Source organism: Streptomyces africanus, assembly GCF_030816955.1.
Classification (GTDB): Bacteria; Actinomycetota; Actinomycetes; order Streptomycetales; family Streptomycetaceae; genus Streptomyces; species Streptomyces africanus.
In genome coordinates this window covers 5,676,286-5,789,660 of the sequence record NZ_JAUSYP010000001.1, presented here as the reverse complement: position 1 = coordinate 5,789,660, position 113,375 = coordinate 5,676,286, and the positions used below count along the sequence as shown (strand labels likewise).

General features: G+C 70.5%; 102 protein-coding genes and 5 pseudogenes (2 of these 107 only partly in view). 45 read left to right on the top strand and 62 right to left on the bottom strand.

Features of this window, described 5'->3' with window-relative positions:
* Positions 1–1,261: the 5' portion of a DUF3152 domain-containing protein gene (locus tag QF034_RS27015; RefSeq protein ID WP_307177373.1), read on the bottom strand. It extends 380 nt beyond the left edge of the window; 1,261 of the gene's 1,641 nt are visible here — the first part of the coding sequence; the start codon lies at positions 1,259–1,261; the stop codon falls past the left edge of the window.
* Positions 1,262–1,269: 8 nt separating this feature from the next.
* Positions 1,270–2,304 (bottom strand): alpha/beta fold hydrolase, encoded by a 1,035-nt coding sequence (locus tag QF034_RS27010; RefSeq protein WP_307177372.1) that lies wholly within the window; start codon positions 2,302–2,304, stop codon positions 1,270–1,272.
* Positions 2,305–2,604: 300 nt separating this feature from the next.
* On the opposite strand from QF034_RS27010, the gene QF034_RS27005 reads away from it, so the two are divergent.
* From QF034_RS27005 to QF034_RS26990, 4 genes are all read left to right on the top strand, one after another.
* A complete protein-coding gene (locus QF034_RS27005) occupies positions 2,605–2,829 on the top strand; it encodes an Rv3202a family protein (RefSeq protein ID WP_086560592.1) in 225 nt (74 codons plus the stop codon).
* A 207-nt stretch (positions 2,830–3,036) separates the two neighbouring features.
* Positions 3,037–3,684 (top strand): TetR/AcrR family transcriptional regulator, encoded by a 648-nt coding sequence (locus tag QF034_RS27000; protein ID WP_086560594.1) that lies wholly within the window; start codon positions 3,037–3,039, stop codon positions 3,682–3,684.
* Positions 3,685–3,819: 135 nt separating this feature from the next.
* Positions 3,820–4,047: a DUF3107 domain-containing protein gene (locus QF034_RS26995; protein WP_010047710.1), complete on the top strand. Its 228-nt coding sequence runs from the start codon at positions 3,820–3,822 to the stop codon at positions 4,045–4,047.
* Between the two features lie 194 nt (positions 4,048–4,241).
* Positions 4,242–4,520 (top strand): hypothetical protein, encoded by a 279-nt coding sequence (locus QF034_RS26990; RefSeq protein ID WP_307177371.1) that lies wholly within the window; start codon positions 4,242–4,244, stop codon positions 4,518–4,520.
* 310 nt (positions 4,521–4,830) lie between these two features.
* Here QF034_RS26990 and QF034_RS26985 read toward each other — a convergent pair whose 3' ends face one another.
* Positions 4,831–5,586 (bottom strand): ferritin-like fold-containing protein, encoded by a 756-nt coding sequence (locus tag QF034_RS26985; protein ID WP_307177370.1) that lies wholly within the window; start codon positions 5,584–5,586, stop codon positions 4,831–4,833.
* A 477-nt stretch (positions 5,587–6,063) separates the two neighbouring features.
* On the opposite strand from QF034_RS26985, the gene QF034_RS26980 reads away from it, so the two are divergent.
* Both QF034_RS26980 and QF034_RS26975 read left to right on the top strand, forming a co-directional pair.
* Positions 6,064–8,706, top strand: a complete 2,643-nt coding sequence (locus QF034_RS26980; RefSeq protein ID WP_307179980.1) for a DEAD/DEAH box helicase — start codon at positions 6,064–6,066, stop codon at positions 8,704–8,706.
* Between the two features lie 165 nt (positions 8,707–8,871).
* Complete coding sequence (locus tag QF034_RS26975; protein WP_307177369.1) at positions 8,872–9,777, top strand: alpha/beta fold hydrolase; 906 nt, start codon at positions 8,872–8,874, stop codon at positions 9,775–9,777.
* Here the strand turns inward: QF034_RS26975 and QF034_RS26970 are convergent.
* Positions 9,774–10,668: pseudogene (locus QF034_RS26970) on the bottom strand (NYN domain-containing protein). The gene QF034_RS26975 and the pseudogene QF034_RS26970 sit on opposite strands and share 4 nt — an antisense overlap.
* Positions 10,669–10,896: 228 nt before the next feature.
* On the opposite strand from QF034_RS26970, the gene QF034_RS26965 reads away from it, so the two are divergent.
* Positions 10,897–11,049 (top strand): DUF8834 family protein, encoded by a 153-nt coding sequence (locus tag QF034_RS26965; protein WP_010047718.1) that lies wholly within the window; start codon positions 10,897–10,899, stop codon positions 11,047–11,049.
* A gap of 134 nt (positions 11,050–11,183) precedes the next feature.
* The gene (locus QF034_RS26960) at positions 11,184–13,271 is read left to right on the top strand and encodes a trypsin-like serine peptidase (RefSeq protein ID WP_307177368.1); all 2,088 of its coding nucleotides are present in this window, start codon (positions 11,184–11,186) and stop codon (positions 13,269–13,271) included.
* A gap of 12 nt (positions 13,272–13,283) precedes the next feature.
* Here QF034_RS26960 and QF034_RS26955 read toward each other — a convergent pair whose 3' ends face one another.
* From QF034_RS26955 to QF034_RS26945, 3 genes are all read right to left on the bottom strand, one after another.
* The gene (locus QF034_RS26955) at positions 13,284–13,889 is read right to left on the bottom strand and encodes a MarC family protein (protein WP_307177367.1); all 606 of its coding nucleotides are present in this window, start codon (positions 13,887–13,889) and stop codon (positions 13,284–13,286) included.
* Positions 13,890–14,059: 170 nt separating this feature from the next.
* Entirely contained in the window at positions 14,060–14,917 is an 858-nt protein-coding gene (locus QF034_RS26950) for a PHP domain-containing protein (RefSeq protein ID WP_307177366.1), read from the bottom strand.
* A 136-nt stretch (positions 14,918–15,053) separates the two neighbouring features.
* Complete coding sequence (locus tag QF034_RS26945) at positions 15,054–15,695, bottom strand: DUF6758 family protein (protein WP_307177365.1); 642 nt, start codon at positions 15,693–15,695, stop codon at positions 15,054–15,056.
* 159 nt (positions 15,696–15,854) lie between these two features.
* Here QF034_RS26945 and QF034_RS26940 point away from each other — a divergent pair, with 159 nt between their 5' ends.
* Complete coding sequence (locus QF034_RS26940; RefSeq protein ID WP_086562958.1) at positions 15,855–17,078, top strand: MFS transporter; 1,224 nt, start codon at positions 15,855–15,857, stop codon at positions 17,076–17,078.
* 30 nt (positions 17,079–17,108) lie between these two features.
* On the opposite strand, the gene QF034_RS26935 is transcribed toward QF034_RS26940, so the two are convergent.
* A complete protein-coding gene (locus QF034_RS26935; RefSeq protein WP_086562959.1) occupies positions 17,109–17,693 on the bottom strand; it encodes a suppressor of fused domain protein in 585 nt (194 codons plus the stop codon).
* Between the two features lie 459 nt (positions 17,694–18,152).
* On the opposite strand from QF034_RS26935, the gene QF034_RS26930 reads away from it, so the two are divergent.
* A complete protein-coding gene (locus tag QF034_RS26930; RefSeq protein WP_086562960.1) occupies positions 18,153–19,268 on the top strand; it encodes a magnesium and cobalt transport protein CorA in 1,116 nt (371 codons plus the stop codon).
* Positions 19,269–19,291: 23 nt separating this feature from the next.
* Positions 19,292–19,804 carry a hypothetical protein gene (locus QF034_RS26925; protein WP_307177364.1) on the top strand — a complete coding sequence of 171 codons (513 nt, stop codon included), beginning with the start codon at positions 19,292–19,294 and terminating at the stop codon, positions 19,802–19,804.
* A gap of 4 nt (positions 19,805–19,808) precedes the next feature.
* Here QF034_RS26925 and QF034_RS26920 read toward each other — a convergent pair whose 3' ends face one another.
* Positions 19,809–20,564 carry a hypothetical protein gene (locus QF034_RS26920; RefSeq protein ID WP_307177363.1) on the bottom strand — a complete coding sequence of 252 codons (756 nt, stop codon included), beginning with the start codon at positions 20,562–20,564 and terminating at the stop codon, positions 19,809–19,811.
* 237 nt (positions 20,565–20,801) lie between these two features.
* Between QF034_RS26920 and QF034_RS26915 the strand changes: the two genes are divergently transcribed.
* The 3 genes from QF034_RS26915 to QF034_RS26905 are packed head-to-tail and all read left to right on the top strand — an operon-like array spanning position 20,802 to position 23,853.
* The gene (locus QF034_RS26915; protein WP_307177362.1) at positions 20,802–22,088 is read left to right on the top strand and encodes a magnesium transporter MgtE N-terminal domain-containing protein; all 1,287 of its coding nucleotides are present in this window, start codon (positions 20,802–20,804) and stop codon (positions 22,086–22,088) included.
* Positions 22,078–22,677: a DUF1003 domain-containing protein gene (locus QF034_RS26910; RefSeq protein ID WP_307177361.1), complete on the top strand. Its 600-nt coding sequence runs from the start codon at positions 22,078–22,080 to the stop codon at positions 22,675–22,677. The genes QF034_RS26915 and QF034_RS26910 overlap by 11 nt, the downstream gene beginning before the upstream one ends.
* A 42-nt stretch (positions 22,678–22,719) precedes the next feature.
* Positions 22,720–23,853: an Mrp/NBP35 family ATP-binding protein gene (locus QF034_RS26905; RefSeq protein WP_307177360.1), complete on the top strand. Its 1,134-nt coding sequence runs from the start codon at positions 22,720–22,722 to the stop codon at positions 23,851–23,853.
* Between the two features lie 133 nt (positions 23,854–23,986).
* Here the strand turns inward: QF034_RS26905 and QF034_RS26900 are convergent, their stop codons facing one another.
* From QF034_RS26900 to sigE, 5 genes are all read right to left on the bottom strand, one after another.
* Positions 23,987–24,658, bottom strand: coding sequence for a hypothetical protein (locus QF034_RS26900; protein WP_307177359.1), 672 nt, complete (start codon positions 24,656–24,658; stop codon positions 23,987–23,989).
* A gap of 235 nt (positions 24,659–24,893) precedes the next feature.
* The gene (locus tag QF034_RS26895) at positions 24,894–25,334 is read right to left on the bottom strand and encodes a sec-independent translocase (RefSeq protein ID WP_307177358.1); all 441 of its coding nucleotides are present in this window, start codon (positions 25,332–25,334) and stop codon (positions 24,894–24,896) included.
* Positions 25,335–25,527: 193 nt separating this feature from the next.
* Positions 25,528–27,519, bottom strand: a complete 1,992-nt coding sequence (locus QF034_RS26890; RefSeq protein ID WP_307177357.1) for a trypsin-like peptidase domain-containing protein — start codon at positions 27,517–27,519, stop codon at positions 25,528–25,530.
* Positions 27,520–27,651: 132 nt separating this feature from the next.
* Entirely contained in the window at positions 27,652–28,584 is a 933-nt protein-coding gene (locus QF034_RS26885) for an anti-sigma factor family protein (protein WP_307177356.1), read from the bottom strand.
* Between the two features lie 71 nt (positions 28,585–28,655).
* Positions 28,656–29,426, bottom strand: a complete 771-nt coding sequence (gene sigE / locus QF034_RS26880; protein WP_229875547.1) for an RNA polymerase sigma factor SigE — start codon at positions 29,424–29,426, stop codon at positions 28,656–28,658.
* 162 nt (positions 29,427–29,588) lie between these two features.
* On the opposite strand from sigE, the gene QF034_RS26875 reads away from it, so the two are divergent.
* The gene (locus tag QF034_RS26875; protein ID WP_279629952.1) at positions 29,589–30,287 is read left to right on the top strand and encodes an O-methyltransferase; all 699 of its coding nucleotides are present in this window, start codon (positions 29,589–29,591) and stop codon (positions 30,285–30,287) included.
* Positions 30,288–30,406: 119 nt separating this feature from the next.
* Here QF034_RS26875 and QF034_RS26870 read toward each other — a convergent pair whose 3' ends face one another.
* The gene (locus tag QF034_RS26870; RefSeq protein ID WP_003966491.1) at positions 30,407–30,574 is read right to left on the bottom strand and encodes a DUF3117 domain-containing protein; all 168 of its coding nucleotides are present in this window, start codon (positions 30,572–30,574) and stop codon (positions 30,407–30,409) included.
* Between the two features lie 153 nt (positions 30,575–30,727).
* Positions 30,728–30,892 carry a hypothetical protein gene (locus QF034_RS26865; RefSeq protein ID WP_307177355.1) on the bottom strand — a complete coding sequence of 55 codons (165 nt, stop codon included), beginning with the start codon at positions 30,890–30,892 and terminating at the stop codon, positions 30,728–30,730.
* A gap of 67 nt (positions 30,893–30,959) precedes the next feature.
* Between QF034_RS26865 and chcB the strand changes: the two genes are divergently transcribed.
* Positions 30,960–31,763, top strand: a complete 804-nt coding sequence (gene chcB, locus QF034_RS26860; protein ID WP_307177354.1) for a 2-cyclohexenylcarbonyl CoA isomerase — start codon at positions 30,960–30,962, stop codon at positions 31,761–31,763.
* 15 nt (positions 31,764–31,778) lie between these two features.
* Here chcB and QF034_RS26855 read toward each other — a convergent pair whose 3' ends face one another.
* Together QF034_RS26855 and QF034_RS26850 are read right to left on the bottom strand one after the other, a co-directional pair.
* Positions 31,779–32,363 (bottom strand): DNA-3-methyladenine glycosylase I, encoded by a 585-nt coding sequence (locus QF034_RS26855; protein ID WP_307177353.1) that lies wholly within the window; start codon positions 32,361–32,363, stop codon positions 31,779–31,781.
* Positions 32,360–32,755, bottom strand: a complete 396-nt coding sequence (locus QF034_RS26850; RefSeq protein WP_307179979.1) for a DivIVA domain-containing protein — start codon at positions 32,753–32,755, stop codon at positions 32,360–32,362. Before QF034_RS26850 ends, QF034_RS26855 begins: the two co-directional genes overlap by 4 nt.
* A gap of 141 nt (positions 32,756–32,896) precedes the next feature.
* Here QF034_RS26850 and folP point away from each other — a divergent pair, with 141 nt between their 5' ends.
* Positions 32,897–33,757, top strand: a complete 861-nt coding sequence (gene folP, locus QF034_RS26845; protein ID WP_307177352.1) for a dihydropteroate synthase — start codon at positions 32,897–32,899, stop codon at positions 33,755–33,757.
* 54 nt (positions 33,758–33,811) lie between these two features.
* Here folP and QF034_RS26840 read toward each other — a convergent pair whose 3' ends face one another.
* Entirely contained in the window at positions 33,812–34,570 is a 759-nt protein-coding gene (locus tag QF034_RS26840; RefSeq protein WP_086840076.1) for an LOG family protein, read from the bottom strand.
* A gap of 119 nt (positions 34,571–34,689) precedes the next feature.
* Entirely contained in the window at positions 34,690–35,769 is a 1,080-nt protein-coding gene (gene dapE, locus QF034_RS26835) for a succinyl-diaminopimelate desuccinylase (RefSeq protein WP_307177351.1), read from the bottom strand.
* Between the two features lie 84 nt (positions 35,770–35,853).
* Between dapE and QF034_RS26830 the strand changes: the two are divergent.
* Together QF034_RS26830 and QF034_RS26825 are read left to right on the top strand one after the other, a co-directional pair.
* Positions 35,854–36,835 (top strand): annotated as a pseudogene (locus tag QF034_RS26830) (VldE C-terminal domain-containing protein).
* Between the two features lie 338 nt (positions 36,836–37,173).
* Positions 37,174–37,620, top strand: a complete 447-nt coding sequence (locus QF034_RS26825) for an ATP-binding protein (RefSeq protein ID WP_307177350.1) — start codon at positions 37,174–37,176, stop codon at positions 37,618–37,620.
* A 100-nt stretch (positions 37,621–37,720) separates the two neighbouring features.
* On the opposite strand, the gene QF034_RS26820 is transcribed toward QF034_RS26825, so the two are convergent.
* Both QF034_RS26820 and fdxA read right to left on the bottom strand, forming a co-directional pair.
* Positions 37,721–38,812, bottom strand: coding sequence for a bifunctional succinyldiaminopimelate transaminase/glutamate-prephenate aminotransferase (locus QF034_RS26820; protein WP_307177349.1), 1,092 nt, complete (start codon positions 38,810–38,812; stop codon positions 37,721–37,723).
* Between the two features lie 129 nt (positions 38,813–38,941).
* Positions 38,942–39,259, bottom strand: coding sequence for a ferredoxin (gene fdxA / locus QF034_RS26815; protein ID WP_010047804.1), 318 nt, complete (start codon positions 39,257–39,259; stop codon positions 38,942–38,944).
* Positions 39,260–39,399: 140 nt separating this feature from the next.
* On the opposite strand from fdxA, the gene QF034_RS26810 reads away from it, so the two are divergent.
* Together QF034_RS26810 and QF034_RS26805 are read left to right on the top strand one after the other, a co-directional pair.
* A complete protein-coding gene (locus tag QF034_RS26810; protein WP_307177348.1) occupies positions 39,400–40,416 on the top strand; it encodes a GNAT family N-acetyltransferase in 1,017 nt (338 codons plus the stop codon).
* 44 nt (positions 40,417–40,460) lie between these two features.
* Positions 40,461–41,312: a transglutaminase family protein gene (locus tag QF034_RS26805; RefSeq protein ID WP_307177347.1), complete on the top strand. Its 852-nt coding sequence runs from the start codon at positions 40,461–40,463 to the stop codon at positions 41,310–41,312.
* Between the two features lie 119 nt (positions 41,313–41,431).
* On the opposite strand, the gene QF034_RS26800 is transcribed toward QF034_RS26805, so the two are convergent.
* The 8 genes from QF034_RS26800 to QF034_RS26765 all read right to left on the bottom strand — a co-directional run bounded on the left by QF034_RS26800 (position 41,432) and on the right by QF034_RS26765 (position 49,348).
* On the bottom strand, positions 41,432–42,046 hold the full coding sequence (locus QF034_RS26800) for a response regulator transcription factor (protein ID WP_307177346.1): 615 nt from the start codon (positions 42,044–42,046) through the stop codon (positions 41,432–41,434).
* A complete protein-coding gene (locus QF034_RS26795) occupies positions 42,043–43,209 on the bottom strand; it encodes a sensor histidine kinase (protein WP_307177345.1) in 1,167 nt (388 codons plus the stop codon). The genes QF034_RS26800 and QF034_RS26795 overlap by 4 nt, the downstream gene beginning before the upstream one ends.
* Positions 43,206–43,946: an ABC transporter permease gene (locus QF034_RS26790; protein ID WP_086561518.1), complete on the bottom strand. Its 741-nt coding sequence runs from the start codon at positions 43,944–43,946 to the stop codon at positions 43,206–43,208. Before QF034_RS26790 ends, QF034_RS26795 begins: the two co-directional genes overlap by 4 nt.
* Complete coding sequence (locus tag QF034_RS26785) at positions 43,943–44,854, bottom strand: ABC transporter ATP-binding protein (RefSeq protein WP_307177344.1); 912 nt, start codon at positions 44,852–44,854, stop codon at positions 43,943–43,945. Before QF034_RS26785 ends, QF034_RS26790 begins: the two co-directional genes overlap by 4 nt.
* A 146-nt stretch (positions 44,855–45,000) precedes the next feature.
* A complete protein-coding gene (locus tag QF034_RS26780; protein ID WP_307177343.1) occupies positions 45,001–47,703 on the bottom strand; it encodes a hypothetical protein in 2,703 nt (900 codons plus the stop codon).
* A gap of 156 nt (positions 47,704–47,859) precedes the next feature.
* A complete protein-coding gene (locus QF034_RS26775) occupies positions 47,860–48,270 on the bottom strand; it encodes a DUF6113 family protein (RefSeq protein ID WP_307177342.1) in 411 nt (136 codons plus the stop codon).
* Entirely contained in the window at positions 48,267–49,127 is an 861-nt protein-coding gene (gene mshB, locus QF034_RS26770; RefSeq protein ID WP_307177341.1) for an N-acetyl-1-D-myo-inositol-2-amino-2-deoxy-alpha-D-glucopyranoside deacetylase, read from the bottom strand. The genes QF034_RS26775 and mshB overlap by 4 nt, the downstream gene beginning before the upstream one ends.
* A gap of 26 nt (positions 49,128–49,153) precedes the next feature.
* A complete protein-coding gene (locus tag QF034_RS26765; protein ID WP_030842840.1) occupies positions 49,154–49,348 on the bottom strand; it encodes a hypothetical protein in 195 nt (64 codons plus the stop codon).
* Between the two features lie 177 nt (positions 49,349–49,525).
* Between QF034_RS26765 and QF034_RS26760 the strand changes: the two genes are divergently transcribed.
* Positions 49,526–51,649 (top strand): S9 family peptidase, encoded by a 2,124-nt coding sequence (locus tag QF034_RS26760; RefSeq protein ID WP_307177340.1) that lies wholly within the window; start codon positions 49,526–49,528, stop codon positions 51,647–51,649.
* Between the two features lie 419 nt (positions 51,650–52,068).
* Here the strand turns inward: QF034_RS26760 and QF034_RS26755 are convergent, their stop codons facing one another.
* From QF034_RS26755 to QF034_RS26725, 7 genes are all read right to left on the bottom strand, one after another.
* Positions 52,069–53,217: an ABC transporter ATP-binding protein gene (locus tag QF034_RS26755; RefSeq protein WP_307177339.1), complete on the bottom strand. Its 1,149-nt coding sequence runs from the start codon at positions 53,215–53,217 to the stop codon at positions 52,069–52,071.
* Positions 53,210–54,268 (bottom strand): ABC transporter ATP-binding protein, encoded by a 1,059-nt coding sequence (locus QF034_RS26750; RefSeq protein WP_307177338.1) that lies wholly within the window; start codon positions 54,266–54,268, stop codon positions 53,210–53,212. The genes QF034_RS26755 and QF034_RS26750 overlap by 8 nt, the downstream gene beginning before the upstream one ends.
* A gap of 11 nt (positions 54,269–54,279) precedes the next feature.
* The gene (locus QF034_RS26745; protein WP_307177337.1) at positions 54,280–55,248 is read right to left on the bottom strand and encodes an ABC transporter permease; all 969 of its coding nucleotides are present in this window, start codon (positions 55,246–55,248) and stop codon (positions 54,280–54,282) included.
* Positions 55,241–56,167 (bottom strand): ABC transporter permease, encoded by a 927-nt coding sequence (locus QF034_RS26740; RefSeq protein WP_086561509.1) that lies wholly within the window; start codon positions 56,165–56,167, stop codon positions 55,241–55,243. Before QF034_RS26740 ends, QF034_RS26745 begins: the two co-directional genes overlap by 8 nt.
* A gap of 146 nt (positions 56,168–56,313) precedes the next feature.
* Positions 56,314–57,954 (bottom strand): peptide ABC transporter substrate-binding protein, encoded by a 1,641-nt coding sequence (locus QF034_RS26735; RefSeq protein ID WP_307177336.1) that lies wholly within the window; start codon positions 57,952–57,954, stop codon positions 56,314–56,316.
* 603 nt (positions 57,955–58,557) lie between these two features.
* Positions 58,558–60,465 carry a translational GTPase TypA gene (gene typA / locus QF034_RS26730; RefSeq protein ID WP_307177335.1) on the bottom strand — a complete coding sequence of 636 codons (1,908 nt, stop codon included), beginning with the start codon at positions 60,463–60,465 and terminating at the stop codon, positions 58,558–58,560.
* A 401-nt stretch (positions 60,466–60,866) separates the two neighbouring features.
* Positions 60,867–63,020, bottom strand: a complete 2,154-nt coding sequence (locus tag QF034_RS26725; protein WP_307177334.1) for an ABC transporter family substrate-binding protein — start codon at positions 63,018–63,020, stop codon at positions 60,867–60,869.
* A gap of 289 nt (positions 63,021–63,309) precedes the next feature.
* Here QF034_RS26725 and QF034_RS26720 point away from each other — a divergent pair, with 289 nt between their 5' ends.
* The 4 genes from QF034_RS26720 to QF034_RS26705 are packed head-to-tail and all read left to right on the top strand — an operon-like array spanning position 63,310 to position 67,221.
* Positions 63,310–63,600, top strand: a complete 291-nt coding sequence (locus QF034_RS26720; RefSeq protein WP_020277543.1) for an Rv0250c family protein — start codon at positions 63,310–63,312, stop codon at positions 63,598–63,600.
* 54 nt (positions 63,601–63,654) lie between these two features.
* Positions 63,655–64,491, top strand: coding sequence for a succinate dehydrogenase subunit SdhC (gene sdhC, locus QF034_RS26715; RefSeq protein ID WP_307177333.1), 837 nt, complete (start codon positions 63,655–63,657; stop codon positions 64,489–64,491).
* A gap of 16 nt (positions 64,492–64,507) precedes the next feature.
* Positions 64,508–66,448, top strand: a complete 1,941-nt coding sequence (locus QF034_RS26710; RefSeq protein ID WP_307177332.1) for a fumarate reductase/succinate dehydrogenase flavoprotein subunit — start codon at positions 64,508–64,510, stop codon at positions 66,446–66,448.
* Complete coding sequence (locus QF034_RS26705) at positions 66,445–67,221, top strand: succinate dehydrogenase/fumarate reductase iron-sulfur subunit (RefSeq protein ID WP_307177331.1); 777 nt, start codon at positions 66,445–66,447, stop codon at positions 67,219–67,221. The genes QF034_RS26710 and QF034_RS26705 overlap by 4 nt, the downstream gene beginning before the upstream one ends.
* On the opposite strand, the gene QF034_RS26700 is transcribed toward QF034_RS26705, so the two are convergent.
* From QF034_RS26700 to QF034_RS26655, 10 genes are all read right to left on the bottom strand, one after another.
* A complete protein-coding gene (locus QF034_RS26700; RefSeq protein WP_307177330.1) occupies positions 67,196–68,191 on the bottom strand; it encodes a phosphotransferase family protein in 996 nt (331 codons plus the stop codon). The two genes, QF034_RS26705 and QF034_RS26700, sit on opposite strands and share 26 nt — an antisense overlap.
* A complete protein-coding gene (locus QF034_RS26695) occupies positions 68,188–69,330 on the bottom strand; it encodes a glycoside hydrolase family 18 protein (RefSeq protein ID WP_307177329.1) in 1,143 nt (380 codons plus the stop codon). The genes QF034_RS26700 and QF034_RS26695 overlap by 4 nt, the downstream gene beginning before the upstream one ends.
* A gap of 67 nt (positions 69,331–69,397) precedes the next feature.
* Positions 69,398–72,034, bottom strand: coding sequence for a SpoIIE family protein phosphatase (locus QF034_RS26690; protein ID WP_307177328.1), 2,637 nt, complete (start codon positions 72,032–72,034; stop codon positions 69,398–69,400).
* 252 nt (positions 72,035–72,286) lie between these two features.
* Positions 72,287–72,718 (bottom strand): ATP-binding protein, encoded by a 432-nt coding sequence (locus tag QF034_RS26685; RefSeq protein WP_307177327.1) that lies wholly within the window; start codon positions 72,716–72,718, stop codon positions 72,287–72,289.
* A gap of 136 nt (positions 72,719–72,854) precedes the next feature.
* A complete protein-coding gene (locus QF034_RS26680; RefSeq protein ID WP_307177326.1) occupies positions 72,855–73,304 on the bottom strand; it encodes a (deoxy)nucleoside triphosphate pyrophosphohydrolase in 450 nt (149 codons plus the stop codon).
* Between the two features lie 55 nt (positions 73,305–73,359).
* Positions 73,360–73,554 (bottom strand): SPOR domain-containing protein, encoded by a 195-nt coding sequence (locus tag QF034_RS26675; RefSeq protein ID WP_307177325.1) that lies wholly within the window; start codon positions 73,552–73,554, stop codon positions 73,360–73,362.
* Positions 73,555–73,895: 341 nt separating this feature from the next.
* Positions 73,896–74,648: a GntR family transcriptional regulator gene (locus QF034_RS26670; protein WP_307177324.1), complete on the bottom strand. Its 753-nt coding sequence runs from the start codon at positions 74,646–74,648 to the stop codon at positions 73,896–73,898.
* A 147-nt stretch (positions 74,649–74,795) separates the two neighbouring features.
* On the bottom strand, positions 74,796–75,944 hold the full coding sequence (locus QF034_RS26665) for a DUF4190 domain-containing protein (RefSeq protein WP_307177323.1): 1,149 nt from the start codon (positions 75,942–75,944) through the stop codon (positions 74,796–74,798).
* A 645-nt stretch (positions 75,945–76,589) separates the two neighbouring features.
* On the bottom strand, positions 76,590–77,195 hold the full coding sequence (locus tag QF034_RS26660) for a dihydrofolate reductase family protein (protein WP_307177322.1): 606 nt from the start codon (positions 77,193–77,195) through the stop codon (positions 76,590–76,592).
* 118 nt (positions 77,196–77,313) lie between these two features.
* Positions 77,314–78,144 carry an oxidoreductase gene (locus QF034_RS26655; protein WP_307177320.1) on the bottom strand — a complete coding sequence of 277 codons (831 nt, stop codon included), beginning with the start codon at positions 78,142–78,144 and terminating at the stop codon, positions 77,314–77,316.
* Positions 78,145–78,272: 128 nt separating this feature from the next.
* On the opposite strand from QF034_RS26655, the gene QF034_RS26650 reads away from it, so the two are divergent.
* Both QF034_RS26650 and QF034_RS26645 read left to right on the top strand, forming a co-directional pair.
* Positions 78,273–79,184: a LysR family transcriptional regulator gene (locus QF034_RS26650; RefSeq protein WP_307177319.1), complete on the top strand. Its 912-nt coding sequence runs from the start codon at positions 78,273–78,275 to the stop codon at positions 79,182–79,184.
* Between the two features lie 149 nt (positions 79,185–79,333).
* Positions 79,334–80,119: a sulfite exporter TauE/SafE family protein gene (locus tag QF034_RS26645; protein ID WP_307177318.1), complete on the top strand. Its 786-nt coding sequence runs from the start codon at positions 79,334–79,336 to the stop codon at positions 80,117–80,119.
* Positions 80,120–80,533: 414 nt separating this feature from the next.
* Here the strand turns inward: QF034_RS26645 and QF034_RS26640 are convergent, their stop codons facing one another.
* The 4 genes and pseudogenes from QF034_RS26640 to QF034_RS26625 all read right to left on the bottom strand — a co-directional run bounded on the left by QF034_RS26640 (position 80,534) and on the right by QF034_RS26625 (position 81,951).
* On the bottom strand, positions 80,534–80,698 hold the full coding sequence (locus QF034_RS26640) for a hypothetical protein (RefSeq protein ID WP_307177317.1): 165 nt from the start codon (positions 80,696–80,698) through the stop codon (positions 80,534–80,536).
* Between the two features lie 292 nt (positions 80,699–80,990).
* Positions 80,991–81,230 carry a hypothetical protein gene (locus QF034_RS26635; RefSeq protein ID WP_307180121.1) on the bottom strand — a complete coding sequence of 80 codons (240 nt, stop codon included), beginning with the start codon at positions 81,228–81,230 and terminating at the stop codon, positions 80,991–80,993.
* 9 nt (positions 81,231–81,239) lie between these two features.
* Positions 81,240–81,347: pseudogene (locus QF034_RS26630) on the bottom strand (hypothetical protein); the annotation flags it as partial.
* A 118-nt stretch (positions 81,348–81,465) separates the two neighbouring features.
* Positions 81,466–81,951, bottom strand: coding sequence for a hypothetical protein (locus QF034_RS26625; protein ID WP_307177316.1), 486 nt, complete (start codon positions 81,949–81,951; stop codon positions 81,466–81,468).
* A gap of 204 nt (positions 81,952–82,155) precedes the next feature.
* Here QF034_RS26625 and QF034_RS26620 point away from each other — a divergent pair, with 204 nt between their 5' ends.
* From QF034_RS26620 to QF034_RS41745, 5 genes and pseudogenes are all read left to right on the top strand, one after another.
* Positions 82,156–83,109 (top strand): hypothetical protein, encoded by a 954-nt coding sequence (locus tag QF034_RS26620; RefSeq protein WP_307177315.1) that lies wholly within the window; start codon positions 82,156–82,158, stop codon positions 83,107–83,109.
* On the top strand, positions 83,106–83,615 hold the full coding sequence (locus QF034_RS26615; protein ID WP_307177314.1) for a hypothetical protein: 510 nt from the start codon (positions 83,106–83,108) through the stop codon (positions 83,613–83,615). Before QF034_RS26620 ends, QF034_RS26615 begins: the two co-directional genes overlap by 4 nt.
* 106 nt (positions 83,616–83,721) lie before the next feature.
* Entirely contained in the window at positions 83,722–83,886 is a 165-nt protein-coding gene (locus QF034_RS26610) for a hypothetical protein (RefSeq protein ID WP_307177313.1), read from the top strand.
* 48 nt (positions 83,887–83,934) lie between these two features.
* Positions 83,935–84,918, top strand: coding sequence for a hypothetical protein (locus QF034_RS26605; protein ID WP_307177312.1), 984 nt, complete (start codon positions 83,935–83,937; stop codon positions 84,916–84,918).
* A 32-nt stretch (positions 84,919–84,950) separates the two neighbouring features.
* Positions 84,951–89,418: pseudogene (locus tag QF034_RS41745) on the top strand (golvesin C-terminal-like domain-containing protein).
* 48 nt (positions 89,419–89,466) lie between these two features.
* Here QF034_RS41745 and QF034_RS26590 read toward each other — a convergent pair.
* Positions 89,467–90,036, bottom strand: a complete 570-nt coding sequence (locus QF034_RS26590) for an SMI1/KNR4 family protein (protein ID WP_307177309.1) — start codon at positions 90,034–90,036, stop codon at positions 89,467–89,469.
* A gap of 316 nt (positions 90,037–90,352) precedes the next feature.
* On the opposite strand from QF034_RS26590, the pseudogene QF034_RS26585 reads away from it, so the two are divergent.
* Positions 90,353–90,576, top strand: a pseudogene (locus QF034_RS26585) (hypothetical protein); the annotation flags it as partial.
* A 209-nt stretch (positions 90,577–90,785) separates the two neighbouring features.
* Here the strand turns inward: QF034_RS26585 and ychF are convergent.
* Positions 90,786–91,874: a redox-regulated ATPase YchF gene (gene ychF / locus QF034_RS26580; protein ID WP_306964068.1), complete on the bottom strand. Its 1,089-nt coding sequence runs from the start codon at positions 91,872–91,874 to the stop codon at positions 90,786–90,788.
* Between the two features lie 169 nt (positions 91,875–92,043).
* Between ychF and QF034_RS26575 the strand changes: the two genes are divergently transcribed.
* Positions 92,044–92,655 (top strand): DUF6542 domain-containing protein, encoded by a 612-nt coding sequence (locus tag QF034_RS26575; RefSeq protein ID WP_307177308.1) that lies wholly within the window; start codon positions 92,044–92,046, stop codon positions 92,653–92,655.
* A 4-nt stretch (positions 92,656–92,659) separates the two neighbouring features.
* Here the strand turns inward: QF034_RS26575 and ppgK are convergent, their stop codons facing one another.
* The gene (ppgK, locus tag QF034_RS26570) at positions 92,660–93,406 is read right to left on the bottom strand and encodes a polyphosphate--glucose phosphotransferase (protein ID WP_307177307.1); all 747 of its coding nucleotides are present in this window, start codon (positions 93,404–93,406) and stop codon (positions 92,660–92,662) included.
* Between the two features lie 80 nt (positions 93,407–93,486).
* Positions 93,487–94,512, bottom strand: coding sequence for a 4-hydroxy-3-methylbut-2-enyl diphosphate reductase (locus tag QF034_RS26565; RefSeq protein ID WP_307177306.1), 1,026 nt, complete (start codon positions 94,510–94,512; stop codon positions 93,487–93,489).
* A gap of 151 nt (positions 94,513–94,663) precedes the next feature.
* Here QF034_RS26565 and xseA point away from each other — a divergent pair, with 151 nt between their 5' ends.
* From xseA to QF034_RS26550, 3 genes are all read left to right on the top strand, one after another.
* Positions 94,664–95,872, top strand: coding sequence for an exodeoxyribonuclease VII large subunit (gene xseA / locus QF034_RS26560; protein ID WP_037672267.1), 1,209 nt, complete (start codon positions 94,664–94,666; stop codon positions 95,870–95,872).
* A gap of 9 nt (positions 95,873–95,881) precedes the next feature.
* Positions 95,882–96,127 carry an exodeoxyribonuclease VII small subunit gene (locus QF034_RS26555; RefSeq protein ID WP_020275876.1) on the top strand — a complete coding sequence of 82 codons (246 nt, stop codon included), beginning with the start codon at positions 95,882–95,884 and terminating at the stop codon, positions 96,125–96,127.
* 120 nt (positions 96,128–96,247) lie between these two features.
* Entirely contained in the window at positions 96,248–96,838 is a 591-nt protein-coding gene (locus QF034_RS26550) for a malonic semialdehyde reductase (protein ID WP_307177305.1), read from the top strand.
* Between the two features lie 76 nt (positions 96,839–96,914).
* Here QF034_RS26550 and QF034_RS26545 read toward each other — a convergent pair whose 3' ends face one another.
* Positions 96,915–97,439 carry a DUF4245 domain-containing protein gene (locus QF034_RS26545; protein WP_307177304.1) on the bottom strand — a complete coding sequence of 175 codons (525 nt, stop codon included), beginning with the start codon at positions 97,437–97,439 and terminating at the stop codon, positions 96,915–96,917.
* Positions 97,440–97,566: 127 nt separating this feature from the next.
* Here QF034_RS26545 and glpX point away from each other — a divergent pair, with 127 nt between their 5' ends.
* Positions 97,567–98,601 carry a class II fructose-bisphosphatase gene (glpX, locus tag QF034_RS26540; RefSeq protein WP_307177303.1) on the top strand — a complete coding sequence of 345 codons (1,035 nt, stop codon included), beginning with the start codon at positions 97,567–97,569 and terminating at the stop codon, positions 98,599–98,601.
* Positions 98,602–98,691: 90 nt separating this feature from the next.
* On the opposite strand, the gene QF034_RS26535 is transcribed toward glpX, so the two are convergent.
* Positions 98,692–99,066, bottom strand: a complete 375-nt coding sequence (locus QF034_RS26535; protein WP_078945338.1) for a WhiB family transcriptional regulator — start codon at positions 99,064–99,066, stop codon at positions 98,692–98,694.
* A 174-nt stretch (positions 99,067–99,240) separates the two neighbouring features.
* Positions 99,241–99,927, bottom strand: a complete 687-nt coding sequence (locus QF034_RS26530; protein WP_307177302.1) for a DUF1707 SHOCT-like domain-containing protein — start codon at positions 99,925–99,927, stop codon at positions 99,241–99,243.
* A 176-nt stretch (positions 99,928–100,103) separates the two neighbouring features.
* Here QF034_RS26530 and QF034_RS26525 point away from each other — a divergent pair, with 176 nt between their 5' ends.
* From QF034_RS26525 to QF034_RS26505, 5 genes are all read left to right on the top strand, one after another.
* Positions 100,104–101,774: a fumarate hydratase gene (locus tag QF034_RS26525; RefSeq protein ID WP_307177301.1), complete on the top strand. Its 1,671-nt coding sequence runs from the start codon at positions 100,104–100,106 to the stop codon at positions 101,772–101,774.
* A gap of 234 nt (positions 101,775–102,008) precedes the next feature.
* A complete protein-coding gene (locus QF034_RS26520; protein WP_307177300.1) occupies positions 102,009–102,242 on the top strand; it encodes a hypothetical protein in 234 nt (77 codons plus the stop codon).
* A gap of 237 nt (positions 102,243–102,479) precedes the next feature.
* Complete coding sequence (locus tag QF034_RS26515; protein WP_307177299.1) at positions 102,480–103,889, top strand: class II fumarate hydratase; 1,410 nt, start codon at positions 102,480–102,482, stop codon at positions 103,887–103,889.
* Between the two features lie 83 nt (positions 103,890–103,972).
* Positions 103,973–104,665 (top strand): cytidylyl-2-hydroxypropylphosphonate hydrolase, encoded by a 693-nt coding sequence (fomD, locus tag QF034_RS26510; protein WP_307177298.1) that lies wholly within the window; start codon positions 103,973–103,975, stop codon positions 104,663–104,665.
* Positions 104,666–104,966: 301 nt separating this feature from the next.
* A complete protein-coding gene (locus QF034_RS26505; protein ID WP_307177297.1) occupies positions 104,967–107,111 on the top strand; it encodes a SpoIIE family protein phosphatase in 2,145 nt (714 codons plus the stop codon).
* Positions 107,112–107,208: 97 nt separating this feature from the next.
* On the opposite strand, the gene QF034_RS26500 is transcribed toward QF034_RS26505, so the two are convergent.
* Genes QF034_RS26500 through QF034_RS26490 form a run of 3 tightly spaced genes read right to left on the bottom strand, consistent with a single transcriptional unit; the run spans position 107,209 to position 110,643 of the window.
* Positions 107,209–107,952: a twin-arginine translocation signal domain-containing protein gene (locus tag QF034_RS26500; RefSeq protein WP_307177296.1), complete on the bottom strand. Its 744-nt coding sequence runs from the start codon at positions 107,950–107,952 to the stop codon at positions 107,209–107,211.
* Positions 107,949–108,398, bottom strand: a complete 450-nt coding sequence (locus QF034_RS26495; RefSeq protein ID WP_307177295.1) for a hypothetical protein — start codon at positions 108,396–108,398, stop codon at positions 107,949–107,951. The genes QF034_RS26500 and QF034_RS26495 overlap by 4 nt, the downstream gene beginning before the upstream one ends.
* 13 nt (positions 108,399–108,411) lie before the next feature.
* Positions 108,412–110,643, bottom strand: a complete 2,232-nt coding sequence (locus QF034_RS26490) for a glycoside hydrolase domain-containing protein (RefSeq protein ID WP_307177293.1) — start codon at positions 110,641–110,643, stop codon at positions 108,412–108,414.
* Positions 110,644–111,503: 860 nt separating this feature from the next.
* Here QF034_RS26490 and QF034_RS26485 point away from each other — a divergent pair.
* On the top strand, positions 111,504–112,058 hold the full coding sequence (locus QF034_RS26485) for a hypothetical protein (protein WP_307177292.1): 555 nt from the start codon (positions 111,504–111,506) through the stop codon (positions 112,056–112,058).
* Between the two features lie 74 nt (positions 112,059–112,132).
* Here the strand turns inward: QF034_RS26485 and QF034_RS26480 are convergent, their stop codons facing one another.
* A protein-coding gene (locus tag QF034_RS26480) for a transglycosylase domain-containing protein (protein ID WP_307177291.1) crosses the window boundary here: on the bottom strand, positions 112,133–113,375 show its 3' portion. 1,055 nt of this gene lie beyond the right edge of the window; the window shows 1,243 of its 2,298 coding nt (coding positions 1,056–2,298); its start codon lies off the right edge, out of view; it ends in the stop codon at positions 112,133–112,135.

Genomic DNA, 113,375 nt, shown 5'->3' with positions numbered 1-113,375 from the left:
CGTTGTGGGCCCAGCTGCGCTGGTCGTTGAGCGTCTTCTGCACGGCCTCGGCGAACAGCGCGCCGTCGAGCCCGAGCCCCTGCTCCACGTCCACGCGATAGGTGAACTTCTGCCCCGTACCCGGCGCCTCGGCGATGCCGGGCACGGCGTCGAACTTCCCCGAGCCCTTGAGCTTGGCGCCGAGCGGGTACGTCCTGCCCATCTTCTCGTCGTACGTCAGCGACTTCGCGCCGGGGGCCGGCACGGGCGCCCGCCCGTCCGCGCGCGACGGGGAGTCCCGGAGGTCGCGGGCCTGGTCGGGGGCGGACTGCGACTGCGCGCCGGAGCCACCGGGCTCGTCGGTGACCTGACCGGCGACGATCACGGCCAGCACGGTGGTGACGGCGGCGGCCGCGATGCCGGTGAAGGTACGGCCCTTGGCGCCCTTGACCGGGGCGGGCGTGCCGGTGGGCGTCATGTCGTCGTCATCGTCATCGTCGGAGCGGATGCCGGCCAGGGCGCCGGCCTTCCTGTCCGAGCCGGAGGCGTAGGCGTCCGCCGCGTGTGCGGAGGCGGGCGTACGGGGTGCGAAGACGTCGTCCTCCTCGTCGAAGGCGTTGAGATACTCCTGCCGCGGCCCGGGCCCGGGGGCCCGTCGCTGCCGCGGTATGGGAGTGCCACCACTGCCCCTCAACTCACCCCAGCCACCCCCGGCTTCCCGCTGCTCGGGATGCCCTCCCCGGACTTGGGGGAAGCCGTGCGCCGGCGTGCCGTCAGGAAGCCGTGGGCCGCCGCCCTGCGGCGGAGTCCCCTCGGGCAGCCTCGGAACGCCCCGCGCCGGCGTGCCGTCAGGGAACCGCGGCAGCCCGCGCGCGGGCGTGCCGTCGGGCAGGCGCGGAGCGCCGTGCACGGGCGTGCCGTCCGGCAGCCAGCCGTCCGGAAGCCGCGGCATCCCGGGCGCAGGCGCCCCATGCGCAGACGTTCCTTGCGAAAGCGTTCCTTGCGAAGGCGGCCCGTGCGCGGACGCCCCGTACGAAAACGTCCCGTCCGCAGACGCCCCGTCCACCGTCGCGGGCCGAGGCCCCGGTGTCCGGCGCGGTGCCGCACCCGGCGGCGGCCAGGCGCCCTGCGACGCGGCCCGGGGCGGAGCCGTCCGGCCTCCCCGGTTCGTGTCCGCCGCCTGGCCCGGCCCCTGCCCCGCCCCGGCCCGGCCGTCCCGTACTTCGGTTGTGTCCGCGGTGTCGCCCTTGGCGACCGGCCCACGGCGGCTGTGGCGTCCCACGTCGCGCCTCAGCCCCCCATGCTCTCGTCGGTGCCCGTTTCGTCGACGGCCTTGTCCTCGCGAGCCCGCTTCGCTCGCCGTTCGCCCGATTCCCCGGCGTCTTCGAGGAGTTCACGAAACGCCATGGCCACCGTCTCCGGGTACTCCATCATGGCCACGTGCCCCGCGTCCGGCAACGTCACCAGCCGCGAGTCGCGATACGCCCGGGCGGCCTTCTGCGCCATCCGGAAGCCCACGAGTTGGTCACGGCCACCGTAGACGAGGAGGGTCGGCGCGAGAACGCGTTCGGCCTGGCGCCACAGTCCCTGCTGGCCGCCCAGCGTGTACGCATTGACGATCCCGCGCGCGGAACGTGTCATGGCGTCCCAGAAGTATGGCAGCCGCAGCCGCCGCTCCATCTCGTGAACCGCGTTGCTGAATCCTTCCGGCGTCACCCGTCCCGGATCCCCGTAACACAGCGCCAGCACGCCGCGGACGCGCTGCTCCACCGTCCACTCCCGGGTCAGCCGGGTGAAGAGCGGGGCGACACCGGGCACCGCCAGCAGCGCTGTGGGCACGGCGGTGCGCTGTACGCGGATTTCGGGCAGAGCGGGCGACACGAGCGTGAGCGTACGGACCAGATCGGGCCGTACCGCGGCGACACGGGTGGTGATGGCGCCACCGAGCGAGTTCCCGAACAGGTGCACGGGACCGCGCCCCGTGGCGTCGAGGTACCGGATGACCGCGCGCGCGTGCCCCATGACCGAGTAGTCGCCGTCGTCCGGCGGCGGGGAGTCGCCGAAGCCCGGCAGGTCGAGGGCCTCGCTGTCGACGACGTCGTCCAGCAGCGGCATCAGCGCCGACCAGTTCTGCGAGGAACCCCCGAGTCCGTGCACGTAGAGCGCGGGAGCCAGCCCCTGGCGCGCGGGGCGCCTCGACCGCACCGACAGCGTGATCCCGGGCAGCTCGACCGAGCTGAGCCGCTCGCCCTCGGCGACCCTGACGGCCGCCACTTTCGGCAGCACATTGGCGGGCGGCACGAACGGCAGCTCGGTCGAAGACATGCGGCAATGTTACGAGACGATCACGTAGTGACTCATGTGTTCGCCGTCACAAGAATCGGCCATGTGAGAAGGGCACATGAGGCGATCGCGGGGAAGGCGCGGGGAAGGAAAGACACCCGAGAACGGGGAGGCACCTGGGAAAGACAGGGCACAGCAGAAGCAGTCAACGAGATGCGCACTGCGTCACGTCCCGGACGCGGATCGCATAGCGTCCGGATCGGGTGTCTCCTAGGCTCGTAGGCAGGGCACCCGCGTGTGGCCCCTGCATCCCCAGGGACGTTCGTAGGAAGGGAGCCCAGCATGGCCGTAGACCCCACCGACCCGGAGACGTTCGAGGCCGAGGAGGTGCCGGAGACGCCGGAGTACGACGTCGAGGCCCCCGAGGTCGACGCGGCCGAGCAGCACACGGACGTCGCGCCGAACCGCGACGACCCGCTGACCGGTGTCGACCCGGACCGTGCCAATGAGGCCGACCTGGTGGAGCAGGCCCGGATCGTCTCTCTCGACGAGGACGACTACCGGTGACGCATGCCGCCGGGTGGCGACGAGGAGCAGCACCGAGCAGGAAAGGAGCCGCATTTTGCCCGCTCTGACCCTGTTTGAAACGTACTCAACCGCTTTCATAACCGTCCGGTCCGTGAAATTCTGCGCTCTCACCGCGCACACCACGGTTACTGAAAAGTACGATGGCGACGCGGCCAGATCCGCACGTGGACGACTTTGGGAGGCGGCGTGACAGCCATCGAGCAGACAGAGGCGGTACGCCCACGGGGCACACGCCTGCCACGCCGTGCCCGACGGAACCAGCTTCTGGGCGCCGCCCAGGAGGTCTTCGTGGCCCAGGGCTATCACGCGGCCGCGATGGACGACATCGCCGAGCGCGCCGGCGTCAGCAAGCCGGTGCTCTACCAGCACTTCCCGGGCAAGCTCGACCTGTATCTCGCGCTGCTGGACCAGCACTGCGAGTCGCTCATCCAGGCCGTACGGAACGCGCTGGCGTCGACGACCGACAACAAGCAGCGCGTGCGGGCGACGATGGACGCCTACTTCGCGTACGTCGAGGACGACGGCGGCGCCTTCCGCCTGGTCTTCGAGTCGGACCTGACGAACGAGCCCGCCGTGCGCGAGCGCGTCGACAAGGTCACCACCGAGTGCGCGGAGGCGATCCGCGACGTCATCGCCGAGGACACGGGCCTGTCGCGCGCGGAGTCGATGCTGCTCGCCTCGGGCCTGGGCGGCCTCGCCCAGGTGGTGGCCCGGTCCTGGCTGCACAGCGATCGCAGCGTGCCGCGCGACGAGGCCGTACAGCTGCTCGCCTCGCTGGCGTGGCGCGGCATCGCGGGCTTCCCGCTGCACGGAACCGACCAGCAGCACCATTGACGGCCGCTTTGTTCCCGCCCGTTGTTCGCTCGTGGCGTTCTCGGGCGGAGCATGCCGGTCCCCTCACCGGGCTAATGTGTGCTGCGTACGGCGCGGAAGGTCGCGCACATCACTGACCGTCGGAGGGACATAGCCGTGGAGGTCAAGATCGGCGTGCAGCACGCGCCCCGCGAGATCGTTCTGGAGAGCGGTCAGAGTGCCGAGGAGGTCGAGCGGGCGGTGTCCGAGGCGCTGGCCGGGAAGTCGCCGCTGCTGACCCTCGTGGACGAGCACGGCCGCAAGGTCCTGGTCCCGGCCGACCGTCTCGCGTACATCGAGATCGGCGAGCCGGCCCCGCGCAAGGTGGGCTTCGGCGCTCTGTAGGCGCATGTGTGGAACGGGGCGGGGTGGCTGTCGGCCGACCCGCCCCGTTTCGCGTTCCCTCTGCGCGTACGGCGCACGGGTTTCTCCACGGATGGAGCACGGTTCACCCACAGAAGTGGGTTGGATTCCGCAGGTCAGGGGTAAGACGGGCTACGACCGATTTGGGCAGCCGGCCATGTGGGAGGGACCTCGACATGCTCCTGGAAGCGCTGAGTTCCGGGATTCTCGGCCTGGCTCTGTCATGGGCGGCCACGCATCGCCTGGCGCACCGGCTCCCGGCCCGCCCCCTGGTCCTGTCGACCGGCGTCGCGGGCGCCCTCTTCGGGGCCTTCGTCATGCACAGTGCGCTGGACACCGGGCACGTGCTGGTGGTGCTGCTCGGCGCGGTGATCGTCTCGGTGGCCTCACTGTCGCTGCTGCTGCGCCCCGCGGGCCGCCCAGGCCGACGATCGGCACGATCGGCGACGGCGTAGCCGAAGCGGTCAGAGGCGCGGGACCCCGCGCCCGGCCGACACCGGCCCGCAGCCGCGACCGCACTGTCGCGGAGCACTCCACGGCCGGCACGCCCCTGCGCGGAACGCCAGGCCCGGAACACCCGGCGCGAAACGCCACACGACGGGGCCCTGCGCAAAGCCCCACACGACCGCCCCCTGCGCGGAGCACTCCCCGGCCGCGACCACCCTGCACAGAACGCCAGGCGACCGGAACCACCCTGCGCGGAGCGCAACGCGACCGGGGCCCCTGTGCGGAGCGGCAACGCGACCGGGGCCCCTGCGCGGAGTGCTACGCCGCCAACCCCAGCGCAGCCATCCGCTTGGTGTGCGCCTCGGTGATGCGGGAGAACATCTTGCCGACCTCGGCGAGGTCGAAGCCGTCCGCGACGCCGCCCACCAGCATGGTCGACAGCGCGTCCCGGTCGGCGACCACCCGCTGGGACTGCGACAGGGCCTCGCCCATCAGCCGCCGCGCCCACAGCGCGAGCCGCCCGCCCACCCGCGGGTCCGCGTCGATCGCGGCGCGCACCTTCTCCACGGCGAAGCCGCCGTGCCCGGTGTCGTCGAGCACGGCCAGCACCAGACCGCGGGAGTCGGAGTCCAGCCGGGCCGCGACCTCCCGGTAGAAGTCACTGGCGATGGAGTCGCCGACGTAGGCCTTGACGAGGCCTTCCAGCCAGTCCGAGGGGGCCGTCTGCTTGTGGAACCCGTCGTAGGCCGCGACGAACGGCTCCATCGCCCGCGTCGGCTCCTCCCCGATCTCGGCGAGCCGGTCGCGCAGCCTCTCGAAGTGGTGGAACTCGGCCGACGCCATCTTCGCCAGCTCCGCCTTGTCCTCCAGCGTCGGCGCCAGCTTGGCGTCCTCCGCGAGCCGCTCGAACGCCGCCAGTTCCCCGTACGCGAGCGCACCGAGCAGGTCCACGACCGCGGCGCGGTACTGCGGGTCGGCGGAGGCCGTCGCCCAGTCCCGGGCGGCGATTCCGGTCTGTTCGGCCGGGGGGGCGGTGGTGTCCGAGGCGTTCTCAGGCTTGTCAGAGCTCGTCATGAAGCGCACAATAGCCCGCCCGCCGGGAGGCGTAAGGCCCTGGTCAATCAGTGTGACGACGACTACGTGACCAAATCGGCCGTCGCGTGTGCAGGATTCCGGGGTATGGTGGTAATGCGCCTGCTGGTACGTCGACGTACCTCGACAGGCCGCACGTATGAGGATGCCCGGTCGGTGGCCCGATCGGCTCCGACCCGACAGACCCTCCCGTCCATACGGCACAGTGCGTACGGATGCCGGAGGGACACCCTCAGCGGCATGAGCGCTAGAGCGTCGGTGCGGTCCCGTGCTCTACGGCCCGCCCGTAGGCAGCCGACGTCCCCGGCACGGTCCGACAAGACCCCCGCGCTCGCCTCGCGCCGCCCACACAGAAGAGGCAGCACCCTGACTACGACGTTCCGAGAGCTCGGAATCCTCCCCGAGACCGCCGAGGCCCTGGAGGCCGTCGGCATCACCACCGCCTTCCCCATCCAGGAGATGACGCTTCCCGTGGCCCTTTCGGGCGCGGACGTCATCGGCCAGGCCAAGACCGGCACCGGCAAGACGCTGGGCTTCGGCCTCCCGCTCCTCGAGCGCGTCACCGTCCCCGCCGACGTCGAGGCCGGACGCGCCAAGCCCGAAGACCTCACCGACGCCCCGCAGGCGCTCGTCGTCGTCCCCACGCGCGAGCTGTGCACGCAGGTCACCAACGACCTGCTGACCGCGGGCAAGGTGCGCAACGTGCGTGTCCTCGCGATCTACGGCGGCCGGGCCTACGAGCCCCAGGTCGAGGCCCTGAAGAAGGGCGTCGACGTGGTCGTCGGCACCCCGGGCCGGCTGCTCGACCTCGCCGGGCAGAAGAAGCTGAACCTGAAGCACGTCAGGTGCCTGGTCCTCGACGAGGCCGACGAGATGCTCGACCTGGGCTTCCTGCCCGACGTCGAGAAGATCATCAACATGCTGCCGGTCCGGCGCCAGACGATGCTGTTCTCGGCGACCATGCCGGGCGCGGTCATCGGACTGGCCCGCCGCTACATGTCGCAGCCCACGCACATCAGCGCCACGGCGCCGGACGACGCGGGCAAGACGGTCGCGAACACCAAGCAGTACATCTACCGCGCGCACAACATGGACAAGCCGGAGATGGTCGCGCGCATCCTGCAGGCCGACGGCCGGGGACTGGTCATGGTCTTCTGCCGTACGAAGCGCACGGCGGCGGACCTCGCCGACCAGCTCCAGCAGCGCGGCTTCGCCTCCGGCGCGGTCCACGGCGACCTCGGCCAGGGCGCCCGCGAGCAGGCCCTGCGGGCCTTCCGCAACGGCAAGGTGGACGTCCTCGTCTGCACCGACGTCGCCGCCCGCGGTATCGACGTCGAGGGCGTCACCCACGTCATCAACTACCAGTCGCCGGAAGACGAGAAGACGTACCTGCACCGCATCGGCCGTACGGGCCGCGCGGGCGCCAAGGGCATCGCGATCACGCTCGTCGACTGGGACGACATCCCGCGCTGGCAGCTGATCAACAAGGCGCTGGACCTGGGCTTCAACGACCCGCCGGAGACGTACTCCACGTCCCCGCACCTCTACGCCGACCTCGGCATCCCCGAGGGCACCAAGGGCGTTCTGCCGCGCTCGGAGCGCAAGCGCGCCGGGCTGGACGCGGAGGAGCTGGAGGACCTGGGCGAGACGGGCGGCCGGGGGCCGCGCGGCCGGGGTGGCCGTGGCCGCAACGGCCGGGACGAGTCCCCGTCGGCCGACCGTGAGCAGTCGGCCCGTACGCCGCGACGCCGCCGCCGTACGCGCGGCGGGACGCCGCTGGACGGCGCACCGGAGTCCGTCGGCACCACCGCTGCGGGCACCACGGCCACGGGCGGCTCCGCCGAGGCGGAGGCCGTCACGGCTCCGCGCACCCCACGTCGCCGTCGCCGGACCCGCGGCGGCGCCCCGGCAGCCGAGTCGGCGCCGGTCACGGCGGTCGAGTCCCCCGCGTCCGCACCGGCGGAGAACGCCGTGGCGACGGCGGAGGGCACGAGCACGGAGGCGGCGAAGCCGCGCCGGCGCCGTACGCGCAGGTCGGAGACGCCGGTGGAGACGCCGGCGGTGGAAGCCGCCGTGACGCCTTCGGCCGCAGTGGAGACCCCGGCACAGGCGGACGCAAATGCCGCGTCGGTCGTGGCCGCCGCGGTGACCGAACAGCCCGAGGCGCCTGCGGCCAGGCCGCGCCGCCGCACCCGCAAGACCACGGCTTCCTCCGCGGCCGAGCAGGCGGTCGACACGGCCGAGGGGACCGTCGAGTCCGCACCGGAGCCGACGCAAACGAAGCCGCGTCGCACCCGCAAGACGGCTGCCGGGTCGGAGGCCCCTGCCGCTCCGGCCGAGGCCACGGAGGCCAAGCCGCGCCGCACGCGCAAGGCGACCGCCGCAGCGGAGGACGCCGTCGACACGGCCGAAACCGCCGAGGCCAAGCCCAGGCGTACCCGCAAGGCCGCCACGGGCGTCGAGGGCACCACCGGCGAGGCACAGGCCACCGAGCCCAAGCCCCGCCGCATGCGGAAGACAACCGCAGCAGCTGAAGCCGCCGTCGACACCGCCGAAGGCACGGAAGCCAAGCCGCGCCGCCGCACTCGCAAGGCCGTCGAAGCCGCCGAGCCCGCCGACGCCGTCACAGCCGGGATCCCGGCCCAGACGGCGCAGGAGCCCGAGTCCGCCGAGGCCAAGCCGCGGCGTACGCGCAAGGCGACGGCCAAGGCCGAGGCGAGCGTGGACACGGCCGAGGCGACCGAGGCGAAGCCGCGCCGGACGCGGAAGACGGCCGCCGCGGCTGCGGATGCCGACACCGCCGAAGGCACGGAGGCCAAGCCCCGCCGCACGCGGAAGACCGCCGCCGCGGCCGAAGCCGCCGCCGACACGGCCGAAGGCGCGGAAGCCAAGCCGCGCCGCCGCACCCGCAAGGTCACCGAGCCCGCCGATATCCCGGCACAGGCCGGGCAGGAGCCGGAGACCGCCAAGCCGCGTCGCACGCGGAAGTCGGCAGCGGCCGCCACGGCCTCCGCCGAGGTCGCGGGCGACGCGGCCGAGGCGAAGCCGAAGGCCCGCCGCACCCGCAAGGCCACGGCCGCCGCGGAGCCCACGGAGGGCTGACACTCCCTCGATGGCCCGGCCCCACCGCGTGTGGGGCCGGGCCATCGGCATTCCCCTGGCGCGGTCCGCCCCGCGCAGCCCCTTTGCCGGCCGCCACCCACCGGCTCCCCCACCACCAGCCCACTACCAGCCCGCCACCCCACCCCCACCAGCTACCCTCGCCCCGTGACCAAGCAAGCCACCTTCACTCCACCCCCGGGCGCCCGCGCATACCCCCTGCGCACCACCCGCGGCGAGTTCGCCGTCGTCGACTCGCCGCCGAAGTCGGGGCCGGGGGCGGGGTCGAAGGCGGGGTCGGAGCCCAAGGGAGTCGCCTTGATGCTGCCCGGGTTCACCGGCAGCAAGGAGGACTTCAGGCTGCTCCACGAGCCGCTCGCGGAGCGCGGGTACCGGGTCGTCGCCGTGGACGGGCGGGGGCAGCACGAGTCGGACGGCCCCGTGGACGACGAATCCGCCTACGCCCAGCGGGAACTGGCCCGGGACGTGCTCGCGCAGGCCGAGGCGCTCGGCGGGTGCGTACACCTCGTCGGGCACTCGCTCGGCGGGCAGATCGCGCGGGCGGCCGTGCTGCTGGACCACTCCCCCTTCCTCTCCCTCACCCTGGTCTCGTCCGGCCCGGCGGAGATCTCCGTCTCCCAGCAGCAGCGCGTGAAGCTGCTGCGGGACGCGCTCGCCGTGCGGTCGATGGAGGCGGTGTGGGAGGCCATCCAGGCGATGGGACCGCCGGAGGAGGTCGGCGGACCGGCTCGCGGCCTCGGCGACGCTGAGCAGTTGCGCCGCCGCTGGCTGGGCCACAGCCCCGCCCAACTTCTCGCGACCGGAGGTCAGTTGTGCACCGAGCCGGACCGTGTCGACGAACTCGCCGCCGTACCGTTGCCGTTCCACGTCCTGTCGGGCGCGCACGACGACACCTGGCCGGTGGCGATCCTCGACGACATGGCCGTACGGCTGAACGCGCACCGCACGGTCGTCGCGGGAGCCGAGCACTCCCCGAACGCCGACCAGCCCCTGCCGACCGCCCACTCCCTCGCCGACTTCTGGGACAACGTCTCCCAGGGCCGCCCGGCCTAGTACTGCGTCTGGAGGTGCTCCCAGAAGCCGTCCCGCAGTGCGCGCCGCAGGTCCGCCTGGCCGCGCAGTGAGTACTGCAACAGGCCCTCCGCCTCCACGAGCAGGTCCTGGTCCACCGAGCCGGGCAGGTAGGGGTGGCCGGGCAGCAGCTCGACCAGCGTGTCCCGGCCGCGCGCCGCCAGCCACTTCGCCGCGATCTGCGCGCCCACGAACCGCACGTCCTCACGGGTGGGCCGGCCCGCGGCCGTCTCGTAGGCGGGGGCCGTGCGGCGGGAGACGTAAGGCTTGAAGAAGTCGAGGTCGAAGGTGCGCTGGCTGTCGACCTCCCACAGGAGGGGCTCCGCCTGGTTGCGGCCCTCCGGCGCCCTCGATGCCCCAGAGGTGGACGCGGGCGCCGTACCCCTGGGCCGCCTCCACCGCCGACACCAGGTCCTCGTCGCCGCCGAGCAGGGCCGCGTCGCTGATGGCGCGGTGCCGGGCGAGGGACTCCAGGTCGGTGCGGATGAGCGAATCGACGCCCTTCTGCTGGTTGTTGGAGTTCAGGTTGCCCAGGCGCACCTTGACGTCCGGCAGTTCCGCGATGCTCTGCTGCTCCGCCGTGTGGATGCGGCGGCGGGCGCCGTCGTACCAGTAGACCCGCAGCAGCCGGCTGTCCGCGAAGATCGTGCGGGCCGTGTCGATGAGCGCGTCGATCAGGCCCTCGGCGTCGAGATCGAAGGCCCGGCGGTCCTCCGTACCGGTGACGAGACGTCCCGCGGCCGCGTACAGGTACCCGGCATCGACGAAGATCGCATGGGTCGAGGGTGTCTTCGCCACCTCGGCGAGCATGCGCTGGAGCAGCTCGTTGGTGCGGTCGATGCGGGCGCTCAGGGCCGCGAGGTCGTCGTTCATCACCTCCATTGTCCCGGCGGTCACGCTGCGAACACAACCGGTCCCGGTCGGTCCCGTAACGACAACCTTACGGCTCAGTAATTAGCCGGTCGAAAAATTTCCTTAGCGTAGGGAATGTTTCAACCGTCCCATGCTGTTGACCCATACGGAACACCGGGCACCGCTGCCCCGTGGGCCGACCACCGAGTAGTTCTCCTCAGGAGGATGACCAGACGAAGGGAGAAGCCCTTGCGCTTCGAAATCATGCACCTCGACGACGTCGACGGCACGCCCGTGGACACGACCGTCGTGGACGCCGCCTCCGTCAACCGCATCGTTCAGCAGGCCGCCGCCACAGGGCAGCGTCTCTGGATCCGCCCGGCCGGGACCACGGCCTCGTAACGCGCGCCGCTCTCCCACACTTCAAGCCCCCGCACGGCATCGGCCGTGCGGGGGCTTTGCTGTTGCGGACCTCCGTGGCGGGGGGCGTACTGGCTCAGGGGGACGGCGAGAGCGAGAACAGGACGGTGGACGGCATGTCCGTGACGGGCCGGTCGAACGAGGAACTGCACGAGCGGGCCACAGCCGAGGCCGCGCAGCGATACGAGGACTCCGCTGCGGAGCGCGAGCGGGTCGAGGGCCGGATCGCGGCCGGTGTGCGGTTCCCGGACACCCCGGACGCGCTCGCCGTGCGCGCCGACCGGATCCTCGACCGGGGCGGTCTGTCGCCTTCGGCGGTGGTGGCGGACATCCGCGGCGAGGCCATGGACCTGCCCCAGGCCAACGAACGCATCATCGACCTGTCGAACGAGCTCCAGGCCTGGAGCTTCCTGCCGCGCGGGGTCAGGGCCGGAGCCACGGTCGCCCGCATCACCCTGCGCCGCGACGGCCGGGAGCTTCCGCACGGCACCGGCTTCCTGGTCTCGCCGCGGCTGCTGATGACCAACCACCACGTGCTGCCCGACGAGAGCTTCGCCCGCCAGTGCTTCGCGGAGTTCAACGCGCAGGTCACGGTCGACAACGTGCCCGACACCGCCGTCCGCATGGAGCTCGACCCCGGGACCTTCTTCGCCGCGGACCAGCGGCTGGACTTCGCCCTCGTGGCGGTCACGCCCACCCAGGACGGACGCCCGCCGGGCGAGGTCTTCGGCTGGAACCGGCTCAGCGTGCAGTTCGGCAAGCTGGTGCTCGGCGAGAAGGTCAACATCATCGGTCACCCGGACGGGCGCCTCAAGGAAATCGTTCTGCGCGACAACGCGGTGCTGGTGCGACTCGACGACTTCGTCCAGTACCGGACCGACACCCGCCCCGGAAACTCGGGCTCCCCCGTCTTCAACGACCAGTGGGAGGTCGTGGCCCTGCACCACAGCGGCGTACCGAAGAAGGACGACCAGGGGCGTGTGCTGCGGAAGGACGGCCGGCCCTGGAGTCAGGGCGACGGCGACGACGCGATCGACTGGGTCGCCAACGAGGGCGTCCGCATCAGCTCGATCCTGAAGCATCTGGCCCGGCTGGACCTCGACCCCGGGCGCCGCGCGCTGCTGGCCGAGATGGGCCCGGACTCCGGCCTGGACCAGAGCACGGCAGCTCTCGCACCCCAGCCGGCAGGAAGCACGCCGGGCGTACCCGGTGTCACGACCCCGTCGGTCCCGGACGCCCCCGTGACGGTGGCCATGACCGAGAGCGAGACCCGGACGCAGGGCCCCAAGAAGGGACGTCCGGCCCGCGGCACCGCCTTCGGCGGCCGTCGGCACCTGGTCTTCCTGCACGGCAGGGACCAGCAGGGCAAGGAGCCCGAGGACCTCCGCCGGGAGTGGACGTCCGGCCTGAACCGCGGCCTCACGCTCGCGGCACTGCCCACGGTCGACCCGCAGGACGTGTGGTTCCCGTTCTACGGCACGAGGCTGGCCGACCTCGTGAGCGGGCGGGAGAGCACGGCCCAGCCCGTCGGACTCGACGAGGTGAGCGCCGCCGCTGCCGCCGAGGTCTTCGCCGCCGAATCGCCCACCGGCTCCTACGAGCAGCTGCTCTACGAGGCCGCCGCCCGGGCCGGCATGCCCCAGAACGGGCCGGCGGCCACGGAGGGCTTCGGTGCGGGGCTGGTCGGCGCGCTGCACCGGCCGCTGAGCTGGCTCGCCGCCCGGTCCGACCTGGACGAGTGGACCATCGCCACGTTCCTGCGGGACGTCGACCTGTATCTCGGCGACAGTGCCGTGCGGCAGGCCGTGCTGGACAGCGTCCTGGAGACGATGCCCGCCACCGGCGAACTGGTGCTGGTCACGCACAGCCTGGGCACGGTCGTCGGCGTGGACCTGCTGACCCGGCTCCCGGCGGGACTCGACCCCGTCCTGCTGGTCACCGCGGGCAGTCCGCTCGGGCTGGACGGCGTCAACGAGCGGCTCCTCGCCCGCGGCCCGCACCGGCCGCCGAAGGTCCGCGACTGGGTCAACGTCTGGTGCCCCACCGACGCGGTCGCCGTCGGCTGCCCCTTGGAGGACGAGCGGTGGGGCAAGCTGACGCAGCTGGCCGTCCAGAACGGCCGGGATCGCGTGCACAAGATCGATGAGTACCTCGCCCACCCGGGACCGGCCAAGGAGATCGGTACCGTCCTCACCCGTCCCTGACGCGGCGGCGCGTCAGCTTCCCCGGATCACCTGCGTGACCCCGTTGATGATCTGCTGCACGGCGATCGCGGACAGCATCATGCCCGCGAGCCGCGTCACCAGGACGACACCGCCGTCCTTGATGATCCGGATGATCACCAGCGAGTAGCGCATCACCAGCCACAGCACGACGTGGATGGCGAGGATCGCCGTCCACACGGAGACCTGCGTGGCGACGCTGTGGGCCTTCTGCACGGCGAGGATGACCGACACGATCGCCCCGGGCCCGGCCAGCAGCGGCATACCCAGCGGCACGAGGGCGACGTTGACGTCCTTGGTCTGCTTGGGCTCGTCCGTCTTGCCGGTCAGCAGGTCGAGCGCGATCAGCAGAAGCAGCAGCCCGCCCGCGATCATCAGCGCGGGCACGGACACGTGCAGGTAGTTCAGGATCTGATGCCCGAGCAGCCCGAACACGGTGATCACACCACCGGCGACACAGACGGCCTGGAAGGCCATCCGCTTCTGTACCTTGCCGGGCCGTCCGGCCGTGAGTGCGAGGAAGATCGGGGTGATCCCGGGGGGATCCATGATGACGAAGAGGGTCAGGAACAGGGAGCCGAAAACGGCGAGGTCGAACATGAGCGTGATGGCCTTGCGGGGTCAGTGAGCGTGGGCAGCGGGCATCCGCGACCGCTGTGGGCAGGCGTTCCGCTGGGGGTCCCGCCAGGCCCTTAAGGCACTGGGGGAGGAACGGGTGGGCACAGCCGACAACGCCGGGTGCCTGAATACGGACCTACAGGACAGAGACCTCAGACCCCGCCGGCCCCCGGCACGGGAAACGCCCCGAAGGCCCGCCGCGTGATCTCCCCGTACACCTCGGGATCCGTCGTGTACTCCCCGAGCACGCACGTCTTCCGGCTGCCGTGATAGTCGCTGGACCCGGTCACAAGGAGCCCCAGCTCCTTCGCCAGCCCCCGCAGCCGCGCACGCGTGTCCGTGTCGTGGTCCATGTGGTCGACCTCGATGCCGTCCAGCCCGGCCGCGGCCATCTCGGCGATCGCGGCCTCCGGCACCGTACGCCCCCGCTTGCTCGCCCCGGGGTGCGCGAACACCGCGACCCCGCCCGCGCCCTTGATCAGCCGGATCGCCTCGAAGGGGTCGGTCTCGTGCTTCTCCACGAAGGCCCGGCCGCCGTCGGCCAGCCAGTCCTCGGTGAAGGCGTCATTGACGGTCGGCACGACGCCCAGCTCGACGAGCGCGGTCGCCACGTGCGGACGCCCGACGGACCCGTCACCGGCGATCCGCGCCACCTGCTCCCAGGTCACGGGCACGCCCAGCTCCTGAAGCTTGGCGATCATGCCCTGCGCCCGGGGCACCCGGTCGTCGCGGACCAGCTCGCGCTCGGCGAGCAGCGCCGGCTCCTCGGCATCGAAGAGGTACGCCAGCATGTGCATGCTGATGCCGTCGAGTCGGCAGGAGAGCTCGGCGCCCGTGACCAGCGTGAGCCGCTCGGGCAACGCGGCGATCGCCTCGGCGTGGCCGCGGGTGGTGTCGTGATCGGTCAGCGCGACGACGTCCAGCCCGGTGGCTGCGGCCTTCCGCACCAGCTCGGCGGGAGCGTCCGTACCGTCGGAAGCGGTGGAGTGGGTGTGCAGATCGATACGCACGACGCGGACTCCAGACACGGACGGGACGAGCAGGGCTGCTCCAGGATAACCGCATTTTCGACAGCCCTTGTCACACCCGAACCCCCCAGGCGCCCCCTACACCCGCGCGCCCGAAGCCCCACCCCCGCCCTGGGCGCTACGGCTGAAGCAATCGCGGTGACAGAGCCCCGCACGGCACCAGCTCCACCTCCGCGCCGGCCTCCCGCAGATCCGCCAGCACCAGCTCGTCGTACATCAACAACCCCGACTGCTCGGGCCACACGACCGCCCACAGCCACATCCCGAGCGCCTCACCGGCGAAGACCGCACGATCGTCCGGCGCACCGGACACATGCCACAGCGGCGTCGGACGCCCGGCGGCGAGAACCTTCGCCTGCGCCGGCTTCCCGACGTCGATGTACGGCCCCGGGTCCGGACCCTCCATGCCCGCGTACCGCGCACCGAGTCCGACGCCGAGCTCCTCCGCCACCAGGATCAGCTCACCCATCCCGCCGAGCGGCCCGGGCCCCGTGCAGGCCACGGCCGTGGCGCGGCCGCCCGTGCGGTCGTCCCCCGCGCAGGCGACACCCGTGAACAGCCAGCCGACCGGCAGCGGCCAGGGCATCCACACCGGCACCTGGGTGCGGTGCACCACGACGTTGAGGGCGTCGACGCTGGGCGGTATCACGGGCTGCACCGGATGGACGGTGCCGTGCACATCGCACTGCCACGAGTCGGAGAAGAGGCCGGGAGCCCTGACCCGGCCACCACACTTCGGGCAACTGGGTTCGCCCCTCATAGGGCCCCACGGTCCTACCCGCGCCCCGTCGCGTCAAGGACGATCACCCAACCGGACGGAACCCTTCACTCCCGCACTAGGTGCCCCTTGCATTAATTAGCCTGACTAACTTAGTGTGTGTATATACCAACTACTTTCGTTCGGGAAAGGGAGCAAGCAATGGACCCCTTCGACGCCGGAGCGGGCGGCCTCCTGAAGCAGCCCAAGTCCGTGTGGGCGACCGCCGGGGCGTCGGTCGTCGCCTTCATGGGCATCGGACTCGTCGACCCGATCCTGCCGTCCATCGCCCAGGGTCTGCACGCCACGGCCAGCCAGGTCTCCCTGCTCTTCACCTCGTACTTCCTCATCACGGCCGTCGCGATGCTGGTGACGGGCTTCGTCTCCAGCCGGATCGGCGGCCGGAAGACGCTGCTGCTCGGCCTCGCGTTCGTCGTGGTGTTCGCCGGGCTCGCGGGCACCTCCGGATCCGTCGGCGAACTGGTCGGCTTCCGGGCCGGCTGGGGTCTCGGCAACGCGCTGTTCGTCTCGACGGCCCTCGCGGTCATCGTCGGCGCGGCGGCCGGCGGAAGCGCGGCGGCGATCCTGCTGTACGAGTCGGCCCTCGGCCTCGGCATGGCGTGCGGTCCGCTGCTGGGCGCCCTGCTCGGTGACGCCAGCTGGCGCTACCCGTTCTTCGGCACGGCGTTCCTCATGGCGGTCGGCTTCCTGTGCATCGCCGTGTTCCTGAAGGAGCAGCCGAAGCCGGCCCGCAAGACCTCGCTCCTGGACCCGGTCAAGGCGCTGGGCCACGGCGGCCTCGCCTCAGCGGCGGTCTCGGCGTTCTTCTACAACTACACGTTCTTCACCGTGCTGGCCTTCACCCCGTTCGTGCTGAACATGAGCCCGTACCGGTCGGGGGCGGTGTTCTTCGCCTGGGGCGTGCTGCTCGCCGTCTTCTCGGTGATCGTGGCGCCGCGGCTGCAGAAGCGGTTCGGCTCGCTGAAGGTGCTCGGCGGTTCACTGGTGCTGCTCGCGGCCGACGTGCTCGTGCTCGGCTACGGCTCCCACACCACGGCCGTCGTCTGCACGATCCTGTCCGGCGCCTTCATCGGCGTGAACAACACCGTCTACACCGAGCTGGCCCTCGGCGTCTCGGACGCGCCCCGGCCGGTGGCGAGCGCGGGCTACAACTTCGTGCGCTGGTTCGCGGCGGCCGCCGCCCCGTACTTCGCGCCGAAGATCGAGGAGTGGACCGACCTGCACATCCCGTTCGTGGTGGCGGCGGTCACCGCGGTCGTGGGCGCGCTCGTGGTCGTCGTACGGCGCAAGGCGCTCACGCACGAAGCCGAGGAGCTGGAGCCGAAGCACGCCACCGAGGACGGTGTCGCCGTCTTCGCCAACTGACGCCTCACGGCCAGGGGTTGGTGAGCTTCCTCACTCCAGCGGGACGGACTTCCGGGACGGATCCCGGAGGTCCGTCCCCTGGTTCAGCCACCTCTCCTGGAGCGCCTGGGCGCCGTGCACGCGCTTCCAGGCGGCCTCGTTCGGCGTCATCGGCAGCAGCGGCAGGAACCGCACGGGGTCGAGGGGCTCGTCGAGCTCCAGGTCCTCGACCAGGCCGCCCGGCTCGGCGACCAGGACCGAGGTGAAGGGGGCGCCGGGCCACAGCGGCTCACCGACGTCGAGCGAGGCCCCCGGGGCCACGACCAGGCCCTCCACCTGCGGAGACGCGGCGAGTACGGCGAGCGGGCGGAGCACCTTGTCGGTGTCGGCCAGCCCGGCGCGCACCGAGAGGACCAGCTCGGCGCGCGGGCCCTTGACCGGGTCGGCGACCACCGCCGTGGGCTCCGTCATGGGCTGCGCGGACATACCGAGCGTGGCGTAGCGGACGATCTCTCCCTCCTGGAAGCGGAGCACCTCGATGCGGTCCGTGCCCAGGAAGGTGACCGCCGCGCGCCCGTCCGGTTCGCCCAGCGCGCTGCGCAACCGGGCCTCGACCAGAGGAAGAACATTTGCCATGCGGCGAGCATAGAACTCGTCAGTAGCGGGCAAACAAGGGCCTTGACACGTCGGGCGGCTGATACTCTTGCCCGGTGGTTCGGGGCAGCACGCAGAAGCGTCGCGATCAAGCCCCGACGCCGAAGGAACTCCCTTACGAGGGACCGGCCGGAGGAGGTGGGACTGCAATGGACCGAAGTCGACCGTGCAGTAGCACCACGCTCTTCCCGCCGCTGACGTAGCTGTTCTGGCTCTGGCTGGTCGCCACCTCTCGCACTCGCTTCACGCGGAAGAGCGCTTCGTTTCGCTTTGCCTGATCTGCCTCAGTAGCTGAATCAGTAACGAGACTCGCCACCGCGACGGTGCGGTGCTCCCCGCTTTGTGGACGTGCCAAACATCATCGGTCCCAACGTCCTCATTCCGGGTAGTTCCACCTGTCGGGTCCGGCGCCTTTCGTTGCCTGTCGCGAAGGAGCCCGCCATGTCGATGATCCGCGACCTGCGCGCCGTCGTCCGTCCGTCCCGCGTGTCGCTGCGCAAGGAGGGCGGGACGTACGACGCCACCCGCAGCCCCGCGACGGCCTCCGCCGTCGTCGACTGCGCCATCTACCGGGACGGCCGCCGCATCCAGACCGAGAACCCGCTCACGCCGCACGAGGCGGTGCGCCTGGTGCGCCGCGACGGCGGGTTCGTGTGGATCGGCCTGCACGAGCCGACCGAGGCCGAATTCTCCGGCATCGCAGGTGAGTTCGGACTGCACCCGCTGGCCGTGGAGGACGCCGTCCAGGCCCACCAGCGGCCCAAGCTGGAGCGCTACGACGACTCCCTCTTCACGGTCTTCAAGACCATCCACTACGTGGAGCACGACCAGCTCGACGCCAACAGCGAGGTCGTCGAGACCGGTGAGGTCATGTGCTTCACCGGACGGGACTTCTTCATCACCGTCCGGCACGGCGGGCAGGGCTCCCTGCGGGCCCTCAGGCACCGCCTCCAGGACGACCCCGAGCTGCTCGCCAAGGGCCCCTCGGCCGTGCTGCACGCCATCGCCGACCACGTCGTCGACGGCTACATCGCGGTCGCCGACGCCGTGCAGGACGACATCGACGAGGTCGAGACCGAGGTGTTCTCCCCGGGGCGCAAGGGCTCCCCGCGCGGCTCGGACGCCGGCCGGATCTACCAACTCAAGCGCGAGGTGCTGGAGTTCAAGCGGGCCGTGTCGCCGCTGCTGCGTCCCATGCAGCTGCTGAGCGAGCGGCCGATGCGGCTGATCGACCCGGACATCCAGAAGTACTTCCGGGACGTCGCCGACCACCTGGCCCGCGTCCAGGAGCAGGTCCTCGGCTTCGACGAGCTGCTCAACTCCATCCTCCAGGCCAACCTCGCGCAGGCGTCCGTGGCGCAGAACGAGGACATGCGGAAGATCACCTCGTGGGCCGCGATCATCGCCGTGCCGACGATGGTGTGCGGGGTGTACGGCATGAACTTCGACCACATGCCGGAGCTGCACTGGCGGTACGGCTACCCGGTGATCATGGGCATCACGGTGGTCATCTGCCTGGGCATCCACCGCACGCTGAAGCGGAACGGCTGGCTGTGAACAGCGTGGATAGGCTGGGGTCCATGACAAGCGAGCTGCTCGGCCAGGCCCTCGTCGAGGAGGCCACGAAGAAGTCCGGCCTCGTCTGGGTCCAGGGCCCCGACGGCCCGGCGCGTGCGCTGTGGCACGTGTGGCACGAGGGCGCCGCGTGCCTGGTCGGCGACGGTCCCGGCGAGCAGCCGCTGCCGGGCCTGGCCGACGGGACCGAGGCCCGGGTGACGGTCCGCAGCAAGGACAAGGGTGGCCGGCTGGTCTCCTGGACAGCCCGCGTCACGCAGCTCGCACCGGGCTCCGAGGCGTGGGACGCGGCCGTCGCCGAGCTCAAGGGCAAACGGCTGAACGCGCCCGATGCCGAGGCCATCACCGAGCGCTGGGCCCGCGAGTGCCGGGTGCTGCGCCTGGAGCCGACCGGGACGACGGCACCACTGCCCGACGACTCCCTGTCCGAGCCGCCCCTGCCGACGCCGGCGACCACCCGCCGTCCGATCCCGGCGGGCCTGCCCCGTCTGCTGCTGAGGAAGCGCAAACGGACCTGACGGCCTACGACGACGGCAGCTGCCTGCCGTAGTCGACCGTCTCGTTCTTCTCCGGCTCCCTCAGGGAGAAGTCCTGCCCCCATGCGGAGAACGTGAGGGTACCCGCCTCACCGGCCCGCTCCAGGCGCAGCGGATACGGCTTGCCCTCCAGGGACACCTCCAGGGTGCCGCCGGAGCCCTTGTCGCCCGAGATGCGGATGGTGTGGATGCCCGCCTGCTCGTCGTGGCCTTCGGTCGCGAGCTTGCCGTGCAGGGTCAGCAGACCGTCGAGGAGGACACCCTTGTCCGTGAAACCGCTGAACTTCTTGTACGAAGGGTCGCCCTGCGGCACCTTCACGAACTTGCCGCCGAGCTTGGCGGCCGCCGCGGCGTCCGCCTTGCCGCCCCCGCCCTGGGCCGCGCCATGACTCCAGAACTCCGCGTCGGCCTTGACGAAGAGCTGCTCGCCGACGCGCAGCAGCCGGAAGGTCGTCCCCTCGGTGGTGACCGACCCCTCGCCGCCGTCGGTCTTCAGCCGCATGTCGAGCGCGTAGGAGCGTCCGCCGCTGACGACACTGCCGTGCACCCGGACGGCCCCGGCGGACTCGGCGGCCGTACGGGTCTTGGCCTGGATCTTCTCGGCGGGCAGTCTGCCGACCTCGTTGGTGCCCTCGTTCGGATCCTCCGCACAGCCCGTGAGCACCGTTCCGGTCACGGCCAGTACGCATGTCACGCTCGCGAGTGCGGCACGGTGGTTGCGGCCCTGGCGAATCGGAGTCACAGGTGGGGCTGCCTCTCTGACGGGAGACCTGAACGGCGTACCGCAGGGTACCGGGGACGTGCGGGCAGGTCGGAGCCAGTCCGTCCGGAGCGCCCGCCGACGCGTCCCCGATCAGGACGGGCTAGCCTGAAGCCCACCCGAGCGGGCAATTCGGAAAAGACAGGCGCACAGACAGACACGCAGACAGACACCCAGTCAGGCACCACGGAACACCCCGCACGAAAAGGAGCCGCGGCCATGCCAGCGGGCGCCCCCCGGATCTTCGTATCGCACCTCTCCGGTGTCGCCGTCTTCGACCCCGCCGGCGACCAGGTGGGGCGTGTCCGCGATCTGGTCGTCATGCTGCGGATGGGGCAGCGACCGCCGCGGCTGCTCGGCCTCGTCGTCGAACTCGCCACGCGCCGCCGCATCTTCCTGCCCATGACCCGGGTCACCGCCATCCAGTCGGGTCAGGTCATCACCACCGGCGTGCTCAACGTCCGGCGCTTCGAGCAGCGGCCCACCGAGCGGCTGGTCTTCGGGGAGTTGCTGGACCGGCGCGTCACGCTCACCGAGACCGGCGAGGAGGTCACCGTCCTCGATCTGTCGGTGCATCAGCTGCCGGCCCGCCGGGAGTGGGAGATCGACCGGGTCTTCGTCCGCAAGGGCCGCAAGGGCAGTGCCTTCCGGCGCGCCAAGGGCGAGGCGCTGACCGTCGAGTGGACTGCCGTCACCGGCTTCTCGCTGGAGGAGCAGGGGCAGGGCGCCGAGAACCTGCTCGCCACGTTCGAGCAGCTGCGCCCCGCCGACCTGGCCAACGTCCTGCACCACCTCTCCCCCAAGCGCCGGGCCGAGGTCGCCGCCGCCCTCGACGACGACCGGCTGGCCGACGTGCTGGAGGAGCTCCCGGAGGACGACCAGATCGAGATCCTCGGCAAGCTGAAGGAGGAGCGCGCCGCCGACGTCCTGGAGGCCATGGACCCCGACGACGCGGCCGACCTGCTGGGCGAGCTGCCGACGGACGAGCAGGAGCGGCTGCTGAGCCTGATGCAGCCCGGCGACGCGGCCGACATGCGGCGCCTGATGTCGTACGAGGACCGCACGGCGGGCGGTCTGATGACCACCGAGCCGATCGTGCTGCGCCCGGACGCCACCGTCGCCGACGCCCTCGCCCGCGTCCGCAACCCCGACCTCTCCCCCGCCCTGGCCGCCCAGGTGTACGTCTGCCGGCCACCGGACGAGACGCCGACCGGCAAGTACCTCGGCACGGTCCACTTCCAGCGCCTGCTGCGCGAGCCACCGCCCTCCCTGGTCAGCTCGATCCTGGACAACGACCTGCAACCGCTCGACCCCGACGCGGACCTGCCCGCCATCGCCGGGTTCTTCGCCACGTACGACATGGTCGCGGCGCCCGTGGTCGACGAGGCCGGCTCGCTGCTGGGCGCGGTGACCGTGGACGACGTACTCGACCACATGCTCCCGGAGGACTGGCGGGAGACGGAGTTCCACCTGGCCGAGGAGGAGGTGGCGAGCGATGGTTCCTGAGCGCGAGACCCTGCGCGAGCGCACACCGTCCGGCTCGACGGCCGCGGGACGGCCGCGCACCGCCCGCCTCGACCAGCCGGGCGTGCCCAAGCACCGGATCCTGCCCGAGTACGACCCGGAGGCCTTCGGGCGGCTGTCGGAACGCATCGCGCGCTTCCTCGGCACCGGACGGTTCCTGGTCTGGATGACGGCCGTCATCATCCTGTGGGTCGCCTGGAACAGCCTCGCCCCGCGCGACCTGCGCTTCGACGAGTACCCGTTCATCTTTCTGACCCTGATGCTGTCGCTCCAGGCCTCCTACGCCGCCCCGCTGATCCTGCTCGCGCAGAACCGGCAGGACGACCGCGACCGGGTCAACCTGGAGCAGGACCGCAAGCAGAACGAGCGGTCGATCGCGGACACCGAGTACCTGACCCGCGAGATCGCCGCCCTGCGCATCGGCCTCGGCGAGGTCGCCACCCGCGACTGGATCCGCTCGGAGCTGCAGGACACGATCAAGGAGATGGAGGACCGGCAGAACGGCCACCGTCACGACCCCGTCGTATTCCCGGCGGAACGGTCACGGGGACGTGACGCAGACGACCGCTGAGACGCTTTCCTACGCACCGGTACAGCGCCGTACCATCGTCCTATGGCTACGGAAGACGCGGTGCGCGAGGCACTGGCGACGGTGAACGACCCCGAGATCCACAAGCCCATCACCGAACTCGGGATGGTCAAATCCGTGGAGATCGGCGCGGACGGGGCGGTCGCGGTCACCGTGTACCTGACGGTCTCGGGCTGCCCGATGCGGGACACGATCACGCAGCGCGTGACCGAGGCGGTGTCCCGGGTCGAGGGCGTCACCCGCGTCGACGTCACGCTCGACGTGATGAGCGACGAGCAGCGCCGTGAGCTGGCGTCCGCCCTGCGCGGCGGCCAGACCGAGCGCGAGGTGCCCTTCGCCAAGCCGGGCAGCCTGACCCGCGTCTACGCGGTCGCGTCCGGCAAGGGCGGCGTGGGCAAGTCCTCGGTGACGGTGAACCTGGCGGCGGCGATGGCGGCCGACGGCCTCAAGGTGGGTGTCGTCGACGCCGACATCTACGGCCACAGCGTGCCCCGCATGCTGGGCGCCGACGGCCGTCCGACCCAGGTCGAGAACATGATCATGCCGCCGTCGGCGAACGGCGTGAAGGTCATCTCCATCGGCATGTTCACCCCGGGCAACGCCCCGGTCGTCTGGCGCGGCCCGATGCTCCACCGCGCCCTCCAGCAGTTCCTGGCGGACGTGTACTGGGGCGACCTGGACGTCCTCCTGCTGGACCTGCCGCCCGGCACCGGCGACATCGCGATCTCGGTCGCCCAGCTGGTCCCGAACGCCGAGATCCTGGTCGTCACGACCCCGCAGCAGGCCGCCGCCGAGGTCGCCGAGCGCGCCGGCTCCATCGCCGTCCAGACGCACCAGAAGATCGTCGGCGTGGTCGAGAACATGTCCGGCCTGCCCTGCCCGCACTGCGGCGAGATGGTCGACGTCTTCGGCACGGGCGGCGGCCAGGTCGTCGCCGACGGCCTGACCCGCACGACCGGCACGAACGTCCCGGTCCTCGGCAACATCCCCATCGACGTCCGCCTCCGCGAGGGCGGCGACGAGGGCAAGCCGGTGGTCCTGACGGACCCGGACTCCCCGGCGGGCGCGGCCCTGCGGGCGATCGCGGGAAAGCTGGGAGGACGGCAGCGGGGCCTTTCGGGCCTGTCCCTGGGGATCACTCCGCGGAACAAGTTCTGATCGAAGCGCCGCCGGGGGGGGCAGCGCCCTCAGGGGCGCGGGGAACTGCGCGAACAACCACAGACGACCCGCAGCCGCCCCACGGCAGGAACTCCTACGGCGAAGGGGCGCCGCACCCCACGGCGCCCCACACTCATGCGTAAGCGGCGATGTCCTTGACCACGGCGAAGCCGAGCCCATACGCACTCATGCCCCGCCCGTACGCCCCCACGTGCACACCCGAGGACGTCGACCCGGCCAGCACCCACCCGAACTCGGACTCCCGGTAGTGGAACACCGTCGGCACACCGTCCACCGGCAGCGACAACGTGGACCAGTCGGCCCCGTCCAGGTCGTCCGCCAGCACCCACGCCGTCTCGGTCTGCTGCTCCAGCCAGTCGTCCCGCAGGGAGTGGTCCATCTGCCCGGGCCACGTGAAGGACAGCAGACCCACACCCGCGAGCCACGCCGCCGAGGACACCGACGTCGCCTCCAGCAGCCCCGTGCCGTCCGCACTGCGCCGTGAGGGGTGCGCCGCCACGGTCACCACGACCGCGAACTTCTCCTTGGACTCCTGATCACCCCCGGCGGCATGCTCGTTGAGCACCGTGGGCTCGTCACCGTGCCCGATCGACCCGTGTTCCACGGCTCCGTCGGCCGTCGTACCGACCTGCATCAGCCAGCGCGGCCCCGTGAACGCCTCGTCGAGGCCGTACCACGGGAAGGGTGCGCGCAGGTAGCCGTCGACCGTGCGCCGGGCGGAGGGGGCCTGTTGTCCGCCCTCCGCGGCCGGCGCCTGTGCGACCGCCCGACTCGTCGTCTCCATATGCCCGGACGCCTCCTTGCTCTCGTCGGGCCGGAACGGCCCGCCCCCCTTCGGGCGGCGTTGCTGGTCCAGTACGGCCCGCCCATCAACTCGGCAGCATAGCCACACCGCTGCGAGCAGCAGGGAAACCGCCCGGCGCGTGGGCCGCACGCACGCCTGGTTCAGGCCGTACACAGCCCGACCGGAGTATGAAACGCGTCACGCGCGCCGGGGGTGTACGCCCCGGTGTGTCGCCTCAGGTGGCGTCCATGTCGAAGGGCGGCCGGTCGTCCCGGTCGGGGAGCTCGGGCTTCTTCGTCATGTCGATACGCCCGTCGGACGAGCCGGAGGACGACGAGGAGGACGTGTCGGAGTCCCGGCTGTGGACGGCGTCGGTGACCTCGGCCATCTCCTTCTTCAGGTCGAAGCCGTTGCGGATCTCCTTGAGCCCCAGGTCCTCGTTGTCCAGCTGCTTGCGGATGAACGTCTTGGGGTTGAGATCCTCGAACTCGAAGTCCTTGAACTCCGGGCCCAGCTCCTCCCGGATGTCGTTCTTGGCGCTCTCCGAGAACTCACGGATCTTCCGGATCGTGCGCGTCACGTCCTGGATGACCTTCGGGAGCTTGTCCGGACCGAAGACGAGCACGGCAAGGACGATGAGCGTCACCAGCTCGAGCGGTCCTATGTCATTGAACACCTGAAGCTCCTTGCGATGTCCTCGGTCCTCGGCCCTCGGTGGTCATGCGGGTCTTGCCGTGGTCCGGGCCGGACCCACGGTACCCGGCGATCCTGTCCGACCGGTACCGTCCCGAGACCTCCGAGTGCGGGGAGTGGGAGCGCTTTCCCGAATGTTTGCCTTCTTGGTCCCTGTATGCGCCGGACATCACGACTCAGCTGCCGCCGGCGGACCCGAGGACGAGCGACACCGTCCGCTCCTTGCCGGCGCGCTCCACGGTCAGCTCCAGCCGGTCGCCGGGACGGCGGGCACGGGTCTTGACGATCAGTTCCTCGCCGGAGTGGACGCGCCGGCCGTCGACCTCCGTGATGACGTCGCCCGCCTTGATGCCGGCCTTGGCGCCCGGACCGCCCGCGGTCACCGGCGGTCCGCCCTCGCTGCCCTCGGTGGCGACGCGGGCGCCGCCGCCGGAGTAGTCCATGTCGAGGGTGATGCCGATGACCGGGTGCGTCGCCTTCCCGGTGTTGATCAGTTCCTCGGCGACGCGCTTGCCCTGGTTGATGGGTATGGCGAAGCCGAGGCCTACCGAGCCGGCCTGGCCGCCGTCCAGCTCGGAGCCGCTGTCCGCCGACCGGATGGCCGAGTTGATGCCGATGACCCGGGCCTTGGCGTCGAGCAGGGGACCGCCGGAGTTGCCCGGGTTGATGGGGGCGTCGGTCTGGAGCGCGTCGACGTACGACACGTCGCTGCCGTCGCCCTTCTCGCCGCCCGCCGTGATGGGCCGCTGCTTGGCGCTGATGATGCCGGAGGTGACGGTGCCGGCCAGGTCGAAGGGCGCGCCGATGGCCACGACCGGGTCGCCGACCCGCACGTTGTCCGAGTTGCCGAGCGGCAGCGGGGTGAGTCCGCGCACGCCCTTCACCTTCACGACGGCGAGGTCGTAGCCGCTGTCCCGGCCGACGAGCTCCGCCTCGGCGGTCTCCCCGCCGTCGAAGGTCACCGTGATCTCGCCGGTGGATCCGGCGGCCCGCACGACGTGGTTGTTGGTGAGGATGTGCCCTCGGGTGTCGAGCACGAAGCCGGTGCCCGTGCCCCGTTCGCCGGAGCCGCTCACATGCAGGGTGACCACGCTGGGCAGGGCCCGCCCGGCGATCCCGGCCACACTGTCCGCGTCCCGCCCGGCGGACTCCTTCCCGGCCTGCGGCAGTTCGACGGTCCCGATGCCGCCGTTGCGCTCCAGATACGTCCCTATGCCGCCGCCGACGCCCCCGGACACGAGCGCGAGCAGCACGGCACCACCGACCAGCGCCTTCCTGCCCCGCCGACGCCGCTGCTGCGTGCTGAGCACTCCGGCGCCGTTCTGCTGGAGCGGGCCGTGGCCGCCGGGGGCTGCCCAGGGGTCGTAGCGCTGCCAGGGGTCGGGGGCCGGGGCCGGGGGCTGGGTGTCGGCGTACACGGCCGCGGAGGGCACCGGCGCGGGGGCGCTGGGCGGCGGCAGGGGTGCGGCGGGCGCGGGCATGCCGGGAGGCACCGCCGGTGTCCCCTGCGGCGGCGCGACGGGCGTGCCGGGCATGGCCGGCTGGTCCGCCGTCACCACACCGTGCGCCGGAGTCGCCGCCGGATGCTGCACCGGCGGCGCAGGCGCCCAGGGCCCGGGCTCACCGTAGGGCGGCGTGCTGTACGGGTCGGGATCATGCAGAGGCTTGGTCCCACCACCGACCGGCGCGACGGAAGGGGCGTCCCCAGCCACCGCGGCGCTCCCGGCCTCCGCCACGCTCCCGGCGGATGCCTCCGGGGTCGACACGGCGGAGGCGGCGTCCCCGGCCACCGCGGCACTCCGGGTCTCCTCGGTGATCCCTGCAGGCCCGCCCGGGGCCGGCACGGCGGAAGGGACGCTCCCGGCCTCCGCCACGCTCCCGGCAGGCCCGTCCTGGGTCGGCTCGGCGGGCGTGACCGGAACGCCGTCCTCGGCGCCCCCGGTGGGCAGCCCGGCGGACTCATCGTCGGTCGGCACCGGATCGGGGCGCCTCAGCTCGTAGTCGCCGCCGTCCTCGGTCTGCCGCACGGCAGGCCGCGCCAGCTCGAAGTCACCGTCGGTGTCGGTCGAGTCCGCCGGCGCCTGCCCCGTACTCTCCGGCTCCCCCGAAAGGCCCTGCGGCCGAGGACGGCTCCACCACTTGGCCTTCGTGGGCTTCCCCTCGTTCATGCTCTCCCCACAGCCGCGGCACGGCTCGACGGCGGTAGCCGCAGTTCGTCGAATCGGCGCCACGGCCACGCCTCGGCCGCGGGCGCCACCCCCGGATTCAATCAGGTTCGCTCGCCGCCGCGCAGCGACCGGTCAGCGGGCCGTACGGGAGGAAGCGGGAGAAGAGGGGGACGAGGGGGACGAGGTCGTGTCCGGGAGGGGCACGGCGAACAGGGGCGCCGCGATCTCGGGGACCGTCGACCACGAGGTCAGGGCGGCCGGCGGGGCCGCCTCGAGCGGACGTATCAGCGGGGACACGACGGCGGCACCGGCCATCACCGGGGCGGCCAGCGCGTGTACGGCCTGCTGCCCCGCGGCGGAGTGCGGCACACCCGGCAGCAGCGGTGCGGCCACCTCGGTCGGGGCGACCGGGGTGCGGCCGAGCACACTCTGGCCGTGCACCTGCGCCAGCAGCGGCCCCGTACCGCGGCGCCGCTGGGATTCGGGCTGCGTCGCGGCGCCCGTGCCCTGCGTACGCATCGGTGTCACGTTGCTTCCCGCGCCGGCGCCGCGGGCCTCCGTGTCGGTCGCTGTGCCACCGGCGACGCCGCCCAGTGCGATCGCGGCCAGCGACACGGCTCCGGCGGCCGCGAAGGCGAACCGCAGGCGCGAGGAGGATCTGTCGGGCTCGTGCCGCCCGACGTCATGGATACGGAAGCCCCGGCTGCCCGGAGGAAGGCCGCGGTCGTCGGACGGCAGCACGGGGACGTGCGGCCGGGCCGGGACGTACCCGAACTCGAACCGGTCGCCGCGCTTCGCTCCGAAGGCCCCGGACGATCCGAACCGTCCGGACAGTCCGCCGGGCAGCGCTCCCCCGCCCGGCGGCGTGGCATCACCGTCCGAGCCGCCGCCGGCGGGTAGTCCCTGCAGGCGGGCCAGGAAGCTCTCGGAAGGGGGCGGCGGGGCCGCCTCCGCGAAGACGTTCTTCAGCCGGCGCTGGGCGTCCACCTCCGCCTTGCACTTCGGGCAGGTGGCCACATGCGCCAGTACACGCTCACGCGCGTCATGACCGAGCTCTCCGTCCACCAGGGCGGAGAGTCGGTCTCCCAGGTGCTGCTCTGCGAGGTGACCCTCGGAAGCTTTCGGCCGTGATCCGCTCACGCGCTCGCGCCCCCTCCTCCCAGTGCGGGAACACGGGGCACGAAGGAGCGGCGCTCGGCGCGCGCCTCCGGAGAGCGGTGCGCGAGGGCCTTGCGCAGCTGGGAGCGGCCCCGGTGGATCCGCGAACGGACCGTGCCGAGCTTGACGCCGAGAGTCGCGGCGATCTCCTCGTACGACAGTCCCTCGATGTCGCACAGGACGACCGCGGCGCGGAACTCGGGGGCGAGGGTGTCGAGGGCCTGCTGGACGTCCGCGTCGAAATGCGCGTCGTTGAAGACCTGCTGCGGCGAGGGCTCCTTGCTGGGCAGCCGCTCGGCCGCGTCCTCGCCGAGCGCGTCGAAACGGATGCGCTGCTTGCGGCGGACCATGTCCAGGAACAGGTTCGTCGTGATGCGGTGCAGCCAGCCCTCGAAGGTGCCCGGCGTGTACGTCGACAGGGAACGGAAGACACGGACGAAGACCTCCTGCGTGAGGTCCTCGGCGTCGTGCTGGTTGCCGGTCAGGCGGTAGGCGAGCCGGTAGACCCGGCCGCTGTGCGTGCTGACGATCTCCTCCCACGTGGGCGGAGTCCACGCCTGCCCGTCCGCGTCGGTGGTGAAGGTCGCGGTCTGGGCGAAGTCAGCGGCGTGGCTGTGGTCAGCAGTGTCGTTCACGGATGTCGGCCTGCCCGCCGATGTGAAGAAGCGCCGGAGCACTCCTCCCCTATCCACAGGCGCGGCCGCACCTCCCCTGTCAGCTCTGGTGGTGTCCAGTGGAGCCCCTACCATAGCCACCTCGCCCGTTAGGACCGGATAAGCGGTTTTACGAGAATTTGATCTGTGCTGATACGCCTCGTACTGCTGCGTCGGCACTTGCTCGGCGCCTCGATCCACTGCCTGCCCCCCGTCCCGAACCGCGCCACTCGCTTGCCTCTTTGAACGACCGGTCCCATCTGCGGGTTCCCGGGCCCAACGGATACAGTCACGCCCAGGCATTCACGGGGACAGGAGAGGGTCATTACCGGCAACCGGCAGACGAGCTGGGCGTTCGCCGACGCCTATGTCGCCGAGGACGACGCGCTGCGCTGGGCCCGCGACCGGGCCCGTGAGGCGGGTCTGCGCTCGGTGTCGCCCGGCACGGGCGCCGCGCTGCGGTTGTTGGCCGCCTCCGTCGACGCCAAGGCCGTCGCGGAGATCGGGACCGGCTGCGGTGTCTCCGGGATCCACCTCCTGCACGGTATGCGCCCCGACGGTGTTCTGACCACCGTGGATCCCGAACCGGAGCACCAGCAGTTCGCCCGCCAGGCCTTCCGCGCCTCCGGCTTCGCCAGCAACCGGGCCCGGTTCATCCCGGGCCGCGCCCTGGACGTGCTGCCCCGCCTCGCGGACGCCGGCTACGACCTGGTCTTCTGCGACGGCGATCGCCTGGAGGTCATGGACTACCTCGCTGAATCGTTGCGGCTGCTGCGCACCGGCGGGCTCGTCGTCTTCGAGGGCGCCTTCGCGAACGGCCGGACGGTGGACTCCGGTCCCCAGCCCACCGAGGTGCTGCGGTTGCGGGAACTGCTGCGCGCTGTGCGCGAGAGCCAGGAACTGCTGCCGTCCCTGCTGCCGGTGGGCGACGGGCTGCTGTGCGCGGTGAAGCGGTAGCCGGACCGCACGTTACCCGAGCGGAAGCCGGGGCAGACGAGAGTCAGAGGCGGAGAAAACAGCCGCCCCGGCACCTCAGGTGATGCCGGGGCAGCTGAAAGGGTATGGTCGCTTGCGCGTCAGCCGACGACCTTCTTGAGAGCGTCGCCCAGGGCGTCGGCCTCGTCCGGGGTCAGCTCGACGACGAGCCGACCGCCGCCTTCGAGCGGAACGCGCATGACGATGCCCCGCCCCTCCTTGGTCACCTCGAGCGGGCCGTCACCCGTCCGCGGCTTCATGGCCGCCATGCTCGTTCCCCTTCCTGAAACCCAGCTCATCGTCAAGGCCGACGGACCCCTGAAGAGGGCACAGTGCGGTCCTTGAGGCAGGACACGCGACACCGGCATCGAACACATTGCTTCCAGGCCATTATCCCGCATCTCAGGACCCGATGACCAACATCAGTCGGCATCGCTTGGGCAACGCACGCGAGCAAAACCACTCAATTCGGCGATGTGACTGCGATACTCCGCCTCCGCACGCACATCCGCCGAACGGAAACGGACGAGAATTCTTTGACGCAGGTCACACGTCCGGTCCGGTCGGCCGTCGGTGATCTCGGTCATGCTGTCTCTCAGACCCGGGACGTACCGGCCGGTACGTCCCCGAGCAGCGACACGGAGGGGATACTCCATGGCCGACACCGTGCTCTACGAGGTGAGCGACGGACTCGCGACGATCACGCTGAACCGCCCGGAGGCGATGAACGCGCTGAACGTGGCGGCGAAGGTCGCCCTGCGGGACGCGGTCCGGTCCGCGGCGGACGACTCCGCCGTACGGGCGGTGCTGCTGACGGCCGCCGGTGACCGGGCGTTCTGCGTCGGACAGGACCTCAAGGAGCACATCGGCCTGCTGGCCGAGGACCGGGAGACCGGTTCGGGGCAGACCATGAGCACGGTGCGGGAGCACTACAACCCGATCGTGCGGGCGCTGGCCGAGGCCGCGAAGCCGGTCGTCGCCGCCGTGAACGGCGTGGCGGCCGGGGCGGGCTTCGGCTTCGCGCTCGCGGCGGACTACCGGATCGTGGCGGACACGGCCGCGTTCAACACCTCGTTCGCCGGGGTGGCGCTGACCGCCGACTCGGGGATCTCGTGGACGCTGCCGCGGGTGATCGGCCCCGGTCGAGCGGCTGACCTGCTGCTCTTCCCCAGGAGCATCAGCGCGCAGGAGGCGTACGAGCTCGGCATCGCCAACCGGCTGGTGCCGGCCGGTGAGCTGCGCGCGGAGGCCGAGAAGGTGGCGCGAGCCCTGGCCGAGGGGCCGACGGTGGCGTACGCGGCGCTGAAGGAGTCGATGGCCTACGGCCTGACGCACTCCCTGGAGGAGACGCTGGAGAAGGAGGACGAGCTCCAGACCCGGGCGGGCTCCTCCGAGGACCACGCGATCGCGGTGCGGGCCTTCGTCAACAAGGAAAAGCCCCGGTATCTGGGCCGCTGACCGGCCGCGACGGCGTCATACGCGGCGCGCGACGCAGGCCTGGAGGTGGTCGTCGACCAGTCCGCAGGCCTGCATCAGCGCGTACGCCGTCGTCGGGCCGACGAAGCGCAGGCCCCGCTTCTTCAGCGCCTTGGACAGGGCCGTCGACGCGGGGGTGACGGCCGGGACGTCGGAGAGCGCCTTCGGGACCGGGCGGGTGCCCGGCTCGGGGGCGTGCGACCAGATCAGCTCGTCCAGTTCGCCCGGGGCCCACTCGGCCAGCACGCGCGCGTTGGCGAGCGTCGCGTCGATCTTGGCGCGGTTGCGGATGATGCCGGCGTCGGCCAGGAGGCGCTCGCGGTCCTCGTCGGTGAAGGCCGCCACCGAGGCGATCTTGAAGTCGGCGAAGGCTGCGCGGAAGCCGGGGCGGCGGCGCAGGATCGTGATCCAGGACAGGCCGGACTGGAAGGCCTCCAGGCTGAGGCGCTCGTAGAGCGCGTCGTCGCCGTGGACCGGGCGGCCCCACTCCTCGTCGTGGTACGTCACGTACTCGGGGGCGGACAGGGCCCAGGGACAGCGCAGCGCGCCGTCCGGGCCGGCGAGGGCGGCGCCGTCGCTCATGGCCGGTTCTCCTGGCGGGGAGCCGGCTTGTCCATGGACACGTGGTTCTCCGCGGAGGTGTGGTCGTCCCTGGACTCCGGGCCGTGGGCGGCGGCTGTTCTCGCGCCCGCCAGGGCCGACTCCAGGTCGGCGATGCGGGCGTCACGCTCGGCGAGCTCGGCGCCCAGGCGGCTGAGGGCGTCGTCCACGTCCGCCATGCGGTAGCCGCGGGCGGCGAGCGGGAAGCGGAGGCCCTCCACGTCGGCACGGTCGACCGGGCGGTCCGGGGGCAGCGGGTCACGCAGCCGCTCGGGGGCGGCCTCGGGCAGCGGGCCGTTCTCGCCGCCGCCCACCACGGCGAGGGTCACCGCGGCGACCACGACGGCTAGCGCGACAACCAGGAACAGGAACATCACCATCGCGGAGCCCCCACGGTCGGATCTGTCGGTGTCTTCGGACACCGATGGTGTCAGGCTCCGATCGTGCCATGCGAGTCCGACAGTTAGGGTCACAGGCGGCGGAAGACGGGGACGTACCAGGAAAGGTCACAGCGGATGCTCAGGCTGGGCAGGCGGGAATTCGGGCCGCACGAGCCGGTGATCATGGCGATCGTGAACCGGACCCCGGACTCCTTCTACGACCGGGGCGCGACCTTCCGCGACGAGCCGGCCCTCGCGCGCGTGGAGCAGGCGGTCGCCGAAGGAGCCGCGATCATCGACATCGGCGGGGTGAAGGCCGGGCCGGGCGAGGAGGTCACGGCCGCGGAGGAGGCCCGGCGGACGGTCGCTTTCGTCGCGGAGGTGCGGCGGCGCTTCCCGGACGTGGTCATCAGCGTGGACACCTGGCGGGCCGAGGTCGGCGAGGCCGTGTGCGAGGCCGGGGCGGACCTGCTGAACGACGCGTGGGGCGGAGTGGATCCGGGGCTCGCCGAGGTCGCCGCGCGGTACGGGGTGGGGTTGGTGTGCACGCACGCGGGTGGTGCGCAGCCGCGGACCCGGCCGCACCGGGTGGAGTACGACGACGTCATGGCCGACATCCTGGACGTGACGGTCGGGCTGGCGGAGCGGGCGCTGGAGCTGGGCGTGCCGAGGGAGTCGATCATGATCGACCCCGGGCATGACTTCGGGAAGAACACCCGGCACAGCCTGGAGGCGACCCGGCGGCTGGGGGAGATGGTCGCCACGGGGTGGCCGGTGCTGGTGTCGTTGTCCAACAAGGACTTTGTCGGGGAGACGCTGGACCGGCCCGTGAAGGAGCGGGTGGTGGGGACCTTGGCTACGACTGCGGTGTCCGCGTGGCTGGGGGCGCAGGTGTACCGGGTGCATGAGGTCGCGGAGACGCGGCAGGTGTTGGAGATGGTGGGGGCGATTGCGGGGCACCGGGCTCCCGCCGTTGCGCGGCGCGGGTTGGCCTAGCCGAGGTACCAGGGGGGCTCCGCCCCCTGGGCCCCCGTACAGCCCGGCTCGCCGCTACCTGCCCGCTTCCTTCGACACCAGGGCCACCGCCTCGTCCACGTCGTCCGTGACGTGGAACAGGAGGAGGTCCTTCTCCGCGGCCTTGCCCTGGGCGATGACCGTGTGGCGGAGCCAGTCGACCAGGCCGCCCCAGTACTCGCTGCCGAACAGGACGATGGGGAAGCGGGTGACCTTCTGGGTCTGGACGAGGGTGAGGGCCTCGAAGAGTTCGTCGAGCGTGCCGAGGCCGCCGGGCAGGACCACGAAGCCCTGGGCGTACTTGACGAACATCATCTTCCGGACGAAGAAGTAACGGAAGTTCAGGCCGATGTCGACGTACGGGTTCAGGCCCTGCTCGAACGGCAGCTCGATGCCGAGGCCGACCGAGATGCCCTTGGCCTCCAGGGCACCCTTGTTGGCCGCTTCCATCGCGCCCGGGCCGCCGCCCGTGATGACCGCGAAGCCCGCGTCCACCAGTCCCCGCCCCAGCCGGACACCCGCCTCGTACTCGGGCGAGTCCGCCGGAGTCCGGGCCGAGCCGAACACGCTGATCGCGGGCGGGAGTTCGGCGAGCGCGCCGAAGCCCTCGATGAACTCCGACTGGATGCGCAGCACGCGCCAGGGGTCGGTGTGCACCCAGTCGGACGGGGCGCGCTCGTCCAGCAGCCGCTGGTCGGTGGTGCTGGCCTGTACCTGCCCCCGCCGCCGGAGGACCGGGCCCAGGCGCTGTTCCTCCGGCGGCTGCTTCTTCCCCTCGGGGTTGCCGGTCGCCATGTGCGCTCCCTCCGTCGTGCCGGTCGTTCCACCTCAGCGTAGATCTACGCGGGTTACGAACGAGGGACGTGAGCATGTCCGCGATCGAGCGCCGTAAAACACGATGGCGTTCCGGCCGCTCAGGCCGTCAGCCAGGTCCGCAGGCGCTCCTCGCCCGCGAGGATCTTCGCGGTCTCCACGCGCTCGTCCCGCTTGTGCGCCAGGTGGGGGTTGCCCGGGCCGTAGTTGACCGCGGGAACGCCCAGGGCCGAGAAGCGGGACACGTCCGTCCAGCCGTACTTCGGCATCGGGGTGCCGCCCACCGCCTCGATGAACGCCTTCGCCGCCGGGTGGGACAGCCCCGGCATCGCGGCCGAGCTGTGGTCGACGACCTCGAACTCGTCCACGCCGCAGTCCGCGAAGACCTCCCGGACGTGGGCCACGGCCTCCTCGGGGGTGCGGTCGGGCGCGTAGCGGAAGTTGACGGTGACGACGCACTCGTCGGGGATCACGTTGCCGGCGACTCCCCCGGTGACGCCCACCGCGTTCAGGCCCTCGCGGTACTCCAGGCCGTCGATCACCGGCCGGCGGGGCTCGTAGGAGGCCAGCCGGGCGAGGATCGGGGCGGCCGCGTGGATCGCGTTGGAGCCCATCCAGCCGCGCGCCGAGTGCGCCCGCTCGCCCCTGGTCTTCAGCAGCACCCGCAGCGTGCCCTGGCAGCCGCCCTCGACCTGGCCGTCGGAGGGCTCCAGGAGGACCGCGAAGTCGCCCTGGAGCCACTCGGGGTGCGCCTCGGAGACGTGCTTGAGGCCGTTCAGCTCCGCGGCGACCTCCTCGTTGTCGTAGAAGACGAAGGTCAGGTCACGGTTGGGGGCCGGGACCGTGGCCGCGATGCGCAGCTGCACCGCGACGCCCGACTTCATGTCGCAGGTGCCGCAGCCCCACAGGACGCCGTCCTCGTCGAGCCGGGAGGGGACGTTGTCCGCGATCGGGACGGTGTCGATGTGACCGGCCAGGATCACCCGCTCCGGGCGGCCCAGGTTCGTCCGGGCCACGACGTTGTTGCCGAACCGCTCGACCGTCAGGTGGGGCAGCGCGCGCAGCGCGGTCTCGATCGCGTCCGCGAGCGGCTTCTCGGTGCCGCTCTCGGAGCGGAAGTCGACGAGCCGGGCGGTGAGCTCCGCGGCGTCCAGCGTGAGGTCAAGGGAGGTGTCGGCCATGCCGTCGACCCTAACGCGCCAGGCCCGGCCCCACTGTCCACACCTGGCACAAGGCACTCCGTACTCTCCAGTACCTTGTACGGCGTGCCAGAGCCGTCCTCTCCCAAGCGTCGCGGCCGCCTCTTCCGATGCGGGTCCGCGCTCGTGGTCCTGCTCGCGATCGCCGGTTACCTCGTGGTGCAGTACGTCACGGGGGGCGCGGGCGAACCGGGCTGCAAAGTCGTCTCCGGCAAGGGCGACGGGGCGTCGTACGAGTTCACGCCCGAGCAGGCGGTGAACGCGGCGACGATCGCCGCCGTGGGCGACGGACGCGGCCTGCCGGAGCGAGCCGTGACCATCGCGCTGGCGACCGCTCTCCAGGAGTCGGCCCTGCGCAACATCAAGCACGGCGACCGGGACTCGCTCGGCCTGTTCCAGCAGCGGCCCTCGCAGGGCTGGGGCACGCCGAAGGAGATCCTGGACCCGACGTACTCGGCCGGCGAGTTCTACGACCATCTGGTCAAGGTGCCCGGCTACACGCGGCTGCCCCTCACCGACGCCGCGCAGCGCGTGCAGCGCAGCGGCTTCCCGCAGGCCTACGCCAAGCACGAGCCGGACGCGGCGCTGCTCGCCGCGGCTCTCACCGGGCATTCCGCGGCCACGCTGACCTGTGAGGGCCGCCCGGCCGCGACCCGGGCGGCGGGCCCGGACGGGGTGCGTGCGGCGCTCGTGCGGGACTTCGGGCGCGATGTGCTGGAGCCGGCCGGTGCGGAGGTGGGCCGCTCGTCGGCGGCCGCGCCGACGCCGTCCCCGAGTGGTACGGGCGGGTCCGACGGGCGGACCATGACGCTGCCCGTGACCGCCGACACCAGTGCCGCCGGCGGGCAGAGCGTTGGAGCAGCGCGGCTGGCAGCTGGCGCACTGGGCCGTGGCCAACGCCTCCGAGCTGCACATCGCACGCGTCACGTACGCGGGGCGGGAGTGGGTCGCCGGGAACACCGCCAGCGAGTGGCGTGAGGCCGGGGCGAAGGGCACCGCGGGTGCGGAGCGGGACGCGGACGCGGTCCGTGTCGTGACGATGGGCTAGACAAGGGTGCGGGGCTTCACCCCTGGGGGTTACCCCGACGGCGCGGCGGCGACGGTGTGCGCAGGTTTTCGTGGCCTCACCCGGAAACCGTGAGATCCCTTGGGAACAAAGGGCTGGAAGGATTCGGCGGGCTTTCCGGTGGGAGCGTCTTTGCCCGTTTTCATCCGCAGCCGATAATGCGACACATTGCCAACTCTTTACGTTGCGGCGCCGCAACCTTCGAGGGCTTCGAGCGGTAGTCACTGCGTCCGAGCCGGGGAGATCAACCGCCAGTCGATCAACTCCCGGCCCCGGCCGACATTTCACAACTCACCGTTCTCTCCCGTCGAAGGAGCACCATGTCCCTCCCCCTGACCCGCCGGATCGCCCGTGCCGCGTTGATCGTCGCTGCGGGAGCGGCTGCCGGGGTCGGTGCGGCCGGCTCCGCCAGCGCGGCTCCCGAGCTGCCGGCCACCCCGAACCTCGGCGGTCTGACCGCCCTGGACGGGGCGAACGTCGGCAACACCGTCGACGGCGCGGCGCAGAACGTCACCAAGGCCGCGGGTGACACCGGCAGCAAGACCGTCAAGAAGGCGGTGCCGACCGCGGGCAAGACCAGCGGCAAGGCGGTCAAGAAGACCCTTCCGGTCGCGCAGAAGGCCGCCGGTGACGCGGCGGGCTCGGCCGGGCGGCTCGTCGGTGACGCGGCTGGTTCGGCGCAGGGCGGTCTGCCGACGGACTCCCTGGCGAAGGGCGGGGTGCCGTCGGCCGGCTCGCTGCCGGTCAAGAGCCTGCCGGTTGGCTGACGCCGGGTCTCAAGCGGCCGAGGGGTCCAGGGAGCTTCCCCTGGACCCCTCGGTCGTGTCCGTTCCGCTGGAGGCGTCTTTGCCGGTGGCCAGGAAGCCGTCACAGGCGGCGTACAGCCGCTGCTACCCGCTCGTCCGTTGCCGTCAGGGCCACTCGGACGAACTGGGCGCCTGCCGGGCCGTAGAAGTCGCCGGGGGCGACCAGGATGCCTCGTTCGGCCAGGTGGGACACCGTGTCCCAGCAGGATTCGCCCCTCGTGGCCCACAGGTAGAGGCTGGCCTCGCTGTGGTCGATGCGGAAGCCGTGGGCGAGGAGGGCCTCGCGCAGGAGGGTGCGGCGGGCGGCGTAGCGCTCACGCTGGACGCGGACGTGTTCGTCGTCGCCGAGGGCCGCGATCACCGCTGCCTGGGTCGGTGCCGACGTCATCATGCCGCCGTGCTTGCGGATCTCCAGCAGGGGCGACAGGACCGCCGGGTCGCCGGCCAGGAACGCCGCCCGGTAGCCGGCCAGGTTCGAGCGCTTGGAGAGGCTGTGGACGGCGACGATGCCCTCGTACGAGCCGCCGTTGACGTCCGGGTGCAGCACCGAGACGGGGTCGGCCTCCCAGCCCAGCTCCAGGTAGCACTCGTCGGAGAAGAGCAGGATGCCGTGCTCGCGGGCCCAGGCCACGATCCGGGTGAGCTCCTCCTTCGGCAGGACCCTGCCCGTCGGGTTGGACGGGGAGTTCAGCCAGAGGAGCTTCAGGCCCGCGGGGTCCAGCTCCGTCGGGTCGTCGTAGACCTCGTACGCGGCGCGGGCCAGCCGGGCGCCCACCTCGTACGTCGGGTAGGCCAGGCGCGGGTAGGCCACCCGGTCGCCGGGGCCGAGGCCCAGCTGGGTCGGGAGCCAGGCGACGAGTTCCTTGGAGCCGACGACCGGCAGGACGTGGCGGTGGGTGACGTCCCGGGCGCCGAGGCGGCGCTCGACCCAGCCGGTGATCGCGTCGCGCAGCTCGGGCGTGCCCCAGACGGTCGGGTAACCCGGGGAGTCGGCCGCGGCGACCAGCGCCTTCTGGACCAGCTCGGGGACCGGGTCGACCGGGGTGCCGACCGACAGGTCCACGATGCCGTCCGGATGGGCGGCGGCGGTGGCCTTGTACGGCGTCAGCTTGTCCCAGGGGAAAGTGGGGAGACGGTCGGAGACTGCGGACACGGTTTCTGGCTCACTTTCTGGTACGTACGAGCCGTCGCACGGCAAACGCCTCGGCCCCGTACGGCGACCAGGGCGTGGTCGGGCCGTACGGGACCGAGGCGGCACGGATGTGCCGGCCGCTTGCGGTGACTAGGCCTGCGGCGGCAGCGCGGCGATGAAGGGGTGGTCGCGCTCGATCAGCCCCAGCTTGCTGGCGCCGCCGGGCGAGCCGAGCTCGTCGAAGAACTCGACGTTCGCCTTGTAGTAGTCCTTCCACTCCTCCGGAGTGTCGTCCTCGTAGAAGATCGCCTCGACCGGGCAGACCGGCTCACAGGCACCACAGTCGACGCATTCGTCCGGGTGGATGTACAAGGACCTGGAGCCCTCGTAGATGCAGTCGACCGGGCACTCCTCGATGCACGCCTTGTCCTTGACGTCGACACAAGGCTGCGCGATGACGTAGGTCACGCTGTCGTTCCTCCTCGATAGGGCGCTGGCGGGCCTCCTCAGGCTCCGCCGCCTGGCGCGCGGGAGCGCGGCGTCGTCGATGCCCGCCCCTAGTATCTCCGTTCTTGGGCATGATCCGAACAGGAGGGGTGAACTGACCTGTGGAAATCTCTGCGGCCGGGCGACTCGAGGTCCGTATCACCGCTGCTGACGTGGGAAAACGGGTCTCCGTGCGGAGCTTGATCGAACATGCGGCTCCGGGTGAGAAGTTCACCGACACGGTCGGAGTTCTCACATCATGGGACAAAGGTGTGTTGCTGATCACACGGAAGTCCGGCGAGAGCGTCCGCATCGCGGAATCCGCGCTGGTCGCGGGCAAGGTCATACCCGCCGCGCCGGCGCGTCGTCGCGGTCCGGCCGCCTCCTACGAGGAGCTGGCCCGGGTCTCCGCGCGGGCCTGGCGGCCCGTGGAGAGCGAGCGGCTCGGGGACTGGGAGCTGCGGGCCGCGTCCGGGTTCACGCGCCGGGCGAATTCCGTGCTGCCGCTCGGTGACCCGGGCGTGTCCCTGGACGAGGCTCTCGGTGCCGTCCGGCGGTGGTACGGCGAGCGCGGCCTGCCCGCCTACGTCCAGACCGCGACCGGTGCCGAGGGCACGCAGGAGCTGCTGTGCGCGGAGCTGGAGCAGCGGGGCTGGGTGCGTGAGGTGACGGCCGGGCTGTGGGTCGGGCCGCTGGCGCCGGTCGCCGACCTCGCCGAGGCGTCGGGGGTCGTGCTGTCCCGGGAGGCCGACGAGGCGTGGCTGGCCCGCTACCAGCGCAAGGGCGTGAGTGAGGTCGCGCTGCGGGTGCTGGGCGCCGGGCCTTCCGTGTGGTTCGCGACCGTGCCCGGTTCGGCGGAAGCGGCTGCTCCGGCCGCCGTCGGGCGGTGCGTCGTCGACGGGCGGTGGGCCGGGTTCGCCGCCGTCGAGGTCGATCCGGAGCTGCGGCGGCAGGGGCTGGGCACGGCCGTGATGGCGGCGCTGGCCCGGCGTGCCCTGGACGAGGGCGCGTCGGCCGCGTGGCTCCAGGTCGAGGCCGACAATGAGGGAGCGCGGGCGTTGTACGCCGGAATGGGTTTCGCCGCGCACCACGCCTACCACCACTACCGGGAGCCGGATGACCGTGACTCCGGCCGATAGCCAATAGCCGATCGCCGATCGTCGTGAGAGGGCACGAGCCAGCTATGCGTCCCCCCTACCCCCCGTCCCCGGAGCGTTCCGCCGAGCTGCGGCGGCGGTTCGGCGAAGAGGCCCGGTCCGAGCGGCCCGATCTGTCGGCGCTGTGCCTGCTGATGGGCGCGGCGGCGGACGGCGCCCTGGACGAGGCGGGCATGGACGCCGCGCAGGTCGAGCTGGACCGGCTGGCCGGGCTGCTGCCCTACCGGCCCGGCCGGCCGCAGGCGTGGGCGGTGGCCCTGCGGGAGCTGCTCGGGGACCGTATGGGGTTCCATGGCGCCCCGGCCGACTACCAGCGCCTGGAGTCCTCGCTGCTGCACGAGGTGCTGGTGCGGCGTCGCGGGCTGCCGATCCTGCTGTCCGTGGTGTGGATGGAGGTGGCCCGGCGGGCCGGTGCGCCGGTGTACGGGGTGGCTCTGCCGGGGCATTTCGTCGTCGGGTTCGGTCCCGACGAGGGGCAGGTGCTCGCCGATCCGTTCGACGGGGGGCGGGTGCTGACGGGGGCGGACGCGGAGCTGCTGGTCGCCGGGGCGACGGGGACGCACCTGGATCCGTCGATGCTGCGGCCGGCCGACCCGCTGGATGTGGTGCTGCGGATTCTGAACAACGTGCGGGCGTGGGCGGCGGCTCGGCCCGAGCGCTCGGATGTGGCGTTGTGGGCGGTCGAGTTGTCGTTGCTGTTGCCCTCGCATCCGGCTCGGTTGCGGTACGAGCGGGCGCAGTTGCTGGTGGGGCGAGGGGATTTTCTGGGTGGGGCTGTGGAGTTGGAGGCCTACGCGGAGGTTCTCGGAGCGGTGGACGAGGGGGCCGCTGAGCGGGTGCGGGGGGAGGCTCACGCGGCCCGGGCGATGTTGAACTGACGCCTTCTCGCCGTGGGGTTTTGTGTCGTCGGGCGGGTGCGGGTGCATGGTGGCTGGTCGCGCCCGCGCGGCGGAGCCGCATATCGATACAGCCCCGCGCCCCTGAAAAGAGGGCCGGATTACAACCAGCCTTTTTCGCGCGCTACTCGGACCGCTTCCGCTCGGTTCCGCACTGCCAGTTTCTGGATGGCCGTGGAGAGGTAGTTGCGGACCGTGCCCTGGGAGAGGTGCAAGGACGCTGCCAGTTCGGCGTTGGTCGAGCCGTCCGCCGCTGCTCGCAGGACTTCTCGCTCCCGGTCCGTCAGCGGGTTGGCACCTTCCGCCAGGGCCGCTGCCGCGAGGGTGGGGTCGATGACACGTTCGCCGGTGAGGACCTTGCGGATCGCCTCGGCCAGTTGGGCTGCGGGGGCGTCCTTGACCAGGAAGGCGTCGGCGCCGGACTCCATGGCGCTGCGGAGGTAGCCGGGGCGGCCGAAGGTGGTGAGGATCACCAGCTTGATGTGCGGGAGGTCGGCGTGGAGGCGGGCCGCGGCCTCGATGCCCGTGGCGCCGGGCATCTCTATGTCCAGGAGGGCCACGTCGACGGCGTGTTCGCGGGCCGCGCCCAGGACCTCGTCGCCGCGGGCCACCTGGGCGACGACCTCGATGTCCTCCTCCAGGCCGAGCAGGGCGGCCAGGGCCTCGCGGACCATCGACTGGTCCTCGGCGAGCAGGACCTTGATCGTGCGGCTCATGCCGGGGATCCTACGTCCGCCGGTCCGGCCGAGGGCACGCGGGCGACCAGGCGGAAGCCGTGCTTGAGCGGGCCCGCCTCCAGGGTGCCGCCCGCCTTGGTGAGGCGTTCGGTGAGGCCCGTGAGGCCGTTGCCGTGGCCGTCGCCCGGGCCGCCCGATCCGTCGTCCTCGACGGCGAGTTCGAGCACCGGGCCGTCGAGGGTCTGGCGGTGCAGCAGCTCGACCGCGCAGCGGCGGGCGCCGCTGTGCCGTACGACGTTGGTGACGGCCTCGCGCAGCGCCCAGGCGAGGGCGGACTCGCTCTCCTCGGGGACACCGGTGAGGTCCGGTTCGTCGGGCAGGTCGGCGGTGACGCCGGCCGCGGTCAGGGCGACCCGGGCGCCGGCGAGTTCGGCGCTGAGACGGGGGCGGCGGTAGCCGGTGACGGCCTCGCGTACGTCGACCAGGGCCTGGCGGCTGACCTGCTCGATGTCGGCGACCTGCTGGGCCGCCTTGCCGGGGTGGTCGGGCAGCATGCGGCCGGCCAGCTCGCTCTTGAGCGTGATCAGGGAGAGGGAGTGGCCGAGCAGGTCGTGCAGGTCCCTGGCGAGGCGCAGGCGCTCCTCGTTGGCGGCGAGCTGGGCGACGGTGGCGCGGGCCTCGCGCAGCGCGATGGTGGTGCGGACGAGTTCGCGTACGCCGGTCATCGCGAAGCCGCCGAGCAGGGCCGGGATGAGCAGGCTCGCCAGGTAGGACCGGCCGCCCGGCACCGCGAGCGCGACGGCGGTCAGCAGCGCGCACGCGGCCGGGATGGTCCAGCGGGCCATGCGCAGGGGCAGGGCCGCGCCGGACGCGATCGAGACGTACACGAACAGCACCAGCCACTCGCGGCCCAGGGTGAGGGCGAGGAGCGCGGACTGGGCGGCGAGGACCCCGAGCGAACCGAGGACCAGGTCGTTGCGCTCGCCCCGGCCGGTGCGGAAAACCAGCACCATGTACCAGGCGACGAAGGCGGCCAGGCCGATCCAGCCGAGGACGCGGACGCCCGTGCTGTGGCCGCCGTGCAGCAGGTCGCTGACGGGTGCGCTCAGGTAGACCAGCCAGATGCCGGTCCACAGCGATTTCACCACCCGCTGCCTGCGGTTCACCGGGCGCTGCCCCATACCGAACCCGACGCCGCTCACGCCTTCAAGGTGTCCTTCCGGTACAGCCAGGCCGCGCCGCCCGCGAACAGGACGAACGACACGACGAGGACGGCGAGGTCCTGGACGTGCGGGGCGCGGCTCTGCTCGATGGCCTGCCCCAGGGCGGCGTACGCGTGCGTGGGGAGCCACTCGGCGATGTCCTGGAGCCAGCCCGGGAAGGTCGTCGTCGGCATCCACAGGCCGCCGAGCATCGACAGGCCGAAGTAGGTGATCATGGTGATCGGGCGGACGGCGTCACCGCTGGCGAGGTAGCCGAGGGCGACGCCGAGCGCGGCGAAGACGAGGCTGCCGGCCCAGATCGCGCCGGTGAGGGCGAGCCACTGCCAGGCGTCCAGGCGTACGTCCTTCACGGCCGCCGCGACGGCGAAGACGATGACGATGGACGGCAGACTGACGACGGCGGCACTCGCGGTCTTGGCGAGGACGTAGCCGCGGCCCGGCAGCGTCGTCAGGCGCAGCTGCCGTACCCAGCCGCCCTCGCGCTCCTTGGCGATGCGTTCGCTGTTGCCCATGAGGACGGCGGTGAGGGCGCCGAAGGAGGCCATGGAGACCATCATGTAGGTCGGGAGGGTCAGGGCGCTGCCCGGGACCTTCGTGGTGCTGTCGGCGTTGCCCGCGATGATCAGGAACAGGACCGACGGGTAGATCACGGAGAAGAACAGGAACTTGCGGTTGCGCAGGGCGCGGGTGAGTTCCAGCTTGATCAGGCTGTTCACTTCGACTTCGCCTCCTCGGCGGTCGTGATGGCGACGAAGGCCTGCTCCAGGCCGAGCCCGGCGACTTCGAGGTTGCGGGGGTAGACGCCGAGGCCGTACAGGGCGTGGACGGTGGCGTCGGCGTCGGTGGACTGGATGCGGACGGTCCGGCCGGAGACCGTCAGGGAGGTCAGGAAGGGCAGGTCGCGCAGGACGGCCTCGTCGACGGGGTCCGCGAGGTCGAAGGAGATACGGCGGGCGCCCGCCTTGGCCTTGATCTCGGCGGCCGTGCCGTCGGCGAGGAGCCGGCCGCGGTGCAGGACGAGGACCCGGTCGGCGACGGCGTCGGCCTCTTCGAGGTAGTGGGTGGCGAAGAGGACGGTCCGGCCCTGGTCGGCCTGCTCGCGCATGGTGGCCCAGAAGGCCTGGCGGGTGGTGACGTCCATGCCGGTGGTGGGCTCGTCCAGAACGATCAGATCGCTGTCGCCGGCGGTGGCGAGGGCGAAGCGGACACGCTGGGCCTGGCCGCCGGAGAGCTTGTTGACCTTGCGGTCGGCGATTTGCTCGATGCCCGCGCGGGACAGGACCTCGGAGGGCCGGTACGGCTTCGGGTGCAGGTCGCAGGCGAGCCGCACCAGTTCGGCGACCGTGACCTCGTCCATCAGCCCGCCGCTCTGCAGCATGGCGCCCACGCGCCCGGCGACGATGGCGTCCCGGGGGCTGGTGCCGAAGAGGCGGACCGTGCCGCTGTCGGGCTTCTTGAGGCCGAGGAGCAGGTCGAGGGTGGTGGACTTGCCGGCGCCATTGGGGCCCAGCAGCGCCACGGTCTGACCCGGGCGCAGGGTCAGGGTCAGTCCGTCCACCGCCCGGACGGCGTCGTATGCCTTGCTCACCTGGTCGAACGCGACCACCGAAGCTGTCGTTGTCATACGGACATCGTGGCTTCGGGGGTGCGGGCGGGGGCAGTGCCGGGCGTCCGCAGTGCCGCGTGACAGATGTCATGCCGCTCGGGTGACAGCGACGAAAGCCCCTGTCCGGTGTGGGCAGGGGCTTCGTGCGGCCGGGCGGCCGGAGGTCAGTTCGGGGTGGTGTCGATGACCGCGGTGCGTTCCGCCGGCGTCTTGCCGCGCAGGGCCTTGCGCAGCGCGGTGACGACGTCCTGCGGCGTGACGTCGCGCTTGCCGCTCGCGCCCTCGATCTTCACGCCGTCGAACGTGGTGCCGTACGCCTCCTGGAGGGCCTTGAGGTTGTACGTGTCCACGAGCTTGCCGTCGACGGCCTTGAAGCTGAGGATCTTCGGCAGCGACAGCGCGCCGAACGGAATGCTGTGCGCCGCGTCGGTCTGCACAATGGCCTTGGCCGACATCGCGGGCTGCGCGAAGTCCTTCAGCACCCGGTCGACCTCGGCGTTCGAGACCGTCGGCTGCCGGGTGGTGGTCGGGAGGTTCACCGTGCCGGGGGTGCCGGTCTCCACCTGGGTGCGGTACGCCTCCTCGACCGCGGCGGTCGACTTGGCGACGTCGATGCCCTTGCCCGTCTTGCCGTACACGGGGACGGCCTTGCCGCCCTCGAACTTGATCGTGCCGTCGGTCGACGCGCCGGAGCCGCCCGCCGCGTCTTCCAGGGAGGCGTGCAGCTTCTCCTCGTCGACGGGCATGACGGGCTTGACGACGCGGTGGTTGCCGAAGAGCGAGCCGATCACGGAGACCGGGTTGTAGTCGCTCTTCGCCGCGGCGTCGGCCGTGGCGTCCATGTCGAACTGGAGTCCCGCCTTGTCCGGGTCGAGGGACACGGTCTTGCCGTCCACCGACAGCTTCAGCGGCTTGCCCACCCGGCCGTCGAAGGCGTCGTCGAGCTTCTTGACCGCGCCGTCGCGGGTGGTGCCGCCGATGTCCACGCCGAGCACGGTGGTGCCCTTGGGCACGTCGGTGCGGTTCATCAGCAGTCCGGCGCCGTACACGCCACCGGCCACGACCACCAGGCCGGCGGCGAGCAGCACGAGCTTGTTGCGCCCCTTCTTCTTCGGCGCCTTCGAGGAGCTCGCCGGGGGCGGGGAGATCGGCTCGGGCAGCTTCGGGGCCGTGTGGGGCACCGGGCCGTCACCGGGCGCGCCCGGACCGAACGACGAGGCCGCGCCGGGGGGTACGACCGGGATACCGCTGGTGACGGTGTGGCCGGAGACGTTGTCGTGCCGGGGGCCGTAGCCCGGACCGTCCGGCGGCTCGGGGGCCGGCTTCTGCGGGGTGAGGATGGCGGTGTCGTCGCTCATCCCGCCGCCGGGGCCGTGGCCCGCGGCGCCGTGGCCGGTGGGAGCGGCGGTGCCGGGGGCGCCGCCGGGGCTACCAGGACCTCCGGGAGCGCCAGGACCTCCGGGGGCGCCAGGGCGGCCGGGCTTGGCCGTACCGGCGGGTCCTCCGGGTCCGCCCGTGCCGGCGGGGCCGCCTATGGCTCCGGGGCCGGCAGGTGCGCCGGGGCCGCCCGGACGGCCGGGGTCGTTGAAGGCGCCGGGGGCGCCGGGGCCGCCGGGCGTGCCGGGGCGACCGGGTTCGCCGAAGCCGCCGGGGCCACCGGGCCTGCCGGGCTCATTGAAGCCGCCGGGGCCGCCCTGCTCGTCGAAGCCGCCAGGACCACCCGAGCGACCCGGCTCATTGAAGCCGCCAGGACCACCCGGGCGACCGGGCTCATTGAAGCCGCCGGGGCCGCCGGAGCGACCGGGCTCGTTGAAAGCGCCAGGTCCGCCGGGGCCGCTCTGTTCGAAGCCACCCTGCTCGTTGAAGCCGCCAGGGCCGCCGGCCGGTGGGGCCATCGGGCCGTCGCCGGTGACCGGACCGCCCGTCGGGCCGGCCGGGCCCTGCGGGCCGGGGCCGCCGGTGCCGCCCGCGTCGCCGTAGCCGTGGGGAGCGCCCTGGCCGCCCTGGCCGTTCGGGCCGAGGCGGTCGTTCGGGCCGAGGCGGTCGTTCTCCGAGAAGTACGGCAGGTCGTCGCGGCGCGTCTCGCCGCCGTCACTGCCCGGGGCCGGGCGGGCACCGTTGCCGAGCGGGCCCGCCGCCAGTGCCTCGGTGACGTCGAAGGAACCCGTGCCGCCGCCGTGCCCGGGCGCGACAGGGCCGCCGGTCGCCCCGCCGGGAAGCCCCGCACCGTTCGTGCCACCGGGCCGGGAGCCGCCCGGCCTGCTCATGGAACCGACCACGCCTCCGGGCCGCCCGGCACCGGAACCACTCGCACCGGAACCACCCGCGGCGGGGCCACCGGACCTGGTGTCAGCGGGACCACCCGCCGCCGGACCCGAACCGCCCGGCAGTCCGGCCCCGTTGGTCGAGCCGCCGCCCTGACCGGGCTTGCCCGAGCCGGACTTGCGGGGCGCGAACCAGTCACTGGTCGGCTTGTCCTCGCCGGACTGGCCCGACTGACCGGACTGGCCGGGCTCGGCGGAGGGCTCGACCGTGCCGGTGCCCCGGGACGTGGCGGCGCCCGGAGACGTCGCTTCGTTGCCCGCTCCCGCCCCGGAACCGGTCCTGGTGTCGCCGGAGCCCTCCGCGTCCGCGACGGGCTTGCGCACTACCACCGGCGGAATGGGCCGTGACCCGGGGATGTTGATCCGGATCCGGGTCGTCAGCGTGGTCTCGGTCTTGCGTTCCTCCGGCCGCGTGGCCGAACGGCCCGCTTCCGTACCGCCGTCGGAGACCGTCGGGGTCCCGTACGGCGGCGTACCCGACGGGTAGGCGGCTCCGCCGCGCCCGTTGGGCCCGGAGGACGGAGTGTCAGTTTCACGACTCAAGGCAGGTTCTCCCGGTTGGCTCCGCCGCCCGAAACAACCTCACGCGGGCGGCTCGGCGGCGCGCACCACCATACTGGCCACTTCTCACCCGTATCCCAGGACCGCTGGGGAAACTCACACCGGACCCCCACGGGTGCGTCCTGGCGAAGTGGTACGTCACTTGCCAAGTCGGACGGGGTCCCCGTCCGGTTGCCGCCCCGGGGCGAGGGTGGCGCAGATCACAGCCACAGCGATGCCGCCGAGCAGGAAGAGATAGGAGCCGCCGCCCGCCGCGAAGAGGAAGTCGCCCTCCGGGCGGCTGGCGGTGAGCAGGACGACGGAGAGCATCCATCCGGCGGCCGCCGCGACGCCCCCGGCCCGCCCGCGGGTGACCCGCGCGGCACCGAGGACGAGCCCGGCCTCACCGGCGAGGGCGAGCAGCAGCCCGCCCGGGAACCACGCGGGCTGCACCAGCGCCCCGGCCGCGCCGATCACGGCCCCGAGCAGACAGAACCCCACGTAGGCGGCGGCCCGTCCGGCGGAGGGCGGCCGCATCGGCTGGGCGAGCATCGGAGTCCGGTCGCTCATGGGGCCTCCTCGACACCGGCGAACAGGTCCGTCTCCCGCTCACCGGGGCCCCGCTCGCCCCGCACCAGCTCGTAGTACTCGGTCGCGAGGATGGGCTGGGCGAGTTCGTTGGACAGCGCGAAGTACGGCCCGGACACGCTGATCTGGGTGGCGTGGGCGCGCATCGCGGCGGCCTTGGCGGCGGCGTGCGCGGTGCCGTCGACCGCGGTGGTGATCCGCTCGTCGGCCACGACGCCCGGTACGTCGTCGACGTCGGCCGCCTTGGTGAAGGGGAGGCCGGGCAGGTCCTCCCGGAGCCGGGCGAAGGACTGCTCCACAACGGACCGGGGGGCCCGGTTCCAGTAGACCTTCGGGATCGGCCGGCCGGACTCGGCGGACAGCTCGACGGCCCGCATGGCGACGCGGTGGGCCTGGATGTGGTCGGGGTGGCCGTAGCCGCCGTTGTCGTCGTAGGTGACGAGGACCTGGGGGCGTACCTCTCGGATCACCTCGACGAGGTGGGCGGCGGCCTCGTCGACGTCGGCCTGCCAGAAGCAGCCGGGGTCGTCGTTGTCGGGCAGGCCCATCATTCCGGAGTCGCTGTAGCGTCCGGCGCCGCCGAGCAGGCGGAAGTCCCGGACGCCGAGCTCGGCCATGGCGGCCGTGAGCTCCAGGCGGCGATGCTGGCCCAGGGCGGGACCGCTCAGGTGCGCGAGCTCGGGCGGGATGACCTCGCCGCGTTCGCCGAGGGTGCAGGTGACCAGGGTGACGTGGGCACCCTCGGCCGCGTACCTGGCCATGGTCGCGCCGTTGTTGATCGACTCGTCGTCCGGGTGCGCGTGCACCAGCAGCAGACGCCGGTCGGGCAGTTCCGTCATGGACCCCAGCCTACGAGGTCCCGCGGTCAGAACTTGATGCTGCCGATCATGCCCGCGATGTTGGTCGTCAGCTCGTTGATCGTGGGAGCGACGGTCGAGGAGGCGAGGTAGAAGCCGAGCAGCATGCAGACGATCGCATGCCCGGCCTTCAGTCCCGACTTCTTGATCAACAGGAAGACGATGATCGCCAGCAGCACCACCGCCGAAATCGAGAGTGCCACGGCGGCTCACCTCCAAAGATCCACGAGGGCGCGGGGGGTCGGACTATGGGGGCATCAAATCCGTACAACAGCCAGCAGGTTCATACCCACTATGCGACATTGATCATAACTATCCGTCCGTGCGCATCGATCGGCGCACGGCCGCACAAGGGGGCGCATGGCCAATATGGTCAGGGCATGACGACCGAGCTTGACTCCTTCCCCCGACGGCACGCCCGTACCCAGCGCTTCACGCTCGGCGCGCCGCGTTCGTTCACTGTGGCGCCCGACGGTTCACGTGTCGTGTTCCTGCGCTCCGGTTCCGGTACGGACCGGGCGAACTCGCTGTGGGTCCTCGACACGGAGGACGGCGGGGAGCGCGTGGCCGCCGACCCGCGCGCCCTGCTGGGCGGCGCCTCGGAGGACCTCTCGCCCGAGGAGCGCGCCCGGCGTGAGCGCAGCCGGGAGGGCGGCGCCGGCATCGTCGGGTACGCCACCGACGCCGCCGTCGAGTTGGCCTCTTTCGCCTTGTCAGGGCGGCTTTTCGCGGCCGAGCTGCGGGCCGGGACGGCGCGTGAACTGCCCACGCCCGGGCCGGTGATCGACCCGCGTCCGTCGCCCGACGGGCGGTATGTCGCCTACGTCGCGCAGGGTGCGCTGCGTGTCGTGGGCGCGGAGGGGGACGGCGACCGGGCGCTCGCCGAGCCGGAGTCGGAAAATGTCTCATATGGACTGGCCGAGTTCATCGCGGCCGAGGAGATGGGGCGGTCGCGCGGTTTCTGGTGGGCGCCGGAGTCGGACCGGCTGCTCGTGGCACGCGCGGACGACACGCCGGTGGACCGGTGGTGGATCTCCGACCCGGCGCATCCGGAACGCGAGCCGCAGCGGGTTGCGTATCCGGCGGCGGGCACCGGCAACGCGGACGTACGGCTGTTCGTGATCGGTCTGGACGGGGTGCGCACGGAGGTCGCCTGGGACCGGGCGCGGTATCCGTATCTGGCGCGTGTGCACTGGTCAGCGGCGGGCGCGCCGCTGCTGCTCGTCCAGGCGCGCGACCAGCGCAGCCATCTGATTCTCGCGGTGGATCCGGAGTCGGGCGCGACCCGGATGGTGCACGCCGACGAAGATCGGATTTGGCTTGATCTTTTCCCCGGGGTGCCGTGCTGGAGTCCGGCCGGGCAGCTGGTACGGATCGCGGACGAGGGCGGTGTGCGGCTGCTGGCGGTCGGGGACCGGCCGCTCACGGGGGCGCAGCTGCATGTGCGGGCCGTGCTGGACGTCTCCGACGACGACGTGCTGCTCTCGGCGTCGGCGGGCGAGGAGGCCGCCGAGGCGGAGACCGGCCAGGTGCACGTGTATCGGGTGAACGAGCTGGGCGTGGAGCGGGTGTCGCGGGAGCCGGGCGTGCACTCGGCGGTGCGGGCCGGGGGCGTGACGGTTCTGGTCTCGGCGACGCCGGATCGGCCAGGTGTGCGGGTACAGGTCCTGCGCGACGGGAAACCGACGGTTGCTGTCCCCTCGTACGCCGAAGATCCTGGTATGTCCCCTCGCGTGACGCTCACCGAGGGGGGCGCACGCCGCATCCCGTGCGCCGTGCTTATGCCTCGGGACTACGCCGGTGACACCCCCCTGCCGGTGCTCATGGACCCGTACGGCGGGCCGCACGGGCAGCGGGTCCTCGCGGCCCACAACCCGCACCTCACCTCGCAGTGGTTCGCGGACCAGGGATTCGCGGTGGTCGTCGCGGACGGCCGGGGCACCCCGGGCCGCTCCCCCGCCTGGGAGAAGGGCATCCACCACGACTTCACGCTGTCCCTGGACGACCAGGTGGAGGCGCTGGAGGACCTCGCGAAGAGGTATCCGCTGGACCTGTCCCGGGTGGCGATCCGCGGCTGGTCCTTCGGCGGCTGGCTGGCGGGCCTCGCGGTGCTGCGCCGGCCGGACGTCTTCCACGCGGGGATCGCGGGCGCGCCGGTGACGGACTGGCGCCTGTACGACACGCACTACACGGAGCGCTACCTGGGGGACCCGGCCGAACAGCCGGACGCGTACGCGCGGAGCTCCCTCGTCACGGCGGACGGCCTGTCCTCCCCCGCCGAGCCGCACCGCCCCCTGATGATCGTGCACGGCCTCGCCGACGACAACGTGGTCGTCGCCCACGCCCTGCGCCTGTCCTCGGCCCTCCTGGCCGCCGGCCGCCCGCACGAGGTACTGCCCCTGTCCGGGGTCACCCACATCACCCCCCAGGAACAGGTCGCGGAGAACCTGCTCCTGCTCCAGGTCGACTTCCTGAAGCGGTCCCTGGGCATCACCGGCGCCTGAACATGACAACGGGCCGGGGCGACATGGCGCCCCGGCCCGTTTACGGCACCCGCACGGCCGTACGCTGTTCAGCCTGACGCGTCCGTATATCGGAATCGGGTCGGCGAAGTTGCCTGCGTGTTAACGCAGTTCGCGGGGGTTTGCGGGCACTTCGGCAGCGACCAGCTCGACCTCGAACCCGTCCGTGTCGGTGCTCGACGACGAGGTACGTCGGACCGAGCCGCCAACTGCGGCCGCGCTCCCACTCCTGATACGGGTCGTAGCCGAGGCGGCCGAGGAGCCGGCCCCATGCGCGGAGCGCCCGGGGAAGGTCGGGGACCCAGAGTTCGATGTAATGCAGCATTCCAGACCCTCGAAGACCGGTTCCCGGCGCCTTCGTGAGAAGGGCCGGGAACCGGTAGGGATGCCGTGCCGGGACGTCAGGCCGCGTGGACCACGTCCTTCTCCTCGGCGAAGTGGCAGGCCGACTCGTGGGCCGCCGGGGTGTCCTCGCCCTTGAAGCGCTCGGGGATGGCCAGGAGAGGGGTCTCCTGGGCGCACTTGTCCTGGGCCTTCCAGCAGCGGGTGCGGAAGCGGCAGCCCGAGGGCGGGTTGGCCGGGGACGGGACGTCGCCGGTGAGGATGATGCGTTCGCGGCCCTCGCGGGACTCCGGGTCGGGGACCGGGACCGCGGAGAGCAGGGCCTGCGTGTAGGGGTGGGTCGGGTGGTCGTAGATCTCCGTGTCCGTACCGATCTCGGCCATCTTGCCCAGGTACATCACACCCACCCGGTCCGAGATGTGCCGGACGATCGACAGGTCGTGCGCGATGAAGAGGTAGGACAGGTTGAACTCGTCCTGGAGCTTCTCCATCAGGTTGATGACCTGCGCCTGGACGGACACGTCCAGCGCGGAGACCGGCTCGTCGCAGATGATGATCTCGGGGTTGAGCGCCAGGCCGCGGGCGATGCCGATGCGCTGACGCTGACCGCCCGAGAACTGGTGCGGGTAGCGGTTGATGTACTCGGGGTTGAGGCCGACCACGTCCAGCAGGTCCTGGACCTTGCGGCGGCGGTCGCCCTTCGGCGCCACCTCGGGGTGGATCTCGAAGGTCTCCCCGATGATGTCGCCCACCGTCATACGGGGGTTGAGCGAGGTGTACGGGTCCTGGAACACCATCTGGATGTTCCGGCGGACCGCCTTCAGCGCACGCCCGGACAGCTTGGTGATGTCCTGGCCCTTGTAGAAGATCTCGCCCGCGGTCGCCTTCTCCAGCATCATCAGCAGCTTGGCGACCGTGGACTTGCCGCAGCCGGACTCGCCCACGATGCCGAGCGTCTCGCCCTGGTAGAGGTCGAAGGAGATCCCGTCCACGGCCTTGACCGCGCCGATCTGACGCTTGAACAGGATCCCCTGGGTCAGCGGGAAGTGCTTGACCAGGTTGCGGACCTGCAGGATGGGCTCACCGCGCTCGACCGGCGCCTCGATCGCCGCGACGGCCTCCTCGTCGGTGGCCGCGTCGACCGTCTCCACCTCGGTGACGTTGGGGGTGGCGTCCATGGACTCGTCCTTCTTCTCCAGCTCAGCCATGGATCGTCTCCTTCCAGAAGTGGCACGCGCTGCCGCGGCCGACCAGCTCGCCGCCGTCCCGCTCGGTGACCGGGTGCAGCGGCGGGACGTCCGTACGGCAGATGTCCTGCGCCTGCGGGCACCGTGGGTTGAAGGCGCAACCGGACGGGATACGCGTCAGGTTGGGCGGCAGGCCCTTGATCGCGTACAGTTCCTGGCCCTTCTGGTCCAGGCGCGGGATCGACTCCAGCAGACCCTTGGTGTAGGGGTGCGCGGGCCGCTTGTACAGCTCGTGCACCGGTGCGGTCTCCACGATCCGGCCCGCGTACATCACGGCGATCTTGTCCGCGACGTCGGCGACGACGCCGAGGTCGTGGGTGATCAGGATCAGGCCCATGTTGTACTCGCGCTGCAGGTCCGCGAGCAGGTCCATGACCTGGGCCTGGACCGTCACGTCGAGGGCCGTGGTCGGCTCGTCGGCGATGATCAGGTCCGGCTCCAGGGCGAGCGCCATCGCGATCATGATGCGCTGGCGCATACCGCCGGAGAACTGGTGCGGGTAGTCGCCGACGCGTTCCTTCGCGGCCGGGATCTTCACGCGGTCCATCAGCTCGATGGCCTTGGCCTTGGCGTCCTTCTTGCTCAGGCCCTGGTGGACGCGGAACATCTCGCCGAGCTGGTAGCCGACGGACAGCACGGGGTTCAGCGCCGACAGCGCGTCCTGGAAGATCATGGCGATCTTCCTGCCGCGGATCTTGCGCCGGGCGTCGCCCGACATGGTGAGCATGTCCTCGCCCCGGTACAGGATCTGGCCCTGCGGGATCCGCCCGGGCGGCATGTCGAGGATGCCCATGATCGCCTGCGCGGTCACGGACTTGCCGGAGCCGGACTCGCCGAGCACGGCGAGGGTCTCCCCGGAGTTCACGGTGTAGTTGACGCCGTTGACGGCCTTGGCCACACCGTCACGGGTGTGGAACTCGACGTGCAGATCGCGCACTTCGAGCAGGGGAACATCGCCCTCGGCCGCGCCTCGCGGCTCGGGCACGTTCCTGGTCTTGTCGATGGTGGTCACGTACGCCCTCCTCAGCGCAGCTTCGGGTCAAGGGCGTCGCGGACCGCGTCGCCGAGCATGATGAACGCGAAGACCGTGAGGCTGAGCATGCCCGCCGGGAACAGCAGCGTGTGCGGGTTGTCCCGGATCACCTTGCTGCCCTCGGAGATGTCGATGCCCCACGAGATCGTCGGGTCGCTGAGGCCGAGGCCGAGGAACGACAGCGTCGCCTCAGCCGAGATGTAACCGCCGAGGGCGATCGTGGCCACGACGATGGTCGGCGCGACGGCGTTCGGCATCACGTGGCGGAACAGGATCCGCGTGGTGCCGGCGCCCAGCGCCCGGGCCGCCGTCACGTAGTCGGCCTGCTTGGCCGTGATGACGGAGCTGCGCGTGACGCGGGCGATCGAGGTCCAGCCCAGGAAGGCCAGGGCCAGGATCACCACGTACACCTTGCGCTCGGTGAAGGCGTTCAGGACGACCATCGTGCCGAGCAGGAACGGCAGGCCGAAGAAGATGTCGACGATCCGGGAGATCACCGAGTCGATCCAGCCGCCGAAGTAGCCCGCCAGCATGCCGAGCAGACCGCCGATCAGCGTGACGGCCGCGGTGACGCACACGCCGACGAGGATCGAGGCGCGGGTGCCGTGGATGACGCGCGAGTAGATCGAACGGCCCTGCTGGTCGTAGCCGAACCAGTCGGGCTGGAAGAAGTGCCCCAGCTCCGGCTTGCCCAGGTAGTGGTGGACCAGGTCGCCGTCGCGCGGGTCGACGCTGGTGAACATGCCGGGGAACGCGGCGATCACCAGCAGCAGGACCAACAGCACCGAGGAGATCCAGAACATGGGCCGGTGCCGCAGGTCGTACCAGGCGTCCCCCCACAGGGAGCGGGGCTTCTCGCTCTTCTGCGCGCTCTGCTTGCCGGCCGTGTCGACGGCCGGCGGGGCCACGGCGTCCACGGTCGCGGCGTCGGTCGTCTGGGCCTTGGTCACGTCAGGCATACCGGATCCTCGGGTCCAGGACCGCGTACAGCAGGTCGATGAGCAGGTTGATCAGGAGGATGACGAGGACGAGCACCGTCACCACACCCGTGACCGTCGAGCCCTCGCTCGTCTGGATCGCCCTGTAGAGGAGGTTGCCGACACCCTGGATGTTGAAGATGCCCTCGGTGATGACCGCGCCGCCGATGAAGCCGCCGACGTCGGTGCCGACGAAGGTGACGACCGGGATCAGCGAATTGCGCAGCAGGTGGACACCGATGATGCGGCGCCGGGGCAGGCCCTTGGCGAGGGCGGTGCGCATGTAGTCGGCCCGCAGGTTCTCGGCGAACGTCGTCCGGGTCAGCCGGGCCACGTACGCCATGGACAGCATGGCCAGGACGAACGCCGGCAGGAACAACTGCGAGTAGTCCGTGGAGTCCTGGACGTTGGGCGGCAGCCAGCCGAGTTCGTCGGCGAAGATGAACCGGGCGATGAAGCCCAGGACGAACACCGGGATGGAGATCACCGTCAGGGTGAAGACCAGCACACCGGTGTCGGCGGCCTTGCCGGCCCGCAGACCGGCCCACGCGCCGAGGCCCACACCGATGATGATCTCGATGGTGATGGCCAGCAGCGTCAGGCGCAGGGTCACCGGGAAGGCGTCGGCCATCAGGTCGGCGACCGGGCGTCCGGCGAGGTTGCTGCCGAAGTCTCCCTTGAGGAGATTCAGCATGTAGTGGAAGTACTGCTCGAGGACGGGCTTGTCGAAGCCGTACTCGCGCTTGATCTGCGCGATCTGTGCGGGATCGGGAGCCTTGTCCCCGTAGATGGCCCGGACCGGGTCGCCCGGCAGGATGTGGACCATCAAGAAGATCAACAGAGTTGTCCCGATGAAGATCGGGATCATCTGGAGCAGTCGCCTGGCGGCGTAGCGCCCCATCTTGCGCCTCCATGCCGTGAGGGGGTCGGCGAGGCCTGCGCACTCATCTACCGCAGGTGAGGGGGTGAGGTGGAGGCCTGTGCCTACGGGCCGGTGCCGCCGCTCCCCTTTTCCGGGAGGGGCGGCACCGGCCTGCGGTCGTCTGGTTACTTCTGCTTGACCTGGATGGTGTCGAAGATCGGGTCACCGTCCTGGCCGTACTCGATCTTGCCCAGGATGTTCCGGGACTGACCGCTGTTGACCTTGTAGAACCAGAGCGGAATCGCCGGCATGTCCTTCGCGAGGAGCTGCTCCGCGTTCTGGTACAGCTTCACGGTCTCGTCGATCGAGCTGGCCTTGTCCGCGTCGGAACTCAGCTTGTCGAACTCCTTGTTGGAGTAACCGCTGGTGTTACCGGCCGACGTGGTGCCGTACAGGTCGCGCATGAAGTTCGAGTTGACCGGGTAGTCGAGCACCCAGCCACCGCGGTACATGGACTTGACCTCGTGGGCGTCACGGGCGTCGAGGTCGGCCTGGAAGGTCGGCTTCGGGTCGCCGGTGCACTCCACGCCGGTGGACTTGCGGATCGAGTTGCAGACCGCGTCGACCCAGGGCTTGTGGTCCTGGTCGGCGTTGTACTGGATCTGGATCTTGTTGCCCGGGACGCCGCCACCCTCCGTGATGAGCTTCTTGGCCTGGGCCGGGTCGAACTTGACGATGTCGCCGAGCGCGCCCTTCTTGTAGCCGAGGACACCCGGGGCGACGTAGGAGTCGGCCGGGGTGCGCGTGCCCTGGAGGACGGTCTTGGTGATGGTCTGGCGGTCGATCGCCATGGACAGACCCTGGATGACCTTGGGGTCGATGTCCTTGAACTGCTTGGTGTAGAACGCCGGAACGATCGACTGGACGGCCGAGTACGGCTGGTCGATCGCGCGGTCGCCGAGGTCCGTCTTGTAGCTGGCCAGCGCGGTGGTCGGGACCTGCTCGATCCAGTCCACGTTGTCGGAGCGCAGGTCCGAGTAGGCGGCGTCGGCGGTCGTGTAGTTCTTGAAGTCGATGCCGCCGTTCTTGGCGACGTTCGGGCCCTTGTAGTCCGCGAACTTGCGGACCTTGATGAGCTTGTTGTGCTCCCAGGAGACGAACTTGTACGGGCCGTTGCCGACCGGCTTCTCGCCGAACGCCTTCGGGTCCTTGAAGAAGGACTCGGGCAGCGGCGCCCACACGTCGTAGCCCAGCTTGTACGCGAAGTACGAGACCGGCTGCGTCAGCTTGATGGTGAAGGTGTTGTCGTCGACGACCTTCAGGCCCGACATCTTGTCGGACTTCGGGTCACCCTTCTCCGGGTGCACGTCCTCGAAGCCGACGATGTCGGCGAACCAGCTGGAGTTGGTCTGGTTGTTCTTGATGTTGGCCGACCAGTTCCAGGAGTCCACGTAGGACTTTGCGGTGACCGGGGTGCCGTCGTGGAACTTCCAGCCCGGCTTGAGCTTCACGGTCCACTCGGACGAGTCGTCGTTCGGCGTGACCGACTCGGCGTTGACGTACTCGAGCTTGCCGGTGCCGGGCTCGTAGTCGACCAGGCCGGCGAAGATCGTGCGCAGGACACGGCTGCCCTGGCTCTCCTTGGCGTTGGCCGGCTGGAGCGGGTTCTGGGGTTCGCTCAGCTGCGCAGTGACGATGCCGTTCGGGTCGGCCTTCCCCTTGTTCATGTCGTCGCCGGCACTGTCGTCGCCGCCGCCGCAGGCGGTGGCGGCCAGGGCGACGACTATCGCCCCCGCGACCCACTTGGCGCTCTTGGCACCGCGCATGGGTTCCTCCTATGAAGTCATTGGTTCACCGCAAAGGGAGCACAGACAGACCACCGCCACCGCCCGTCGCCGGTGCCGGAAATCGTCAGGTGCCCCCGCGCTCGTGAGTCGGCGCCGCCTCCAGCGAGTGACCCGTTCATCCGAGCTCTACGCGCCTAACTATCTGCCAAACGTCAGGACCGAACCACACTCTCGAGGTCTCGGTTCGATCACAGCTCGCGTATACATCTTCCAAAATCCGGACAAAGGGTTTGGTGAAAGATCCCTGCGAAACGGACTTGTTACACATCTATCGGTAGCGCGTGTCCGCATTCCGGACGCGAGAATGAGATAAACCGCTTGCGGCTACCGGGACTGCCGTGCAGGCTGCCAACCGTGGCTGTCGCTCGCTCAAGAGGCCATCGCCGCAAGGCCGTTGTACGGGCCTGTGCGCGGGCAGAGCGCGGCACTTCCGCAGCAGGGTAGTGCGAACAGGGCGCTCCGGACGGCCGTCCCGGGCAAATCGAGGGTTTTCCCTAACCCTTCCCTTCTCGTTCCCCCCGCTTTACTACGACACCGGGCACCCCGCGAGGCGGGGTGCCCGGTGTCGTCGAACGGCAGGCGTCAGCCGTGCTTGGCGCGGCTCGCGGCGCGGGCGCGCTCGCGGGCGTCCAGGTTCACCTTGCGGATGCGCACGGCCTCCGGGGTGACCTCGACGCACTCGTCGTCGCGGCAGAACTCCAGGGACTGCTCCAGCGACAGCTTGCGCGGCGGGACGATCGACTCGGTCACATCGGCCGTGGACGACCGCATGTTGGTGAGCTTCTTCTCCTTGGTGATGTTGACGTCCATGTCGTCGGCGCGGGAGTTCTCGCCGACGATCATGCCCTCGTACACCTCGGTGCCCGGCTCCACGAACAGCACGCCGCGCTCCTGGAGGTTGGTCATCGCGAAGGCGGTGACGGCACCGGCGCGGTCGGCGACCAGGGAGCCGTTGTTACGGGTCTGGAGCGTGCCGAACCAGGGCTCGAAGCCCTCGTGGATGGAGTGGCCGATGCCCGTGCCACGGGTCTGAGTCAGGAACTCGGTCCGGAAGCCGATGAGACCGCGCGAGGGCACGACGAACTCCATGCGGACCCAGCCGGAGCCGTGGTTGGACATGTTGTCCATGCGGCCCTTGCGGACGCCCATGAGCTGCGTGACCGCGCCCATGTGCTCCTCGGGCACGTCGATCGTCATGCGCTCGACCGGCTCGTAGACCTTGCCGTCGACCTCCTTGGTGACGACCTGCGGCTTGCCGATGGTCAGCTCGAAGCCCTCCCGGCGCATCGTCTCGACCAGGATGGCCAGCGCCAGCTCACCACGGCCCTGCACCTCCCAGGCGTCCGGCCGCTCGGTGTCCAGCACCCGGAGGCTGACGTTACCGATCAGCTCGCGGTCGAGGCGGTCCTTGACCTGACGGGCCGTGACCTTGCGGTCCTTGACGGCCGCCTTGTTGTCGGCTCCCTTGCCGGTGGCGCCACGGCCGACCAGCGGGGAGGTGTTGGTGCCGATGACCATGGAGATCGCGGGCTCGTCGACCGTGATCAGCGGCAGCGCGACCGGGTTCTCCGGGTCGGCCAGGGTCTCGCCGATCATGATGTCCGGGATACCGGCCACGGCGCAGATGTCACCGGGACCGGCCACCTCGGCCGGCTTGCGGGTGAGCGCCTCGGTCATCATCAGCTCGGAGATCCGCACGCTCTGGACGGACCCGTCGCGCTTCATCCACGCGACCGTCTGGCCCTTGCGCAGCTCGCCCTGCTCGACGCGGAGCAGCGCGATTCGGCCGAGGAAGTTGTCGGCGTCCAGGTTCGTGACGTGGGCCTGGAGCGGGGCGGACTCGTCGTAGCTCGGGGCCGGGATGTGCTCCAGGATGGTGGAGAAGAACGGCTCCAGGCTGGTGGAGTCGGCCGGGACCGTGCCGTTGTCCGGCTTGGTCAGCGAGGCGATGCCGTCGCGGCCGCAGGCGTAGACGATCGGGAACTCGATCTGCTCCTCGTCGGCGTCCAGGTCGAGGAAGAGGTCGTAGGTCTCGTTGACGACCTCGTCGATCCGGGCGTCCGGGCGGTCCGTCTTGTTGATGCAGAGGATGACGGGCAGCCGGGCCTGGAGCGCCTTGCGCAGCACGAAGCGGGTCTGCGGGAGCGGGCCCTCGGAGGCGTCCACGAGCAGGACGACACCGTCCACCATCGACAGACCGCGCTCCACCTCGCCGCCGAAGTCGGCGTGGCCGGGGGTGTCGATGATGTTGATGGTGATGACGTCCCCCCCGTCCTTCGGGTGGTACTTCACCGCCGTGTTCTTGGCCAGGATCGTGATGCCCTTCTCACGCTCCAGGTCGTTCGAGTCCATCATGCGGTCGTCGACCGAGTCGAGCTGGTGCGCGGCGAAGGCGCCGGCCTGCTTCAGCATGCCGTCGACGATGGTGGTCTTGCCGTGGTCGACGTGGGCGACGATGGCGACGTTGCGGATGTCGTGGCGCGTGGCCATAAGAAGGCGTACTCCCGGAGTGGTGAGGAATGCCCTGCGCGTACGTCGGTGGTGCGCGGGCCCTGCCGGGCTCAACATGCCACGGCCTCACCCCATGGTACGGGTCTGCGGGTGCGAGGGTGAGCCGGGATACGTCGGTGCAGGTCAGGCCCGGTTTCGAGCTACCCGGCGCCAGCGCCCGGGGGTGCTGGGGGTGTACACCCGCCGCATCGGGTTGTGCAGTGCGCCGCCGCCCCCGCCGAGTCGCTCCCGCTCAAAGACCCCGGTCAGCCGGTCTCTCGTGGTGACGTGGGACCAGGTGAAGGTGCCGCACGGACGCCCGGCGTCCGCACCATGATCACTGCTGATCTCATGGTGGGGACGCCGGGCGGGGGCGGCAAGGCGTTTGAGCGTTCCCGGAGCTACCGGGCGGGCGAGCCCTTCGCCGACGGACCCGAGGCCGGCTTCGCGCCCTTCTTCAGGAAGCCCATGTCCTCGTAGACCGGCGTGCCGAATCCGAACGCGCCGGTGTTCACGAGGTTCTTGCGGGCCGCGATGAGCTCGGGGCGCTGGAAGAGGGGGATGGAGCCGGCCGCCGCCCAGATGCGGGAGTCGGCCTTGCGGATCAGGGAGCGGGACTTGCCCTCGTCGAGGGTGGACACGGCCTCGTCGAAGAGCTGGTCGACCTGGTCGGTGCCGACGCGGGTGTAGTTCTGCTCGACGTTCAGGGAGCCGTCGGCGGCCGGGACCGGCTTGGCGTAGACGGGTCGGGCGTCCGTGGCGGGGAAGGCGGTGGCCGGCCAGGAGTAGAGGGCGAGGTCGTACTGGCCGGACGCGATGTGGTCCTTGAAGTAGGACTCGTCGGAGACCTTGGAGATGTCCGTGCCGATGCCGACGCGCTCCAGCATGCGGGAGATGCGGTCGGCGACCGTGCGCAGTGTCTGGGAGCCGGGCCCGGAGGGGAGCACGAAGCGGAGCGTGAGGGGCTTGCCGTTCTTGGCGAGCGGGGCGGTCTCGCGGTTCGCCGGGGCGGCGGTGCCCTTGGGGGCGTACGCGCCGGGGGCGCCGCCCCGGGCCGGGTGCTGGTAGTGCCTGCCGTCGTGGGCGAGGTGGTCGGCAGGGTCCTGCCCGCCGTGCGCCTTGTTGTCCTCGCCGGAGGTCTTCTCGCCCTCGGCGCCGGCCGCCTTCTCCTCTTCCTTCCGCTTCTTCTTCTGCTCCTTGAGGGGGCCGCCGCGCACCCACCCGGCGTCCGCGAGCAGGGCCTGGGCCTCCTTGGTGTCCTGGTCGCCGAGGGCACCGCTGTTGTCGGCGTAGTGGGCCTGGCCGGACAGGGCCAGGTGGCTGCCGACCGGGACGGCGGGCAGGCCCAGGGGCTTCAGGACCGCCTTGGCCAGTTCCTTGCGGTCCAGGGCGCGGGCGACGGCCCTGCGGACGCGCTCGTCGGCGAGCGGGCCCTCGGCGCCGTTCAGGGCGAGCTGGGTGAAGGCCGGCTCCAGGGACTTGCGCACCTCGAAGCCGCGCAGGGCCTGCTGCTGTCCGGCGTACCTGGCGGAGGCCTTGCGCAGCTTCTTGCGGGCGACGGTCTCCTCGTCGGCGGCGTCCTCGTCGGTGCCGTTGGCGACGGCCCAGGAGTGCAGGTCGTCCGCGGCGGACCGGTCGGCGCCGGGGCCCGTCAGGGGGCTGCTGGAGCTCTGGGGGCGTGCGGTGACGGTGATGCGGCGGGCCGCGGCGGGGTCGATCTCGGCCACGTCGAGGGTGCCGGCGGCCAGCTCGGCGACCCGCTTGTCGCGCGGCACGGTGCGCAGCACGATCTCCGAGAGCTTGGCGGGCTTGCTCCACCAGCGCGGGTTGCGGGTGAGGGTGATCTCGTCGTCCTCGCGGTCGACCTTCTTCACCGTGAAGGGACCGGCGGTGACCTTGAGCTTCCTGCGGGCCCCGTCGTTGAAGGAGTCCGGGGTGCCCATGACGTCCTTGGGGTACAGCGGCGAGAACAGCGACCGCCAGTCGGCGTAGGGGCGGCTGAAGGTGACCCTGACCTCCAGGGCGTTGTCGCCGCGCTCGATCTTCTGGATGCGGTCGTAGCCGGCGTTGCGGGCGGTCCAGTAGGCGGTGTTCTTGCCGGACAGGGCGCGCCACTGGGCGGCGAAGTCGGCGGCGCCGATCTCCCGGCCGTCGCTCCAGACGGCCTGCTGGTTCAGCTTGTACAGGACGACTTGCTTGGGCTCGGTCTCGACGACCTCGGCGGATTCCAGGTAGGCGGGGTTGCGCTCGGGACGGCCGTCGGCGTTCATCCGGAACATCGACGGCAGGACGGCCTGGGCGACGCGCAGGGTGGTGGTGTCGGCGTCCGACTGGAAGGTGTTCAGGGTGTCGGGCACGGAGTCGACGGCCCAGCGCAGGGTGCCGCCGTCCGCGATCCGGTCGCGGCCCGCCGGCTGGATGTCCGGGGCGGCGAGCGGTTTGCCCGCCGGGTCCTCGGAGCCGCATCCGGTGAGCGCGGGCACCGCGAGCACACCCGCGGTGAGGAAGGCGACCGAGCGCGTGACCGCACGCGGGCCGACGCCGTGCTGGGACATCTGTGCTACCTCCGGGAAGCCGCGGGCGTTATGATCACTTTTGGCGGTATTTGGCGTTCATCTGATGTATGCCGCCACTGAAGAGGAAAGGGTTCGGCAACACAGGGCGACACGACGGTCACGGGCGGGAAGTCACCCGTGCGGCGCAACGCACCGCAGGGTGCACCCACACGCCTCGGCCAATCGATGCACATCCCTTCACAGCACAAGGTGTGACGCGCAACACTCGCAGGCGCATGAGCATTGCCGCCTTGGGCCTTGAAGGACCCGCGGGAAGTGAGGGCAAGTCATGTCCGTTCACGACGAACTGACGTCAGTCCAGCGCAGTCTCGACGAGCTGTTCCGGTCGCTGGGACGCCTGGAGAAGCAGCTCGGCACCGGCGGCCTGGAGATGCGCCGCGTCCGAGCCGACGCCAACCATCTGCGCGAGAGCGTCGCCCTGCTGCGCGACGCCGCCGCCACACCGGCCGCACCGAAGCGCCCCGACCTCGTCACCATCTCGGACGCGCCGTACGACCCCTCGCTGTGGGTCGACTCGGACGACGAGGGACTCGGCGCCCGGGACCGGCGCGCCCCCTGACCGGGAGGGCGTCGAGCGACCGGCACCTCCCCCGAACCCGACCGGAGTCGTCACGTGGCCACTGGTACGGAACCTCCCGCCACAGAACCCCATCCCCGAAGAGGCGGCGTACGGGCGGGTACGCGCGCCGCGATCGCCGCCCCGCACCTGCGCACCGACCGCTGGTGGCTGGCCCCGGCCGGCACGGTCGCGGGCCTGCTGGCCTTCATCGTCTACTCGACGTGGCGGGCCTTCGCCGACGCCGACTACTACGCGGCGCCGTACGTCTCGCCCTTCTACTCGCCGTGCCTGGCGGAGCGCTGCGAGCCGATGAGGGCCGGCCCGAACTGGGAGATCTTCGGCAGCTGGTGGGGAATCTCCCCCGCGATCATCATCCTGATCTTCCCGCTCGGCTTCCGGCTGACCTGCTACTACTACCGCAAGGCCTACTACCGGGGCTTCTGGGCGTCCCCGCCGGCCTGCGCGGTGGCCGAGCCGCACCAGAAGTACACGGGTGAGACCCGCTTCCCGCTGGTGCTGCAGAACATCCACCGGTACTTCTTCTACGCCGCGATCGTCGTCGCGGGGATCCTCACCTACGACACCGTGCTCGCCTTCCGCGACGAGCACTACGCGTGGGGCCACATGGGCCTCGGCACGCTCGTGTTCCTGGTCAACATCGTGCTGATCTGGGCGTACACGATCTCCTGCCACTCGTGCCGGCACATCGTCGGCGGCAAGCTCAAGCACTTCTCCAAGCATCCCGTGCGCTACCGGATGTGGCAGTGGGCGGGCCGGCTCAACGCCCGGCACATGCAGCTCGCCTGGGCGTCGCTGGTGACCGTGGCGCTCGCCGACTTCTACGTCTACCTGGTCGCGTCCGGTGCCTTCGACGATCCGCGGTTCTTCTGATGAGGGGTGCGTTCTGATGTCCGTGGTCGACCGGCAGGAGTGGGACGTCGTCGTGGTGGGGGCGGGCGGCGCCGGACTGCGCGCCGCCATCGAGGCCCGCGAGCGGGGCGCCCGTACGGCCGTGATCTGCAAGTCGCTGTTCGGCAAGGCGCACACGGTGATGGCCGAGGGCGGCATCGCGGCGGCGATGGCCAACGCCAACGAGAACGACAACTGGCGGGTCCACTTCCGCGACACCATGCGCGGCGGCAAGTTCCTCAACCAGTGGCGGATGGCCGAGCTGCACGCGCAGGAGGCGCCGCAGCGGGTGTGGGAGCTGGAGACCTGGGGGGCGCTGTTCGACCGCACCAAGGACGGCCGGATCTCCCAGCGCAACTTCGGCGGCCACGAGTACCCGCGCCTCGCCCACGTCGGCGACCGCACGGGCCTGGAGCTGATCCGCACCCTCCAGCAGAAGATCGTCGCGCTGCAGCAGGAGGACTTCAAGGAGACCGGCGACTACGAGTCCCGGCTGAAGGTCTTCCAGGAGTGCACGGTCACCCGGGTGCTGAAAGAGGACGACCGTGTCTCGGGCGTCTTCGCCTACGAGCGCGAGTCGGGCCGCTTCTTCGTGCTGGAGGCACCCGCCGTGGTGATCGCGACGGGCGGCATCGGCAAGTCCTTCAAGGTGACGTCGAACTCCTGGGAGTACACCGGCGACGGCCACGCGCTGGCCCTCCTCGCGGGCGCGCCCCTGCTGAACATGGAGTTCGTGCAGTTCCACCCGACGGGCATGGTCTGGCCCCCGTCGGTGAAGGGCATCCTCGTCACCGAGTCGGTGCGCGGTGACGGCGGGGTGCTGCGCAACTCCGACGGCAAGCGGTTCATGTTCGACTACATCCCCGACGTCTTCAAGGACAAGTACGCCGAGACCGAGGACGAGGCCGACCGCTGGTACGACGACCCGGACCACAACCGGCGTCCCCCCGAGCTGCTCCCCCGCGACGAGGTCGCGCGGGCGATCAACTCCGAGGTGAAGGAGGGGCGCGGCTCCCCGCACGGGGGCGTGTTCCTCGACGTGTCGACCCGGATGCCCGCCGAGGTGATCAAGCGGCGGCTGCCGTCGATGTACCACCAGTTCAAGGAGCTGGCCGATGTCGACATCACGGCCGAGGCGATGGAGGTCGGGCCCACCTGCCACTACGTGATGGGCGGGGTCGCGGTCGAGTCCGACACGGCGGCGGCCCGCGGGGTGCCGGGGCTGTTCGCGGCCGGTGAGGTGGCGGGCGGCATGCACGGCTCCAACCGGCTCGGCGGCAACTCGCTGTCCGACCTGCTGGTGTTCGGGCGCCGGGCGGGCTGGCACGCGGCCGAGTACGCGGCCGGGCTGGCCGGGGCGCGGCCCGTCGTGGACGACGGCCAGATCGACTCCGCCGCCGCCGAGGCCCTGCGGCCCTTCTCCGCCGAGGCTCAGATCGAGGAGCCGAAGGGCGGCCCGCCGGAGAACCCCTACACCCTGCACCAGGAACTCCAGCAGACTATGAACGACCTGGTCGGCATCATCCGCCGCGAGCCGGAGATGAAGCAGGCCCTGGAGAAGCTGGGCGAGCTGCGGTCACGGGCCCGCCGGGCCGGGGTCGAGGGGCACCGGCAGTTCAACCCGGGCTGGCACCTCGCCCTGGACCTCAGGAACATGCTGCTGGTCAGCGAATGCGTGGCGCGGGCCGCGCTGGAGCGCACCGAGTCGCGCGGCGGGCACACCCGCGAGGACCATCCGGGCATGGACCGCAAGTGGCGCCGGATCAACCTGCTGTGCGCGCTGACCGACCCGACGGGCGGGCTGGCGGCCACGGACCCGGTCCGCGGCCAGATCGCCCTCACCCGCGAGACCACCGAACCCGTCCGTGCCGACCTGCTCGCCCTCTTCGACAAGGAGGAGCTGGTCAAGTACCTGGCCGAAGAGGAGCTGTACGAATGAGCAGCTACGAGGCCCGCTTCAAGGTGTGGCGGGGCGATGCGCAGGGCGGCGGCCTGGAGGATTTCGAGGTCGAGGTGAACGACGGCGAGGTGGTGCTCGACATCATCCACCGCCTCCAGGCCACCCAGACCCCCGATCTCGCCGTGCGCTGGAACTGCAAGGCCGGCAAGTGCGGTTCCTGCTCCGCCGAGATCAACGGCCGGCCGCGGCTGATGTGCATGACGCGCATGTCGGTGTTCGACCGGGAGGAGACGATCACGGTGACGCCGCTGCGGGCGTTCCCGGTCGTGCGCGACCTGGTCACCGACGTCGGCTTCAACTACGCCAAGGCCAGGGAGGTCCCGGCCTTCGTGCCGCCCGCGGACCTCGGTCCCGGCGAGTACCGGATGATGCAGGAGGACGTGGACCGCTCGCAGGAGTTCCGCAAGTGCATCGAGTGCTTCCTGTGCCAGGACACCTGCCATGTGGTCCGCGACCACGAGGAGAACAAGCAGGCGTTCGCGGGACCCCGTTTCCTGATGCGGGTGGCGGAGCTGGACATGCATCCGCTGGACGCGGCGGCGGAATCCGGCCTGGACCGCAAGACCACCGCCCAGGACGAGCACGGCCTGGGCTACTGCAACATCACCAAGTGCTGTACGGAGGTCTGCCCCGAGGGCATCAAGATCACGGACAACGCGCTGATCCCCCTGAAGGAACGGGCGATCGACCGCAAGTACGACCCTCTGGTGTGGCTGGGCTCAAAGATCAGGAGGCGCTCTTCAGCAGGCTGAGCGCCTGCCGGAGGTTGTGCTCGGCGATGTCCCGCATCCGCTCCGGGTGCGGGAAGTCGCCCTCGATGAGGGTCAGCGGGCCCGAGACCAGGCCGAGGTGCATCGACAGGCCGTAGAGCCGCAGGCGCGCCTCGTCAAGACCCGGGGCGCGCAGGGCGTCGTAGTGGGGGCCGAAGCGGAGCCTGAGGAAGACGTGCTCGTGCTCCACGTCGAAGTACATCAGGCCCTCGATGTCGATGAGCGCCGGCTGCCCGTCGGACGTGAGCAGGACGTGGTCCGGGCCGAGTTCGCCGTGGATGAGGGTCTGGCGGTCGCGCGGCCCGACCTCGGCGGCCAGGGCGTGGATCAGGTCCTCCAGTTCCCGGCGTGCGGCGGCGGCACGGGGCTCGCGCCGGGCCGCTTCCGCGAGGCAGCGCAGGGCGCCGTCGGCGATGCGCTGCTCACAGGAGACGCCGTGGGAGGAACCGCCGTTGTCGACCACGGCGACCTTCCCGAAGCGGGGGCCGGTGCGGGCGTGCAGGGCGGCGAGGAGTTCCGCCGTCCGGTCCATGAGCCGGGATGCCTCGCGCGGGTCCCGGGTGAGAGCGTCCTCCAGGCTGCCGCCGGGCAGGTCCTCCACGACGGCCGCGTCGGCCGGGAGGTGAGTGTGCGTGGCGTCCGCGTACATCAGGCGGGGGGTGCGGACGCCGGAGGCGGCCAGGCGGTCGTGGGCCGCCGTGAACAGGCCGAGGCCGGTGCCGTGGGAGAAGACGTCCCGGGGGTCGGGGTCCGGCTGGTCCCAGTAGTCCTCGTCGGCCGACCAGACGTAGGCGATGGCCGTGGAGTCGTCGTCGAGGACGAGGCGGTAGACGCCCTTCTTGGTGCCGCCGCGCAGGCGTTCCACACCGGTGAGGGTGCGGCCGTGGCCCAGGGCGGCCCGGGCCAGGGGGGCGAGGTCGGTGCGGGTGAGGTGCCGTCGGGGCGTGGTCACCGCACCCAGTCTTCCTCGTACGCACGCCAGTCAGCCTCGGTCGCGGCGAAGTCGATGTACAGCGCGACGCCGAAGCGGGCCCGGTCGGCGTCCGTGCGGGACAGCCCGAGGCGGACGCCCCGGACGGCGGCGGGCACGGTTTCGGCGTGGTTCCAGTGGCCGAAGCGGTTCTCGTGGAAGAGGGGCAGGCCCATCAGCAGGTCGGTCGAGGGCGGGGTGACCTCCAGGGCGAGGGAGGTCTGCTGGGCGACATAGCCGCCGTAGGTGCTCTCCAGGGGCTGCATCGTGTCGTACGACATCACGGCGATCTGGTCGACGCGGCGGGCGACCTGGCCGAAGAACTCCTGCGACCACCACTTGGGGTGGCCGGTGAACGTCCCGAAGACGGAGTGGAGGGCGGGGAGCGGGTCGATCTGGTGGGCGGCGACGGAGAGCGGGACGTCCCGCGAGCGGGTCTCGCGGTGCAGGGCGTCGAGGAGGGTGAGGTAGTCGCGGTCGCCGGAGTGGAGGGGCTCCAGGTCGAGATGGATGCCTTTGTACCCCGTGTCCAGGATCTGGCGGGCGGACCGGAGGACGGCGGCGCGGGTGTCCTTGTTCTCCAGGCGCATGCCGTCGGGGCTCTCGGTCGCGAGGACGTCACCGAGGAAGGCCTGGACGCGGACGCCGGGGAGTTTGCGGTGTACGGCGTCGATGAACCAACGGGCTTTCGGATAGGCCGACTTCGGCAGTGTGCCGTCGTGCTCCAGCGGGCCCGAGTGGACGTACAGGTCACGGATGCCGGTGCCTTGAAGGCGGCGGGCCAGGGCGGTGACGTCGGCGTCCTTCTTGCGGCCGTCGACCCAGGCGTGGCCGAGCCAGAGGGCGTCGCGGTTTCTGGTGTGGGTGCCCTGTGCGGGGTCGCCTTGGTGGTTGAGGTAGAGGGCTGTTTCGGCGGTCAGGAGGGGCAGGATCAGGGCCAGGAGCAGGGCGAGCGTCGTGCGTCTGACCCAGCGGCGGCGCGGGCGTGCGGCCTGGGCTTCGTTTTCGGTTTCGCCCTTGGCTTCGGCTTCGGCCTCGGCTCTGGTTTCGGTTTCGGCCTCGGCTTCGGTTTCGGTTTCGGCCTCGGCGCCGTCCGGGATCGTCTCCTCCACGCGTTCCATGCCGTCTCTCCCGGTGATGCGGTTGGTGTTGCCGGTGAGGACGACCCGTACCGGTGTTCGGTTGCGATCAGAACAGGCTCAGCAGTGCCTCCGCCGGGTCCGTCAGGCTCGTGTCACCACCCGGCAGGGGCAGTTCGAACCACACCGTCTTGCCCCGGGGCGTGCGGCGGGAGCCCCACGCGGCGCTGAGGAGGCCGACCAGCTGGAGGCCCCGGCCGCCCTCGTCCGTGTCACGGGCCCGGCGGCGGCGGGGCTGGACCAGGCCGGAGTCCCAGACCTCGCAGACCAGGGTGCGGTCCAGCAGCAGCCGCAGCCGGATCTCGCCCTCGCCGTAGCGCAGGGCGTTGGTGACGAGTTCGCTGACCAGGAGCTCCGTGGTGTCGACCAGGGGTTCCATGTCCCAGCTGAGCAGCTGGGCGCGCGCGTACTCGCGGGCCCGGCCCACGCTGCGCGGCTCACGCGGCAGGGTCCAGTCGCCGACGGACTCCGTGGGCAGGCCCTGTACACGTGCCATCAGCAACGCGATGTCGTCCTCGCCGTGATGCGTGTCGAGGGTGTTGAGGACGTGGTCGCACACGTCCTCCAGGGGCTGGGTGGGGTCGGAGAGGGTGCTGACGAAGGCCTGGAGCCCCTCGTCGAGGGGGTGGTCGCGGCTTTCGACCAGTCCATCCGTGTAGAGCGCGAGCAGGGCGCCCTCGGGCAGTTCGACCTCGACCTCCTCGAAGGGCTCGCCGCCGACGCCGAGCGGCAGGCCCGGCGGCACGTCGAGCATCAGGGCCGACTCGCCCGGTTCGACCAGGACGGGCGGCAGATGGCCCGCGTTGGCGAAGGTGCAGCGCCGGGTGACGGAGTCGTAGACGGCGTAGACGCAGGTGGCGAGGTACACCTCCGACAGGTCCGCCTCCCGGGGGCGGCGGGCCGCCCGGGTCGCCTGCTGCACTCCGCCCGGCGCGCCGAGGCCGCGGGCGATCTCGTCCAACTGGGAGAGCACCTCGGCCGGTTCCAGGTCGAGCTGCGCCAGGGTGCGCACGGCCGTGCGGAGTTCGCCCATGGCGACGGCGGCGCGCAGGCCGCGGCCCATGACGTCGCCGACGACCAGCGCGGTGCGGTGCCCGGGGAGTTCGATGACGTCGAACCAGTCGCCGCCGACCTCGCTGGGCCGGCCGGTGTTGGCGTTGCCGGGCAGATAGCGGCAGGCGATGTCGAGGCCGGAGGCCTCCGGGTCGCCGGGCGGGAGCAGGGACCGTTGCAGTATCAACGCGCGTTGGTGCTCGCGCCGGTAGAGGCGGGCGTTGTCGATGCAGACCGCGGCACGGGCGGCGAGTTCGACGGCCAGGTCCCGGTCGCGGTCGCCGAACGGCTCGCTGCCCTTGGTACGGGCGAACTGCACGAGCCCGACGACGGTGTCGTGGGCGACCATCGGCACGGCGAGCGTGGACTGCACCAGGCCGCCGTCCTCGCCGGGGACGGTCTGCGGGCGGGCCGTGCGCAGGGCGTCCGCGCAGGGCGAGTTGAACGGGTAGTGGTGGACGGCACCGACCGCGACGGGCACGCCGGTGCCGGCGAAGGGCGCGTCGGAGACGGCGCTGGCGAAGGCCACCCGGCGCAGTTCGGCGCTGCCGTCGGCGAGCCCGGGCGGGGTCTCGTCGCCGACCAGCAGGCCCTGGTAGAGGTCGACGGTGGCCAGGTCGCAGAAGCCGGGCACGACGACGTCGAGGAGCTGACGGGCCGTGGTCTCCAGGTCGAGGGAGTTGCCGATGCGGGCGCCGGCCTCGTTCAGCAGGGCGAGGTTGCGGCGGGCGGCGGCGGCCTCGCGGGCGGCGGCGCGGCGCGAGGTGATGTCCGTGCCGAGCCAGGCGATGCCGATCGGCCGGCCCGAACCGCTGTGCACGCGGTAGAGGTTGACGGACCAGTGGCGGCGCTCGTCGGAGCCCGGCACGAAGCCCGTGACGTGCATGTCCGTGATGGAGTTGCCGGTTTCCAGCACGCGGCGCAGCGTGGCGGCGACCCGCTCGGCCTCGCCGCGCTGGAGGTAGTCGTGGACGCCCTTGCCGCGGTGGTCGTCGGGCTCGCCGCCGAAGACGGACGCGAACCGGTGGTTGGCGCGGCGGACCCGCAGGTCGGCGTCGATCAGCAGGAAACCGAACGGGGATTGACCGAAAATGGCCTGCGAGGCGGCGAGGTCGGTCTCGATGCTGCGCAGCGTGCGGACGTCGACGACGATGCAGACGGCGGCCTTCTCGCCCTCCTCGGTGCGCGTCGGCATGACGTACACCTCGGCGAGCCCCTCGTTCCCGCACTCCCCCTCGGCGCCCTTCGGCATGCGGAACGGCACCACGCCGGTCCACTCGCGGCCGTCGAGGATCTCGGCCATCTTGCGCATGCCCCGCTCGCGCAGGCGCGGGTCGATGAACGTCTCGATGGGGTCCATGCCGACGGCGCGTTCGGCGGGGATGCCGAACAGGTGCTCGGCGCGCAGGCTCCACTGGTCGACCAGCCCGTCCGGGCCGATGGAGAAGGACGCGACCTTGATGTAGTCGTAGATGGATCCCGGGGGACTGCTCTGCCACATGGCGTCCCCGGGCTGCACCCCGTCGGCCGCGAGCGCACCTCCCACCGCGGAGGCCAGGCCGTCCGCGGCCATCGCCCTCGCGCCCTCCGACGGGTCCTCGGACTCCGTGGCCTTCGCTGGTATCTCGCTCACGCGAACCGTCCCCTCCAGCTCACCGCGTCCGGCACCGGTCACCGGGGGCGGCTGCCCGCAGTATCCAGCACTACGGTGCCGCACAACACGGTGTTCACGATCACAGCACGGTCCCGATGGTTTTCGGTCCGGACCGTGAGAACACTTCCAGTCTTCTAACCAGGGGACACGTCGTCGAATCCCGTCCGTCGGCAACCGCCACTGGCCTGAACCATTCGCTCGACAGCGGCGGGGCGGACGTACACCGATTTTTCACTCCGGAACGGCGAGTTCGAACCACACGGTCTTGCCCACGCCGCCCGGCCGGGTGCCCCAGCGGCGGCAGGAGGAGGCCACCAGGTACAGCCCGCGGCCGCCTTCGTCCTCGGGCCTCGCGGCGCGCTCGCGGGGCGGGTCCGGGAGCGGGTCGGAGACCTCCACCAGCAGGACGGCGTTGAGTTCGGAGGGGCGGACCAGGCGGACGCCGATGGGGCCCGTGGCGTGCCGCAGGGCGTTGGTGACCAACTCGCTGACCAACAACGCCGTCAGGTCGGCGAGGCTGTCGAGGCCCCAGCCGCGGAGTCGGCCGCGGACGGCCTGGCGCGCGGTGCGCACGGCGCCCGGCTCGGCGGGAAACGTCCACTCGGCGCGGTCACCTTCCGTGTCGATCACGCCGATCACTTCCCCGGCAGCGGGTCCACCCATGTCCTGTTTCATAGGATTAATGGGCACATACCCGATATCCGGGGCGGAGTACCGCGCGGGGCAGCGCGCTGTGGCACGAACGGCGTAGGGGGCGCCCGCACGGCCGCCTCCGGCCCTCGCACGCCCCGGGTTTGCCTCAGGCGCCGGGCACTTCTCCGGTCTCTCCCGCCCGAGGGCCGCCGCCGAGCGGCCCCAGGTGCGCGAGTGTCTGCCGCACCGCGGGCACGTCCTGGTCGAGCCAGTCCACGTCCCAGATCTCGTCGGGGCCGAGCCAGCGCAGCGCGTCGTGGTCCTCAAGGGGCTCGGGGGCGGCGGAGCCGGGCCGCAGTCGCGCGGTCCACACCTGCAGCACGTACGGCGACTTCAGCGGCCACTCCCCCGGGACGCGCCCGCCGGCCTCGGCGTCGACGCCGAGTTCCTCGCGCAGCTCCCGCACGAGCGCCGCGTCGGCCGTCTCCCCCGGCTCGACCTTGCCGCCGGGCAGCTCCCAGCGCCCGGCCAACTCGGCGGGCGCGCTGCGCCGGGCGGCCAGCAGCCGCCCGTCGTCGACCAGCGCGGCACCCACGACGACGATCCGATCACTCATGCGGGGAGCCTACGACTGCGACCCGGTCCATCTGATCCGAAGGACAGGGCTCGGGTCAGTCGTGCGTCCCGCCCGACCCGTTCCGGTCGAGCCGCTCGACCCAGTACAGCTGTTCGTGGCCGCGGCCGTCGAGGCTGTCCGCGATCTTCTGGGCCTCGGCCCGGGTCGCGTACCGGCCGACCCGGTAGCGGTTGCCGTTGTCGTCCTCGCGTATCACGAGCCAGGGAAGAGTGATCGTGCTGTCGTTCATCGCGCCCCTCCACTTCCCACCCGCGGCCTGTGCCGTGCCCCACCCGATAAGGAAACCGCAATGCGCATATGCCCGAGCCTACGCCTAACCTTCACGCAGCGAATACGACTTTTCACAAAGAGGTACGCAACCGGCCAGAACACAGGGGGCGCACGGCGACGAACGCGCCCTGCGCACACCTCGACGCACCCGGCCGGAGGCATACCGCATACGCCGCCGCCGACCTGGGAGAACGACGGACGGCTCAGGGGTACGGGCCACCCCGGCCGGGGACGGCTGTCGCCGTGATCGTGTGAGCGGGGCGCGCGGGGGGCGCGCCGCGGGGCTGAAGTGAGCGTTCGCTACTTGACCGGAAGGTGGTAGGCGACCCGGTACCGATCGGCCGGGATGACCACGTCGGCCGTCTCGACCGGGCGGCCCGAGGCGTAGAACGTGCGCTGGATGACGAGGACCACATGGCCGGGGACGCCCCCGAGGACGAGCAGTTCCTCGGCAAGACCGGGGCGGGCGCCCACTTCCTCCGTGACGTTGTCCACGATCACGTCGATCGCGCGCATGCGCTCGACGACACCCATGCCGCCGAGCGGCCCCTCCTCCGGCAGCATCACCGGCGTACGGCCCGTGAGGGCGAGCGGCTCCCAGGAGGTGGAGAGCATCATCGCCTCGCCACCCTCACGGAAGAGGTACTTCGTGCACATCACGCGCTCGCCCGGCTCGATACCCAGCCGCTCGGCGACCGCGACACTGGCCTCGGACTGCTCGCTGCTGGACTCCCAGGTGCCGCGCCCCTCGCCGTCGGCCTGCTCCTGGCGGAACGGCGTGGCCCCGCCGGTCGGGCGGTATCCCGAGCGGGCGATGCGCCTGGGCACGGGCCGCTCGCGCACATACGTCCCCGAGCCGGATCGGCCCTCGACCAGGCCTTCCGCCATGAGCACCTTGCGGGCCTCCAGGGCGACGGTGTCCGAGACGCCGTACTCCTGGCGGATTCTGGCCTGCGACGGGAGGCGGGTGTGCGGAGGGAGCTGACCGTCGACGATCTTCTTGCGGAGATCACCCGCGACGCGCAGGTACGCCGGCTGCTCACCGAATGTCACTGGCCGCTCCCATCAGGTTGTACAGACAGCAACAGCGTGGCAACCGTAGGTTGTGCGGTGCAAGTAAAGGCCAGAGAATCACTCGATGTGATGACATGGTGGCTCCGAGGGCTTTACGCAGGCACTTTCTCCCCGCTATAGCCGCCGTCACACCTGGGCGTCGGAGTCCCCGCCCTCGGTCTCGCCCGGGGAGGGCGGCGCCGTCGCGAGCCCGAGGGCCTTGCGGGCGGTGACGGTCGACGGGCCGTCGACGTACGCGTAGGCCTTGTCGTGGTGCGCGGAGTACGAGTCCGGGTCGTCCGCCTCGCTCGCCCTCGCCCACTCCTCCCGGGCGTCCTCCAGGTCCTTCACCAGGCCGGCGACGGGCTGCCGGGCTTTGGTCGGCCAGGAGTGGCCGCGCAGCGCCTCGATCTGCTCGCCGAGCACGTCGTGCACCTGGGTGGCCCAGGCCCGGTGGCCGGCGAGGTCGTCCTCGGGGGTGTCCTCGGGCTCCTCGTACAGCGCCGCGTCGACGGCGTTGGCCGCCGACAGGAAGACGACCTGGTCGGTGTCGAGCGTGGTGGGGTCGCCGCGCAGGGAGCCGGTCAGCTTGGCCTTCGCGTCGCTGTTGCCGAAGACGCAGCTGATCGCGCGGTCGCCGTACCGCCAGCTGTCCCGGGACGGCATGAGGTAGTACACGTCGACGTCGGCCGGCATCGCCCAGGAGTCCATGGCGTACTGGTCCTGGAGCGCGTAACACTTCTCGTCGGCGATGTCGGTGATCTCGGCGTCGCCCGGGAAGGCGCCGCCCGGCAGTGTCACGACCGCGAACACCTCACCGTCGTGCCTGCCCGCGCAGGACACCCGGTCGACGTCGTAGGTGTCGCCCTCCAGACCGTCGGGCGCGTCGAAGCAGTCGCCCTTCTCCAGCGAGAGGCTCTCGTTGCCCTGCGCGCCGTCCTTGAACCCCTCCCAGGCGTCGGACAGCACACCCGTGGACAGCGTCACCGCCCACAGCGCGATCCCGACGGACGACAGCACGGCCCCGGCGATCGCCAGCCCCCGGCCGCTCTGGCCGTTCCGCCCGATCTGCCGCAGCGCGATCAGCCCCAGCACGAGCCCCGCAGCGGGCAGGAAGCAGAGCACGCCGAGCACGAGCGCGGCGACGGCGAGCGCGTTGACGGAGACCGGGGCTCCGTACGGACGGCCGGTGAGGCCATAAGGGCCGTAGCCCTGGGGTTGCTGCGGCCAGTTGGCAGGCGGCGGGCCGTACGGGTCCCGGGGCTGCTGGTTCCCGGGAGGCGGGGGTGTCGACACGGGTACGGTGCTCCTGGCTGAGGCGGTGGGAGAGAGCGGCCGTGCGGAACGGATGTACGGCTGGGGCATCGTAAGCGGCGGGGTGGCGGGGGTGGAATGCAGACGATCGAGACATCGACACGGGCCGTGAACCGCCTGACGGCACGCTGGGCGTCGGGGATCCGCGCGGGCACGGTGTCTCGGCGGCCGGGGTCTGGCCGCTGCCGGCCTTCCTGAGGCCTGTTGCGAAAGTGGCGCCTGCCGCGCGACGCCCGGCACGTACTCTCGCCGCACCGGCCGAAACCCCGAGTACGCCCAGTACGAGGGCTTCCGGCCGGCACTCCCCCAGCCTTCGGCCGGGGCCCCAGAGCACGCACCGGACGCCGCGAGTGACCTGATGCCGTGGCGCGGCCATGACCGGGCTGGGCTCACCCGCACGCTCGCCGGGCTGGACGCCGTGGCGGTCGCGCGGCCGCCGGGCGGCGCGGTGACGGTGGCCACGGTGCGCGGCACGAACGGCATCGACGTCCTTCTTCTCCTGGAAGACGAGGTGTTGACGCCCCGCACGGGTCGTCGAAGCGGGTGTCGGCGTCGTCTCGGGTGCGCTGCCGGCCGTTCCGGGGAGCCGCCTGCCCTGCGGTCAGGCCGGCCCAGGGCTTCGGCGGTCTAGTAGCTGTCGTAGCTGGGCTTGCCGTTCGGCCGGTAGACGCCGACGACGGTGCCGCCCTTCGTCGTCGAGACGCTGACCGGCTCCAGTGCCGTGGGGATCGCCCCGTCGGCGAACAGCCGCTTGCCGGTGCCGATGATCACCGGGTGGATGGTCAGCCGGTACTCGTCGACGAGGCTGTGCCGCACGAGGGTCTGGGCGAGGTCGCCGCTGCCGACGACGTTGATGTTGCCGTCGCCGGACGCCTTCAGCTCGCGTACGGCATCGACGACGTCGCCCTCCAGCAGCGTGGAGTTCTGCCACTCGACGGACGTCAGGGTCCGAGAGGCCACGTACTTGTGCATGCTGTTCATCCGGCCGGTGAACGGGTTGTCCGGATCGGCGGTCGGCCAGTACGACGCGAAGATCTCGTACGTCTTTCGGCCGAGCAGCATCGCGTCGGAATGCTCGTACCAACCGGCGATGGCCGCGCCGACCTCGTCGTCGGTCACCGGCTTCTGCCAGCCGCCGTACTCGAAGCCGCTCTCGGCGTCCTCGTCCGGACCGCCCGGCGCCTGCATGACGCCGTCCAGCGTCAGGAACGTGCAAACGATGATCTTGCGCATGGTGTGCTCCCTTCGTCGTGGGGTAGACCGCACGACCACCGGAAACTCATCGGCGGGACGTCCGCGGCGCAGCACGGTCCGAGGGTCGGGAGTCGCGGGTGTGCGAGGGGGGCGACGGTCAGTCGTCGAACCCCGTGGCCCGGGAGCGCTTCTCCCATGCCAGGACCTCGTCGCGCACCTGGTCGAGATGGCCGAGGACCGCGCTGACTCCGTCGTCGCCGAGGGGCAGGCGCAGCGGCGTGGAGTCGGCGTCGAGCGCTGCCAGGATGAGGGCGGCGGCCTTGGCCGGGTCGCCGGGCTGGGTGCCGTCGCCACCGGAGACGAAGCCGCGCGTCTCGCGCACCTTGCCGTACACGCCGCTGTCCGCACTGGCGCCGGCCCGCCCGGTCTCGAACAGGCCCGTGCGGAAGGCGCCCGGCTCGACGATCAGCACCTTGACGCCGAACTCGGCGACCTCGTCCGCGAGTCCCTCGGACATGCCCTCCAGGGCGAACTTCGTGGCGCTGTACGCCGAGAAGCCCGCGAAGGACAGCTGCCCGCCCATGCTGCTCATCTGCACGACCGCGCCCGACCGCCGCTCGCGCATGTAAGGCAGCACGGCCCTGGTGAGGGCGGCCGGGCCGAAGACGTGGACCTCGAACAGCGCCCGCAGCTCCTCCTCGGTGGTCTCCTCGAAGGCACCGACATGGGTCCGGCCCGCGTTGTTGACCAGGACGTCGATCCGCCCGTGCCGCGCCACGACGTCCCGTACGGCGGCCTCGGCGGCGCCCGTGTCGGCGACGTCCAGGCGCAGTGCCTCCACCCGGTCGGGGTGGGCGGCGACCAGGTCGTCCAGCGCCTCGGGGCGCCGGGCCGCGCCGACCACCACATCGCCCGCGGCGAGGGCCGCCTCGGCGATCGCCCGCCCGAAACCGCTGCTCGCACCCGTGATCAGCCATACCTTGTTCATGACAGCTCCCCGTCTCGTGTCGTCACGACCTCGTCGTCACGACCTCGTGTCGTCACGTCCTCGTGTCGTTACGCCGACCACCCTCTCGCCCGGCCCGCCGCCCGGTCCAAGACTTTTGGTGATAACCAATGGCTATGACCCTGGACGTTCATGTGCGCGACCTGCGCTACTTCGTGGCGGTGGCCGAAGAACTGCACTTCACCCGCGCCGCCGAGCGCCTGTACGTGTCGCAGCCCGCGCTGAGCAAGCAGATCCGGGCCCTGGAGCGGCAGTTGGGCATCGAGCTGTTCCGGCGCGACCGGCACGGCGTGGCCCTCACCGACGCCGGTACGGCACTGCTGCCGCACGCGCGCCGGGTGCTGGACGCGTGGGAGGTGGGCGCGGCCGCGCTGGACACCGCCCGGGCGGCGCAGCGCAGCACGCTGGTCGTGGGCATGAGCACCAGCCCGGTCCGCGGCGGCCTGCTGCCCGCGATCCGCTCCCGCTTCACGGCCGCCCACCCGGAGACCCACATCCGGCTGCGGCAGGTCAACTGGGAGGACCCGACCGCGGGCCTCGCCGACGGCGCCGCCGACGTGGCCTTCGTCTGGCTGCCGCTGCCCGGCCAGGAGCGCTACGACTGGACGGTCGTCGCCGAGGAACCGCTCATGGTCGCTCTCCCGGACACGCACCCTCTCGCCGGCCGCGCCGAGGTCGACTTCGCGGACCTGCTCGACGAGCCGTTCCTGGCACTGCCCGGGAGCACGGGCCCGCTGCGCGACTTCTGGCTGGCCCTGGACGCCCGCGACGGCCGCCCTCCCCGGATCGGCGCCGAGATCGCGAGCACGGAGGAGACGTACGAGGCCCTGACCGCAGGTCTCGGCGTGTGCCTCGTGGCCGCGGGCAACGTCCCCCTGCTCACCCTGGGCGGCGTGACCGCCCGCCCGGTGCGCGGTGTCACGCCCAGCCGCTACGTCCTGGCCTGGCGCCGGGAGGAGGGGCGACGTCCGCTGGTCCGGGCGTACGCGGAGGCCTGCCGGCGGGTCACGGGCCGGGAGTAGCCGAGCCGCTCCGCCCCGGCCGGGACACCGCTCCGACGACGACGCTCACGCCGGCCGCTCATGAACATCTCGTTGCACACCATCCCCGTAGCCCTCCGGGGCGCTGATACTGACCGGACGTTCGAAGGGCCAGGGGAAGCGGGGCGACAGTGGACTGGACCGTGTGGGGAGGGCTGGCCGCCGGGCTGGTGATCGCGACCGTGACCGCCCCCGTCGGAGTGTCCGGCGCGGTGTTCCTGCTCCCGGTCCAGCTGAGCGTCTTCGGTGTGCCCAACCCGGCGGTCACCCCGACCAACCTGCTGTACAACGTCGTCGCCGGACCCGGAGCCCTGTGGCGCTACCGGCACGACGGCGCGCTGCGCGGCGACCTCGCCCGGCGCCTGGTGCTGGGCACCCTGCCCGGTGTCGTCCTCGGCGCCACCGTCCGGGTCTTCGCCCTCCCCGGCCCGGGCGTCTTCCGGCTCCTGGCAGCCGCCCTGCTGCTGCCGCTCGGCCTGTGGCTGTTCCTGCGCGCCCTCGCCCCGGCACGCCGCCGGCCGTCGCCCGCGGGTGAGTTGGCCCCGCGCACGCTGACCGGCCTCGCGCTGGCGGTCGGCGTGGTCGGCGGCATCTACGGCATCGGGGGCGGCTCCCTGCTCGGCCCGGTCCTCGTCGGACGCGGTCTGCCCGTCGCCCGCGTCGCCCCGGCCGCGCTCGCCGCCACGTTCGCCACGTCGCTCGTCGGCGCAACCGCCTACGCGCTGCTGTCTCTTATGAGCTCCGGCGAGGTCGCCCCCGACTGGTGGCTCGGCCTCGCCTGCGGCACGGGCGGCCTGATCGGCGGCTACCTCGGCGCCCGCCTCCAGCCCCGCCTGCCCGATCGTGCCCTGCGCCTCCTCCTCGGCACCCTCGCCACGGCCGTCGGCATGCTGTACGCCGCCCAGACCCTGCGCTGATAGGGGCCCGCCCCCGAAAGGCCGGACCCCTTTCGACCTGGTCGTTTACCAGGTCAGCGACGTGCTTATGAGCCACCCGCTACACGTTGAACCGGAATGCTCAATGCAGCGCTCCCACCTGCGGAAACGTTCCTTCGAGTGATCGTATCCAGCACCGATCCAGCACCGTCGGGACTGATCCAGCACATCCAGCACGTCAAGCCGCGGAAACAGACTCCTCCGAGTCCTCGACCACCGGGCGCATGGCGTTCTGCATGATGTCTCGACAACAGTCCCACGCCTCGGCGACAAGGTGGCCGTAGATGTCCACGTGGCCTTGATCGACTTGTGGCCGAGCCGGCGCGAGACCTCGCGGATCGGTACGCCGTTCGCCAGTGCGGTCGAGGCGAAGAAGTGCCGCATACGGCCGGGCGTTTACTCGGCCTTGCCGTCCACATCGACCAGGCCGGCCGACACGGACGCCTTCCTGAAGTGGTAGCCGTAGGTGGAGGCGGTGGGCATCACGCCCTTGCCACGCTGACGCGGGGCGAAGAAGACCTCCAGACGCCGTCGTCTGCCGCGCAGCTCGGTGAAGGCCACGGGCACCGGCTCCCACCGCGACAGGTGGTCATCGATCTCCTGGCCGACAAACGGGGCTACCGGGACGTCCCGGTACTCACCCTCCGCCCGGCGCCTGAGCGGCACGAAGACCGTGCGGCAGTCATCACGGCGAGCCTTGGCGCTGACTTGCCAACGGATCCTGACGAAACCAGACCATCGGCACTCTGTCGAGAAGGCCAGGGCCTCGCCGGGGCGCTGCCCGGTACCCGGTACCCGGTACCCGTCGGAAGATAGACCGCGAGCCGGTACTGCGGGGCGATGCGCTCCGCGATCAGATCGACCTCGCGCAGCGTGGAAATCTCGTCCTCGTCCACCGCGCACGGGGCCGCCCGGGATATCCGGACGCCGCGCGCGGGCTGTCCGGGATGCGTTTGTCAACGACGGCCGCCTCGAGCATCGCGGCCACCATCACCATCCGATCATTGACCGTGGAGACCGCCAGCCCTGCACCGGAGGCATGCAAGTCCTTGGCGAACTCCTCGAAGTCGCGCCGCGCCAGCCCGGCCAGCATCTTCCGTCCCAGGCGCGGCACGAGGTGGTTACGGATGAACCTTTCGTAGCTGCGGCGCGTCGACTCACCGATGCCCCGTCGCTCCAGCCACTCGTGAGCCCAGGCCCGCAATGGCACAAGCCCTCGCTCAGGATCGAAGCGAATGCCGGCCTCTTGTCGTTCTCGACCTTGTCGGCGAAAGCGTCCGCACCGAGTCACCAATGCGCTGCACTGTGGCCAAAGCCGGCGCCTTGCATCAGCGGTAGTCGTCTGGGTGGCCCTGCATCCATGTGTTGATCTTGTTGCGAGTGGCGATCAATGCGTCCTGGTGTTCCTTGAGGTTTTCGAAGGATTGATCGCTGCCGACTTGCGTGTCGAGCTCCTTGATCAACTTGATCGGCTCGACGAAGTGGCTGGGGCCCTTCTCAGATGCCTTCATGGCGCCGTCAAGGCGGTGGAGTTCGTCGAAGATGCGGCGCAGGAAGTAGGCGCAGTCGGCGGGCGTACAGGAATCATCCAAGGTCGCCTGCAGTCCGGCGAAGGCGTCACGGACCTTCTCGACTGGCGTTGCAGTCGGTATCGGTGGCGGCGAAGGCTCGGCGGTGGGTGCACTGCCGGCCGGCCGGCCGGCGACAGCCGGGGTGCCGCCCGGATCGTCGGAGTCAGAGCCGACGCCGCACGACGCACCGAACATTGCCAGAGTCACGGCGGCAACCGCGCCCCACACGGTGGTTCTGGGCACGAACGCTCCTCTTTGTTGCCCCAGTTGGCTGCTCCATCCCCGCCGAACCGCCTCACTCGCTTCATCGTCGGCTGCGCATCCTGCGGCCCGCAAGGGCCAGACCAGTCGTTGCCATCCCGTGATCATCTTTGTGTGGCCACCGTGAAGGGATCTGACATAACTTTTACATGTCATGCACACGCAAAGGCATTGAAAGGTTACTTCATGCGTAAGCGGCAAGCGCTTGCCGGCGTCTTCGCAGCAGCCGCACTCACTACCGGTGTTGCGGTGAGCTCGGCCGGCGGGGGTGGGGCGGCACAGGATGAGCCTTCACCGAAGACGGTGGCAGCAAACGCTGTCGACGAGAGCAAGTGGCCCAGTCGCACTCCCGAGCGCGGCCTTGCCAAGGGACTGTCCCTGCCGGTGGAGAAGTATCTCGTCGGCTACACAGACGTCGTGGATTGGCAGCGCGCTCAGCGCGACCTCTGGATGAGCTGTATGGCTCGATTCGGCTTCGAGAAGTTCAGCCCTCCGATTCCGGGGGTCAACCCGCCTGTTGAGTTCAACGACGCCAACATGCCCAGGCGATACGGGGCTTCCGACGCGACGCAAGCGGCGAAATACGGCTACCACCTGCCGCCGGAGCAGCTGGAAGAGCCGCCGGCATGGGAGCCGGCCGCTGGGGCGGAGGAAGCCGTTTTCCTCGGGGCCGGGCCGGAGCTCTCGGGCGGCACATACAACGGAGTTACCGTTCCCCAGGGAGGGTGCCGCGGAGAGACGGAACGTCAGCTCGGGCACCTCGCACAGGGCGAGGACGCATCGAAAGTCAACGCGTCGAGCATGACCTTGTCCTTGAAGCAGCCCGGCGTCCAAAAGGTCATCGATGACTGGGCGGCGTGCATGAAGGACAAGGGCCACGCGTTCGACGATCCGTACAAGCCCGCTGCCAGTTTCGACCTGTCGACGCCTACGGCGTCGGCAGAGGAGATCGAGGTGGCCACCGCCGACGTCGCCTGCAAGGGCGAAACCGGCCTCATCAAGGTCTGGTCCGCGGAGGAGACCGCCATCCAGAACCAGCAGATCGCTGCCAAGAAGACCTCTCTCGAAGCCGAACTCGCCCGGACCAACACCGTCAAGACGACCGCGCGACGCGTGATCTCGGAAGGCAGTGACAAGTGACCCCGACCATACGCAACCTGATCCGGTCGCTCGCAGCCGCCCTGCTCCTCGCCGCAGGCATCTTCTGCGCCCAGCCCGCGCAGGCCGCCACCTCCTACGAGTCGGACGGTTGCACCTCCAGCGGCAACAACTACTGCTTCGTGCTCTATTACAACAGCGTCGGCTCGACCACCAACTCCGGACAGGGCTCCTGCTACATCTCCAACAGGAGCGTCCCCGACCACTACGGCTACTCCCCGAACGGGGCGACCCTGGTCCGCCTGGTGTTCCACTACGGCATGCTTCCCGGCACCTGCACCACTGACAGCGGAGACGGGACACCCCTCAAGAACAACGCCGCTTCCATTGCGAACGCCGAATGCGGCGTCTACAACCGGGTCTACTGGGGCTCTGGTTACCAGAGCATCTCCCAGGCCATCTACGGCTCCTGCGGCGGTTACGGCGGCATGGCGCAAAACCTCGTGCCCGAGCTGAAGAACAACAACGCATCCCACAAGAGGTACTAGCCCCGCCTCCTTGTCCGCGCGTCACCGCACTCACCTGTGGGTTGACGCGCGGCGGTACCCGTTTCCGTGGAAATCCCGCCGGTGCACAACCGACACCGTCGGCTCCATGGCCGGCATCGCGGCGCAGGGCACGGGACGGGCAGATCACGCATGGTTCACCGCATTCAGCGGAGACCTCGCCGTCGCCGCCGTGGCAACGCACAACGGTCGGGGCGCTGCAAGCCCGGGGGACATCACCCGGGCCGTCTTCGACGCCCGCTGGACCAGTTGAACAACGACAGCATTCTCCCCCAGCACTTCATGTAGACAAGGAAAGCCCGTGCGCGTCCTCAAGCCCACGACCATCGCAGCAGCTGTCATGCTCGCGGCAATATCTCTCGGTGCATGCTCGTCGTCCGGATCGGGCTCCAGCTCGGCGAAGGACCGCGCCCCGGTCGACCGGAGCAACTGGCCCGCGGAGAGGCCTGCTTCAGGGCTGGTCAAAGGCTTGGAGCTGCCGCTTGAGGCCTATATGTCCTCGTACGCGGATCAGGTCACCGTAGACACCGCGCTCCGCACCCTCCAGACGCGGTGCATGGCCGAGTACGGGCTCACTGTCGACCTGCCGCGCCCCGGTATGAACCCGCCGCCGCACAGCAACGCCATTTCGATCGAGGCCCGTTACGGCATCACCGACCGCACCCGGGCGGAGAAGTACGGGTACGGGCTGCCGAAGGAGCTGACCCGGAGCACCGAGCCTGTCGACAAGGGGCTTTCGGGTGTGGAGGTCGAGGTGCTGACCGGGCGTACAAAGCCCGAGTTCCTTCCGCCCAAGGGTGCCGAGGGGGACGGGCCGTACTTCACCGGTGCGGACTCCGAACCCGCCCGCGCCGAGTACCAGGGCAAGAAGCTGCACGAGGGTGGCTGCGCCGGATGGTCGAAGCGACAGATCAAGCTGAACGAGTCGGATGCGGGCTATGTCTCACAGCTCGCCTCGACAAGCCTCTCCGAGTCCCGGTCGCACAAGCCGGTCAAGAAGGCCATCAAAGACTGGTCGGCCTGCATGAAGAAGCAGGGACGGTCCGCCGCGGACCCGTACAGGGCCATGGAGCAAGGCTACGCCAACGGCGACGGCACCACCGAAGACGCGATCGAGCTCGCGCTGGACGACATCGACTGCAAGAAGCAGACCCGTCTGGTGGAGGTCTGGTTCAAGGAGGAGTCGGCAGTCCAGAAGCGGCTGATCGAGGAGAACAAGGACCAGCTCGCCGCGGTCAAGACGCGCATGAGCAAGGCCCTTGCAGCCGCCAAGGCTGTCAAGTAACCGAAGAGGAAACGAAGTTGAGACAGAAACGTATGCGCCTGCGCGTGCCGCTCACCCTCGCGGTGGCCACCGTGCTGGCGATACCGCTGAGCCTGCCCGCACAGGCCGAGGAACCAAAGCCGCCCAAGGGTGCGGCGCAGGGCTGGAATGATGCCGCACCGGAGCAGAAGAAGCTCTCCCTGAAGCCTTCCGCGATCCCCGCGAAGGACCGCGCCGGCCTGCTCGGCAAGGGCTACGCGGAATCCGCCGACACCGCCGTCACCACGACCGGCGACGGCACCGGCTTCCACCTCCTTGCGGGCAAGGAGAAGGACGGCTATCAACTGCGCACGATAGCCAGCCTGTTCGAGGATGGTTTCGCCTCGGACACCTGGATCGGCAACCACTGCGTCACCGGGTCAGGCAAGTACGCGGCCGTCTCGTACGCGCCGCGTATGTTCACCAACAAGCCCGAGCTGATGGTGCGCGGCGCATTCACCGCAGTGGTCGATCTTCAGTCGGGCCAGGTCACCAAGCTGCCGTTCCAGTCGTCGCTCGCCTACTTCTCGCCCGGCTGCGGCCAGGGTGAGAAGGCGGTGTTCACTCAGCTCAGCCACGACGGTGACAAGAAGCAGCAGACCCGCCTGATCACCGTCGACGCGGCAACCGGCAAACAGTCCAAGCCGGTCACGCTTGCAGGCGCGGTCACCTCGGCCATCCCCACGGACGCGGGCATCGTCGCCGCGCACGGCAACAGGCTGGTACGGATCAACGGCACGGCCGAGAAGACACTGGCGTCCACCACGACGGTGCCGTTCGAGATCACCGCCGACGCCGATGGCGGCATCACCTTCATCGACCGCGAGCTGGACAAGAAGGCGTCCAAGACGCCGACCAGCTGGGCCAAGCACCTCGACCGTGCCAAGGTCGACAAGGGCCGGAAGACCGAGCCCGTCACCGTCGTATCCGGCAAGCTCGAAGCCTGGGATCTGACCCGCTCGGCACGCGGCGAGGTGTTCGTCACCGGTGCCGCCACGTCCAGAACGTTGCCCAAGCGGCTGCACAATCCCGGCAAACTCCCCAAAGGCGCAGCGATCTCCAGCCACGCCCGGGCAGCCCTGACCACCACGTGGTCCGACGGGAAGACCACCCTGGTCAACCCGGAGGACGCCGCCAAACCCCGCCCCGCGCGTACTGTCCTGCGCATGCTGGAGTCCGGCAGGTCCGTGACCCTCGATCTGCGTCCCGGTGCCCACCGCGTGGGCGACGAGACCCAGGGGCGTGTCCTGTCGCCCGCCCTGCCCACCGGCGGCCCGGTCGAGTCCGGCCCGGACACAGGCAAGCAGAGCGAAGACGGCCTGTCCACGCAGACCGTCAGCACCCAGGCCCTCACCGCACAGGCCGACAACCCCAGCGAAGGCACCGGGGAACGCTACTGCGCGGTAGCCCGTAACGATGCGAAGAAGCAGGCTTTCCAGCCCACCCCGCGCCAGGTCGAGTGGGCCGTGGACCAGGCCGTCGTCGGCGAGCTGGACTTCTACCGCGAGGCGAATTGGAAGAACACCGGGACCGGTGGCTACCAGCCTCAGGGCCTCTTCCCGCCGACCGTGCTCGCCGGTGACCCCAACGGCACCCTCGACAACGAGGACCCCGATGTCACCGACAAGTGGCACATTCCCGCGCAGGTGATGCTCGGCATCACCGCGCAGGAGTCCAACATGTGGCAGGCCACCCGCTTTGCCGTGCCCGGTGTCACCTCCAACTCCCTGATCGGCAACTACTACGGTGTCGACTACGCCGCCGACGGTGAGCAGCTCGACCCCTGGCGGATCAACTGGGCGGACGCCGACTGCGGTTACGGCATCACCCAGGCCACCGACGGTATGCGCCTCGCGGGCAAGACCAAGCCCGGCGAGACCGCCCTGTCGACCCTCGCGCAGGAAGCCGTCGCCCTGGACTACACGGCGAACATCGCCGCCGGCGTGCGGATCCTGTCGGAGAAGTGGAACCAGACCTACAACGCCGGCATGACGATCAACGGCGGCCACCCCAAGTGGATCGAGAACTGGTTCTTCGCCCTGTGGGCATACAACTCCGGCTTCTACGACACCGCCGACTCACAGGGCCACCGGGGCGTCGGCTGGACCAACAACCCGGCCAACCCGCTGTGGAAGGCCAACCGCGTCCCGTTCCTGCAGAACGCGTCCGACCCTTCCGGTGACGACTACAGCCATGCCGCGCACCCCGCAGGACTGGCCGTACCAGGAGAAGGTGATCGGCTGGGCGGCCCGCCCGATCTCGGCGATGTTCGCGCCCGGTAACTTCCAGGCGGGCTACCGTCCCGCGTGGTGGACCACCAACGAGGACCGCTCCAACGCCAAGCCTCCCGTCGATCTTTTCTGCAACGCGTCGAACTACTGCGACCCGTCCAAGATCGGCGACAACGACTCCAACGACCCGGGCCTGGGCGCCTGCACCCTCGACTCGGGCGACAGCGACACCAACCCGCACTGGCTCCACTGCTGGTGGCACGAGAAGATCACCAAGGAGCAGTGGAAGGACTGTGAACGGCTCGCCGAGTGCGGCAACGGCGTGCACCGCTTCAGTACCTCCTACGGCGAGCAGGCGGATGCCGGCTCGTACCCGCCGAACTGCTCCACCACCAACCTGCCGACCAACGCTCTGGTGGTCGACGACCTGCCCGACGGCACCACACCCGCAGGAGTCGGCGCCAACCGCGGATGCGGGGCGGTGAAATCCAGCGGCACGTTCGGTTTCACGTTCGTCCCGTGGGACACCCAGATGGATCTCACCAACGACGGGACGGACAACCCGACGACCGTCACCACGTATCCGGGGAAGATCGACACGCACCAGATCGGCGCGGGCTACGGCAACCACTTCTGGTTCACGCACACCCGCTCGCCGGAGTCCTACCCGGCCAACGCCAACCGGATGAAGGTCACGGCCACGTGGAAGCTGAACGCTCCGCTGACCAACACCACACGCCAGGCGAAGATCTTCGCGCATATCCCCGACCACGGGGCGCAGACCTCCAACGCCGTCTACCGGATCCAGACCCCTGCCGGGGAAGAGGAAGTGGCCATCTCGCAGACGGCGAACGAGTCCAACAAGTGGGTGGACCTGGGCGCCTACGACTTCGGTGACCAGATCCCCGAGGTGCGGCTCGACAACTTCAACGGCGGCAGCGGAAGCGCGGACATCGCCTTCGACGCGCTGGCGTTCGTCCCGGGCACGTACAACGGCCAGAAGATGACCGGCAGCATGACGGTCGACCCGACCGCACCGGACCCGGCGCCGATCGAGCCCGGCGAGGACATCAGCGACAGCCTCTTCCCCGAGGTCAGCGGGTCCTCGGCCGGCACCGCCAAGGCGGCGCCGACGGCGACGACCATGAGCACCGCGTCGTGCTCGACGGTGTCCCTTTCCATCACCCGCAAGCGCACCAACAGCTGTCTCCACGACGAGCTCTGGGTGAATCACTACACGAACAGCACACCGGACGGAAACGCGTCCTTCGACTACTACAACACGATCTACCTCGACGCGGCGAGTGATGAGTTCTCCCAGGTCACCACGGTCCGGCTGAAGTCGATGAGCGGTGTGATGAACACGGTCAACCTGGACTACCAGGCCAAGTGCCGCGGGTACTGCAACATCACCAGCGTCACCTGGGACGGGTCGAAGATCTTCAAGAAGGGCGACACGATCCAGCGGACCATCACCACGCGGTTCAAGTGGACGCCCAGCGGCGCCACCAAGAACACGATCACCCCGTACTGGTACTTCGGCGGTACAGCCAACACCACTCCGATCGCGAATCCGCTCGAAGTCGAGAAGGCCAAGCTGGACATCCGCTGCGACAGCGAGGTCCCCAATGCCGGCACCGGCTGTGTTTTCTCGGGCTACGACCCGACGTACGTCATGAACTCCAAGAGGTTCCCGGGGGCCGCCGCACACATCGACATGATGTGGCGCAAGACCAACATCGACTGGGGCAACCGCAACGGCGGCAAGCCGCTCACCTACCTGGGTAACAAGATGTCCGTCGACGGCTCCGGGAAGATTCAGTCGGACCGCAACCGGCAGCTCATCTGCAGCAGGCAGTGGAAGACCTACCCGGACACCGGTCTGTTCAGTGACATGTGGACCCTGGAGGCAGGGGCGACACGTACCGACTCGAAGAGCTGTGACGAGTTCGCCTTCGCCAACTCCTTCCAGAGCGCCGGAAACTCCGCAGGCCCCAACCCTGTCACGTACAGCGGCAAGGAATGCATACAGACCTATGTCAGGCGCAACGCCGACGACACCATGACGCTGCACCTGCGTCCTGATGCCCCGGCACCGACCTGGAAGGAGCCCTGCGGCCGGTCCTCGATGTCGAACTGGCAGAACACCCAGTCGATGCGGCCGTTCGGCGACTTCATCAAGGAACAACGCTTGATGGAGGACGACGACTACTGGCTCGACCTGGCCGGATTCACCGCGCCCACACCATAACCGGGCAATGAGAAGTGCCCCCCGGAACAACCGGGGGGCACTTTGGTTTCACGCCCAGACGAGTCGTCCTTCGGCGACCGAGCAGGTCGGATGACTTCCATCGGCGATTTTCGTCACCATTTCCGCCACGGAGTCGAAATAGTGAGCCAGTGACGCGTACTCGCCCGTGGTCGTGATCTCACCCACGACCCACCTGCCGATACGGCCGTCCCGCACGTCGATGAACTTTCCCGTCCAGCCGTCCTGGTCCGACAGGAACGGGATCCAATCATTGCGCCAGAACGGATTGTCCGGCTGATCCGGAGGGTTGACCCCACCAGGCATGGAGTGGTTCGCGTAGAGCCTCTCTATCGCCCGGATGCCCAGAAAGAACATCCCCTCGTCCGGAAACCCGGCGAAACCGCAACATGCCACATCATCGTCCACGTCTTCCTCAGGAAGATCCAGATTGTTCTGCAACAGCCACGTCCGCAGTTCCCGAGGAAGTGGGATGCCCATCCGTTCCTCGGCAGCCGCTAGCATCTGTTCCGTGGCCGGCCCGGGCAGATCCGCATGATCGGCCGGGGCGTGCTCCTGAAGAAGACTCATCACGCGGGACCAGCTCTCCACCACGCCCATTCCCCACGATCCTCTCTGTACGAACGCCCTCTACGGCTGCGTCACTGCGGGCTACTGTTCGAAGTGTCGACGCCGGGTGCCGCAATCCCGAAGCGCGCGCAGGAAAGCCACCTTGCACAGCGCCGACCGGAAAACCTCGCAGGAATGGTACTCGGGGTGGGTTGACTGCCCCCTGCTCGGCGCCTTCCGACCCACAGTGCAGGACCGTCCGCTCGCGAGGTGACCACCCGCCCCTGCGGGCCCAGCTGAGGAACCTCTACACCACCAGCGAGGACGGCGGCGTTGTCCGCGTGCAGGCGCTGAGGCTTGAATATGCCGCTTGGCCCTGCGGGCCGGGGCGGGCCCAGTTTTCGTGTTCGCGGTGTACGCCTGCAGGGTGCACCGCGAGGACATCGACGCACCTGTCGGCCAGCGGAAGGTGCGCGGGCCGCTGGAGGCGGCGCTGGCGGGCGGGGAGCGGCTGTACGGCCAATGCATGGCGGGCTTCGGCCTCGCCTTCGAGGCGAGGCTCACGACACTGCCGGTGATCTCGGGTGGCCGCGCACTCACGCCCGTGGCGCCCGCGCGTTCCGTCGGCATCCAGCACAAATCCAGCACGATAGGGATGAGCAGGGGTAGTGACAGGTGACGACAGGTCAGAAATCCAGCACCTATCCAGCACGGTAAAAATCAAGGGGCCTGTCCCCGAAGAGCCAGACCCCATTTGACCTGCACGTTGCCAGATCATGGAAGTGGTGCTGAGTCACCGGCTAGACATTGAAGCGGAACTCCACGACATCCCCGTCCTGCATCACATAGTCCTTGCCCTCCATGCGGGCCTTGCCCTTCGCGCGGGCCTCCGCCACCGAGCCCGACTCCACCAGGTCGTCGAAGGAGATGACCTCCGCCTTGATGAAGCCCTTCTGGAAGTCGGTGTGGATGACGCCGGCGGCCTCGGGGGCCGTGGCGCCCTTCTTGATGGTCCAGGCGCGGGATTCCTTGGGGCCTGCCGTCAGGTAGGTCTGGAGGCCGAGGGTGCGGAAGCCGACGTGGGCCAGGGTCGCGAGGCCGGGCTCCTCCTGGCCGACGGACTGGAGGAGTTCCAGGGCCTCGTCATCGTCGAGCTCGGCGAGGTCCGCCTCCAGCTTGGCGTTGAGGAAGATGGCCTCGGCGGGGGCGACCAGGGCGCGCTGCTCGTTCTTGAAGTCGTCGTCGGTCAGCTCGTCCTCGTCGACGTTGAAGACGTAGAGGAAGGGCTTGGTCGTGAGCAGGTGCAGGTCGTGCAGGAGCTCCGCGCGCTCGCTGCCCTGGACGATGCCGTGCGCGAAGAGCGTGTCGCCCTTCTCCAGGATCTCCTTGGCCTCCTCGACCGCCTTGACCTTGGGCTGGATGTCCTTCTTGATCCGCGACTCCTTCTGGAGACGCGGCAGGACCTTCTCGATGGTCTGGAGGTCGGCGAGGATCAGCTCGGTGTTGATCGTCTCGATGTCGTCCTTGGGCGAGACCTTGCCGTCGACATGCACGACGTTCTCGTCCTTGAAGGCACGGATGACCTGGCAGATCGCGTCGGACTCACGGATGTTCGCGAGGAACTTGTTGCCCAGGCCCTCGCCCTCGGACGCGCCGCGCACGATGCCCGCGATGTCGACGAAGTCGACCGTGGCCGGGAGGATCCGCTCCGACTTGAAGATCTCGGCCAGCTTGCCGAGCCGCGGGTCGGGGACGCCGACGACGCCGACGTTCGGCTCGATCGTGGCGAACGGGTAGTTGGCCGCCAGCACGTCGTTCTTGGTCAGGGCGTTGAACAGGGTCGACTTGCCGACATTCGGCAGACCGACGATTCCGATCGTGAGCGACACGTTGCGACTTCCCGTGAGTGGAGAGGGCAGGGGGCCGGGAGACCGGCCGATCCACCAGTCTACGGCGTACCCGGAACCGCCCCGGCGGCGTATCGAACGCTTGCCCAGACCTCGATCCACGGCGTGTCTGAAGGCCTATTCGGCATATTGAACGACCTAAGTTGGTGCAGTGGAGCGATACAGGACGCGACCTGCCCAGTACGGACCGCGACGTGACCGGCCGAGATCGTCCCTGCCGCCGCAGGCGGGACGAGGAGCGAGCGGCGATGCGGTGCGAGCGGTCCGGCAGCCGGGACCGCAGCGCCGCCCCCCGGCGGGACCGCAGCACCGCCCCCAGGCCGTAGGGCGGTCCGCCCCCGCTCCGGCACCCGCCGCGGCGAGGCTGCCGAACCCCCGGCTGACCGGGCTGGGCAGCGGGTTGTTCTGCGCCCTGGTGATGTTCCTGCTCGGCGGGCTCTGCGCCGTGCTGTTCGGGGCGTCGCTGACGGCGTACGGGGTGCTGTACCTGCCGGTGTGCGTGCTGACCGCCGTCTGGGTGCGCCGCGGGGACCTGATGACCGCGCCCGTCGTCGTGCCGATCGCGTTCGCCGTGGGGCTGCTGCCGGTGGCGGACGGCGACGGTGGGGCCGGCGGCAAGCTGATGGGCCTGGTGACGGCGCTCGCCACGCAGGCCGGGTGGCTGTACGGCGGAACGCTCGTCGCCGGGCTGATCGTGATCGTCCGGCGTGTTCGGCTGATGCAACGGCGACGGGTGGCGGCCGGGGCGCGTCCGCCGGGGTGACCCCCTAGTGCCCCGCCGCCCGCATCGCCGCCCCCACGATCCCCGCGTTGTTCTGCAACTGCGCCGGGACGATCTCCGCCTTGATGCCCTCGATGTGCGGCAGGAACTTCTGTGACTTGCGGCTGACGCCGCCGCCGATGATGAACAGCTCCGGCGAGAACAGCATCTCGACGTGGGCGAGGTACGTGCGCACGCGGTGCACCGCCCAGTGCTCCCACGTCATGTCGTGGTCCTCGCGGGCCTTGCTGGAGGCCCGCTTCTCCGCGTCGTGCCCGTCGAGCTCCAGGTGGCCCAGCTCGGTGTTGGGGACCAGGACGCCGTCGACGAAGACAGCGCTGCCGATGCCCGTGCCGAACGTGAGCACGATCACCGTGCCCCGGCGGTCGCGGCCGGCGCCGAAGTGCATCTCGGCGACGCCCGCCGCGTCCGCGTCGTTCACCACCGTCACCGGCAGTCCGCCCAGCCGCTCGCCGAGCAGCAGGCGGGCGTCGGTGTCGATCCAGCTGTCGTCGACGTTCGCCGCTGTCCGGATCGTCGCTCCGTCGGTGACCACGCCCGGGAAGGTGACCCCGACCGGGCCCGTCCAGCCGAAGTGGTCGACGACCTGCTTGACGCCGTCGGCCACCCCGTCGGGCGTGGCCGGCTGCGGGGTGAGGACCTTGTGGCGCTCCTGCGCCAGGTCGCCCTTGTCCAGGTCCACCGGGGCACCCTTGATCCCGGAACCGCCGATGTCCACGCCGAAGATCTGCATGGCCCTACGTTACGACGAGGGACGGACAGTCACCGGCCTGATGGCGAACCCCGCCCGGCGACTCCCCGATCACTCCCCGATCACTCCCCGGAATCCTCACCGGTTCCGGCACCGCGGCGCGCGGCGGCCAGCGCCGTCGCCTCCTCGCGCAGGTCGCGACGCAGCTCCTTGGGCAGCGAGAAGGTGATGGACTCCTCGGCCGCCTTGACGATCTCGACGTCCTCGAAGCCGCGCTGGGAGAGCCACTCCAGGACCTGCTCGACCAGGACCTCGGGGACGGAGGCGCCCGAGGTGACGCCGACCGTGGAGACACCCTCCAGCCAGGCCTCGTCGATCTCGTCGGCGAAGTCCACGAGGTACGCCGCGCGCGCCCCCGCGAGCTTGGCGACCTCCACGAGCCGCTTGGAGTTGGAGGAGTTGCGGGAGCCGACCACGATCACCAGGTCCGACTCGGCGCCCATCTGCTTCACGGCCAGCTGGCGGTTCTGCGTGGCGTAGCAGATGTCGTCGCTGGGCGGGGAGATGAGCTGCGGGAACTTCTCCTTCAGGGCGTCGACGGTCTCCATGGTCTCGTCGACGGACAGCGTGGTCTGGGAGAGCCAGACGACCTTGGACGGGTCGCGGACCTCGACCTTCTGCACATCGCCCGGCCCGTCGACGAGCTGGATGTGCTCGGGGGCCTCGCCGGAGGTGCCGATGACCTCCTCGTGCCCCTCGTGGCCGATCAGGAGGATGTCGTAGTCCTCGTTGGCGAAACGGACGGCTTCCTTGTGGACCTTGGTGACCAGCGGGCAGGTGGCGTCGATGGTGGCGAGGCGGCCGCGCTCGGCCTCCTCGTGGACGACGGGGGCCACGCCGTGCGCGGAGAACATGACGATGTTCCCCGGGGGCACCTCCTCCGTCTGCTCGACGAAGATCGCGCCCTTCTTCTCCAGGGTCTGCACGACGTACTTGTTGTGGACGATCTCGTGCCGGACGTAGACCGGAGCGCCGTACTGCTCCAGCGCTTTCTCGACGGCGATCACGGCGCGGTCCACACCCGCGCAGTAGCCACGGGGGGCGGCGAGCAGGACACGGCGGCCAGGCGAAGCAGACATGCGTCCCATCGTAAGGCCGCGTTCGGCGCGTCGAAGATCGCATCCGTGTGGAGTCCCCGCGGAGACTGACGGGACACGGTGCGCCCCGCGGTGCGGGGCACCAGCCCGCGTCGCCGGGTGGGTGAGGTGTGTTGTCAGCGGCGGCCACTACGCTCGCGGCATGGCTGTGAACACGTCTCCGGAATCCCCGCTCCCCGTCGGTGAGGTGTCGCGGCTCATCGGGGGCTGGATCGACCGGCTCGGGGCGGTGTGGGTCGAGGGGCAGATCACGCAGTTGTCGCGGCGGCCGGGCGCCGGTGTGGTGTTCCTGACGCTGCGGGACCCCTCGTACGACATCTCGGTCAGCGTCACCTGCTACCGGCAGGTGTTCGACGCCGTCGCGGACGTGGTGAGCGAGGGCGCCCGGGTCGTCGTCCTCGCGAAGCCCGAGTGGTACGCCCCGCGCGGGCAGCTGTCGCTGCGGGCGGCCGAGATAAGGCCCGTCGGGGTCGGTGAGCTGCTCGCGCGCCTGGAGCAGTTGAAGAAGGCCCTCACGCGCGAGGGCCTGTTCGCGCCGGAGCGGAAGAAGCCGCTGCCCTTCCTGCCGCAGCTCGTCGGGCTGGTCTGCGGACGGGCCTCGGCGGCGGAGCGGGACGTGCTGGAGAACGCCCGGCACCGCTGGCCCGCCGTGCGCTTCGAGGTGCGCAACGTCGCCGTGCAGGGCGTGCACGCCGTGCCGCAGGTCGTGCAGGCCGTGAAGGAGCTCGACGCGATCGAGGACGTCGACGTGATCATCGTCGCGCGCGGTGGCGGCAGCGTGGAGGACCTGCTGCCGTTCTCCGACGAGCAGCTGATCCGGACGGTGGCCGAGTGCCGTACGCCCGTGGTGTCCGCGATCGGGCACGAGCCCGACAACCCGCTCCTCGACCACGTCGCCGACCTGCGCGCCTCCACCCCGACCGACGCCGCGAAGAAGGTCGTGCCGGACGTCGGCGAGGAGTACGAGCGGGTGCGGCTGCTGCGGGACCGGGCGCGGCGGTGCGTGGCGGCGCTGGTGGAGCGGGAGGAGCGCGGGCTGGCCCACGCGCTGGCACGGCCGTCGATAGAGGACCCGCACCGGATGATCGACGAGCGCGCCGACCATGTGGCGGACCTGCTCGACCGGGGCCGGCGCTGTCTGCGGCACCAGCTCGACCGGGCGGACTCGGAGCTGACGCACACGCACGCGCGCGTGGTGGCCCTCTCCCCCGCCGCGACCCTGAAGCGCGGGTACGCCGTCCTCCAGAAGGCGGACGGGCACGCGGTCCGCGACCCCGGCGAGGTGGCGGCCGGCGAGGCCCTGCGCGCGCGGGTCTCCGAGGGTGAGTTCTCCGTACGAGTGGACACATAGGGTGGGTGGATGACCAGCGAGGTTGATGAGACACCGGGCATGACCGAGGCGCTCGGGTACGAGCAGGCGCGGGACGAGCTGATCGAGGTCGTCCGCCGCCTGGAGGCGGGCGGTACGACGCTGGAGGAGTCCCTCGCGCTCTGGGAGCGCGGCGAGGAGCTGGCCAAGGTGTGCCGGCGCTGGCTGGACGGGGCGCGGGCGCGGCTGGACGCGGCGCTGGCGGAGGAGACCGCGGACGAGGCGGACGCGGAGTAATACGGGCCGTTCCTTGTGAGGTGAGATAGGACACCCCAGAGTTGGTTGAACGTTGAACTTTACGGGCGTACGGTCGGAGACATCAGACGTACCCGCTCGAGAAGGTTCAAAGGTTCATCCATGTCTCTCGTCCTTGACCCCGCCGCGCAGGACCTGCTGTTCCGCGAGGCCCGCACCGCCAACGCCTTCACCGACGAGCCGGTGACCGACGAGCAGGTGCAGGCGATCTACGACCTGGTCAAGTACGGCCCGACCGCCTTCAACCAGACCCCGCTGCGCATCACCCTGGTCCGCTCCCCCGAGGCCCGTGAGCGCCTGGTGCGGCACATGGCCGAGGGCAACCAGCCCAAGACGGCCACCGCCCCGCTGGTCGCGATCCTCTCCGCGGACAACGAGTTCCACGAGGAGCTGCCGCACCTGTTCCCGGCCATGCCGCAGGTGAAGGACCTCTTCTTCGCCGAGCGCCCGGTCCGCGAGAACGCCGCCACGCTGAACGCCGCCCTCCAGGCCGCGTACTTCATCGTCGGCGTCCGCGCCGCCGGTCTCGCCGCCGGCCCGATGACCGGCTTCGACTTCGAGGGCGTGCGCAAGGAGTTCCTGGACGACGACCACACCCCGCTGATGGTCGTCAACATCGGCCGTCCGGGCCCGGACGCCTGGTACCCGCGCTCCCCGCGCCTGGAGTTCGACCAGGTCGTCACCACCGTCTGACCGACGGACACGAGAAAGGCCCCCGGCAACCGCGCCGGGGGCCTTCTCCATGTGCGCTCCGTGCGTACGGAGAGCCTCACTCCGTCTTCAGCGCGTCCGCCATCTTCGTCAGCTGGGCGAACGACGCGGTGCCCGTCACGACCGTCGTCGAGCCCTTGGTGCCCTCCAGGACCAGCGCGTCGTACCGGCCGCCCTCGTAGCGGGTCCAGGTCCGGCCGTCGATCTTCTCGGTCTTCCCGGTCTCCCGCGCGCCCTGGGTCGCCTCGTCGAGGAAGACGGGGCGCCGCTGAGTGGACTGCTCGACGGCCACGTACTCCCCCTCGGGGTCGTGGAAGCCGAGGTGCCAGGCGTCGAACTCGTCGCCCTGGAAGCGGACGGAGGTGGCCTTCCATGCGCCGGGCAGGCCCTGCGGCGCGGCGATGGGGTACGAGGCCGCGCGGCGTGCCGTGAGCAGTTCCACCCGGTAGTCGACGCGCTTGAGGTCGGGCGGGCTGTCGTCGTGCGGGATGAAGAGGTAGATGACGCCCGCCACGAGGACGATGACTCCCATGGAGAGGATCATGTCCCGCGCCGTCTTCTGCTTGCCGTTCGTGCCTGCCACGCCCCCTATCGTCGCAGGTCTCCGGCGCGCTCATCCGTGGGGGCCCCTGCTCATTTTGCGGTCTCGGCGATAGAGTCGGTCAACAACACCCTCATCCGGCCGTCGTCGTACAGAAAGGTGCGCTCCGATGACCGAGCATCATCACTTGCCGTCCGAACTCGATGTGCCCTCCGAGGCCCCCGACCGCAACCTCGCCCTGGAGCTGGTCCGGGTCACCGAGGCAGCGGCGATGGCCGCGGGCCGTTGGGTCGGGCGGGGTGACAAGAACGGCGCCGACGGTGCCGCGGTGCGTGCCATGCGGACCCTCGTCTCCACCGTCTCGATGAACGGCGTCGTCGTCATCGGCGAGGGCGAGAAGGACGAAGCCCCGATGCTGTTCAACGGGGAGCGCGTGGGCGACGGGACGGGTCCCGAGTGCGACATCGCCGTCGACCCGATCGACGGCACCACGCTGACCGCGAAGGGCATGACGAACGCGATCGCGGTGCTGGCCGCCGCCGAGCGCGGGTCCATGTTCGACCCGTCCGCCGTCTTCTACATGGACAAGCTCGTCACCGGGCCCGAGGCGGCCGACTTCGTCGACATCAACGCGCCGGTGTCGGTGAACATCCGCCGGGTCGCCAAGGCCAAGCGGTCCGCGCCCGAGGACGTGACGGTGGTGATCCTGGACCGGCCGCGGCACGAGGGCATCATCAAGGAGATCCGGGACACCGGCGCGCGCATCAGGCTGATCTCCGACGGCGACGTGGCCGGCTCCATCCTGGCGCTGCGCGAGGGTACGGGCGTCGACCTGCTGCTCGGCATCGGCGGTACGCCCGAGGGCATCATCTCGGCCTGCGCGGTGAAGTGCCTGGGCGGCACGATCCAGGGCAAGCTGTGGCCCAAGGACGACGAGGAGCGGCAGCGGGCGATCGACGCGGGGCATGATCTCGACCGGGTGCTGATGACGGAGGACCTGGTCACCGGGGAGAACGTGTTCTTCGTGGCGACCGGGATCACCGACGGGGAGCTGCTGCGGGGGGTGCGGTACCGGGCGGAGACCGCCACGACCGACTCCATTGTCATGCGGTCTCGGTCGGGCACGGTCCGTCGGATTGATTCCGAGCACCGGCTGAGCAAGCTGCGGGCTTACAGCGCGATCGACTTCGACAAGGGGAAGTAGCGCGCGGAGGGGTGGGGCTCGGGCAGCTCACCCCGCGAGGAAAAGGCGCCCCCGGTGCGGTGGGGGCGCCCTTTTCGTCGTGTGTGTCGGTCAGCCGGCCGCGGCTATCGTGCTCGCCGAGCGGGCCGCCTTCTTCAACTCCAGGTCGCGGCGGCGGCGTCGGGCCAGGACCACACGGCGTTCGGCGGCGGTGAGGCCGCCCCAGACGCCGTAGGGCTCGGGCTGGAGCAGGGCGTGCTCGCGGCATTCGACCATCACCGGACAGCGGGCGCAGACCCGCTTCGCCGCCTCCTCCCGGGAGAGCCGCGCGGCGGTCGGCTCCTTGGAGGGGGCGAAGAACAGGCCCGCCTCGTCACGCCGGCACACCGCCTCGGTGTGCCACGGGGCGTCTTGGTCCCTGTCTCGTGCTGGCACCCGCGGGGCCGGAACGGCAGCTACCAGGGACGAATGCGGCGGTTGCAGCACGGTCTACTCCTGACGACGGCTTCGCGAGCGAGAGACGATGCAGCAAGGCCTACCCGCTGTGCGCGCGCCTATGCACTGAGTTCCGAAGCGCTGGATTCGCCCCCGTTTCCGGGTTCCGTCGAGCCGCGTCACCGGTGGACCGGTTTGCCCCGGACCCGGGCGGATTCGCGACTGTCAATGGTTGAGGTGCTTGCGCAAACTCTTGTCGACCTTGCGCTGCACCCGGTCGAGGATGTCCGCGACGACCTTGCCGCGCCGCGGTCGCGCCTCGACGCTGCCCAGGACGGCCCAGCCGTCGACGTAGAGGACGGGGGCCTCCGGGTCGCCCGAGTCGAGCGTGTCCACCTCGAAGCTGCCGAGCACGCCGCCGCCCATGCCGCGCAGCGACACGTTCTCCGGGACGCGGATCTCGACGCTGCCGAAGACCGAGAACGCCTTGATCATGACCTGCTGGTGGTCGAAGAGCGCCTCGCTGAGGTCTATCTCGACACTGCCGAAGATCGCGTACGCGTGGATACGGCGGCCCGTGCGCCAGCGGCCCTTGCGGACGGCGCTGCTGAAGATCGCGACCACGTTGTCGTCCGGGTCGATCGGGAAGGCGCCGGCCGTGGGGCGGTACGGGGCCGGGGCCGGTGAGGGACCGGGGCCCTGGCGGTGGGCGGCGGGCAGATCCCGTATGAACACGTCCAGTTCGCCGACCGTCTTGGCGCGCAGCACCCCCTCGATGCGCTCGGCGTGCTCGTCCGCGGTGAGACGGCCCTCGGCGAGGGCGTCGCGCAGGATGTCGGCGATGCGGTCCCGCTCGGCGTCGGAGGCACGGAGCTCGGAGACGGCGGGCGCGGTCTGCTTCTGAAGGTCCACGGCAGCAGCGTACCGAAACACGATAGATCGCGACACCCCCGCGGCGTCGACATGTCGCGGCCGAGTGTGACGAACTGAGCCTTACCTCAGGGGCTCACTGTCGGAGGCAGGTTCTAGGCTGTTGGCGCTCGCCAAAGGAGGCGGGCCGCCGTCTGTCGAGTGAGGAATGGGCTGAGATGCCTGAGTTCGCGTACACCGATCTGCTTCCCCAAGGGGAGGACACCACGCCGTACCGGCTGGTGACCTCCGAGGGCGTCTCCACGGTCGAGGGGCCGGACGGGCGGACCTTCCTCAAGGTGGAGCCGGAGGCGCTGCGCAAGCTCGCCGAGGAAGCCATCCACGACATCCAGCACTACCTGCGCCCTGCCCACCTCGCGCAGCTGCGCCGCATCATCGACGACCCCGAGGCGTCGGGCAACGACAAGTTCGTGGCGCTGGACCTGCTGAAGAACGCGAACATCGCGGCGGCGGGCGTCCTGCCGATGTGCCAGGACACGGGCACGGCGATCGTGATGGGCAAGCGCGGCCAGAACGTGCTGACTTCGGGCCGCGACGAGGAGGCCCTGTCCCGCGGCATCTACGACGCGTACCAGAACCTCAACCTGCGCTACTCGCAGATGGCTCCGCTCACCATGTGGGAGGAGAAGAACACCGGCTCCAACCTGCCCGCGCAGATCGAGCTGTACGCGACCGACGGCGGCGCCTACAAGTTCCTGTTCATGGCGAAGGGCGGCGGCTCCGCCAACAAGTCGTTCCTCTACCAGGAGACGAAGGCCGTCCTGAACGAGACCTCCATGATGAAGTTCCTGGAGGAGAAGATCCGCTCGCTGGGTACGGCGGCCTGCCCGCCCTACCACCTGGCGATCGTGGTCGGCGGCACGAGCGCCGAGTACGCGCTGAAGACCGCGAAGTACGCCTCCGCGCACTACCTGGACGAGATCCCGGCCGAGGGCTCCGAGCTCGGGCACGGCTTCCGGGACAAGGAGCTGGAGCAGAAGGTCTTCGAGCTGACGCAGAAGATCGGCATCGGCGCGCAGTTCGGCGGCAAGTACTTCTGCCACGACGTGCGCGTGGTCCGCCTGCCCCGGCACGGCGCGTCCTGCCCCGTCGCCATCGCCGTGTCCTGCTCCGCCGACCGCCAGGCCGTCGCGAAGATCACGGCCGAGGGCGTCTTCCTGGAGCAGCTGGAGACGGACCCGGCGCGGTTCCTGCCGGAGACGACGGACGAGCACCTGGACGAGGCGGGGGACGTCGTCCGCATCGACCTGAACCAGCCGATGGACGACATCCTGGCCGAGCTGACGAAGTACCCGGTCAAGACCCGGCTGTCGCTCACCGGTCCGCTGGTCGTGGCGCGGGACATCGCGCACGCCAAGATCAAGGAGCGGCTGGACGCGGGCGAGGAGATGCCGCAGTACCTGAAGGACCACCCGGTGTACTACGCGGGTCCGGCCAAGACCCCCGAGGGCTACGCGTCCGGCTCCTTCGGGCCGACGACGGCCGGCCGCATGGACTCCTACGTGGAGCAGTTCCAGGCGGCGGGCGGCTCCAAGGTGATGCTGGCCAAGGGCAACCGCAGCAAGCAGGTCACGGACGCGTGCGCGTCGCACGGCGGCTTCTACCTGGGCTCCATCGGCGGTCCGGCGGCCCGGCTCGCCCAGGACTGCATCAAGAAGGTCGAGGTCGTCGAGTACGAGGAGCTCGGCATGGAGGCCGTCTGGAAGATCGAGGTCGAGGACTTCCCGGCGTTCATCGTCGTGGACGACAAGGGCAACGACTTCTTCCAGGACCCGGCACCTCAGCCGACCTTCACGTCGATTCCGGTGCGGGGGCCCGGGCTGGCATAGCGCCTCCGGGGCGGGCGGGGACGGCTTCTGTCCCCGCCCGCCCCTTACCTCAACCCTCCTCTGAAAAAGGGGCGTTCACCGGCTGCGTGCCGTCGCCTCCGGCATGCTGCTCGCCATGCGGGCGTCGGATACGCCCTGCTGCTGTGGCGCGGCCCTTGGTGGATCGACGGCGCCCATCTCCGGGACAAGAACCTCCAACCGGCGGACGGCGTTGTCATCACGGGCTTCCGCACCATGCTCGTCGCTGTGGGGGCCGGCGCCGTCGCCGCCGTGGGGCTGTACTACACGCACCGCAACCACGAGCTGGCGCAACGGCAGCACAAGCAGACGCAGGACCAGTTCTCGCTGGCTCAGCAGCAGTTCGCGCACGCCCAGGAGCAGTTCGCCCACACGCGGACCCGCGACCGCGAGCAGGCCGAGACGACGCGTGAAGGACAGGTCACCGAGCGCTACGTCGAATTGTCTTGACGGAGCAGCCCTCGTCGGCGCCGGCCTGAGCAACGCCGTCTTCTCTTGCGTCCTGGCGTCTGGACGGTTCCGTGAAGCTTTCGTCGCGCATCAGGAACGATGCATGCATTGAGTCCAGAATGAAGGAAACTGTCCAACTGCTGACCAATGCACTCGAAGCGTCGATGGCGCCCGATGAAGCGTGAGGGGAATACACGTTCGTCGCCGCGCGCTCTCGTTCCCGGAGGTACGACAACGATGACCACGCAGACCGACGGCGGCGACCCCACCTACCGCATCGAGCACGACTCCATGGGCGAGGTACGGGTCCCCGCCGAAGCGAAGTGGCGGGCGCAGACTCAGCGTGCCGTAGAGAACTTCCCCATCTCCGGCCAGCGGATCGAGCGGGCCCACATCGAGGCGCTCGCCCGGATCAAGGGCGCCGCCGCCAAGGTGAACGCGCGGCTCGGGGTGCTCGACAAGGACATCGCCGAAGCCATTCAGGAAGCCGCTGAAGAGGTCGCCGAGGGACGGTGGGACGAGCACTTCCCCGTGGACGTGTTCCAGACCGGGTCCGGGACCTCGTCCAACATGAACACCAACGAGGTCATCGCGACCCTGGCCAGTGAGCGGTTCGGGCGGGCCGTGCACCCGAACGACCACGTCAACGCCTCCCAGTCGTCCAACGACGTGTTCCCCTCCTCGATCCACGTCGCCGCCACCGCCGCCGTCACCCGTGATCTGATCCCCGCCCTGGACCATCTCGCCGCCTCCCTGGAGCGCAAGGCCGAGGAGTTCTCCGATGTCGTGAAGTCGGGGCGGACCCATCTCATGGACGCCACGCCCGTGACGCTGGGGCAGGAGTTCGGCGGGTACGCCGCCCAGGTGCGGTACGGGATCGAGCGGCTTCAGGCGTCCCTCCCCCGGCTGGCCGAACTTCCCCTCGGCGGTACGGCCGTCGGCACCGGCATCAACACCCCGCCCGGTTTCTCCGCCGCCGTGATCGAGGAGGTCGCCCGGACGACGGGGCTGCCCCTGACCGAGGCGCGGGACCACTTCGAGGCGCAGGGCGCCCGGGACGGCATCGTCGAGACCAGCGGGCAGCTGCGGACCATCGCGGTCGGGCTGACGAAGATCGCCAACGACCTGCGGTGGATGTCGTCCGGGCCGCGCACGGGCCTCGCCGAGATCGCCCTGCCCGACCTCCAGCCCGGCTCCTCGATCATGCCGGGCAAGGTGAATCCGGTCATTCCGGAGGCCGTGCTGATGGTCGCCGCCCAGGTCGTGGGGAACGACGCCACCGTCGCCACCGCCGGCGCCGCCGGGAACTTCGAGCTCAACGTCATGCTGCCCGTCATCGCGAAGAACGTCCTGGAGTCGATCCGGCTGCTCGCGGGCGCCACGCGGCTGCTCGCCGACCGGACCGTCGACGGCATCACCGCCAACCGCGAGCGGGCCCGGGAGTACGCGGAGTCCTCCCCGTCCGTCGTCACGCCGCTCAACAAGTACATCGGCTACGAGGAGGCCGCCAAGGTCGCCAAGAAGGCGCTGGCCGAGCGGAAGACCATCCGTCAGGTCGTGCTGGACAGCGGGTACGTGGAGCGCGGGGACCTGACCGCGGAGCAGCTCGACGAGGCGCTGGATGTCCTGCGGATGACACACCCGTGACGGTTCGCCGCCCTGGCGCGCCCGGCGCGTGAACCGTGACACGCGCTGCAGCGTCGCATGCCCAGGGCACCTAATATCTGTGCATGGCAGACGGTGGAGCGGTGAGGCGCGTGGAAACGGGTGGTGCGGCAGGCTTCTGGGAGCCCGGGAGCGAGATCCTGTGGCGGTACCGTGAGAACGGCGGCGCGCGTTTCCACATCGCGCGTCCGGTCACCGTCGTACGGGACGACGCGGAGCTGCTCGCCGTGTGGCTGGCGCCCGGCACGGAGTGCGTCAGGCCCGTGCTCGCCGACGGCACCCCGGTGCACCTGGAGCCGCTGGAGTCCCGCTACACCAAGCCGCGGACCGTGCAGCGCGACCGCTGGTTCGGCACGGGCGTGCTGAAGCTGGCGCGGCCGGCCGAGCCCTGGTCGGTGTGGCTGTTCTGGGAGCCGGGGTGGCGGTTCAAGAACTGGTACGTGAACCTGGAGGAGCCGCTGGTCCGTTGGGAGGGCGGGGTGGACTCCGTCGACCACTTCCTGGACATCTCCGTGCACCCGGATCGCAGTTGGCACTGGCGCGACGAGGACGAGTTCGCGCAGGCTCTGCGGGACGGGCTGATGGACGATCAGCAGGCGGAGAAGGTACGGGAGGCCGGGCGGGCCGCCGTGGAGGTGATCCGCGCCTGGGGGCCGCCCTTCTCGGAAGGCTGGCAGCACTGGCGCCCGGATCCGTCCTGGACGGTACCGTCACTGCCGGAGGACTGGGACCGTACACCCGCGCGTGTGTCCTCATGAGACCCTTGATGCGCCCCCGGGCAAGAAACGTAGGATCGTCCTCCGCAAGGGCGCGCGGCGGCAACTGACGGAGCACGCGCTGGGCTTGACCGATCGTCACCGAGGGGCGGCAGGACGTGAGCGAGGGGTACGAGGGCAACACCGGCAGGACCTGCGCCGCAGGTCCTCAGAGCCGCAGACGGTCCGCCGGTGGCACAGGAACAACCTCTGACCACGCGGGAATTCCGTTCCTGGGGCACGTATTCCGGGTATCGGAGTTTCGGCGGGACCACCTGCACCTCTGGCGTGCAGCCCCGGACGGATGGATGCGACACGCGTGACGGAGCAGCCGACCTCCTTCGAACGCCCCCAACCGGGCGTCGACCCCGCGGAGCCCCGTGGGGCGCTCTTGCATACCTCGACACCGGCGCGCGCGCCCGGTGCGGGCGCCTTACCGGTACAGGGCCGCTGCGGCGGCGACGTCACCGCTCCGCTCACGACGGCGCACACCACGCCGGGCACGTCGGAGCCGGGCACCTCCACGCCGTTCGGCAAGGGCAAGGACACCGTGAGCGACCCCGCCTCCGAGCACTCCCAGCCGGGTACCGAGCAGACCGCCGAGCGCGACACCTCTCGGCCGCGGCCCGCCCCCGAGGGCATCCCGGTCCAGCCGGCCGACGAACAGGACCGGCCCGTGCCCGGCCCCGACGGGCACGAGCGCCGCAGCGGCCAGAGCCTGCCGCCCGGCCGGCCCACGCCGATGCGGCGGGACGGCGACCGGCTGCGCTTCGTGGGTGCCGCCACCCGGCGGATCGCCCGCGGCATCGATCTCGACGAGATCGTGATGGGGCTGTGCCGGGCCACCGTGCCCACGTTCTCCGACGCGATCCTGGTCTATCTGCGCGACCCGCTGCCCGTCGGCGACGAGCGGCCCACCGGCCCGCTGGTGCTGCGGTTGCGCCGCACCGACCGGATACCGGCCGAGCGCGACACGGAGAACGGCTTCCTGCCGGCCGCGCAGCCCGAGCCGAACGAGCTGGACACGGTCGGCGCCGAGCTGTGCGAGGTACGGCCCGGCAGCGCGCTCGCCGAGGTGCTGCGGGGCGTGCGCCCGGTGTTCACGGACGCTCCCGCGGCCCGCGCCGCGCTTCCCGAACTGCTCGGGGACGGCGGCGAGTTCGCCGTGCCGGACGGTCAGCGCGCGATCCTCGCCCCGCTGCGGGGACGGCGCCGGGTCATCGGTGCGGCGCTGTTCCTGCGCCGCCCCGAACGCATCGCCTTCGAGCCGGACGACCTGCTGGTGGCCGCCCAGCTCGCCACGCACAGCGCCCTGGGCATCGACAAGGCCGTCCTGTACGGCCGCGAGGCCTACATCGCGGACGAGTTGCAGCGCACCATGCTGCCCGAGACGCTGCCCCGCCCCACCGGCGTGCGGCTCGCCTCGCGTTACCTGCCGGCCGCGGAGACCGCCAGGGTCGGCGGCGACTGGTACGACGCCATCCCGCTGCCCGGCAGCCGGGTCGCCCTGGTCGTGGGCGACGTCATGGGCCACTCCATGACGTCGGCCGCCATCATGGGCCAGCTGCGCACCACCGCCCAGACCCTCGCCGGCCTCGACCTGCCGCCGCAGGAGGTCCTGCACCACCTCGACGAACAGGCCCAGCGCCTCGGCGTGGACCGCATGGCGACCTGCCTCTACGCGGTCTACGACCCGGTATCGCACCGCATCACCATCGCCAACGCCGGTCACCCGCCGCCCGTCCTGCTCCACCTGGGCGGCCGTGCCGAGGTGCTGCGCGTCCCGGCCGGAGCCCCCATCGGGGTCGGCGGCGTCGACTTCGAGGCCGTGGAGCTGGACGCGCCCGCCGGCGCCACCCTGCTGCTGTACACCGACGGTCTGGTCGAGTCCCGGCTGCGGGACGTGTGGACCGGCATCGAGCAGCTGCGGGAGAAGCTCGCCGCGACCGCGCAGCTCACCGGACCGGACCATCCGCCGCCCCTGGAAGCGCTGTGCGACGAGGTGCTCGACATGCTCGGCCCGGGCGACCGGGACGACGACATCGCGCTGCTCGCCGCCCGCTTCGACGGCATCGCACCCAGCGATGTGGCGTACTGGTTCCTGGAGCCGGAGGACGCCGCCCCCGGCCGGGCCCGCCGCCTGGCCCGGCGCGCGCTGCAGCGCTGGGGCCTGGAGGAGCTCAGCGACTCGGTGGAGCTGCTGGTCAGCGAGGTCGTGACGAACGCCGTCCGGTACGCGTCCCGGCCGGTCACGCTCCGGCTGCTGCGGACGGACGTCCTGCGCTGCGAAGTGGGCGACGACGTCCCGCAGCTGCCGCGCCTGCGGCAGGCCCGCGCCACGGACGAGGGCGGACGCGGGCTGTACCTGGTGAACCGGCTGGCCCGGCGGTGGGGCGCGACCCGGCTCAGCACGGGCAAGGTCGTGTGGTTCGAGCTCAACCGCAACTGAACGCACGTACGGAACGGGCCGGCCCCCGCACCGCGGGGACCGGCCCGTCGTCGTCACTCGTCATGCCGCGACGCCCCGCAGGGCACCGTCCCGCAGCTCAGGACTGCTGTCGGGCCAGGCGTTCCGCGGCTCGCTTCCGGGACGGCTGGAGCGGGTCGGCACCGGAGCCGGCCCCCGCACCGGGAGTCCAGTCCCAGTGGCGGATCTTCTCCGCGGTCTGCGACAGCCGGCTGTCACCGGGTGCGGCGTCGATGTAGAACAACGCCTCGTCCGGCCGCTTGTCGTCACCGCCCCACCGGACCACCCCGTCACATTCGGCGAGGATGTCCCGGATCACCGCCTCCTGCTGCGGGAAGAACCCGCCCCGGATCCCGGAGGGGTAGGAGCCGGGCCGGATCTGCACCGCCGTGCCGGAGGCCTGGTTCGACTCGGCCAGGCCCTTGCGCACCTTCGAGGGATGACGCCAGCCGGTGAGATCACCACGGCGGAGTCCGTCGATCTCGTAGTGGAAGCGGCGGATCACATGGACGAGGACGGTTTCGACATCGCCCATGCGCACCTGAACGCCCTCGACGGGAGTGCCGGGGACGGGTCTGGTGTAGATGTGCCCGCGGTCGTCCGCGGTCCTCTCCATCTCCCACCCGTTCGTCGACGGGACACCGGTCAGGACGCGCTTGGTGCGTTCCTGTGCCTTGCGTACCGCCTCCCGGACCTTGTCCGGATCCGGGCCCTTGGCCGCGGCATGGGCGGGAGAGGAGAGCAGCGAGGAGCCGAGGGCCGCGCCCGCGGCGATGAAGGCGGCACGCCGCAGCGCACTTCGGCGGGACAGGTCGGTTGTCACGTGTCGGTGTCCTTCTTGTGGTGGGCGATGGCGAGTCCGGTCAGGACGAGGGAGCAGACCCCGAGTACGGCGACTGCCGGGTTGATGTACGACGGGATGACAGCCTCGACGACACGCCCGTCGCTGGTCCGGCAACCGAAGTGCAACGGGACGAAGCTCGGGTCGTAGCCGCTGAGCTTGTCTCCGACGGACTCGTCGCACGCCTGGGACCGGCCGTAGTCGTCGAGGAAGAACAGATGGAGGAGTCCCCACGTGTACAGGGCGACCGTGGCGTCCCAGGCCAGCACGGCCGCGGACCGGGCGGTGAACGTCTCCTTCTTCCGCCCGGCCCGTATCAGGCGCTTGATCCCCTGGACGGTGAGGCACAGCACCGTGATGACTCCGGCCAGGAGCAGCACGAGCAACAGCGCACCGTCATGGGCGGTGTAGGGCTCGTCTCCTGACATGTGCCGCTCCCTGCTAGTAGTTGCGGGAGATGGAGTTGTACTTCTCCATCACGTAGTAGAGCCCCATCCGCTTCTTCGCCTCCGTCATCGCGGGCTCGCCGGGGCCCTGGTACCTGCGGAGGACCTCGTAGATCTCGGCGTCGGTGTAGCCGAGGGTCGGCTTGCGCAGAGCCGGGGAGTCGTCGTCGCCGCCGGGCTTCCCGTCGATGTCCCACAGGTGGATGATGGCGACGCTGGTGAGGGCGTACGTCTCGCTGTCATAGGCCTGCTTCCAGGCGTTGTACTTGTCCTGGTCCTTCGACACGTCCCGGCGCGGTTGTTCCGAGGAGTATCCCTTGTCGAGGGCGTGGTTCCAGGCACCGATCAGGGTGCCGGCCCGCTGCTTGGCGATGCCCGTGGACGTCTCACGGATGTACTTGCCGGTCGTGTTGAAGGCGGTGATGACCGCGAGCCACGCCGCCTCGTCCGACGGGGTGATGTGCCGCATCTCCCAGTAGGCGGACGTCTGGATGAGCGCCTTGCGCATGTTGTATCTGCGGGACAGGTTGGTGATCAGCTCGTCGTGCGCGGTGACGGTCCGTTCGAAGCACTTCCAGTGCTGCCAGCTGCGGGTGCCGCCGTCGAGGGGGAAGCCGAGCGATTCCATGTACTTGCCGACGTCCGTCTGCATGGCCTCGGTGACGTCGGGGTGCAGCAGGGTGTCCTGCTTGACGCCTCGCGGCGGGTTGAACGACCCCTGACCGGTGTCCCGCCCGGAGGCGATGTTGACATCGATGTTGATCGATCCGCTTCCGGAGCCGACCGTCTTGGTGACGATCTGGTCGTAGGCCCAGTTCTCGGGGAGCGGATAGCCGAAGTTCCCCGAGAAGCCGGAGGACATGTCGGACACGAAGGACGCGGAGGCGTGGCCCGCCTCCGACACACGGGTGCACACGTTACGAGGACCGTAGACGCCGACGCTGTAGCGGTTGCCGTCGTCGCGGATCGCGTCCTCGATGCCCTTGAAGTGGGGCAGGACGCTGTCGGTGATCTCATAGTCGTAGGCGTCGAAGTCGACGGCGAAGAATATCCTCGCTCCCGGCTTGAATCCGTGGTCGAGCGCCGCGTTGATCGCGGCCTGTCCCGCCGCACGCCCCAGGGGATAGCTGAAGTCCTCCGCGCCCCGCCCGAAGGTCTGGTAGATCGGGAAACAGCGCAGCCCCTGGTCGGCGATGGTCTGGAGCTCGCCGGTCTGGATCTCCTTCTCGGGGACCTTGCCGCCGCCGGGGATCGGGTTGGTCAGGTAGCGCCCGACGACGGTGATGCCTTCCGCCTTGAGCGCCTTGGCCCGGTCGGGAGTGATGCGGGTGACGCCGTCGCTGGCCGTGCCCTTGCGGCTCTGGTCTCCGTAGGAGACGAGGAGGGAGGCCCAGGTGGGGAAGTCGCCCTTTCCCGTCACGGGCAGCTTGACGAACGACTGGAACGCGCGGACCGCCTCGCCGTGGGCGGCGGTGAAGGTGCCGCCGAAGGAGACGGGCCGGTGGTTGAGCAGCATGCCGGCGGTGAACAACTGCACCCAGGTACTGGACGAGCCCACCGACACGGTGTGTTCCTTGAGACCGGCCTGGGTGCCGGGGCCGAAGACGCCGTTGGCGACGCCGTCGGCCATCCCGATGGTGTACTGGACCGCGTAGAGCATCGCCTGGGCGACGGTACGGGAGTGGTGCCCGTCGCAGGGGATGATGAAGAAGTCCTTGCGGTTGACGAACTCACCATTCATCCACTGCTGGACGGCACGGATCTGGCTGGAGCCGTTGTTGACGGTGACGTACGGGTCCATGTTCAGAAGACCCTTGAACACCTTCGGGACGATGTCACTGCCGGGGTAGGCGAAGTCGACGCCCATGTCCGTCTTGAGCTTGGACATCGAGTCCTGGACACGCTTGTTGAAGGTGCCGTCGATCTCGCCGCCGTCGTACCCCTTGCAGTACAGGCCGGACTGGATGACCCGGACGAGGTTCTTCGGAGCGGTCGTGCCGGCACCGATCCGCGGGTACTTCGTCTGGAGCGTGGAGAGCGTGGTGGGGCCGAAGCTGTCCGACAGGCCGGTGATCCCCAGCTCGTACTGGAGTGCCCGAGTGAGGGCGTACATGACGGTCCAGCTCGTCTCTCCGTTCTCGACGAGCCTCGAAATGCCCAGCTTGGAACCGTTGTCGTAGGCTCCGTTGATGAACTGCTGGGCTCTGCGCACCATCTCGTCGGCCATGGGCGTGGCTCTCCTTCAAAGGGTCGTGTCCGTGAGTACGGGGCGTGAGAGCACCCTGGTCCGGCGCGGGACAGGGCAGGAGAAGGTGACGGGGTCACCTCGGCAGGAGGTGACGCGGTTTCAGGAACGCGGTGTGAGGGCGCACATGTGCGGGGAACGCACGCATGGCTGACGGCACCGCGACATCAGAAAGCCTCCCCCGTTTCGACGGCGCGTCAGAGCGCCGACGTGGCGATCACCATAGCCACAGCGCGAACACCCGGAGCAAGCCTTTACCGCGGGGACATGGGAGGCGATGGCCAGAACGCGACCCGTACGTACGCCTGATTCCGGAACGAGTGGCTGATTCGCCTCACCCAAGCCACACAGACGAAGAGGCCGTGATGCGGAATGACGGGAAGAGCGACTGAGCATCCCCCTGACTTGTCCGAAAATATCGCTCCGCGAGCATCTTCTTTCGCATCTCGCCCAAGCAGTCCTCTCTGAACGGCCCCATGCGCGAGAACAAGCCAACTCTGCGGCTGACTCGCTTCACCCCACCCCCTCTCGCACACCAGAGGCGCACAGATCATCCCCATCGCGGGCACAGTCACCATCGGCCTCGAGGGGCGCCTTTCACTCAGGCGCTATCGAGCCAGATCCCGGCTCACGCCTGTCGCTCTCCGCCATGGTGCGCATACGGTGATCACCGCCCTCGGCAGGTATGGACCGCTTTGCGTTCCGGGCGGTCGCCTTCGCACCCCAGCGCGTCGCGATGTCCGCGACTCGCGCTCACTGGATTTCCGCGCGGTCTGCCGAACCACACCACCCGTTGAGCCCCTGGCCATCGACCAGGCACGCCCCGAAAGGAAGCGCTTTCTATGCGTAATCTCGTACGTACGGTCGCCGTCGGCGCATCGCTCGTCGCCTCCGTCCTCGCCGCCCCGCAGGCGATCGCGCAGGACGGTGCCCCGACGGGGCAGAGAATCGCGGACACCAGCGTTCGGCTCTCACCAGCCGGCGCCCAGGACGCGCGGACCCGCGCCATCGCCGAGGCGGCCCCCGCCGCTGTCACCGCGTCGGCGACGCTCTGCGGCAGCGGCTACGAGCTCGAGATCGCGGAGCGGCTGCCCGACGCCAGGCGTTATGGCACCCTCTTCACCTACGTCAAGTCCTCCGTGGGCAAGTTCGGAGTCTGCGCCGTGTTCGAGAACAACACGAGCAGTGCGAAGCACATGAAGCTGAAGCTGTGCCCCAACAAGACGGGTGCGGCGTGCAAGGTCGACGAAGGGACCTTCAGTCAGTACGCGGGCCCGGTGAAGTACGAGAGCAGCAACAGCCTGCACGTCATGTGCTCCGAGGTCACGGCGATCATGTGGGACGCCAACGGGAAGCCGATCATCGACAGGGTCATGTCGGCCACGCTCTGCGACTGAGGCAGGACGCACGAGTCGCACGGCTGCGCGAGGGGCGCCCGGTGTTCGCCGGGCGCCCCTCGCCGTGCCTCCCGCTACTGGTCCTGTCCGTTGCCCGGCTTGACCGGGTCGAACGGGTCACCGCCGCCGTCGTTCGGCGGTGTCGTCCCCGGAGACGTCGGCGGGGTGAAGGTGGGCGGTGTCGTCGACGGACTCGGCGGCGGTGAGGTGCTCGGCTCCTCCGTCGTCGGCGGCGGTGACGACGACGGCTCCTCGGTCGTCGGCTCCTGCGAGGGCTCCTGGGTCGGCTCCCGTGTGGGCGTCGGCGTCCACGTCGGCTGGACGGCCGCGCCCTGCTGGGTGTCCAGGTCGAACTTGCTGGTGTCGCCCATCACGCCGAAGGTGTATTCCGCCCAGATCAGCGCGGGGAAGTCGCCGCCGTTGATCCGGTCCTTGCCGGCGGCCTTGTACATCGGGACCTGGGCGTGGGTCTTGGCGTCCTCGCCGAACAGGCCGACGGAGGTGACCAGGTTCGGCGTGTAGCCGGTGAACCAGGCCGACTTGTTGTTGTCGGACGTACCCGTCTTGCCCGCGACCTGCTGGCCGTCGCGCTCGGGGTTGTACCGCACGGACCGCTGCGCCGTACCGTCGTCGACCACGCCGGTCAGCACCGAGGTCACGGAGTCGGCGGCCTCGCGGCTGACGGCCTGGTCGCCGACCGGGTCGGGCATGGTGACCGTCTTGTTCAGGTGCTCCGCCGACTTCACGAGGGCCGGGGTGACCTTCTTGCCGTGGTTGGCGAGGGTCGCGTAGACACCCGCCATCTGCAGGGGGCTCGCGCCCATGCTGCCCAGGGTCTGGGCGGGCACGGCCTCCATGTCCTTGGTGTCCATGCCGAGTTTGCCGGCGACGTCGACGACGTCGGTCATGCCGACGTCGACGCCCATCTGCGCGAAGACGGAGTTGACGGACTTGTTCATCGCCGTCTGGACGGTGATCTTCCCGTAGTTCTCGTCGTCCTCGTTCTCGGGGGCGAAGCCGACCTTGGTGCCGTCGTCCACGACCTGGCGCTTGCTCGTGCCGTCGTAGATCGTGTTCGCGGTGATCGGCTTGCCGTCCTGCGTCTTGGCCTGCTCGTCCAGAGCCGCGGCCAGGATGACCGGCTTGAAGGTGGAGGCCGGCTGGTAGTCGGCGCGGGTGGCGTTGTTCATGTAGTGCTTGAAGTAGTCCACGCCGCCGTACATCGCGACCACGGCGCCCGTCTTCGGGTTCACGGACGCGGCACCGGCCTGGACGTCCCCGTCGACCTTGCGCTTCTCGGGGTCGAGCTTGCTGGTC

What these genes read in the sequence shown, in the direction of transcription:
- QF034_RS27010 (WP_307177372.1), bottom strand. Translation starts at nt 2,304, where the DNA reads ATGTCTTCGACCGAGCTGCCGTTCGTGCCGCCCGCCAATGTGCTGCCG.
- QF034_RS27005 (WP_086560592.1), top strand. Translation starts at nt 2,605, where the DNA reads ATGGCCGTAGACCCCACCGACCCGGAGACGTTCGAGGCCGAGGAGGTG.
- QF034_RS26990 (WP_307177371.1), top strand. Translation starts at nt 4,242, where the DNA reads ATGCTCCTGGAAGCGCTGAGTTCCGGGATTCTCGGCCTGGCTCTGTCA.
- QF034_RS26985 (WP_307177370.1), bottom strand. Translation starts at nt 5,586, where the DNA reads ATGACGAGCTCTGACAAGCCTGAGAACGCCTCGGACACCACCGCCCCC.
- QF034_RS26980 (WP_307179980.1), top strand. Translation starts at nt 6,064, where the DNA reads ATGACGCTTCCCGTGGCCCTTTCGGGCGCGGACGTCATCGGCCAGGCC.
- QF034_RS26960 (WP_307177368.1), top strand. Translation starts at nt 11,184, where the DNA reads ATGTCCGTGACGGGCCGGTCGAACGAGGAACTGCACGAGCGGGCCACA.
- QF034_RS26955 (WP_307177367.1), bottom strand. Translation starts at nt 13,889, where the DNA reads ATGTTCGACCTCGCCGTTTTCGGCTCCCTGTTCCTGACCCTCTTCGTC.
- QF034_RS26945 (WP_307177365.1), bottom strand. Translation starts at nt 15,695, where the DNA reads ATGAGGGGCGAACCCAGTTGCCCGAAGTGTGGTGGCCGGGTCAGGGCT.
- QF034_RS26940 (WP_086562958.1), top strand. Translation starts at nt 15,855, where the DNA reads ATGGACCCCTTCGACGCCGGAGCGGGCGGCCTCCTGAAGCAGCCCAAG.
- QF034_RS26935 (WP_086562959.1), bottom strand. Translation starts at nt 17,693, where the DNA reads ATGGCAAATGTTCTTCCTCTGGTCGAGGCCCGGTTGCGCAGCGCGCTG.
- QF034_RS26930 (WP_086562960.1), top strand. Translation starts at nt 18,153, where the DNA reads ATGTCGATGATCCGCGACCTGCGCGCCGTCGTCCGTCCGTCCCGCGTG.
- QF034_RS26925 (WP_307177364.1), top strand. Translation starts at nt 19,292, where the DNA reads ATGACAAGCGAGCTGCTCGGCCAGGCCCTCGTCGAGGAGGCCACGAAG.
- QF034_RS26915 (WP_307177362.1), top strand. Translation starts at nt 20,802, where the DNA reads ATGCCAGCGGGCGCCCCCCGGATCTTCGTATCGCACCTCTCCGGTGTC.
- QF034_RS26910 (WP_307177361.1), top strand. Translation starts at nt 22,078, where the DNA reads ATGGTTCCTGAGCGCGAGACCCTGCGCGAGCGCACACCGTCCGGCTCG.
- QF034_RS26905 (WP_307177360.1), top strand. Translation starts at nt 22,720, where the DNA reads ATGGCTACGGAAGACGCGGTGCGCGAGGCACTGGCGACGGTGAACGAC.
- QF034_RS26900 (WP_307177359.1), bottom strand. Translation starts at nt 24,658, where the DNA reads ATGGAGACGACGAGTCGGGCGGTCGCACAGGCGCCGGCCGCGGAGGGC.
- QF034_RS26890 (WP_307177357.1), bottom strand. Translation starts at nt 27,519, where the DNA reads ATGAACGAGGGGAAGCCCACGAAGGCCAAGTGGTGGAGCCGTCCTCGG.
- sigE (WP_229875547.1), bottom strand. Translation starts at nt 29,426, where the DNA reads ATGGTAGGGGCTCCACTGGACACCACCAGAGCTGACAGGGGAGGTGCG.
- QF034_RS26870 (WP_003966491.1), bottom strand. Translation starts at nt 30,574, where the DNA reads ATGGCGGCCATGAAGCCGCGGACGGGTGACGGCCCGCTCGAGGTGACC.
- QF034_RS26865 (WP_307177355.1), bottom strand. Translation starts at nt 30,892, where the DNA reads ATGACCGAGATCACCGACGGCCGACCGGACCGGACGTGTGACCTGCGT.
- chcB (WP_307177354.1), top strand. Translation starts at nt 30,960, where the DNA reads ATGGCCGACACCGTGCTCTACGAGGTGAGCGACGGACTCGCGACGATC.
- QF034_RS26855 (WP_307177353.1), bottom strand. Translation starts at nt 32,363, where the DNA reads ATGAGCGACGGCGCCGCCCTCGCCGGCCCGGACGGCGCGCTGCGCTGT.
- QF034_RS26850 (WP_307179979.1), bottom strand. Translation starts at nt 32,755, where the DNA reads ATGTTCCTGTTCCTGGTTGTCGCGCTAGCCGTCGTGGTCGCCGCGGTG.
- folP (WP_307177352.1), top strand. Translation starts at nt 32,897, where the DNA reads ATGCTCAGGCTGGGCAGGCGGGAATTCGGGCCGCACGAGCCGGTGATC.
- QF034_RS26840 (WP_086840076.1), bottom strand. Translation starts at nt 34,570, where the DNA reads ATGGCGACCGGCAACCCCGAGGGGAAGAAGCAGCCGCCGGAGGAACAG.
- dapE (WP_307177351.1), bottom strand. Translation starts at nt 35,769, where the DNA reads ATGGCCGACACCTCCCTTGACCTCACGCTGGACGCCGCGGAGCTCACC.
- QF034_RS26825 (WP_307177350.1), top strand. Translation starts at nt 37,174, where the DNA reads ATGTCCCTCCCCCTGACCCGCCGGATCGCCCGTGCCGCGTTGATCGTC.
- QF034_RS26805 (WP_307177347.1), top strand. Translation starts at nt 40,461, where the DNA reads ATGCGTCCCCCCTACCCCCCGTCCCCGGAGCGTTCCGCCGAGCTGCGG.
- QF034_RS26800 (WP_307177346.1), bottom strand. Translation starts at nt 42,046, where the DNA reads ATGAGCCGCACGATCAAGGTCCTGCTCGCCGAGGACCAGTCGATGGTC.
- QF034_RS26785 (WP_307177344.1), bottom strand. Translation starts at nt 44,854, where the DNA reads ATGACAACGACAGCTTCGGTGGTCGCGTTCGACCAGGTGAGCAAGGCA.
- QF034_RS26775 (WP_307177342.1), bottom strand. Translation starts at nt 48,270, where the DNA reads ATGAGCGACCGGACTCCGATGCTCGCCCAGCCGATGCGGCCGCCCTCC.
- mshB (WP_307177341.1), bottom strand. Translation starts at nt 49,127, where the DNA reads ATGACGGAACTGCCCGACCGGCGTCTGCTGCTGGTGCACGCGCACCCG.
- QF034_RS26760 (WP_307177340.1), top strand. Translation starts at nt 49,526, where the DNA reads ATGACGACCGAGCTTGACTCCTTCCCCCGACGGCACGCCCGTACCCAG.
- QF034_RS26755 (WP_307177339.1), bottom strand. Translation starts at nt 53,217, where the DNA reads ATGGCTGAGCTGGAGAAGAAGGACGAGTCCATGGACGCCACCCCCAAC.
- QF034_RS26745 (WP_307177337.1), bottom strand. Translation starts at nt 55,248, where the DNA reads ATGCCTGACGTGACCAAGGCCCAGACGACCGACGCCGCGACCGTGGAC.
- QF034_RS26740 (WP_086561509.1), bottom strand. Translation starts at nt 56,167, where the DNA reads ATGGGGCGCTACGCCGCCAGGCGACTGCTCCAGATGATCCCGATCTTC.
- QF034_RS26735 (WP_307177336.1), bottom strand. Translation starts at nt 57,954, where the DNA reads ATGCGCGGTGCCAAGAGCGCCAAGTGGGTCGCGGGGGCGATAGTCGTC.
- typA (WP_307177335.1), bottom strand. Translation starts at nt 60,465, where the DNA reads ATGGCCACGCGCCACGACATCCGCAACGTCGCCATCGTCGCCCACGTC.
- QF034_RS26725 (WP_307177334.1), bottom strand. Translation starts at nt 63,020, where the DNA reads ATGTCCCAGCACGGCGTCGGCCCGCGTGCGGTCACGCGCTCGGTCGCC.
- QF034_RS26720 (WP_020277543.1), top strand. Translation starts at nt 63,310, where the DNA reads ATGTCCGTTCACGACGAACTGACGTCAGTCCAGCGCAGTCTCGACGAG.
- QF034_RS26710 (WP_307177332.1), top strand. Translation starts at nt 64,508, where the DNA reads ATGTCCGTGGTCGACCGGCAGGAGTGGGACGTCGTCGTGGTGGGGGCG.
- QF034_RS26705 (WP_307177331.1), top strand. Translation starts at nt 66,445, where the DNA reads ATGAGCAGCTACGAGGCCCGCTTCAAGGTGTGGCGGGGCGATGCGCAG.
- QF034_RS26695 (WP_307177329.1), bottom strand. Translation starts at nt 69,330, where the DNA reads ATGGAACGCGTGGAGGAGACGATCCCGGACGGCGCCGAGGCCGAAACC.
- QF034_RS26685 (WP_307177327.1), bottom strand. Translation starts at nt 72,718, where the DNA reads ATGGGTGGACCCGCTGCCGGGGAAGTGATCGGCGTGATCGACACGGAA.
- QF034_RS26680 (WP_307177326.1), bottom strand. Translation starts at nt 73,304, where the DNA reads ATGAGTGATCGGATCGTCGTCGTGGGTGCCGCGCTGGTCGACGACGGG.
- QF034_RS26675 (WP_307177325.1), bottom strand. Translation starts at nt 73,554, where the DNA reads ATGAACGACAGCACGATCACTCTTCCCTGGCTCGTGATACGCGAGGAC.
- QF034_RS26660 (WP_307177322.1), bottom strand. Translation starts at nt 77,195, where the DNA reads ATGCGCAAGATCATCGTTTGCACGTTCCTGACGCTGGACGGCGTCATG.
- QF034_RS26655 (WP_307177320.1), bottom strand. Translation starts at nt 78,144, where the DNA reads ATGAACAAGGTATGGCTGATCACGGGTGCGAGCAGCGGTTTCGGGCGG.
- QF034_RS26650 (WP_307177319.1), top strand. Translation starts at nt 78,273, where the DNA reads ATGGCTATGACCCTGGACGTTCATGTGCGCGACCTGCGCTACTTCGTG.
- QF034_RS26635 (WP_307180121.1), bottom strand. Translation starts at nt 81,230, where the DNA reads ATGCTGGCCGGGCTGGCGCGGCGCGACTTCGAGGAGTTCGCCAAGGAC.
- QF034_RS26620 (WP_307177315.1), top strand. Translation starts at nt 82,156, where the DNA reads ATGCGTAAGCGGCAAGCGCTTGCCGGCGTCTTCGCAGCAGCCGCACTC.
- QF034_RS26610 (WP_307177313.1), top strand. Translation starts at nt 83,722, where the DNA reads ATGGCCGGCATCGCGGCGCAGGGCACGGGACGGGCAGATCACGCATGG.
- QF034_RS26590 (WP_307177309.1), bottom strand. Translation starts at nt 90,036, where the DNA reads ATGGGCGTGGTGGAGAGCTGGTCCCGCGTGATGAGTCTTCTTCAGGAG.
- ppgK (WP_307177307.1), bottom strand. Translation starts at nt 93,406, where the DNA reads ATGCAGATCTTCGGCGTGGACATCGGCGGTTCCGGGATCAAGGGTGCC.
- QF034_RS26565 (WP_307177306.1), bottom strand. Translation starts at nt 94,512, where the DNA reads ATGGGACGCATGTCTGCTTCGCCTGGCCGCCGTGTCCTGCTCGCCGCC.
- xseA (WP_037672267.1), top strand. Translation starts at nt 94,664, where the DNA reads ATGGCTGTGAACACGTCTCCGGAATCCCCGCTCCCCGTCGGTGAGGTG.
- QF034_RS26555 (WP_020275876.1), top strand. Translation starts at nt 95,882, where the DNA reads ATGACCAGCGAGGTTGATGAGACACCGGGCATGACCGAGGCGCTCGGG.
- QF034_RS26550 (WP_307177305.1), top strand. Translation starts at nt 96,248, where the DNA reads ATGTCTCTCGTCCTTGACCCCGCCGCGCAGGACCTGCTGTTCCGCGAG.
- glpX (WP_307177303.1), top strand. Translation starts at nt 97,567, where the DNA reads ATGACCGAGCATCATCACTTGCCGTCCGAACTCGATGTGCCCTCCGAG.
- QF034_RS26525 (WP_307177301.1), top strand. Translation starts at nt 100,104, where the DNA reads ATGCCTGAGTTCGCGTACACCGATCTGCTTCCCCAAGGGGAGGACACC.
- QF034_RS26520 (WP_307177300.1), top strand. Translation starts at nt 102,009, where the DNA reads ATGCTCGTCGCTGTGGGGGCCGGCGCCGTCGCCGCCGTGGGGCTGTAC.
- QF034_RS26515 (WP_307177299.1), top strand. Translation starts at nt 102,480, where the DNA reads ATGACCACGCAGACCGACGGCGGCGACCCCACCTACCGCATCGAGCAC.
- fomD (WP_307177298.1), top strand. Translation starts at nt 103,973, where the DNA reads ATGGCAGACGGTGGAGCGGTGAGGCGCGTGGAAACGGGTGGTGCGGCA.
- QF034_RS26505 (WP_307177297.1), top strand. Translation starts at nt 104,967, where the DNA reads ATGGATGCGACACGCGTGACGGAGCAGCCGACCTCCTTCGAACGCCCC.
- QF034_RS26495 (WP_307177295.1), bottom strand. Translation starts at nt 108,398, where the DNA reads ATGTCAGGAGACGAGCCCTACACCGCCCATGACGGTGCGCTGTTGCTC.
- QF034_RS26490 (WP_307177293.1), bottom strand. Translation starts at nt 110,643, where the DNA reads ATGGCCGACGAGATGGTGCGCAGAGCCCAGCAGTTCATCAACGGAGCC.
- QF034_RS26485 (WP_307177292.1), top strand. Translation starts at nt 111,504, where the DNA reads ATGCGTAATCTCGTACGTACGGTCGCCGTCGGCGCATCGCTCGTCGCC.